This window comes from Nocardioides luteus, assembly GCF_015752315.1.
Taxonomy (GTDB): domain Bacteria; phylum Actinomycetota; class Actinomycetes; order Propionibacteriales; family Nocardioidaceae; genus Nocardioides.
Window position 1 is genome coordinate 285,539 of the sequence record NZ_JADOVJ010000001.1, and the last position, 113,286, is coordinate 398,824.

Genomic DNA, 113,286 nt, shown 5'->3' on the forward strand with positions numbered 1-113,286 from the left:
GCACGGTGCGGGTCGCCGTGGTCGCCCCAGGGGCGCCGCAGCGTCCGGTCGCCGTCGACGACCTGGTCACGCTCGACCCCGCCAAGAAGCTGACCTACGACGTGCTCGCCAACGACCTGCGTACGCCGGGGACGGAGCTGCACCTCGCCTCGACCGACGCGGCGGAGGGCACCGGCGTCAAGCAGCGCTCCGACGGCATCGTCACGGTCCAGGGTGGCGCCGAGGAGCCGTTCCAGCACGTCCCCTACCGCGCCACCACCGGCCTCCACGAGGACACCGGCGAGCTCGCGATCCGCTACCAGGAGGGCTACGACAACCCGCCGATGGCGGGGATCGTGGTCGCCCACCCGGAGGGCGACTCGGCGACCACGACCGTCGACGTGATGACCAAGGTGACCGACATCGACGACGCGCTCGAGGACCTCACCGTCGACGCGGTCAAGGGTCCCTCGGTCGGCGAGGACGAGGCGAAGCCGAAGATCGACGACGGCAAGGTGACCCTGCCGGTCGGTGACACCACCCGGGTGTGGACCTACCGGGTCACCGACCCCGACGGCGCCCAGGCGGTCGGCTCGATCTACGTCCCCGCACGCCCCAAGGACGCCCCCTACCTGAAGCCGGGCTCCGAGCTCCAGCTGAACCCGGGCGAGACGAAGAACGTCGACATCACCGACTACGTCGAGGACCCCGAGGGCGACCCGGTCGTGCTGACCACGACCGACAAGATCGTGGCCGCGCCCGAGGGCATGCTCAACACCGGTGACACCACCGCGACGACCGTGAAGGTCACCGCCGGCGAGACCAAGGGCCCGGCGACGCTGACCTTCGAGGTCGCCGACCGCGAGAAGATCACCTCCGCGGACGCCCATCTCTCGGTGATCTCCCTGCCGGTCCAGATCGGCAAGGAGGAGCCGGAGATCAACTGTCCGAGCACCCCCGTCGAGGTCCCGGAGAGCGGCAACGGTGCGCTGGTCGACATCGCCGCCATCTGCCACGTCTGGACCGCTGACCCGGGTGACGCCGACGACCTCGACTTCACCGCCGAGGTCGGCGACGGGCTCGACGGGGTCGAGGTCAAGCCGGAGGACGGCGGCCTGCGGCTCACCGCCGAGCACGCCGACGCCGGCGCCCAGGGTGCCCTGGAGATCGGGGTCGAGGGCACCGACGCGACCGGCCAGCTCCTGGTCACCGTCATCGCGCTGCCCGCGCCGTCGCTCTCGCCGATCAAGCCGCTGCAGACCGAGGCCGGGAAGACGGTCGCGATCGACATGGCCAGCTATCTGCAGACGCCCGTGCCGTCGGAGTCGCAGGAGATCGTGGTCACCAAGCTCGACCCGGTCGACGGAGACTCGCCCGACATGGGCAAGGCCAGCGGCTCGAAGATCACCTTCAACACCCCCGAGGAGGGGCACGGCCACTATCGCTACGCGATCGAGGTCAGCGACTCCGGCAAGGACTCCAAGCGGGTGAAGGCCACCGGCGTCATCGAGGTGGACGTCATCGACGTCCCCGGTGCGCCGACGGGGCTGCGTACGACCTCCGACTTCCTCTCGAACGTGGTCGCGCTGTCGTGGAACGCCCCCAAGGACAACGGCGACGACCCGATCCAGCGCTACGAGGTGGAGGCCAACGGCGACCACGTCCAGGACTGCCCGTCGACCTCGTGCCGGATCACCGGGCTGAAGAACGGCGTCGTCTACGACTTCCGCGTCCGCGCGGTGAACTCCGTCGGCCCGAGCCGTGAGTGGAGCAACTCGGCCGAGGGTGAGCCCGACGCCTACACCGGTCCGGTGCAGAACCTCCGCGTCACCCGCCAGCGCGACCACAAGGTCGAGCTGAGCTGGGAGAAGCCGGCCCCGTGCGACTGCTCCGACGTGCAGAAATACCGGATCAGCTGGCCGGGCGGCGGCATCAAGGACATCTCCGCAGGTCAGACCACCTATCCCGCGGCGGTCAGCTCCAACGGTGACCCCGTGCAGTTCACGGTCGTGCCGCTCAACGACAAGGGCGTCAAGACCAACAAGGGTCCGACCGCGACGGTCGAGGGGATGGGTGCCGGCAAGCCGGACACCCCGGCGACCCCGACCTTCGACTGGGCCAACACGGCCAACAACTCCGGCAAGGCGGTGACGGTCTCGTGGAGCCCGGTCGCGGCCAACGGCCCCACCCCGGTCACCTACGAGGTACGCCGCACCGGCGGTACCGGCGAGAAGATCGTCTGCTCCTGGGTGACCGAGACCAGCTGCCGCGACGACGTCGCCAACGACGGCACGATCTACACCTACGCCGTCAGGGCACGCAACGCGGAGGCGACCTCGCCGCGCGAGACCACCTCCGGCGGTTCACCGGAGGCGCACGTCTCCAGCTACTCCGCCGGCGGCAAGGTCGAGGCGGCGGCGACCCCCGACGCGGTCTCCTTCGCGAGCGCCACCCCGACCGGGGCCAACGGCACCGCCGAGATCGTCTTCACGCCGCGGGCCTCGCACGGCAAGACCAACCGGGTCGAGTGCGTGCGCAACGGCTCCTCCTGCGGCAGCTGGACCTACCCGTCCGAGGGCGCGGGTCAGCAGACCAAGACGATCACCGGGTTCACCAACGGCAACTCGACGCAGGTGCAGCTGCGGGCCTGCAACGACTCCTCCGGCGGCACCGGCGCTGGCGACTCCTGCGGCCCCGCGACGTCGAAGAACGTGACCACCTACGGTCCGCTGGGCACGCCGTCGATCTCGGCGAGCGTCGACGGCAACAAGGTCAACTGGCGGGTGAGCTACGACCCCAACGGCAAGGCCGCGACCGTCACGGTCAAGCGTGGCGGCACCCAGGTGGAGCAGTTCACCACCGGCACCGGAGCGGGCAGCCGGTCCGGTACGGACACCGCACCCGAGTGGAACACGTCCTACACCTACACCGTGACCATCAGCGACTCGCCGCGAGCGAGCAAGTCCGACTCCGTCACGGTGCGGACCGACCCGCCGCCGGACCCGATCCTCGAGGTGAACAAGGCCGGCGAGTGCTCCGGCGCCGCCTGCCCCGAGCCGGACGTGGCCTGTGGCGGCACGTGCTGGTACGTCGGCTCGACCATCACCGACCTCGCCTTCCCGGGCAAGACCTGGGAGTGCAGCACCAACGCCACCACCTCGCGGTGGAACGTCACCATCGGGAGCAACGGCAAGGGCTCTGGCAGCGGCCGCGGCTGGGTCGGCGCCAACACCCCGTTCCGGGTGACCTGCACGACCAACGGGCGACCCACTCTTTCGAAGAACGTTACGTGGTAGGAGACAAGAAATGACCGTCACGCACGAGCAAGCGCGCTGGTTCCACGAGACCTTCGAGAAGCTTGCCGACAACGTCGAGAAGGCGGTGCTGGGCAAGCGCAACGTGATCCGCCTGGTGCTGACCGCGCTCCTCTCCGAGGGCCATCTCCTCCTCGAGGACTACCCCGGGACCGGGAAGACCCAGCTCGCCCGCGCCCTGGCCAACACGGTCCAGGGCTCGCACGCGCGCATCCAGTTCACGCCCGACCTCCTCCCGTCCGACGTCACCGGTGTGACCGTCTACGACCAGGGCAAGGGCGCCTTCGAGTTCCACCCGGGCCCGATCTTCCACTCGATCGTGCTGGCCGACGAGATCAACCGGGCCTCCCCGAAGACCCAGAGCGCGCTGCTCGAGGTCATGGAGGAGGGCCGGGTCACCGTCGACGGCGCCACCCGCGAGGTGGGCCGCCCGTTCATGGTGATCGCGACCCAGAACCCGATCGAGCAGGCCGGGACGTACCGGCTGCCCGAGGCGCAGCTGGACCGCTTTCTGATGAAGACGTCGGTCGGCTACCCCGACCAGAACGCCACCGTCGAGCTGCTGATGAACTCCTCGGTCCGCGACCGCGCCACCCTGGTCACCCCGATCATCACCGCCCCGACGGTCACCCAGATGGCCGAGATGGCCGACCAGGTCTACATCGACCCGGCGATCGTCGCCTACGTCTCCGCGCTGATCGACGAGTCGCGTCGCCACAAGCACGTACGCCTCGGTGCCTCCATGCGTGGCTGCCTCGCCCTGGTGCGGACCGCGAAGGTCTGGGCACTCGCCGAGGGCCGCTCGCAGGTGCTGCCCGACGACGTCAAGGCGCTCGCCGAGCCGGTGCTCTGCCACCGCCTGATCCTCGACCCCGAGGCCATGTTCAACGGCGTCACGGTCGAGGACGTCATCGGCGACCTGCTCACCTCGGTCCCGGCTCCCACCGAGCGTGTCGCCTGAGATGAGCAGGCTCAGTGTCCGCAACCTCGTTGCTGACCTGCGGAAACGATCAGCCCCGGTAGTCTCCGGGGCCGGTTCGGTCTACTCGTTCGTCGCCGACCGGGTCCGTCCGTGGTTCGGCACGGTGACGTCGATCGGCTGGGGCGTGCTGCTGCTCGGCGCGCTGGCCTGGGTCGCCGCGACCGCACTCGGCTGGATCGAGGCGGCCGTGGTCGCGATGGCGGCGCTGTTCCTGGTGATCGGCGCGGCCTTCTTCATGATCGGCCGCACCCGGCTCGCGGTGGCCACCGTGGTCGAGCCGCCGCGCGTCGCGGTCGGCCAGGCACTGACCGGCGAGCTGCGGGCCCGCAACGAGGCGCGCGGCCCGCTCGTCTCCACGAGCCTGGAGTTCCCGATCGGGGCAGGTGGGGTGACGTACGACCTGCCGATGCTGCTCCCCGGCGCCGAGCACACCGAGCTCTTCGTGGTGCCGACCCAGCGTCGCGGCGTGATCGACGTCGGCCCGGTCCGGACCGTGCGTGGCGACCCGCTCGGACTCTTCCGGCGGGTGCAGGAGTGGACCGACCGCACCGAGGTCTTCGTCCACCCACGCACCACCCACCTCGAGCCCTTCGGGGTCGGCCTGGTCCGTGACCTCGAGGGCTCCACGGCGCAGAACACCTCGATGAGCGACCTCGCCTTCCACGCCCTGCGCGAGTACGTCCCGGGCGACGACCTCCGCCACATCCACTGGCGCTCCTCGGCGCGCCACGGCCAGCTCCTGGTGCGCCAGTTCCTGGACACCCGCCGCTCCCACATCGTCGTCATCGTCGACTCCTCGCCGATGTCCTACGACAGCGAGGAGGAGTACGAGACCGCGATGTCGATCGCGGGCTCGCTGCTGCGTCGCGGGATCCTCGACGAGTTCGACGTCTCGTTCGCGACCGGCGACGTGCTGATGGTGCGGGCCACCGCGGCGAGCGGGGGAGGGCGTACGGCCCTCGACGCCTGCTCGCGGGCGACCCCGCAGCCGAGCAACCTGATCGAGATCACCGCCGAGGCCGCCCGGCAGGCGCCGGACGCGTCGCTGGTGATGCTGGTGACCGGGCGCTACCCGGAGTTCGTGACGCTCCAGCGTGCGGCCGGGCAGTTCTCCGTCGATGCCACCACGGTCGCCGTACGTGTCGACTCCAGCCAGCGCGCGGGGTTCAAGGCCGTCGCCGACCTGCCGGTGATCACCCTGCCCGACCTGGACCAGCTGCCGATCGTGCTGTCGAAGGGGCTGTCCGGATGACCAAGCATCATGCGGTCGATGCCCTGCTCCTGTTCCTCCTCGGCACCATCGCCTTCCTCGGCTTCGACGACACCTACGCCGGCTGGACCTACCTGATCGCCGGTGTCGCGGGGCTCCTGCTCGGCATCCTCATCGCCTTCGTCGGCCGCGGCCAGCCGGTCGTCGTGCTGGCCGTGGGCCTTCTCGCCGCCTTCTTCGTGCTCGGCGGCGCGGTCGCGCTGCACGGGATCGGCGACCTCTCCTTCCTCCCGGTCCCCGACACGATCGGCACCCTCGCCGACAACTCCGTGCACGGCTGGAAGCGGCTGCTGACCACGCTCCCGCCGGTCGACGGTGGGGCGCTGCTGACCATCCCCTACATCCTCGGCCTGGTCGCCGGCTGTGTCGGCTTCGCGCTCGCGGTGCGGGTCAAGGCGGCGCTGCCGCCGGTGCTCGTCGCGTTCGCGCTGATGGCCGGGGTGATCCTGCTCGGCGTGCAGGACCCGTCCAAGACCGCCCTGCTCGGTGCGCTCTTCGGGGCGATCGCGATCACCTGGCTCTGCATCCGCGGCATGCGGGCCCGTGCCCTCGCCGCCGGCGGTGGCCGTCGGCTCTCGCGCACCGCGATCGGGGCCGCCCTGTGCCTCGGCGCCGCCGGCCTGGCCTTCCTCGGCGGACCGCTGCTGCCGGGCCTCGCGCCCGAGCGCACGGTGCTGCGCGGCGAGATCGAGCCGCCCTTCAACGTCGGGCAGTACCCCTCGCCCCTGGCTGGCTTCCGGGTCTACACCAAGGGCTACCAGACCCCGGAGGACGACCGCCGGCTCTACGAGAAGGAGCTGTTCACCGTCTCGGGTCTGCCCGAGGGGACGCGCGTCCGGGTCGCCGCGATGGATTCGTACGACGGCACCGTCTGGCGCGCGGCCAACGACTCCGGCGAGACCGAGGGCCCCGACGACACCTTCCAGAAGATCAGCTCGACGCTGCGCAACCCGCTCGCCGACGGCAAGCAGGTGCGCGGCACGATCACGATCGGCGAGGACTTCGGCGGCGTCTGGGTGCCGCTGCCGACCGCACTCACCCACATCTCCTTCGACGGCCCCGACTCCGACTCGTTCCGCTACAACCTGGCCACCTCGACCGGCGTCCTGCCGACCGCGCTGAAGCCCGGCGACTCCTACTCCTTCACCGCCTCGGTCTCCGACGAGAACGTGACCAAGAAGAGCGAGGTGTGGTCCGGCGGGTCCCCGATCGGCGACGAGGCGGCCCAGTTCCAGGCGCTCGCGGCCGAGTACGCCGGTGGTGGCGACTCCCCGATCACCAACGCGCTGGCGGTGGCCGAGAAGCTCAAGGAGGAGGGCACCTACACCGACGGCGAGCCGCCCAACCAGCAGTACCCGGCCGGCCACTCGCTGCGCCGGCTCGCCGACTTCACCGCCAAGGGCGGCCAGCTCGCCGGCAACGACGAGCAGTACGCCGCGCTGATGGCCGTCCTGGCCAACCAGGTCGGCGTGCCCGCCCGGGTGGTGCTGGGCGCCGTCGTCGGCTCCGACGGCGTCGTGCAGGGCAAGGACATGCACGCCTGGGTCGAGCTGCGGATGTCGGACGGGTCCTGGGCGACCCTGGACTGGTCCGAGTTCATGAACACCGAGAAGCCGCCCGAGCAGAACGCCCCCCAGCCCGAGGAGCTCGTCACCGGCAAGGTCGTCCCGCCGCCGGCGCCGGTGCGCCCGCCCGCGACCTCCGGCGACCCGCTGGACGAGTCGGTGAACCAGAAGGCCAACTCGCGTCCCGACGGGTTCACGCTGCCGGGATGGCTGATCGCCGTCTTCACCTACGTCGGTATCCCGCTGCTGCTCATCGCGGCCGTGTGCGGGGCGATCATCGGCGCCAAGATCTGGCGCCGGCATCGCCGGCGCACACGCGGCACCCCGGTCGCCCGTCTCTCCGGTGGCTGGCGAGAGACCATCGACCATGCCCGCGACTTCGGGGTCGGGGTGCCCGTCGGGGCGACCCGGCGCGAGCAGGCCTCGGTGCTGGCCACCTCGCCGGGCATGGACGGTGCGCCGGGGCTGGCGCTGCTCACCGACAACACCATGTTCGGCGAGGCCGGACCGGACGATGCCGAGGTGGCTGCGTTCTGGGAGCAGGTCGGGACGCTTCGCTCGTCGGTCTCCGGATCGCGCACCAGGTGGCAACGCATCCGGGCCGCGATCAACCCGCTCTCGCTGCTGCCCGCCCGGCTGTGGCGCAAGCGCTGACTCAGTCGCCGAGCCCGTAGTCCCTGATCGAGTCCGCGGTGATCCGGAGGACCTCGCGCGAGGTCCCCGGCATCGGCGGGTCCACATCGGTGAGCGCCTCGGCGGTGCCGCGGATCTCGATCATCCGCGGCTGCCACGGGTTGGTGGAGGCGAGGTCATCGACCACGAACGCCACCTGGGCGTGCTTGCGGGCGTTCCTGAACTTCCGCGACCTGCCCATCTGGTGGCCGCCGATGACGATGCGGTGCTCCTCGTCGATCGTGAACCCCACGGGGTTGTTCTGCAGACCCCCGTCGGGGGCCAGGGTCGCGAGCCTTCCCAGGGGCTGGGTGCGGAGGTAGCGGAGCTGGGTGTCGGTGAACTTCATGGCTCCAGCGTCGGTGCTCAAGTCGGGTTGAGGTCAACCCCGCTCCGGTCCGTCGTCGACGGTCGTCCGAGCGGCCTGACGGCGGGACCGTCGAGGACGGCGCCGTCGGGCGAGAACCGGGAGCCGTGACAGGTGCAGTCCCAGCTGGCCTCGGCGGTGTTCCAGTGCAGCGGGCAGCCCAGATGGCTGCACCGCGGGCTCACGGTGTGCACGGTGCCCTCGAGGTCGCGGTAGCCGCCGACCGTGTGGCCGCCGACCTCGACGAGGCCGCCCTCGCCCGGCCGCAGGTCGGAGACGGAGCGGACCTCGGGGTCGTGGCGACGGCCCGCGACGAGCTCCTGGCCGACCTTCAGGTTGTCCTTGATGAGCCGGCCGACGGCCCGGGCGTCGCCGATGCGGGTGGCGTCGAACGCGGGCAGCCACGGGTTGTCGTCGCCGGCGAGAAGATCGGCCAGCATCATCGCGGCCGCGGTTCCGCTGCTCAGACCCCACTTCTGGAAACCGGTGGCCACCATGACCAGCTCGCTCGTCGGGGAGTAGCCGACGTAGGGCACGCGGTCCGGGGTGGTGTAGTCCTGGGCCGACCATCGATAGTCGATCGCCTCGACGTCGAAGGTGGCCCGGGTCCAGCCCTCGAGGTCCGCGTACATCGTCTCGGTGTCGGGCTCGGCGCCGGTCTCGTGGCCGTTGCCGACGACGATCAGCCCGTTGGGGCCGGGGTCCAGCCACGGCCGTGTCGAGTGGGTGGGTGAGTCGACGCCGATCGCCATGCTGGTCGGCGCCGGGCCACGCAGGCGGACGGCCAGCCCGTAGGAGCGAGAGGGCCTGGTCCGCGCGAAGTATCCACCGAGCAGTCCGGGCGGAAGCAGCGTGGCGACGACGACCTGGTTCGCCACCACGGTCCCGGCGGAGGTGGTGAGCTCGACGGTCCGGTCGCGCTGCTCGTCGATGGCGGTGACCCGGGTGCCCTCGAAGATCCGTCCCCCGGCAGCCGTGAACGCGTCGGCGAGGCCTGCCATGTACCTGCCGGGATGGAAGTGGATCTGGTCGTCGAAGACGACCGCCGCCTCGATGTCGAAGGGCAGGTCGGTACGGTCGGTCACCCGGGCCGGCAGGCCGAGCCCGGCCGCCGCCTCGGCCTCGTCCTCGATCCGGGAGCGTTGCTCCGGCGACCGGGTGTAGGCCACCGCCGGGGCTCGGGTCAGGTCACACCTGATCTCCAGCTCCGCGGCGAGATCGGCGACCTGCTCGACCCCCGCCCGCATCGCGTCGGCGTACCGGCGGGCGTTGTCGTCCCCGTGCCGTTTGACCAGCTCGGCGTAGATCAGCCCGTGCTGTGCGGTGACCTTTCCGGTGGTGTATCCGGTGGTACCGCCACCGACCGTCGCCGCCTCCAGCACGGCGACGCGCATGCCGCGTCGCTGGGCGAGCAGGGCCGTCGTCAGTCCGACGATGCCCCCACCCACCACAGCGACGTCGACCTCGAGATCGGCGTTCCGACTCGTGTCCAGGGTGGCGTGGCCCGGCCTCGCGGCCGTGGCCAGCCACACACTGTTGTGCTCCATCAGGTACGTCCTCCGGGCGGTCAGGGTGCGATGTGGTCACCGGTGTGCGGCGTACGCCCCAGGGCCAGGCCGAGCGCGATCATGCCGGCGCCGAGGATCAGGTGGAGCCAGTTGTCGGCATCGTTGATCGGCACGAAGTTCGCGGCGCTCTCGTGGTCGATGGCCAGGCCGTAGATCCACAGGACCAGGTAGACCACGCCGCCGCCGATCAGGAAGCCGCGGGCTCCGTTCCAGGTCCTGGCCAGCACGAGGCCGGCGATCCCGAACAGCAGATGGACGATGTTGTGCAGGATCGACACCTGGAAGATGCCGAGCAGCTGGGCCTCGGACTCGTGGCCCGCGAAGGTCATCGAGTCATAGTCGGTGGTGATGCCGGGGATGAACCCGAGTACACCGACGAGCAGGAAGGTGGCGCCCACGACCGTCGCGGCCGTTTGCAGCGCCGTCGCGGTCATGGACCGATAGTCAGATATGTCAGTCATGTCTCGGCGGTACCCAGTGGCGGGGTTCACATGCCGACGGGCTTCGGGTAAGCGGAAGGTTTGTGTCCGGAATCAGGCCTAGCGTCACCCGCATGACGACCATCGACACCACGCAGCCGGTCGAGATGACACCGGTCATGGACGAGACCGGGACGCTGCTCAGCACGCTCGACCGCATCCGGCGTACGTTCGCCTGGAAGTGCGGGGGACTGACCGACGAGCAGCTGCGCCAACGGCTGGAGCCCTCGAGGATCACGCTCGGCTGGCTCCTCAAGCACCTCGCGTTCTGCGAGGACCACTACTTCACCGCGGTCCTCGCCGAGAGCGGCTACCCGGAGGTCTGGGCAGCCTACGGACCGGGTGAGGAGGGCTGGGACTGGCGGACCGAGGCCGAGGACACGGCCGACGGGCTGATGGCCCTCTGGGAGGGTGCGGTCGCCAGGTCGCGCCGTTCCGTCACCGACGCCCTCGGCAAGGACGGGATGGACACGCTCGCGACCAACGCCGAGTGGGGCGTCGAGGCCAACGCCCGTCGCTACATCGCCGACATGATCGAGGAGTACGCCCGCCACACCGGTCACGCCGACCTCATCCGCGAGTCCATCGACGGTCTCGTCGGCGAGGACCCGAGGGACGCCGAGTGACATGGCGGGGATCCGCGGTGTCACCGGATGGATCGGCGTCAACCTCGCCTGCACCGACCCGCCCGCACTCGCCCGGTTCTATGCGGACCTGTTCGGCTGGGAGATCAGCAGCTCCGAGCCGGCGTGCGTCACGGTCCTCATCCGTGACCCGTCGGGCAACGGCACGCACAGCAACCTCGCCTTCGAGCTCGACCGCCACTACCGCCGGCCGGTCTGGCCGAGCGAGCCCGATGCTCAGCAGCAGATGGTCCATCTGGACATCGGCGTCACCGACCTCTCCGCAGCGGTCGAGGACGCCGTCGCCCTGGGCGCGAGGGTCGCGGACTTCCAGCCCCAGGACGACGTCCGGGTCATGCTCGACCCCGAGGGTCATCCCTTCTGTCTCTACCTCGACTAACCCAACGCGACCGTGAGGGCCAGGATCGTCGCGGGGTCGTCGAGCCGGTCCCCGTACGCATCGCGCAGCTGTCCGATCCGATAGCGGACGGTCTGGGGGTGGATGAAGAGCTCGGCGGCGACCTCGTCGCGCCGGCCCTGGTGCAGGAGCCAGGAGCGGAGGGTCTCGGTGAGCTTCTCGGCGGTGGCGGGGCGTAGGTCGGCCAAGGGGGCCAGCACCTGGGCGCGGAGGTCCTCACGGGCATCGGCATCGGCCGAGAGGACGAGCTCGACGAGGTGCTGCTCGGTGTCGGAGCCGAGGCCGGCGAAGTGGGCGCGCCGGGCGCGCTCGTAGGAGATCCGGGCCTCGCGCCAGGGCTTGGCCGGGCCGACGACCGACCGGCGGCCCTCCAGGGCCTTCATCAGCGCCCGCCGCCGACGGCCGTGGGCATCGGGGACGAGCAGCAGGGTGTGGTCGTCGAGATCCTGCAGGTCGTCGTGCTCGAGCGTGCCCTGGTTGACCTTGGCGAGGATGGTGCCGACCTGGGAGTTGGGGACGAGCACCGCGGTCAGCGTGCTCGGCGGGGTCCACTCGGCCCGCACCGCCGCGTCGTCGAGCTCCTCCGGCGTCGCCTCGGCGAGCAGCTTCCTGGCCAGCCGCTCCCGCAGCTGTCGTTGTACGCGTCCGGTGGTGGCGCGCTCGTCGGCGTGCCCGGCCGCGGAGGCCTCCGAGATCTCGTCGATCCAGGCGAAGACCAGTGCCGAGAACTCCACCAGCATCGCCGGTGCCATGCCGCCCTCGACGGCCTTCCTGGCGAGCTCGCGCCAGGCGACCCGGGCGCCGATGCGGTAGGCGGCGAGCAGAGCCTCCATCGTGCGTCCGCTCCTGGCCTCGCCGCGCCCCAGGTCGTAGGCGCCCTGGAGCGCCGGCGGGGTCGCGGCCACGACGTCGGCGGGCAGATCGTTTCCGGAAGCGAGGGACAGGAAGCCGCCCAGCGCCACGCCCACCGCCGTCCGGATGGTCTCGCCCATGTGGCCGGAGAGCGCGTCCTGGTACGGCGGCACCTCCGCGATGATCGCGGAGACGACGTCCTCGCCGACCTGGGGGAGCACCGCGCGGATCGCCGCGACGATCTCGGGCGTCAGGTGGACGTCGTAGGAGGAAAGTGAGGGGATCTCTCGGGAACTTTTGTTCGTCACGTATAAATCCGCCTATCAGATTCACGTCGCTGACACAGGAGTTTACCTCGCACAAATAGCATCATGGAATACATGGTTGAGATGTCCACGTCCCCCGCCCTGTTCGCCCCGGGCGAGGCCAGGCGCCCCGCATGGCGGGAGCGGTTCTCGCGCAAGGCGTGGGAGGTCGCCGAGACGATCGCCACGCCGCTGGCTCCGGCCGACTACCTCGACATGTTCAACCCGCTGCGACCAGGCGCTGACCTGCGCGGACGCATCGTGAAGGTCACGCCGGAGACCGCCGACGCGGCGACCATCGAGATCAAGCCCGGCGCCGACTGGGCGGGCCACACACCCGGTCAGTACGTCCGCGTGGGCGTCGACGTCAACGGCGTCCGCCACTGGCGGGCCTACTCGCTGACCCACGGCCCCCGCAAGGACGGCCTCATCTCGATCACCGTCAAGGCCGTCCCCGACGGCAAGGTCTCCAGCCACCTGGTGCGCCGCCTGCGCCCCGGCAAGATCGTCCACCTCGAGCAGGCCGCCGGTGACTTCGTGCTGCCCAGCGACCTGCGCGGCCACAAGTTCCTGATGGTCACCGCCGGCTCCGGCGTGACCCCGGTCATCGGGATGCTGCGCAACCTCTTCCCGGTCACCGACGAGGGCGTGGTCGAGCACCAGCGCCTCGACGTCACCGTCGTCCACGTCGCCCCGAGCCGTCCCGACTCGATCTTCATCCGCAACCTCGAGTCCCTCCACGAGGCCGGCGCGATCCGCCTCGTCACCCGCTACACCGGCTCCGAGGGCCGTCTCGACATCGACACCCTCACCGAGCTCGTGCCCGACCTGAAGGACCGGAAGGCCTACGCCTGCGGTCCGGCCGGGCTTCTCGACAACCTCCAGGCCTGGTACGACGCCGAGGGCCTGCCGCTCCAGACCGAGCAGTTCCGGCTGGCCACGGTCGTCACCGGCGAGGGCGGCACGCTCGCCTTCACCGGCAGGACCGTCGAAGCACCTGGTGACAAGCCGATCCTCGACGCCGCCGAAGAGGCTGGCGTCCTCATGCCGAGCGGCTGCCGTATGGGCATCTGCTTCGGCTGTGTGCTCCCGATGAAGGAGGGCGCCGTCCGCGACCTCCGCAACGGCGAGCTCACCGTTGCCCGCCCGGGTGAGACCGGCCCCGAAGGGGTACCGATCCAGACCTGCATCTCCGCCGCCGCCGGCGAGTGCGTCATCGACCACCCCGCCTCCTGAGCATCCCCCACACGACGAGAAGTGAGACAGCCATGACCATCGCACCTGATGCCCCGGCCTACACCGGCCCGATCGCCCACCTGACCCGCGAGGACATCGAGCAGCTCGGCCGTGAGCTCGACGCCATCCGCCAAGAGGTGATCGACACCCGCGGCGAGCGCGACGCGGCGTACATCCACAAGGTCATCAAGGTCCAGCGCTCGCTGGAGCTCGGCTCCCGCGCGGTCCTGCTCGCGAGCATCTTCCCGCCGGCGTTCGTCGTCGGCACCGTCGGTCTCTCGATCGCCAAGATCCTGGACAACATGGAGATCGGCCACAACATCATGCACGGCCAGTGGGACTGGATGCGTGACCCGAAGATCCACTCCACCGTGTGGGAGTGGGACAACGCCTCGACGAGCGAGGGCTGGAAGCACTCCCACAACGAGCTGCACCACACCTACACGAACATCGTCGGCAAGGACAACGACCTCGGCTGGGGCATCATGCGCGTCGACGAGGAGCAGCGCTGGACGCCGGCGAGCCTGTTCCAGCCGGCGATGAACTTCCTCAACATGTGCATCTTCGAGTACGGGATCGCGATGTACGACCTCGAGCTCGGCCGGGTGATCCGGCAGAAGAAGAAGGGCCGCCGCCCGTCCGCCGAGTGGCAGATGGCGGCGAAGCGTACGGTCGCCAAGGTCCGCCGTCAGGCGTTCAAGGACTACGTCGCCCACCCGCTCGTCTCGATGGTCACCCTGTCGGGCCCGACGACGCTGCTGGCCAACGTCATCGCCAACTTCACCCGCAACGTCTGGACCCACTCGGTGATCATGTGCGGTCACTTCCCCGAGGGCGTCGAGACCTTCGAGCTCAAGGACATCCCGGAGAACGAGACCCGCGGTGAGTGGTACGTCCGGCAGATGCTCGGCTCGGCCAACATCTCGGGCTCCAAGTTCCTGCACGTGATGACCGGCAACCTGTCGCACCAGATCGAGCACCACATCTTCCCGGACCTGCCCTCGAACCGCTACGCCGAGATCGCGCCGAAGGTCCGCGCGCTCTTCGACAAGTACGGCCTCAACTACCACACCGCGCCGATGCCGCAGCAGGTCGCGTCCGCGTGGCACAAGGTGCTGCGGCTGTCGCTGCCCAACGGGTTCCTCGAGTCCACCAACGTGCGCAACGCGCCGTCGCAGGTCGTCAAGCTCGTCAAGGCGGTCCGCGGCGACACCCGCACCCGCCGTCGCCTGCTGAAGGAGTTCGAGGCGGCCGGCGCCGCCTCCGTCGGCAAGGCCATCTGAGTCGATACGACGGGGAGCTCCGCGGCGCGCACCGACCGGTGACGCCTGCGGAGCTCCCCGTCGTGCGCGTCAGGCGTCGTAGGCGCCCGAGGCGATGTCGGCCAGCAGGGTCGGGCCCGTGGGGGTCCAGCCGAGCGTCTTGCGGGTCTTCTCGGAGCTCGCCCAGGCGTCGAACCCGAAGAACGTGCTGATCCAGCCGAAGTGGTCCGCCGCCTCCGCGGGATCGATCGAGGCCGTGGGCAGCCCGAGCCGACGGCCGATGGCCTCGGCGATCTCACGCGTGGGGATGCCCTCCTCGGCCGCCGCGTGGGCGCGGAAACCCGCCGGGGCCTTCTCCAGCGCGAGCCGCACCATCCGCGCCGCGTCGGCGCGGTGCACGGCGGGCCACCGGTTCCGGCCGTCGCCGATGTAGCCGGCGACGCCGTGCTGCCGGGCGATCGAGGACAGGACCGCGACGAAGCCGTGGTCGCCGCCCTCGCCGTGGACCGAGGCGGCGAAGCGCAGCGCCACGGGACGTACGCCTCGGTCGGCGTAGCCGAGCGCGAGGTTCTCGCTGCCGCCGCGCATCGAGTCGGGGCCGTGGTTGGGGTTGGCGTCGTCCTCGGTGAAGGGCCGACCGGTGACGTCGCCGACCAGCCCGGAGGCGAGCAGGAACGGCTTGTCGGTCCCCTCGATCGCGGTGAGCATCGCCTCGACCGTCGCGTGCTCGGTGTGGCCCGCGCCCGCGTAGTCGGAGAAGTCGTGCTTGAAGGCCAGGTGGATCACGCCGTCGGCCGCCTTCGCGGCGGTGGCGAGCGTGTCGGGGTCGTCGAGCGAGCCGCGGTGCACCTGGGCGCCCTTCGCCTCGAGGGCGGCGGCGCTCTCGTCGGAGCGGGCCAGACCGGTGACCGAGTACCCGTTCGCGAGCAGCTCGTCGGTCACCGCGGAGCCGATCCAGCCCGAGGCCCCGGTGATGAAGATGTTCGTCATGCTTCCTCCTATGTCAGTTCCTGACATCAACAGTAGCACCCGATGTCAGAAACTGACATCACGTTAGGATGGGGCCATGGCGAGATGGGAGCCCGACGCACGTGGCCGGATGGTGTCGGCTGCCCTGGACCTGTTCGCCGAGAAGGGCTACGACAAGACGACCGCCGGTGACATCGCGGCCCGGGCCGGGGTCACCGAGCGCACCTTCTTCCGCCACTTCGCCGACAAGCGTGAAGTGCTCTTCGCCAACCCCAGCCCGCTCGACGAGGTGGTCGTGAAGGCGATCGCGGCCGCCGACGAGCACGCGACCCCGCTGCAGATGGTGCTCGACGGCGTACGCGCGGCGGCGGTCGGGCTCGCCGAGGCACGCACCCGGGACCAGGCCGCCCAGCGATCCCGGATCGTCGAGTCGACCCCGGCCCTCCAAGAACGTGAGCTGCTCAAGATGGCCGCCATGACGACCGCGGCGCAGGCCGCGCTCGCCGAGCGTGGCGTCGGCGATCCGGCCGCTGCGGTGGCCGCCCACACCGGCGTCGCCGTCTTCCAGGCGGCCTTCTCCCGATGGGTGTCCGGCGCCACCGGCCTCGGCCTTCCCGAGTGCATCGACGAGGCCGCCGCAGCGCTGCGCGCCCTGGCCTAGGTGAGACGTTCGTGAACACCTGGGTCACACCTGCGCCACGGTGACGAATGTCGTATGGACATCACCCGCCGGGACCGGTAGACAACTAGGCACTATGGAGAACCAGTTGATTCCCGGAGCTGAGTCGCAGACCGCGGTGCGCAGCTATGTGACCGCCAACAAGCCGAACCCGTCGGCGCTCGCCGAGGGCCTGTGGGTGCTGCCTCCCGACGTGCTCTCCAGCGGTGACCGCGCGGTGCTCTTCGACCAGTACAAGCTCTACGTCGCCGAGGCCGAGCGGCTCAGCGTGCGGCGGACGATCACCAGCGCGTTCTTCCTGATCCTCAACCTCGGCGTCCTGGTAGCCGGGACCGCCCTCGTGGCCAGCGCCCCCGAGCGGCCGTGGCTGTTCACGGTCGCGCTGATCGCCGCCCTGGGCCTGTGCCTCGGCTGGTTCTGGATCATCCGCTCCTACCGGCAGATGGCGAGCGGCAAGTACGCCGTCATCTCCCACCTCGAGAAGCAGCTGCCCGCGGCACCCGGCGTCGCGGAGTGGTCGGCCGTCGGCCTCGGTCGCGACAGCTCGCGCTACCTGCCGATGAGCAACATCGAGGTGTGGGCGCCCGCGCTCTTCGGGTTCTGCCACGTGGCGACGTACGGGCTGCTCTACATCCCCTAGTCGAGAACCCTCACCTCGAGCGGGGTCTCGCCGTCCGGCCCGACGGCGTACGCCACTCCGTCGGGCCGCTCGCTGAGCACCTCGACCAGCTCGCCGTCGCGCCACAACAGCGCGACGCCGTCGTCGGCGGCATGGCCGGCCGGCAGGGCCCCGGAGCCGACGAACCGGACGTACGTCTCGCGCCGGTCCGCCTCGCCGAGGTAGTGCGGGCAGAACGAGCCGGGGAGGAAGCCGAGACCGTCGGGGAGCGGCGCGGTGGGGCCGAAGGAGTCGGTCGAGGAGGCCTCGTACCAGCAGTTGGCGCCGGCCGAGATCCCCGCCAGGATCGTCCCGCCGGCAGCGGCCTTCTCCAGCAGGGCGGGCAGCCCGTGCAGCCGCCACACCGCCAGCAGGTTGGCCGTGGACCCGCCGCCGACGTAGACGATGTCCTGCTCGAGCAGCTGCTCGAGGTCGTCGATCGGGAGTTCGTGCCCCTCCGGCGCCTTGTTGAACAGCGACAGCACGGTCGCCTCGGAACGATCGGCGTACGCGGCGAGGAACTTGTCGTGGTAGCTGTCCGCGTCGCCGCTCGCGGTCGCGATGAAGCAGACCTTGGGTCGATCCTTGCCACTCAGCCGGTTGAGCTCGGCATCGAGCGGGGAGAAGTCCTGCCCGTGCACCTCCGGCATCGAGAAGCCGCCACCGCCCAGGGTCAGGATCGTTCCGCGCATGGGGCGAGTGTAGGGATGCAGAAGGCCCCGCCGGATCGGATTCGTCCGGCGGGGCCCGCTGATGGTGTGGCTGCTACTTGACCCTGACGGTCACCGTCTCGGTGATCGCCTCGTTGCGCCGGTCACCCGAGTAGGCCACCTCGTAGGTGTGCGTGCCTCGGAGCGCCCGGAAGGTCGCCTCCTCCTGCTTCAGGGTGAAGCGGCCGACGCGGATGCCGTTCTCACTGACGACGATCTCGCCGGTGGCGCGCTTGCCGTCGACGGTGATCTCGACCTTGCCGCGCTTGGGCGAGGTGGCGGAGATCTCCGGGACCGCCTTCTCGGTGCAGTAGCTCACCGAGACGTTGTCGATGGCCCAGCCCCGGGCTCCACCACAGCCGTCGCGACCGAAGTCGAAGCGGAACTGGACGGTGTCGCCGGCGGCCGCGATGGCGTCGAGCTTCACGATGGTGGTGCCCCACGCACCGGTGAAGCTGTTGCCGTCCGACCCGGTCCAGGCCGGCTGGCCCTCCATGTAGCCGCTGTCGGTGCTCATCGTGCCGCCCGGAGCGTTGAAGGCGTACGCGGCCTGGTCGACGAGCTCGAACTCGCCGCCGTTGACGGAGGCCTTGACGTTGCCGCCATCGTAGCCCCACTCGGTGAGGACCGAGTGGTCGAAGCTCAGCCGTGGCGAGAGCCCCTCGGGCACGGTGAGGGTCGGGCTGATCAGGCCGTTCCGGCTGGTGATGTCACCCGTCGCCGAGCCGCAGGCACCCTCGTTCGGGTCCGGCGCGAACGCAAGACCGCTGGTGTTGCCCTCGACGTCGCTGCCGGCCTCCCAGGGGTAGTCGTTGCCGGGGACGCCGGCCTCGGCGTCCTGGGTCCAGCCGGCCAGACCGTCCTCGAAGTCCTCGGTGTAGGTGGTGACCTCGTTGGTGCCCTCGCCACACAGGGCGGGGGTGTTCGGGTCGAGCATCGGGCCGAAGTTGCACTGGACCGGCTCCTGGGTGAGCTCGGTGGCCGTGTTGGCCGCCGCGACCGCCGCACAGTCATCGGCCGTGATCGGGTCCAGAGCCGGAGCCGTGGCCTCGCCACCCGGAGTCTCGCCGCCGCCGGTCTGCGGCGTCGAGGTGCCCAGGGTGAGCTTCTTGAGCGTCGTCACACCCATCAGGTCGGCGCAGGAGGAGACCATCGCCTGGGCGTACTCGGGGAAGCCCGAGGTCGGCGTCAGGTAGTTGGTCTGGGCGTGCCAGATCAGGTTGGCGGACTTGTCCAGGCCGATGCCCGCCACGTTGACGTCGTTGTAGGCGCCACCGTCCACGAGCAGGGCGTAGTGGTGGTTGATGACACCGGAGTTGACGTGGACGCCGCCGGAGTCGGTGGCACCGTCGCAGTGGTACTCCTCGTCGGAGACCTTGCCCGGGTCGCCGTAGCAGTTCGGGTTCCACATGTCGCGGATCGCGCCGCCGAAGGCGGTGGAGTCCTCACCCATCAGCCAGCGTACGGACTCGTCCTTGGAGTCGGCCGAGACGTCCTTGATGGTGATGTTGACCGTGCCGGTGGCGTTCTTGATCTTCTGCCCGGTGGCGTAGTCGGTGGTGGCACCGTAGATGTCGGAGGTGCCGGAGATGCTGCCGATCGGCTGGCCCTGCAGGAACGCGATCACGACGCCCTTGGCGCCGGCGTTCTTCGCGTTCGCGACCTTCTGGACGAACGGGCAGGTGCCGCGGTCGACGAGCACGAACTTCCCGTTGACGGCCGAGGCGTTCTCCAGCGGCGAGCAGCCGTCGGTGGTCGTCGGGCCGCCGCTGTTGGCGGCGTCGAGGCCGACCACGATGTCGCTGGTCACTCCGGCGGTCGGGTAGACCGGACCGAAGTTGGCGGCGGCGGCCGGGCAGTCCCCGGCGACGTCGGCCGGCGAGTTGATCGTCAGCGTGATGGCACCGCGGGTGGAGGAGGAACAGCGTCCGTCCGTACGGGCCACGTCGTCGGTGGTGTTCTCACGGGCGTTGAGGAAGTCGACCGTGTTGCCCCACATGTCGGAGTACGCCTCGTTGAGCGCACCCGGCTGCCACTGGTAGATCAGGCCGGAGGTGTGCTCGGTGTAGGCGTGGCCCCACTCGTGCGCCACCACGTCGTCGGAGGTGACCCCGGAGCAGTAGTTGGTGGTCTCGCCGTTCCAGTTGGCGTTGGGGCACGAGATGGCCGGGTCGTTGTTGACCGTGATCATCTTCGAGCCGTTGCCGTCGTAGGAGTCGCGGCCGAAGGTGTTCTTGAAGAGCCAGTAGGACTCGCCGGTGGTCGCGACCTCGTTCTGCTGGTCCTGGTCCAGCGTGCCCGGGAAGGCGTCGTTCTCGCGCCAGACGGTCGCGTCGTCGGCCACGTCGGGGGTGTTGTGCTTCTCGACCAGCTCGCGGTCGGTGGCCGAGTGGAGCATCGAGTAGCGATTGACCGGCTTGCCGCTGGCGGCGTCGAGCACGAGGGTCTCGCGCACGGTGGACTGGTTGGACACCTCGATGACCCAGGCGAGCAGGCTCTTGCCGCTCACGCCCTGGGCGGCGCCCATGCGGTAGATGTTGAGGTCGGCCTTGACGACCTCGACGCCGCTGGTGTCGACCTTGCTGTCGGGGTGGGCCTGGGCCGGCTTCGACTTCACCAGCTCGAGCGCCTTGGCGCTGGCCTTCTCCTTCGACCACGTCGGGGTCGTGCTGAGGTCGAGGTCGGGGGCGGCGAAGCCGTTGACCGAGGTCAGGTCGCCGGACTTGTCGACGTGGGCCTTGAGGACACCGCCGAAGACCGGCACGTCCTTGTAGACCTGCTCGAACTCGACCGTCCAGCCGGCCGGGGTGGTGCTGACCTTCGACTGGTCGAGCTGGCCGGCCGTCGCGCCGAAGACCGAGGCGTACTCGTCGAGGTAGGCGCGCGCCTTCGCGGCCGCTTCGGATTTGGTGTCGGCGGCGACGCGGGGCAGCAGATCGCCCTTGGTGGACACGTAGCCGATCAGGCCGGTGGCGCCCTCCTTCTTGAGCGTGACCGTCTGGTCGGCCGCGGCCTTCAGCTGCTCGATGCCGCTGGGATCCGGTTTCGCGGCGAATGCGGCGACCGGTGTGATCACCAGGCTCGCCGCGACGAGGGCAAGGCTGATTCCTTGCTTTCCGAGCTGCACGGGTTGCTCCTCTCGGGGATTCGCCGCGTCAGGTCGCGGCGTTCGCATCGTAGAGAGATTTGCGTCGAAGAGGGGCGCAAACGCGAATCACGAGTCCGAAACGATTCCTCCACGGGCCATTCTCAATGTGAGGGCCTCAGCGGCGATCTAAGGTAGTTTCCCGATGTGCGGGCCTACCTCAGGCGCAGATTCTCGAGGGGTGCCCTTGGAGATCATCCCGCCTTTGTACGCCGCCGGCCTGCCGTGCCACGGAGACGACTCTGCGTTGTGGTTCTCAGAGTCCCCCGCCGCCCTCGAGGTGGCCAAAGACCGCTGCCTCGACTGCCCGGTCATGCGCGAGTGCCTCTCGGGTGCTCTCGCGCGCTCCGAGCCGTGGGGAGTCTGGGGCGGCGAGATCGTCGAGCGCGGCCAGGTGGTCACCCACAAGCGCGGCCGCGGTCGACCCCGCCGCCAGGCCGCCTAGGCGTGCGCTGACTCCAGCCCCAGGCTCGCGGCGAGCGTCGCGACCTGGGCTGGGGCGGCGTACGCCTCGATCTCGGTGATCTGTCCGTCGACCACGGTGAAGGCCATGACGCTGTACAGCTTGCCGTGGAAGGTGATGATGACGCCGGCGGAGCCGTTGACGAGGGCGTTGTGGGTGACGCGGTCCGCGTGGGCGTACATGACGGCGTTGCCGGCGACCTTCGCGGCGCCGCGGTAGGTGGTGATCCCGGTGCCGAGGTCGGCGCGCAGGACGACCTCGGGGTGGAGGGCGCCGATGAGCCGGTTCAGGTCGCCGTCCTGGGCGGCGGCGAAGAAGGCGTCGACGACCTCGCGCTGCGCGGCGACATCCGGCTGCGGCGTACGTCCTCGGACCCGGCGCCGGGCGCGGCTGGCGAGCTGACGGGTCGAGTCCGAGGAGCGGTCGAGCATCGTCGCGATCTCGTCGAACGGCACCGCGAAGAGATCGTGGAGCACGAAGGCCAGCCGCTCGTCCGGGGAGAGCTGGTCGAGCACGACCAGGAGGGCGATGCTGACCGAGTCGGCGAGCATCGCGCGCTCGGCCGGGTCCTGGGTGGTGGCGTCGTCGAGCACGACCGTGGGCTCCGGCAGTCGATCTTCGAGAGGCAACTCGCCGCGGGTCTTGCGCGAGCGGAGCATGTTGAGCGAGACGCGGGCCACCACCGTTGTCAGCCAGCCGCCGATGTTGTCGATCTCGTCGGCGTCGGTCCGGCTCAGTCGGAGCCAGGCGTCCTGGACGGCGTCCTCGGCCTCGGAGGCGGAACCGAGCATCCGGTAGGCCACCCCGTACAACTGCTGCCGCTCCTGCTCGAAACGCTCGGCCAGCCACTCCTGCTGCATCGTCCGTCCTCCGGGTCTGTGGGTCTCGGGGTAGGTCGTCCCCCATGGACCCGACACGTGAAGGAGACCAGATGTGACCGATCCCGGCGAAGAATTTTTTCTTTCGCCGATCTGTCACATCGCCCCACCCGGACGGGTCGAGATGGCATGAGCAACCGAATGAAGAACCCCGCAGAAGTCATCCCGCAGGCCTACAAGGGCATCGGCAACCTTCTCGCCGCTGTCGCCGACGGCGGCCTCCCCGAGACCACGACCGAACTGATCGCGATGCGCGTCAGCTCGCTCAACGGCTGCGCGGCCTGCCTCCAGGGTCACGCCGTACGCGTCGACGAGGTCGGCCTTCCGATCGAGAAGATCGTCGGCCTCGCCGCCTACCGTGAGTCGCCCTTCTTCAGTGAGGCCGAGAAGGCGGCGCTCGCCCTCGCCGACGCCGTGACCCGTCTCGCCGACGCCGAGGACGCCGTGCCCGACGAGCTCTGGCGCGAGGTCACCAAGCACTACGACGAGAGGCAGACCGCCGCGCTGGTCCTCTGCATCGCCACCCACAACCTCTTCAACCGGGTCAACGTGACGGTGCGGGAGGACGCCGAGCACCCCTTCTGGATGCGCTGACCATCCGAGATGGCCCCAGATCAGGCCAGGGCGGACGACACGACCGCCCTGGCCTCCTCCTGCACCTGGGCCAGGTGGTCGGGTCCACGGAAGGACTCGGCATAGATCTTGTAGACGTCTTCCGTCCCGCTCGGGCGGGCGGCGAACCAGGCCGACTCGGTGGTCACCTTGAGCCCGCCGATGGCCGCACCGTTGCCAGGGGCCTCGGTGAGCTTGGCGGTGATCTCCTCGCCGGCCAGTGTCGTCGCGGTGACGGCGTCGGGGGAGAGGGCCGCGAGCTTCGCCTTCTCCTCGCGCGAGGCGGGGGCATCGATCCGGGCGTACGCCGGCTCCCCATGTGCGGCGACCAGCTCGGCGTAGCGCTGGGACGGCGACTTCCCGGTGCGCGCCAGGATCTCGGAGGCGAGCAGCGCCAGGATGATGCCGTCCTTGTCGGTGGTCCACACGGTGCCGTCGAAGCGTAGGAACGAGGCGCCCGCCGACTCCTCGCCGCCGAAGCCGAACGAGCCGTCGATCAGCCCCGGCACGAACCACTTGAACCCGACCGGCACCTCGACGAGCGGCTTGTCGAGCGCTCCGGCGACCCGGTCGATCATCGAGGACGAGACCAGCGTCTTGCCGATCCGCGCGGTGGCCGGCCAGTCCGGGCGAGCGCCGCCGAAGAGGTGGTCGATCGCGACCGCGAGGAAGTGGTTGGGGTTCATCAGCCCGGCGTCGCGGGTGACGATCCCGTGGCGGTCGGAGTCGGCGTCGTTGCCGGTGGCGATGTCGAACTCCGGGGTGCTCTCCAGGAACCGCACCAGCTCCGCCATCGCGCTGGGGGAGGAGCAGTCCATCCGGATCTTGCCGTCCCAGTCCAGCGGCATGAACCGCCAGGTCGGGTCGACCAGCTCGTTGACCACGTTGAGGTCGATCTTGTGCCGCTCGGCGATCTCGGCCCAGTAGGCGACCGAGGCTCCGCCCAGCGGGTCCGCCGCGATCCGTACCCCGGCGTCGCGGATGGCGGCCAGGTCGACCACGTTGGGCAGGTCGTCGACGTAGGAGCCCAGGAAGTCGTACGCCTCGGCCTTCCGCCGCGCCGCGGCGAACGGCACCCGCTTGACGCCGGCCAGGCCGGCCCGGATCAGCTCGTTGGCGCGAGCCGCGATGACCTTGGTGGCGTCGGAGTCGGCCGGGCCGCCGTGGGGCGGGTTGTACTTGAAGCCGCCGTCGCTGGGTGGGTTGTGCGAGGGCGTGACGACGATCCCGTCGGCGAGGCCGGAGCCCGACAGGCGGCCGGCGTTGGCGCGAAGGATCGCGTGCGAGACCGCCGGGGTGGGCGTGTAGCCGTCGCGGTCGTCCACCAGGACACGTACGTCGTTGGCGATCAGCACCTCCAGCGCGCTCGCCCAGGCGGGCTCGGAGAGACCGTGGGTGTCACGCCCGATGAACAGCGGCCCGTCGATCCCCTGCGAGGTCCGGTAGTCGACGATCGCCTGGGTCGTGGCCAGGATGTGCGTCTCGTTGAAGGCCGACCGGAGCGAGGACCCTCGATGCCCCGAGGTGCCGAAGACGACCTGCTGGGCCGGATCCTCGGGGTCGGGCTGCAGGTTGTAGTAGGAGGCGACCAGGTGAGGTACGTCGACCAGGTCGGCGGGCGTAGCGAGCGTTCCAGCGCGTGGGTCAGCCATGTGTCCCATCATGCCTACTGCCCCGTAGTCTTCTCCCCATGCCCCTCGTCACCACCGAAATCAACGACGGCATCGCCCAGGTGCGTCTCAACCGCCCTGACAAGCTCAACGCGCTCACCCTCGACCTGCTCCAGGAGCTGGTCGACACCGCCAAGGAGCTCCGCAAGAACCACGACCTGCGCGCGGTGGTCATCGCCGGTGAGGGAGACGCGTTCACCGCCGGCCTCGACTTCGCCTCGGTGCTGCGCGACCCGAAGAAGATCGTCGGTGCGTTCGTACCCGTGCCCTTCCGCGGCACCAACCTTTTCCAGGAGTCGGTCTGGGCGTGGCGCCGGCTGCCGGTCCCGGTGATCGCGGCCGTCCACGGCCACTGCCTGGGTGGCGGCGTACAGATCGCGCTCGGCGCCGACTTCCGCATCGCCGAGCCCGACTCGCAGTGGTCCGTCCTCGAGGGCAAGTGGGGCATCATCCCCGACATGACCGGCATCCGGTCGCTGTCCGAGGTCGTCGGCATCGACACCGCGAAGAAGCTCACCATGACCGCCGAGCAGTTCTCCGGCGAGCGCGCCTACGAGCTGGGCCTGGTCACCGAGCTCTCCGCCGACCCGGTGGCCACCGCCACCGCCTTCGCCCGCAAGCTCTCCGAGCGCTCTCCGGACCAGCTCGCCGCCGCCAAGCGCCTCTTCAACGACACCTGGTACGCCCCCGTCAAGCGCACCTTCTCCCGCGAGCGCATCGAGCAGCTCCGCCTTCTCTTCGGCGAGAACACCAAGATCGCCCGCGAGGCCGCCTTCAAGCGCGAGAAGCCGACCTACAAGCCCCGCCGCTGACCCTCCTCAGCCGAGGCGTCACCCCCGTCGGCCGAGGCGTCGGCTAGGTCGGGCGAGGCGTCACTCGCGTCGGGCGAGGCGTCATCCGCTGCCCTCTCGGTCGACGTACGTGACGTCTCGGCCGACGTACCTGACGCCTCGGCCTGCGCGGCTGACGCCTCGGCGTGCTTGCGACGGCGCTTGATCTCGCCCTGGGCGAGGACGAAGGCGAGGATGACGGGCCAGACGTACTTCAGGTGGTTCGCGACCCATTTCACCCACTCGGGGACCTGTACGTTCGGCAGGTCCGGCCAGGGGATCGACGGCCACGGGATGCTGGGGAGGTCGGGGAGCGGCAGGTCGGGGAGGTCCGGCAGGTCCGGCAGGTTCGGGAGCGGGATGTCCGGCAGCGAGATCCGGGCGACGATCCACGCCACGACCATCGCCGCGACGATGCCGCCGACGACGCCGGCGGCGCCGCCGAGAGTCTCGATGAGGGCATAGCGCCTGGGATGGTCGAGCACCCGACGTTCGTACGCAGCAGCCCGCGATCCCGGCTCGGGGGTGAGGTCCACGCCGCCGATGCCGGCCATCCCGGCCAGGTCCTCGCCGGGCGCGAAGTAGGTCGCGCGGCGTGGCGTACCGAGCCCGGAGTGGATCACGAGCAGGCTCCCGTGCGTCGTGGTCTCGAGCCGTGCCCGGTCGTCCGCGGTCTTCCGGGCGAGGACCTCCTCGCCGTCGACGGTCCACACGAACCGACGGACGATCTCGCCGGTCACCTCGAGATGGTGGGTGTGCCCGGAGATCGTCCGCGACCAGATCTGGACCTTCTTGCTCACCCTGGTGAATCTAGGATCCGGGGCACCACCAGGGCATCGGCCCGAGGTAGCGACCGGGGTCAGACTTTGGTCAGGGGTAGGCCAATCAGGGGTATGCGATACCGGTGGTCTGCTCGGAGAGCTCCCACAGTGCCCGCGCCGCCTCGGGATCGCGCGCGAGCCGCGATGCGGTGACCGGCTTCGGCATACCGCGGGCCTCGAAGGCGTCGCTCGGCCCGATGTACGTCCCCGGCTCCAGCCCCGGATAGGTCGCCGCCATCAGCGCAGGCCAGGCACCTGCTACGGGGGTCTGCGCCATCGCGTGGACGGCGGCCTCGCTGATGCTCGCGATCGGTGCGATCAGCCGCCTGGACGTGCCGTTCGCCATCAGTCGGGTCGAGGCGAGCCCCGGGTGGGCGGCGTACGCAGAGATCGGCAGCCCCGCCTTCTCCAGCCGCCGCTGGAGCTCGAAGGTGAAGAGCAGGTTGGCGAGCTTGGACTGCGAGTAGACGTTCCAGGGTGAGTACCGCCCGACCTGCACGGTCGGGTAGCCCAACGGTGCCTTGCGGGCCAGCTTGTGCATCATGCTCGACACGGTCACGATCCGCGCCTCGCCGCTCTCGGCCAACGGCTCGAGCAGCAGCCCGGTCAGCAGGAACGGTCCGAAGTGGTTGGTCGCCATCTGGAGGTCGAGGTCGTCGACGGTGCGCGACTGGGGCGTCGCCATCACGCCCGCGTTGTTGACCAGCAGGTGCAGCGGCCCGCCGCCGTCGAAGGTCGCCGCGGCGATCGCCTCGGCCCCGGCCCGCACCGCCTGGAGGGAGGAGAGGTCGAGCGCGACCCGATCGAGCTTGGCCCCAGGAACCTCGTCGGCCAGAGCCGCGGCGGCCGCGTCGAGCTTCTCCCAGGACCGTCCCGCCAGGATCACCCGTGCCCCGGCGGCTGCGAGGCCGCGCGCGGTGAAGTAGCCGATCCCGCCCAGGGTCGGTCCGGTCACCACGGCGTTCTTGCCGGTCAGGTCAGGAATGTCGGAGGTCGTCCACGGCATGCGGCCACACTAGGCGGCGACTCCACACAATGGACGCATTTGACCGTCGGCCCCGGCCTGTCAGCCCAGCCCGCCCAGCGCGAGCCCGCCGGCGATGGCGAGCATCATGCACCCGATGAGGCTGTCGAGCACCTGCCACGCCCGCCGGCTGGCGAGCAGCGGCCCGAGGAGCCGGGCACTGTAGCCGAGGCCGGCGAACCAGATGATGCTGGCCAGGCACCCGCCGACGGCGAACCCCCACCGCGCCGAGCCGTACGTCGCCGCGATCGACCCGTGGAGCACAAGTGTGTCGATGTAAACATGCGGGTTGAGCCAGGTGAAGGCGGCGGCCTTGGCGATCACGCGGGGGAGTGCCTCACGGGGTGCGTCCGCTGCCTCCAGACCCGACGGGCTCAGTGCCCGCCGGAACGATCCGATGCCGTACCAGCCGAGGAACGCCACCCCGAGCCAGCGCAGCACCTCCACCACCCAGCCCGCACGCGAGACGACCGCGCCCATCCCGCCGACTCCTGCGCAGATGAGGACGAGGTCGGAGACCGCGCACACGCTCACCACGACCAGCACGTGCGAGCGCAGGATGCCCTGCCGCAGGACGTACGCGTTCTGCGACCCGATGGCGACGATGAGGCTGAGCCCGGTGAGGAGCCCGGCGAGGCTGGCGTTGATCACGCCAGCGACGCTAGAGCGCGGCCAGCCAACAGACCAGCGAAAGAATCTTACCGAAGATAAGCCACACTTAAGGCATGCCGGCCCTCGACCCGACCCAGCTCGAGACCCTCGTCGTGATCGCCGAGGAAGGCACCTTCGACGCCGCGGCGCGCCGCCTGCACATCACCCCGAGCGCCGTCAGCCAGCGGATCCGCGCGCTCGAGCGCGCGGCCGGTCAGGTGTTGGTGCGGCGTACGACTCCCTGCACGCCCACCGAGGCCGGCGAGCCCCTGATCCGCCAGGGAAGACAGCTCCGCCTGCTCCTCGCCGAGGCGGCCGCGTCCCTGGGCGCGGACGAGACCAGCGCCGACACCGTCGTCGACCTCTCGGTCGTGGTCAACGCGGACACCCTCGCGACCTGGTTCCGGCCGGTGCTCGACGAGGTCGCGACCTGGGACCGGACGGCGCTGCGGATCACCGTCGAGGACCAGGGCTACTCGGCCGACGCGCTCAGACGCGGCGAGGTCCTGGCGGCCGTCACCAGCGAGCCGAAGCCGGTCCAGGGCTGCACGGTCGAGCCGCTGGGTCGGCTCCGCTACACCCCGGGCGCGACACCGGAGCTCGTCGAGCGCCACCGCAAGGGCAGGGGCATCGAGTGGAGCGCGATCCCGATGATCGTCTTCAACGAGAAGGACCACCTCCAGGACGAGGTGCTCGCCGCGCACGGCGCGTCCCGGCCGCCGGTCGTCCACCGGGTCCCGAGCAGCCACGACTTCCACGAGGCCATCCGGCGCGGCCTCGGCTGGGGGATGCTCCTCGACGCGCAGGCCGAGGCCGACCTCGCGTCCGGGAGAACGATCCCGCTCCCCGGCGCGAAGCCGATCGACGTCCAGCTCTTCTGGCAGCGCTGGCGCCTCGACTCGGTCGCTCTCGACGACCTGAGCGAGGCCGTACGCCGCGCCGCCCGCTCCGGGCTACGCCCGACGCGCCGCCGCTGAACGGGTCAGCCCCGGCGGCCGGGGTAGCCGGCACCGAAGTGCTGGGCCTGCGGGGCGTTGCCCGGCATCGGCTGCCCGGCCGGCGGGTAGTGGCCCTGCGGAGGCGGGCCCGGCGGGTAGTGCCCCTGGGGCCCGCCCGCGTAGGGGCCGGGGTCGTACTGGCGGTGCTCGACGGCGGTGGTGTGCTGAGACCGGTTCACCGACAGCAGGACGCCGATCACGATCGCGAGGCCGCCGGTGACGACGAAGATCCAGCCCAGCGGTTCGCTGGCGATCGCGCTGGCGACCTCGTCGGGCAGATCCACGGCGCTGGTGAGCAGGACGAGTCCGAGGACCAGCAGGATGATCCCTAGGCCGATGGTCATGACAGAACTCCAGAGGTTGGGGGCTGGGCGCGCCACGCTACCCAGCGGGTTCAGGCCCCCATACCGTCCCCCGCATCACGGGCGCCCAGCCGTTCAGGCCGTACGCCGCGTCCCGGCCACCCCGCGCGCCGCGACCCCGAGCAGCACCAGCAGGAGCGCGCCGAAGGCGAGCATCGCGGGATCGGTGGCGACGTACTGCACCAGGATCCCCAGCAGCACCACCGGCACCGTGATCCCCAGGTAGGCCATCAGGAAGAGGCCGGCCAGCGCCTCACCGCGGCTCTCCGCGGGTGCCACCGAGATCACGGTCGCGACCGCCGCCTTGAACGACATCCCCGACCCGGCCCCGGTGACGACGGCCCCGACGACCAGCATCCAGAACGTGCCGGACAGGAGGGCTCCGACCACGAGGAGCAGGCCGGCGGTGAGCGCGACCAGGCCGGTGACGTACAGCTGACGGCGCTGCCAGCCCCCGGCGAGCACCTGGAAGAGCGCCGCGGCCCCGAAGATGGAGAACCCGACCACGCCCGCGACGACGTGCGAGTGGAGCCCGAGCTCGTCGGCCAGGAACGACGGCACCAGCGAGGTGAAGAAGCCGAACATCGCGAACGCCACGAAGCTCGCCATCCCGGCGGCGAAGTAGGCGCTCCGGGCGTCGGCCGGGACCCGCACCCGCTGCGGCCGGTAGGTCCATCCCGGCTGGTCGGTGTCGACCGTCTCCGGCGCCGCCACCACCGCCAGCAGCCCGATCACCATGAGGAACGCGAAGACCGCGTAGGGCGTGTAGAGCGGCCGCGGCGCCCACTCGGCCAGGGCGCCGGCGACCAGCGGGCCCAGTCCGAGCCCGCCGATGTTGGCCGCGGTCGCGACCACCTCGGCGCGGGTCGCCGGCGCCTCCGGACGCGCGGTCCGGTGCAGCTCGGCGAGGTGGGCCGTCGCCGTCGCGGTCAGCATCCCGACGCCCAGCCCGGACAGCAGCCGCGCCAGCAGCAGCCAGCCCAGCTCATGGGTCGAGAGGAAGATCAGCGCGGCGAGCACGTTGAGCAGCACCGCGGGCGCCACCACCCGCCGCCGCCCGAACCGGTCCGAGAGGTGGCCGGCGAGGAAGAGCGAGATCGCCACCCCCGCGCCGTACGTCGCGAACACCACCGTGATCGCGAACGAGCCCCACCCCTGCTCGTCGACGTAGAAGACGTAGAGCGGTGCCGGCGCGGCCGCGAAGCCCATGGTGGCGGCGAACAGGAACGCCACCGACCAGAACCCGCGGACGTGGTGCTGCCGCTCGGTGAGAGGCGCTGCCTGGATCGTTGTCATGCCTCCATGCTCGCCGATCAGCATGATCATCTCCAACGAATCCTTTCGAAGGTAACCATCACGATCTGCGATAGTGAGAGCCATGCAGCCGCACCAGCTGGAGTACTTCGTCGCCGTCGCCGAGACCGGCAGCTTCACCGCCGGCGCGGACCGGGTCGGTGTCGTGCAGTCCGCCGTCTCCGCAGCCATCAAGCAGCTCGAGCGGGGCCTCGGGGCGCCGCTGATCGAGCGCGGCTACCACCGCCTCACGCTCACCGCCGAGGGGGAGGCGCTGCTCCCACGGGCTCGCGACGTGCTCGCCGGCATCGAGGCTGCCCGAGAGGCGGTCGCCGGCGCCCGCGGGCAGGTGGTCGGCACCGTCCTGTTCGGCACGCTGTCCTACACCGGCCGCTGGAACATCGCCGAGGTCCTGCAGGGCTTCGCCGCCCGCCACCCCGGCATCACCGTGCGCATGCGCCAGACCATCTCCGGCAGCGCCACCAACGAGGCAGACGTACGCTCCGGGGCCCTCGATCTCGCACTGGTCTCCACGCCCGCGGCCTCGCTGCCCGGGCTGACGCTGACCCGGATCCACGGCGACGAGCTGGTCTTCGTCTGCGCCCCCGGCCACCGCCTGGCGCGGGCCGGTGCGGTGTCCGCCGCCGACCTCGCCGAGGAGACCTGGGTCGACTTCCCGACGGGCTGGGGCAACCGTACGGTCGTGGATGCCGCGTTCGCCTCCGCCGGCGTCTCCCGGACGGTCCGCACCGAGGTCACCAGCTTCGAGCTCGCCCGCAACCTCGTCTGCCGCGGTCTGGGCGTCTCGGTCGTGCCCCGGTCGTCGATCGCGGGCGACCCCGGGGTCGTCGCCGTCCCGATCGGCCTGGAGTGGTCCTTCCAGCTCGCCGTCCCGAGCAACCGACGGATCTCCGTTGCCGCCGCGCGGCTCGCCGAGGCGGTCACCGCCTCGGCGCTCTGAGCGGCAGGAGCGGCGGACGACGAAGCGGCCCGCCCGGAGAACCGGGCGGGCCGCTGTGTACTGCAGGTCAGAACCTGGGAATCAGAAGGCCGACTCCGGCAGGTCCATGATCGAGTTGTCGATCGCCTCGGCGATGGCCCGCTCAGCGGTCAGCTTGGGCAGGTTGTAGGAGGCGAAGAACTTCGCGGCGGCGACCTTGCCGGTGTAGAAGTCCTTGTCCTTGCCGGGGTCGCCAGCCAGGGCGGCGAGGGCGATCTCGGCCTGGCGCAGCAGCAGCCACGCGACCACGACGTCGCCGACGGCGAGCAGCAGGCGCGAGGTGTTCTGGGCGACCTTGTAGATGTTGGTGATCTCCTCCTGGGAGGCCATCAGGTCGTTGAACATGTGGCCGACGATCGCGTTGACGTCCTCGAGCGCGGTCGCGAGCAGGGCACGCGACTCCTTGAGCTCGGCGGAGCCCTCGTTGTCGAGGAAGGCCTGGATCTCGCCGGCGATCTGGCCGAGCGCGGCGCCCTGGTTCTTCACGATCTTGCGGAAGAAGAAGTCCTGGCCCTGGATCGCGGTGGTGCCCTCGTAGATCGAGTCGATCTTGGCGTCGCGGACGTACTGCTCGATCGGGTACTCCTGCAGGAAGCCCGACCCACCGAAGGTCTGCAGCGACTCGGTGCCGAGCAGCGTCCAGGCGCGCTCGGAGCCGTAGCCCTTGACGATCGGCAGCAGCAGGTCGTTGACCGCGGCGGCCAGCTTGTTCTCGTCGGAGCCGTCCTCGGTGAGGACGACCTTCTCCTGCCACGAGGTCGTGTAGTAGACCAGCGCGCGCATGCCCTCGGCGAACGACTTCTGCACCAGCAGCGAGCGACGCACGTCGGGGTGGTGGGTGATCGTGACGCGCGGGTCGGTCTTGGCGGCCTTGGTCAGGTCGGCGCCCTGGACGCGGGTCTTGGCGTACTCCAGCGCGTTCAGGTAGCCGGTCGACAGGGTTGCGATCGCCTTGGTGCCGACCATCATCCGAGCGTTCTCGATGACGTCGAACATCTGGCGGATGCCGTCGTGCACCTCGCCCAGCAGCCAGCCCTTGGCGGGCTCGCCGCCGCCGACCTGCGGGTCGCCGAAGGTGAGCTCGCAGGTGTTGGACACCTTGATGCCCATCTTGTGCTCGACGTTGGTGACGTACGCACCGTTGCGCTCGCCGGTGAGCTCACCGGTCTCGTGGTCGAAGTGGTACTTCGGCACGAGGAAGAGGGAGAGGCCCTTGGTGCCCGGGCCGCCGACGCCCTCGACGCCCTTCGGGCGGGCGAGGACGAGGTGCATGATGTTCTCCTGCAGGTCCGACTCGGCGCTGGTGATGAAGCGCTTGACGCCGGTGATGTTCCAGGAGCCGTCCTCGTTGGGGGTGGCGAAGGTCTTGCCGGCGCCGACGTCGGAGCCCGCGTCGGGCTCGGTCAGCACCATCGTGGAGCCCCACAGGCGCTCGACCATGATCTCGGCGATGCGCTTGTCGCGGTCGTTGCCGTTCTCGTAGACGACCTTCGAGAAGAACGGGCCGGCGCCGTACATCCAGATCGCCGGGTTGGCGCCCAGCAGCATCTCGGCGGTCGCCCAGATCAGCGAGTTCGGGGCCACCTGGCCGCCGATCTCCTCGGGAGTCTGCAGGCTCCAGAAGCCCGACTCCATCCACGCGTCGTAGGACTTCTTGAACGCGGCCGGGACCGGAGCGGTGTTGGTCTTGGGGTCGAAGACCGGCGGGTTGCGGTCGGCCTCGACGAACGACTCGGCGAGGTCCTCGCGAGAAAGACGCTCGACCTCGGCGAGGATCTCCTTCGCGGTGTCGACGTCCAGGTCCGCGAAGGGACCGGTGCCGAGCACCTTGTCGGTGCCGAAGACCTCGAAGAGGTTGAACTCGATGTCGCGGAGATTGCTCTTGTAGTGGCTCACTGATCCACCTTCATAACCTTTGTCGGATTTACCAGTTGCGGGAGCGCCGGTCGGCACGCACTACTGGCGGGTAACATCAAGAATAGGCATGCGGTTAAGGGGTGGCAAGCCCAGGGCTACTCGCAGGTAGGGTTCTTTGTCACAGCGGAACGCCAGGGGAGCAGTCCGGAGGAGAGCAGGAGTACGCCGCCGGCCACCGCGATCGCGGTCCGCGGGCTCGTCGCAGCGGCCAGTGCCCCGGCCGCCAGCACGCCGATCGGCTGGGCGACCTTCATGGTGATCGACCAGGCCGCCTGGACCCGCGCCATGTGGTCGTCGTCGGTCTCGCGCATCCGGTAGGCGGCGAAGGTGGGGTTGAAGACCCCGGCGCAGAGGATCAGCCCGAAGTTGGCCGCGGTGAACCACGCGAACCCGGCCACGCCCGCCGGGGTGAGCGCGATCAGGACGGTCCAGACGGTCCGGGCGACCCCCGACCCCAGCAGCACCGCCCGCTCGCCGAGCCGGTGGGTGAGGCGAGGTGCGCACATCGCGCCGAGGATGCCGCCGAGGCAGGGGAGGCCCATGGCGACGCCGTACATCCACGGCTCCATGCCGAGCTCCCGCAGCGTCAGCACCGTCTGCAGCGGGCTGGTCGCGATCACGCACGAGCCGAAGAGGGCGGCGTTCAGGAAGAGCGCGCGCAGATCGGGCCGGGCGAAGATGTAGCGCCAGCCGGCGGTCACCTCGGCGAGCCAGTGCTGCGGCTTGCGTGCCGGTGGTTGCGGCTCCGGCGTACGGATGGAGCGGATGCCGAGCGCGGAGAGCAGATAGGTCACCGCGTCCACGAGCACCGTCAGTGTCGGCCCGAACGCGGAGACGAGAGCGCCGCCGATCGGTGGACCGGCGGTGAACGTGGTCCAGAACGTCGTCTCCAGCCGGCTCGTCGCGGTCAGCCTGGCCTCCGGACCGACCAACGCCTTCAGGTGCGCGCCGGAGGCGGCGGTGAAGGCGAGCTCGCACGTCGCCGCGAGGACGCCGACGACGCACAGGTGGGCGTAGGTGAGCAGGTCCAGGAACCCAGCCGCGGGAACGCTGAGCATCGCCGCGAACCGGATCAGGTCGGCGCCGATCATCGTCGGTCGCTTGGGTCGGTACTCGATCCACGGTCCGAGCCGGACTCCTGCCGCCGCGGCCGCGAACCCGGACAGCGCCGCCAGGAGCGACACCTGGAACGTGGACGAGTCCAGGACGAGCACCGCGACCAGCGGCAGGGCGCCGTAGGCGATCGTCGACCCGGCCTGACTCGTGGCGGTCGCCAGCCAGAGCCGGTTGAAGTCCCGTCCCGGTGTCGCGGTCCCGCGATCGGTCTCCGAGACGGTCACCCGGAGACCCTATCCGGGCGGGAGTCGGCGATCAGGTAGAACACGTTTCAGTTTCGGCGTACGATCTGCCGCATGATCTCCTCCGACGCCATCACCTGGAACGCCCCCGATGACGAACACCCCGCACGTACGGCCGGCCAGCGCTCCTATGCCGCCGTCGCCAAGGGCGACCTCGACGAGTGGTTGACGATCTACGCCGAGGACTGCGTCCTCGAGGACCCGGTCGGGCCGTCGATGTTCGACCCCGAGGGCAAGGGTCACCATGGTCACGAGGGACTGAAGGCGTTCTGGGCGAAGGCGATCGCGTCGGTCCACAGGTTCGAGTTCGAGATCAACGACTCCTTCGCCAACCCCGAGGGCAACACCTGCGCCAACATCGGCCGCATCAAGACCTCGTTCCCCGACGGCAGCTACACCACCACCGACCTGATCATGGTCTACACCGTCAACGAGGAGGGCCGGATCAAGTCTATGAAGGCCTTCTGGGAGCCCGAGCGCACGATGGCGAGCTTCACCTCCGCCTGAGCGGTGGTCAGGGAGTCCAGTAGGTGCCGCCGTCGACCGGCGGACCCGACGTAAGGCCGCGCTCGACCCGGCAGGAGTACGTCGCGCCAGCGCCCGGCTCGGGGGCGCAATGATCGCTGCCGGCCTCACCCTTGACGACATCGGCGTTGGCGCCGCCGACGAGCCAGTCGGGACCGCCGCCCCCGAGGAGGCGATCCCGGCCGTCGCCGCCGACGACCGAGTCGCCTTCGGTCCCCGCCGCGAGGTAGTCCGCTCCGCTCCACCCCTTGAGCCAGTCCCGCCCGGAGCCGCCGTAGATCCGGTCGTTCCCGGACATGCCGTGAAGGCTGTCCCGCCCGGCGTTGCCGTAGATGAGGTCGGCGCCGCTGTTGCCGACGACGACGTCGGCACCGTCGCTGGCGTAGATCTGGTCGTCCCCGATGCCGCCTCGGAGGGTGTCGTCTCCCGCTGCGCCCCACATCCTGTCGTTCCCGCCGTTGCCCTGCAGCGCGTCTGGGCCGCCCTCGCCGTAGAGGAGGTCGTTGCCTCCTTGGCCGGAGAGGAAGTCCCGACCGCTGCCGCCGTAGAGGCGGTCGCCGCTGTCGGTTCCCGCTGTGGAGTCGAAGGTTCCGGAGATGTAGTGCCCAGCGAGGGTGTCGCTCCCGAGACCGCCGTAGATGGTGTCGGCGCCCGTGCCGCCGGTGAGCTCGTCGTTGCCGGACGTCCCGTGGAGCGTGTCGTTTCCTGACTCCCCGTTGGCCCACGTGCTGCCGCGGATCTCGTCGCTCCCGGGCCCGGCGAGCACGCGACTTCCCCCGCGGATCTCGTCGTCTCCGGAGCCGCCGCAGACGACGTCGTTGGAGTCGGCGGTGATCGAGTCGGCGCCAGGGGTGCCGAGGATGACATCGCGGAAGGCTGCATCGGACCGTGTCTCGCCGCGGTTGAGGTCGACGGTCACAGCCAGCCCGCCACAGGTGGATTCCGCGGAGCTGCTGGGAGTGGTCAGTAGGACGAGTCCGGGCGCGACCAGGAGTGACGCGGCACCGGCAAGCAGGATGGGGGTACGCACGGCCGACACCGTAGTGGGTATCGCGTGGTCGCGCCCGGGTAATTCAGGCGATCGCGTGCTCGGCGATCCACTCGACGAGGGGGCGGGTGGCACGCCAGTCCTTCTTGACCTCGTCGACGAGGGCCGAGGTGTGGATGATGTCGTCGAAGCCGATGGTGCGGCCGAGGTGGATCGACTTGTGCCGCAGCAGCTCGATCTTGGGGTGGTTCTTGTCGAAGCCGCGCGGCGCGGTCTTGAGGCGGTCGCCGGTGACCTCGTAGCCCTTCTTCTCCGCGACCGCGAGGCGCTTCTCCAGGTCGGCGCCGTAGTGGTCGTGGACGATGGCGTCGCGGAAGGCGGCCAGGCGAGGCGGCTCGAACCAGTAGCAGCCACCGCCGGTGCGGATGCCGCGGGGCGAGACCTCGACGTAGTAGCCGGTCTGCGGCGCGACGGCCACGAAGGCTCCCTGGTGGGTCTTGTAGGGGAGCTTGTCCTTCGAGAAACGTACGTCTCGATAGGGCCGGAAGATCTTGGCGCTGCCGAACTCCTCGGCGAGCTCGTCGGTGAGCGCCTTCATCGGCGCGAGCACCGACTCCTTGTAGATGTGCTTGTGGGCTTCCCAGAACGACTTGGTGTTGTCGACCTCGAGATCGTCGTAGAAGTCGAGCGCTGCAACGGGGAAACCTTCGAAAGCCACGCGTGCAACCTTACGGGTTGATCGACAGACGACCCAGCGAGGTAGTCGGGGATCAAACGGTCGCTCTACCCGCGAGTAAGCGACCGTTTGATCCCCGACTATTGCTAGACGCTCGGGATCTGGATCGTGTCCGCGACCCGGCGCGCGTGCTCGGCCATCGAGCGGGCGATGTTGGCGGACTCGCCGAGGTGGCGGCAGGGATCGAGCAGCGCGGTGATCTCGTCGCGGCTGAAGTGGGCCGAGACCTCGGGGGAGGCGGCGAGCAGCGAGGCGAAGTCGAGCTCCTCCACGGCGGAGCGCTGGGCCAGCTCGAAGACGACGTCGTGGGCGACCTGGCGGCCGATGCGCTCACCGAGCTCGAGCATCAGGGACTCCGAGCCGATGAGGCCGCCGGAGAGGGCCAGGTTGGCGCGCATCCGGTCCTCGTCGAAGGTCAGGCCGGTGAAGATGACCACGAGCCGGGCCAGGACGTCACCTGCGAGACGCGACGCCTGGGCGACCGCGTCCTCGAGGATCCCGGTCATGGCGCCATTGGCCTCGTGGTCGTGGAGCATCGACTCCATCGCCGGGGCGACGAGCCCGCGCAGCTGGGTGGCGGCGGTGATCACGTCCAGCGTCAGCTGCGGGTTGCGCTTGTGGGGCATCGTCGAGGAGCCGATGGTGCCCTCCGGGATCGGCTCGAAGGCCTCGCCGAACTCGGGCTGCATCATCGAGTAGACGTCCTTGCCGATCTTGCCGGCGGTGCCACCGAGCATCCCCAGGATCGAGACCCACTCGACCATGCCGTCGTTGATCGCGCGCGAGGGGACGGGCATCGAGCCCATGTCGAGCCGGGACGCGGTCTCGGTCTCGATGGCGCGAGCGTGGGTGCCGAAGGAGGCCATGGTGCCGGCAGCGCCGCCCATCAGCAGACGGAAGACGCGGTCCTCGACCGAGCGGAGCCGGTCGACGTGCGCGGCGATCTCGTCGATCCAGATGGCGACCTTGAAGCCGAAGGTGATCGGAACGGCGTGCTGGGAGTGCGTACGTCCCGGCATCGGCACCTCGGCGCCGGCCTCGGCGACCTTCGACAGCGAGCGGAGCAGGTCGCCGAGCAGGTCGAGGATCTTGTCGTGTGCCTGGCGCAGCAGGATCAGGTCGGCGGTCTGGGTGATGTTCTGCGTGGTCGCGCCCCAGTGGACCCAGCCGCCGTGCTTCGCGCCGACGACCCGGCAGAGCTCCTCGACCAGCGGGGTCAGCGGGTGGCTGTGCTCGGCGGTCGCCTTCTCGATGCGGTCGAGGTCGAGCTTGTCCAGGTCGGCGGCCTCGGCGATCGCCTCGCCGGCCTCCGCCGGGATCACCTTCACGGCCGCTTCTGCCTCGGCGAGTGCCGCCTCGACGTCGAGTCGCGCCTGGAGGCGTGCCTCGTAGGTGAACAGGTCTCCGATGCCGTGGTCGGGGACTCGTCCATCGGTGAATCGGCTGCTCGAGCCCGCGCTCATGGCGAGTGATCCTTTACGTGTCGTTCACACAATGATTGGAAAACAGAAACCCAATCTTAATCCACGCAAAGCGCAAACACCCGTGATCGTGTGCTGCATCACTTGGATCGTGCAAGTGAACTGAAACAGGCCGCGCCACATGACACGACCTGGATCCGTGGAGCGGACGACGAGGCGTCGACCCTGGCAGTCAGTTTACCCCACCCCACATCCACTCTTCCGTGCTTCCGCGGACCGGGATTCGGTGCTGGCTCTTCATGACGGTGATGGGCCTGGACAAGAATATCGGGACTATCCGGGGGCGGGGGCGAGTGTCCGGATCGCGGGGCTGAGCGTCACCCGTTCCGGCATCTGCGCCTGGATATCACGGACTGGACGTCGTCCCGTGCATCTGGAACGCGTTCCTGGTTACCGTGTCTGGTACCAACGGGGCAGTCTGGGTGACTACTCCTACGTGGGGTGCGACACCACGATGGGCGCCGTTGGTGCCGTGGTCTCGGGCACCGACCCGGGGCCGCGGTCTAGTTGGCGGGCCCGACATGGCCTGCTGGCGAAGGGCCGGAGAGTGCACGACGTACGGACCCCCGCCGTCGTCGTGCCGAAGAACTGGCGTTGCTCGCGAATGAGGACCAGCGTCCTCCACGAGAGATTGCGGTTCCAGTTGCTGGCTCTGGAGAGTGAGCGCTCGGTCGACGGACTGGGCGCTCTTCTTCATGTGCGCGGCACGGGGACCGGCCGCCAGGCCCGCACGCCACCGCGATGACGATGGGCGCACCTTGGGGGCATCTGGGGCCCAAACAGAAACCCGCACTGACGACGATGACGACGAAAGTGCGGGCTGATCTGCTGTGTTACGTGGAGCGGACGACGAGGCTCGAACTCGCGACATCAACCTTGGGAAGGTTGCGCTCTACCAACTGAGCTACGTCCGCAGGTGCGACCAGGATGTTACCCCACCCGCGTGGCCAGGTGTGAACCGACTCAGGAAAGTCGTGTCATCCGGGGATAGCGAGCCGACAGCCCGTCGCCGGCGGGGCCGCGCAGCATGCGGCGTACGGCCCAGGGGAGCGCCCGGGCGGCCAGCCGCCGGACCTCGCGGATCGGGGCGGCCAGGCCGTTCGGGCCCGGCTCCTCGATGACGACCAGCGGCTTCGGGGTGGGCAGGTGGTGGCGTACGCCGAGGGTGTCGAGGACCTTGATCGCCATCAGCTGATGGCCGGGAGCCCCCAGGAAGCCGTGGCCGTCCCAGTAGCCCGCGTCGTCGTACTCGGTCATCCGCCAGAAGTCGACCAGCGTCGCTCCCCGCCGCTGCGCGATCTCCCGGACGGCCTCGTTGTAGACCGCGAAGCGTCCGCGCAGCAGCCGCCCGACGGTGGACGCCCGGGCGCCGTACGCGGTGAAGACCAGCACCTTCGCGCCGCTGTCGACCAGCTCGCCGATCGCGGTCTCGTAGGTCGCGAGCAGGGCGTCGATGTCGACGTGCGGCCACATCAGGTCGACCGACCCGCCGTAGATCGTCACCACGTCCGGCTCGAGCGCGAGCGCCGCCGCCACCTGCTCCTTGACGATCCGGTCGATCCCGCGGCCGCGGACGGCGAGGTTGGCGTAGCTGAACTCGGGGGTCCGCTCGGCCATCACCTCGGCCACCCGGTCGGCCCAGCCGCGTACGCCGTTCGGGCGTCGTACGTCGGTGTCGCCGACGCCCTCGGTGAAGGAGTCGCCCAGCGCGACGTACCGGCGATAGCCGCCGGGGATCAGCGCATCCAGTGCCATGCGTCTGATTCAACCGGGTTTACGCCGGGACGTACGACTCTGACGTGGAATCTGTGACGGATGGGGTAGATGGTGCTGTGGATCAGGGCAGGACCGTCGGGACCAGGTCTTTCAGCATGCTTCTGACGGTGGATTTGGCCGCGATCACGTTGAGCATGTCGTCCCAGACCGAGAGAACCAGCACCACCCGATCTATGCGGAGCGAGCCTGCGCCCCAGCCGTCTCCAGCGCCGACGGTCGCTTCGTCGCCGATGATCTCCGGATCGCCGTCGATGATGCCCGGTGCTGCTGCAGCCGCAGAGGCCACGTTCGGGTACTCCAGTACGTGGAGGATCGTCTCGGTCTCAGGATCGTCCTCGGGCTCGTCCTTCGGGAGGATCCAGCAATAGGAGGCCGAGGTCGGTTTCGGTATCTCGGTGAGCAGGGGAAAGGTCTTCTGTTGCTCAGCCCAATCCGGCGATCCGACCTTCGCGACGCCGAACTGTGACTTCACGGCCGACTCGCTCGTGAAGTACGCGTCAGACTTGGCCAGTGATCGGCATGGCTCCCCGTACACGTACACGTCCTGGATCGACTTGATCCGCGAGGTCTGTGGTGTTGGCGACGGAGCGGAGGATGCGGCTGTCGGGCTCGCCGACGAGGTGGTCGGAGCGCTGCTGGCGGTGGATGGCTTCGGATCCGCGTTCGCACGTGGATCGGATCCGCAACCGGCGGCAAACAGTGCGCTCGCGACGGAAAGTGAGAGTGCCCGAGTCACAGAGGAGTTGTGACGCACAAGCGCAGCCTATGGCGGCGGCTAACGGTGCGCACGAGAACCGGTAAGTTGGCCTCGTGCTGCTGAGCGACAAGGACATCCTGACCGAGATCCACGACGGAAGGATCGTCATCGACCCCTGGGACGAGTCGATGCTGCAGCCGTCGTCCGTCGACGTACGTCTGGACCGGTTCTTCCGGGTCTTCGACAACCACAAGTACGCCACGATCGACCCGGCCGTGGACCAGTCCGAGCTCACCCGGCAGATAGAGACCGAGGGCGACGAGCCGTTCATCCTGCACCCGGGGGAGTTCGTGCTCGGGTCGACGTACGAGACCGTGACCCTGCCCGACGACATCGCCGCTCGCGTCGAGGGGAAGTCGTCGCTGGGACGGCTCGGGCTGCTCACCCACGCCACCGCCGGCTTCGTTGACCCGGGTTTCTCGGGTCACGTGACCCTCGAGCTCGCCAACGTCGCGACGCTGCCGATCAAGCTCTACCCGGGCATGAAGATCGGCCAGTACTGCTTCTTCCGGCTCACCTCGCCGGCGCAGAACCCCTACGGCAGCGAGAAGTACGGCAGCCGCTACCAGGGCCAGCGCGGCCCGACCGCCTCGCGCAGCTTCCAGAGCTTCCACCGCACCAAGATCTGAGCGGGTCTGTCGGTGGTCGCCGCTAGGGTCGGGTGGATGAGTGAGACACCGTTCCTGGCCCCCGACGGCCAGACGCGTTGCGCGTGGGCCGGCGGGGCGCCCGAGTTCTTGGACTATCACGACACCGAGTGGGGCTTTCCTGCCGGCGGTGACGTGCGGCTCTTCGAGAAGGTCTGCCTCGAGGGGTTCCAGAGCGGGCTGTCGTGGCGCACGATCCTCAACAAGCGGCCGGCGTTCCGCGAGGTCTTCGCGGGCTTCGACTTCCACAAGGTCGCCGAGTTCGACGAGGGCGACGTCGAGCGGCTCCTGCAGGACGCGCGGATCATCCGCCACCGCGGCAAGATCGAGGCGGCGATCAACAATGCCCGGCGCGCGGTCGAGCTCGTCGAGGAGCGCGGGTCGCTGGCTGCGTACGTCTGGGACTTCGAGCCCGAGCCGTTGAAGGTCCCGGAGGTGGTGGCCACCTCGCCCGCCTCGATGAGCCTCTCCAAGGACCTCAAGAAGCGCGGCTGGAAGTTCGTCGGGCCGACGACGATGTACGCGTTCATGCAGTCGATGGGGATCATCAACGACCACTCGCTCGACTGCGTGATCCGGGATCGAGTCGAGGCCGAGCGGGCGGCGTTCGTCAGGCCCTGACCTGTCCACATCCGGGGCCCGATACCTCGCGTCGAGGCAAGATGTGTTTAGGCTGTCCTAACTAAGCATTGCCTAACCCAAGGTGGTTTCCCCCGTGATTCGTCGATCCGTTCTCATCGCAGCGAGCCTCGTGCTCGCTGCCACCGGCCTGGCTGCGTGCAGCACAGGCGCGACCGACTCCGCGGACAGCTCCGCGGACTCCGCTTCGAAGGCAGACAAGGGCGCCTTCCCTGTCACCGTCGAGCACGCCTACGGCAGCACCGAGATCACCGAGGAGCCGACCAACGTCGCCACCATCGGCTGGTCGGACCACGACGTGGCGCTGTCGCTGGGCGTCGTCCCGGTCGCAGCCCAGGCAATCACCTGGGGCGGTAACGAGCAGCAGTCGACCGACTGGTTCGACGCCGAGCTGAAGGAGGTCGGCGGCAAGCAGCCGGTGCGCTACAACGCCGACACCAGCATCCCCTTCACCGAGATCAGCAAGGCTGCGCCCGACCTGATCCTGGCCACCAACTCGGGCATCACCGAGGCCGACTACAAGAAGCTCAATGAGATCGCCCCGACCGTCGCCTTCCCCGGTGACCCGTGGCTGACCTCCTGGCAGGACTCGCTCGAGATGATCGGCAAGGCCACCGGGCGGGTCACCCTGTCCGAGGAGGTCAAGAAGGAGACCGAGGACAAGATCGCGCAGGCCCAGAAGGACCACCCGCAGATCGTCGGCGCCAGCTACCTTGTCACCGGTGTCCAGGACAACTCCAAGCTCGGCACCATCGGCCTCTACGGCGCCGGCGACGCCCGCCCGCAGATGCTCACCCAGCTCGGCATGGAGCTCGCCCCGGTCGCCGACAAACTCGTCCCGGCCGGCCAGTTCTACACCGACGTCTCCGCGGAGAAGGCTCCCGAGCTGGAGTCCGAGGTGCTGATCAACCTCGGCTACACCGCGGGCAGCTTCGAGGCCCTGCAGAAGGACAAACTGCTCAGCCAGATCCCGGCGATCAAGAACGGCCACTACCTCGACGTGACCGACCAGCCGCTGTCCCTGACCTTCTCCGCCGCGAGCACCCTGTCGATCCCCTACTTCATCGACGAGCTCGTTCCCTCGATCGCCGAGGCGGTCGACGGCGGGAAGGTCAACGTCACCGCGGCTGAGTGAAGCCCGCGTTGACCATCCGTACGCCTCTGGCCCCGGCCGACCCGGCAGCAGCTGCCGCCGCGGTCGTCCGGGGTCGACGGCTGCCCGGGGTCGGACTGATCCTCGGGGTGCTGCTCGTCGCGGCGGTCGCCTCGGTCCTGCTCGGCGCGGAGTGGGTCCCGCCCACCGCACTCTTCGACGACGGCAGCTTCGGGCAGGCGATCCTGGAGAACCGGATCGCCCGCACCGCGATCGCCTTCGCCGTCGGCGGCTCGCTCGCGCTCGGCGGCGCCTGTCTGCAGGGGCTCACCCGCAACCCGTTGGCCGACCCGGGACTGCTCGGCCTCAACGCCGGCGCGGCCTTCGCGGTCGTCGTGGCGCTGGTCTACGTCGGTGCCACCGGCCTCGACTCGCTGCTGTGGGCCGCCTTCATCGGCGCGGCCCTGGCCGCGATCCTCGTGCACGGCATCGCCGCGATCGGCCGCGACGGCGCCACTCCCGCCAAGCTGGTGCTGGCCGGCGCGGCGCTGACCGCGGCCCTGACCAGCTGGACCAGCGGCATCCTGCTGATGGACCACAAGGGCCTGGAGGTCTTCCGGCAGTGGCAGGTCGGCACCATCGGCAGCGACTGGGGCGACCTCGCGGTCTGTGCTCCGTTCCTCGCCGTGGGTGCCCTGCTGGCGCTGCTGGGCGCGCGGGTCCTGGACGCGCTCGCGCTCGGCGACGACCTCGCCAAGGGACTCGGCCGCCGCACCGGTCTGGACCGGGTGGTCGTCGGGATCGCGGTGGTGCTGCTCAGCGGCACCGCCACCGCCCTGGTCGGCCCGGTCGCCTTCGTCGGCCTGGTCGTCCCGCACGCCGTACGCGCCCTGGTCGGTCCCAGCTACACCCTCGTGCTGCCGCTCTCGATCGCCGCCGGGGCCGCGCTCACCGCCATCGCCGACGCGCTCGGCCGGGTGGTGCTGCCGCCCACCGAGGTGCAGGTCGGCATCATGACGGCCGTCGTCGGCGTACCTGCCTTCGTGTGGTTCCTGCGACGTGGACGGATGGCGGGCCTGTGAGCACAACTGCAGCCGAGACCGCGCGGCCCGTCGACGTCGTACGCAAGGCCCGGCGGGCGCCGCAACGACGCCATGCCCTCGTCATCGCGGCCCTGGTGGTCCTCCTCTTCGGAGCCTTCGTCGCCCGGGTGCTGCTCGGCAACTTCATCATCACCGTGCCCGACTTCTTCAGGATCCTCGGCGGTGCCGAGATCCCGGGCGCGACCTTCCTGCTGATGTCGGAGAAGCTTCCCCGGGCGATCCTCGGGGTGCTGGTCGGGATCGCCTTCGGCAGCGCCGGCGCGGTCTTCCAGAGCACCCTGCGCAACCCCCTGGCCAGCCCCGACATCGTCGGCGTCTCGCTCGGCGCGAGCGCGTCGGCGGTCTTCGCGATCGTGGTGTTCGACCTGCAGGGGCTGGCCCTGAGCATCGCCGCGATCGTGGGAGCGATCGCGATCGCGGTGGCGGTCCGGCTCGTGGCCGGCTCCGACGGCAGCTACCGGCTCGTCCTGGTCGGCGTCACCGCCGCGGCCGCGATGACCGCGGTCGTCCACTACCTCTTCACCCGCGCCAACGAGTTCGACGCCCTGCTCGTGCTGCGCTGGCTGACCGGCGCGCTCAACGGCGTCACCTGGCCGACGATCTGGACGCTGCTGGGCTTCCTGGTCGTGCTCGTCCCTGCGCTGATCCTGACCGCGCGGTCCGCCCAGATCCTCCAGCTCGGTCCGGACGTGGCCACCGGGCTGGGCGTCAGCCGGCGGCGTACGGACCTGCTGCTCCTGCTCGCCGTCCTGCTCACCGCTCTCGGCGTCGCCGCCGCCGGCCCGGTCGCCTTCGTCGCGTTCGTCGCCGGACCGATCTCGCGGGCGCTCAACGGCGGGCGTACGACCCTGGTCGGCGCTGCGCTCGTCGGCGCCATCGTGATGGTGGCGGGCGACTACATCGCCGACTATGCGGTCCCCGGCGTCTCCTTCCCGGTAGGCGTCGTCACCGGTGCGTTCGGGGCGCCGTTCCTGTTGTGGTTGCTCGCCGCCGGGCGGGCTGGAAGGCGATGACATGAAAGAGGCCCAGATGAGACTCGCTGCGGAGAGTGTGAGCCTCGGCTACGGCGCGGACCCGGTCGTCGACGGCGTCTCGCTCGAGATCCCCGACGGCCTCACCACGGTGATCGTCGGCGCCAACGGCTGCGGGAAGTCGACCCTGCTGCGCGGCATGGCGCGGCTGCTGAAGCCCATCTCGGGGCAGGTCGTGCTCGACGGCAAGGCGGTCCACAAGCAGCCGACTCGCGCGGTGGCCAAGACGCTCGGCCTGATGCCGCAGTCGCCGGTCGCTCCCGAGGGCATCACCGTCGTCGACCTGGTCGGCCGCGGACGCCAGCCGCACCGCGGTGCGCTGCAACGCTGGTCGTCCGAGGACGACGCCGCGGTCGCGGAGGCGCTCGAGCTGACCGACACCCTCGACCTGGCCGACCGCGTCGTCGACGAGCTCTCCGGCGGTCAGCGGCAGCGGGTCTGGGTGGCGATGGCGCTCGCCCAGCAGACCGACCTGCTCCTCCTCGACGAGCCGACCACGTTCCTCGACGTCGCCCACCAGGTCGACCTGCTCGACCTGCTCCACGGGCTGCGCTCCTCGCGAGGGACCACCGTCGTGATGGTGCTCCACGACCTCAACCTGGCGGCCCGCTACGCCGACCACCTGATCGCGATGAGCGGCGGCAAGGTCGCCGCCACCGGCACGCCCGCCGAGGTGGTGACCGCCGACCGCGTCGAGCAGGTCTTCGGGCTGGAGTGCCAGGTCATCCACGACCCCGTCTCGGGCACACCGCTGGTCGTCCCGATCGGACGCCACCACCGACCCGCAGCTCACCCCCACGCACAAGGAGCCTGACATGCCCATCCTCGCCCGCGTCTCGGTACGCTCCGTCGAGCGCCTCTCGCCCTCCTTCGCCCGGATCGAGCTGGTCGGCGACGACCTGGCCGACTTCGGCAACGACGGGCCGAGCCTCGATCAGCGCATCAAGCTCTTCTTCCCGGCCACCCCGGGCGTGCTGCCGGAGCTCTCCGCCGAAGACTGGTACGCCGAGTGGCTCGCCCTCCCCGACGACGAGCGCCCGCGGATGCGCACCTACACGATCCGCTCGATCGAGGGGGAGGGGATCGAGAAGCGCCTGTACGTCGACTTCGTGCTCCATCCCGGGGCGCACGGTCCCGGCTCCGACTGGGCCGGTGCGGCCGAGCCGGGCGACGAGATCATGGTGGCCGGCCCCAAGCTCGGCGAGCCCTACGGCGGGATCGAGTGGCTCCCCGGCGACGCGACCCGGCTGCTCCTGGTCGGCGACGAGACGGCCGTCCCGGCGATCGTCTCCATCCTCGAGTCCCTGCCGGCGGACGCCACCGGATCGGCCTTCCTGGAGGTGCCGGTCGCCGGTGACGTACAGGAGGTGGCTGCGCCCGAGGGGCTGAAGGTCACCTGGCTGCCGCGCGAGGGTGCGCCGGTCGGTGGTCCGGCCCTGGCCGCCGTCGGCGGCCTGCTCGGCTTCGAGGCGACGCCCGAGGACGTCACCTCGGTCGAGGTCGAGGACCCGGACCTGTGGGAGACCCCGATCTACTCGTCCTCCGGCGAGGAGGTCGCGGTCGCCGAGAGCGGCTCGGCGAGCGGCTCCGAGAACGGCGAGGACGGGCGCTACGCCTGGATCGCCGGAGAGTCCCGGATGGTCACCGCACTGCGCCGTCACCTCGTCAACGAGCTCGAGATGCCCCGCAAGCAGGTGGCCTTCATGGGCTACTGGCGCGAAGGCGTGTCGATGAAGGGGTGACCCAGCGCGGTTTTGACGCGTGCGCGTGGTTAAGTTTGGTGCGCCCAATCAAATAGAAGGGTCTCGGAATGCAAGCAAGCATCCTGGCCGCGGACACCCTGATCCAGGCCAACACGGTCGATTATCTCCTGATCGCCATCTACTTCGCGTTCGTCCTCGGCATCGGCTTCCTGGCCAGCCGTGGCATGTCGAACTCGGTCGACTTCTTCCTCTCGGGCCGGTCGCTGCCCGCCTGGGTCACCGGGCTCGCCTTCATCTCGGCGAACCTCGGTGCGGTCGAGATCATGGGTATGTCGGCAACGGGAGCTCAGCTCGGGCTCCCCACCGTCCATTACTTCTGGATCGGTGCGATTCCCGCGATGTTGTTCCTGGGCGTCGTGATGATGCCCTTCTACTACGGCTCGAAGGTGCGCTCGGTCCCCGAGTTCATGAAGCGCCGTTTCGGCACCGGTGCCCACCTGGTCAACGCGCTCTCGTTCGCGCTGGCGCAGCTGCTCATCGCCGGTATCAACCTCTACCTGCTCGGCTCGATCGTGCACGCGCTGCTCGGCTGGCCGCTGTGGGTGGCGCTGATCGTGGCCGCCCTGATCGTGCTGTCCTACATCACCCTCGGCGGTCTGAAGGCCGCGATCTACAACGAGGTGCTGCAGTTCTTCGTGATCGTCGCCGCGCTGCTGCCGCTGACCCTGCTCGGTCTCCACCGGGTCGGCGGCTGGGACGGCCTCACCTCGAAGATCGAGAAGGCCGCGGCGGCCAACCCCGACACCATCGCGCCTGCCGCTGACCAGCTCAACTCCTGGCCCGGTGCGGCCCTGACCGGCTTCGGCTCCGACTTCCTCTCGGTCGTCGGCATCGTGTTCGGTCTCGGCTTCGTGCTCTCCTTCGGCTACTGGACCACCAACTTCGTCGAGGTCCAGCGCGCGATGGCGGCCGACTCGATCTCGGCCGCCCGGAAGACGCCGATCATCGGTGCCTTCCCGAAGATGTTCATCCCGTTCATCACCATCTTCCCCGGCATGATCGCGGCGGTCCTGGTCACCGAGATCGCGCGTACGAAGGCAGGGGAGGCGGTGCCGGGTGGTGCCTCCGGTGAGGGCGTGACCTACAACGACTCGCTGCTCTACCTGATGGCGGAGGTGCTGCCCAACGGTCTGCTCGGGCTGGCGATCACCGGTCTGCTGGCCGCGTTCATGGCCGGTATGGCGGCCAACGTCTCCGCGTTCAACACGGTGGTGTCCTTCGACATCATCCAGGAGTACATCATCAAGGACCGCCCCGACGACTTCTACGTCAAGCTGGGACGCTGGGCGACCGTCGCGGCGACCGCCATCGCGATCTTCACCGCGGTGCTGGCCTCCAACTTCTCCAACATCATGGACTACCTGCAGACCCTGTTCGGGTTCTTCAACGCGCCGCTGTTCGCGACGTTCATCCTGGGTATGTTCTGGAAGCGGATGACCGCGACCGCCGGTTGGACCGGTCTGGTCTCCGGCACGCTGGCGGCCGTGCTCGTCGGCATCCTCGCCGACGGCACGCTCGGCGGGCTCTCCGTCGGTGTCCTGCCGCTCTCCGGCCAGGGCGCCTCGTTCGTGGCGGCCGGTGCGGCCTTCGTGGTCGACATCGTGGTCAGCGTGATCGTCTCGCTGGTGACCGCGCCGAAGCCGGAAGGCTCCCTGAAGGGTCTGGTCTACTCCGAGACCCCGAAGGAGGACCTGGTCGACGCCGAGGACGCCGGTCGCCCGTGGTGGGAGCGCCCGGTGCCCCTGGCGGGTGTCGCGCTGGTCCTGGTCATCATCCTGAACGTGATCTTCTAGAGGAGGCTGAGATGTCCACCGAAACCAACAAGGGGTTCCTTGCGGTGCTGTTGTCGCTCTTCGACATCCGCAACGTGATCGGGTCCCTGCTCGCGGTCTACGGCATCATCCTGCTGCTGATGGGCCTGTTCGGCGACCCCGAGGTCGACAAGACCGGCGGTCCCAACGCCAACCTGTGGGCGGGCATCGTCCTGCTCGTGATCGGTGCCGTCTTCATCGCCTGGGGCGTGCTGCGGCCGGTCGTGCCGGACGCTCCTGGCTCCAGCAAGGTGAACGAAGACAAGTAGCCCGTTCGGCTCAGAGTCCTACGAGCGTGATGTCGCCACTGACGGTGGTGGTACGCAGCTCGACATAGGGCTCACCCGCGGCCGGTGCGCCAGCGCTCTCGACAGTGCTGGTGCACCGGCCGCTCACTGTGTTGACGTCGGTCCACACCGGGGTGCCGTTCGGGATCCCGATGCGTACGTCGGAGGAGGCTCCCTTCACCGAGATCCGGCCCGCGCTGACCGAGTGGATGGCGAAGTCGCCGGCGCCGGTCGAGTGGCTCACGTCGCCCTCGACCTCGTCGATCTCCACGCTGCCGGAGCCGGTCTTGGTGTGCAGGTCGTGGGCCGTACCGATCCGGATGTCACCGGATCCCGACTTGATCGAGGCGCGCCCGTCGAGGGTGTCGGCCTCGATGTCTCCCGAGCCGGTCTCGACCTGGAACTCCTCGGTGACCCGGTCGACCCGTACGTCGCCCGAGCCGGTCTGGAGCCATGCCGCCCGGAGGACGCCCTGGGTGGCGATGTCGGCGCTCCCGGTGCGGACGCGCAGCTGGCTGCGGGCCGGGACGGTCACCGCGATGTCGTAACGCCGCGAGCGGCTGAACGGGCCCTTGTGCGGGTCGACGATGTTGATGGTGTCGCCGTTCTGCTCGACCACGAGATGCTCGGCGTCGTCGCCGTCGATCTCGATGGTCGTCTCCTCGGCGTCGGTCGCCGAGACCTCGAGGTTGCCCTTCCCGAATTCGACGAACAGCTTTGCGGGCGCGGTGGACATGAAGGTGTACGTGCTCATGATGATGCTCCTGAGGGTGTGCTGATCTACCGGACCGGCCGGGCGGCCGTCCGTTGTTGCGTCTGGGCTCAGGTCAGAGCCAGCCGGTCATCCGGCGGTCGGACCTGCCGCGGTTGCTTCCGCGGAACGGATCGAGGCTGTTCATCGCCTCGGTGACGATGTGAGGGATCGCGGAGAGGTCGACGTCGACGTTGACCGCGTTCTCCCGTGTGGCCGCGCGTACGGCGCCGACGAGCCAGGTGTTGAGCGACTGGCCGGCCTCGGCCGCCGCCTCCTCGGCCTTCGCCTTGAGCGACTCCGGGATGCGCAGGGTCACCCGGGCGAGGGAGTCGTCGGCCTCGGGCTCCGGCGGCGCCGGGGGAGTCGGGGGAGCGGGCGGCGCCGGGGGCGTGGGAGGTGTCGGCGGGATCGGCTCCGCGAGCTCCGGCAGCGTGACCCCGAACTCCAGGTCACGTCCCCGCAGACGTACGTCCACGTTGCCCGTCGGCAGCTCCGCCGTGATCTCCGCGGCTGCCTGGCTCACCGCTTCCATCACCGCCAGCCGAGCCGCCGGGTCGAGTGCGTAGGTGAGCCGCTCCGCGGTCTCCCGTGCCTCCGGCCCCGATGCCTCGGCCGCGGCCAGGAGGTCCCGTCGCAGGCTGTCGATGTACGGCGTGATGTCCATACGCACCACTATGACATCACTATGACGTCATCGCAACCCGAATCTGACATCACGTGATGTCAGGCCTGTGCGGAGGCGTCGGCGAAATGACGATGACACCTTGTGAAGTGCTCACAAGGTGTCATCGTCTGGTGCAGCGGGCTGCGGTGGTCAGAGGTCGAAGAGCGACCCTGCCTCGTGGATGTCGACGTCGGTACGCGGCGTGTGAGCGTCTCCGCTCACGGCCGGCGCCGGCTTCGGCTCCGGTGCGGGGGCGGCCTTGGCCTCGGGCTCCGGCTCGGCCGGGGCCTCCACCTCGACGGCCGTGTCCTCGGCAGGCGTCTCCTCGACCGGGGTCTCCGGCGCAGCCTCGGCTGCAGGAGCGGCCTCGGCGACGGGAGCAGGAGCCGCAGGGGCAGGGGCCGCTGCGGCGGTGACCGTGCCCTCCGGCGCCTCGATGTCGAAGAGCGAGCCGAGGCTGTCGAAGTCGACGTCGGTCTTCGGCTCCGAGGTCACTCCCGAACCCGCCGCAGGCGCAGCGGGCGCGGCAGGCGCGACCGGAGCAGCAGCCTCGGGCGCCTCGGCCGGAGCGGCGGCCTCGACCGGAGCAGCGGCCTCGGGAGCCTTCGCGGGAGCGGGCTCAGGCTCGCTCGCTGGGATGTCGAAGAGCGAACCACCCGCGCTGAGGTCGATACTCGGCTCCTCGGCGGCCGGAGCCGCAGCCGGGGTGGGTGCCTCGGGCTCGGCGGCAGCGGGCGCGGCCTTCGCCTCGGGAGCCGGTGCGGCCTCCTCGGCAGGTGCGGCCGGGATGTCGAAGAGCGAGCCGCCCCCACCCAGGTCGACAGCAGGCTCCTCGGGCGCCGGTGCCGGAGCAGCCGGCGCCGCCTTCGCCTCGGGTGCGGCAGCAGGCTCCGCCTCCTGCGCGGGAACGTCGAAGAGCGACCCACCGGTCCCGAGATCGGCAGCAGGCTCCTCGGCCGGCTTCTCCTCGGCCGGCTTCTCTTCGGCGGGCGCCGCAGGCGTGTCGAAGAGCGACCCACCGTCGTCGAACAGGGAACCACCCGAGGCCGGCTTCTCCGGCTCGGCGGCCGGAGCCGGGGTGTCGAAGAGCGAGCCGCCGCCCGACGTACCGCCCGAGGCCGGCTCGGCCGGAGCAGGGGTGTCGAAGAGCGAGGACGCGTCGGCCGGAGCCTTCGGGGCCTCGGCGGTCTCAGCCGTCTCGGCCGGGGAGTCGAAGAGCGACGAACCCGCGGCAGCACCGGCGGCCGGGGCAGCCTCCTCGACAGCCGGAGCGGCCTTGGCTGCGGCACCGACCTTCGCACCCTCACCCGGGGCCAGCTTGGTGGCCTGCTCGCCCTTCACGGACGCGAGCAGCATCTGCGCGACGTCGAGGACCTCGACCTCCTCGCGCGCCGAGCCGTTGGCCTGGGCCTTGGTCAGGCCGTCGGAGAGCATGACGCGGCAGAACGGGCAGCCGACGGCGATCTGGTCGGCGCCGGTGGCGACGGCCTCGTCGGTGCGGTTCTCGTTGATCCGCGACCCGATCTTCTCCTCCATCCACATCCGGGCACCACCGGCACCACAGCAGAAGGAGCGCTCGGAGTTGCGCGGCATCTCCTTGTACTCGGCGCCCGGCATGATCTGCAGCAGCTCGCGCGGCGGCTCGTAGACGCCGTTGTGGCGACCGATGTAGCACGGGTCGTGGTAGGTGATCGAGCGCTTGTGGGCGCCGGCGCCGTCCGCGATCGGAGTCAGCTTGCCCTCGCGTACGAGACGGTTGAGCAGCTGGGTGTGGTGGACGACCTCGAGCTCGATGCCGAACTCCTTGTACTCGTTCTTCAGCGTGTTGAAGCAGTGAGCACAGGTGGTGACGGCCTTCTTGACCTTGAACTCCTTGAACGTCTCGACGTTCTGCTGAGCCAGTCCCTGGAAGACGAACTCGTTGCCGGCGCGGCGAGCGGAGTCACCGGTGCAGGTCTCCCCGTTGCCGAGTACACCGAAGGTGACCCCGGCCATGTCGAGCAGCTCGGCCACGGCGCGGGTGGTCTTCTTGGCCCGGTCCTCGTAGGCGCCGGCGCAGCCGACCCAGAACAGCCAGTCGACCTCCTCCAGCGACTCGATGTCCTTGCCGACCTCCTTGACCTCGAAGGGCAGGTCCTTGGCCCAGTCCATGCGCGCGTTGGCGTTCATGTTCCACGGGTTGCCCTTGCCCTCGAGGCCCTTGAACAGGCCGTTGAGCTCGGAGGGGAAGTTCGACTCGACGAGCACCTGGTAGCGGCGCATGTCCATGATGTGGTCGACGTGCTCGATGTCGACGGGGCACTGCTGGACGCAAGCACCGCACGAGGTGCACGACCAGAGCACGTCCTCGTCGATGACGAAGCCGCCGTCCTCGGGGTTGTAGAACCAGTCGAGGACCTCGGTGTTGCTCTCGGCGCCGGCCGGAGCGGCGTCGGCCTTGCCGATCAGCGGCTTCTCCTTGAGGTCGGAGTCACCGGCGGCGGCGTACGCGTGCTCGCGCAGACCCATCACCAGCAGCTTCGGCGAGAGCGGCTTCTCGGTGTTCCAGGCGGGGCACTGCGACTGGCAGCGACCACACTCGGTGCAGGTGGTGAAGTCGAGGATGCCCTTCCAGGAGAAGTCCTGGATCGAGCCGACACCGAGGATGGCGTCCTCGGGGATGCGGTCCTCCTCGACGTCCTCGAGGGTGACGGGCTTGCCGTCGATGAGCATCGGCTTGATCGCGCCGAGCGCGGTGCCGAGCGGGCGGGCGCCGTCGACGGAGGACGTACGCGAACCCGGCTCGCGCTTGAACCAGATGTTGAACCAGGCGGTGAAGCGGTGCCAGGCGACACCCATCGTCAGGTGGGTGGAGACGATGGTCAGCCAGATCAGCGCCGTGATGATCTTGAAGGCCGCGATCGCGTAGATGACGTTCTCGAGCGTGTGGATCGCGTCGGGGCCGGTGGGGTAGAGCGCCCCGAAGAACTGCGAGATCGGGAAGTGGAACGCGGTGGCGTGCTCGGCGACCTCGCCGCCGTGGGCCTTGGCCAGGTTGTACTCCGCGCCGCGGATGAACAGGATCGCCGCGCTCTCGACCAGCACCATCGCCTCGACGAAGAACGCCTGCCACTGGGTGGAGCCGAAGAACCGGGTGCCGCGGCCCATCTGCGCGGGCTGGTGCGTCAGCCGGTAGATGATCAGCGGGATGATGCCCAGCGAGCCGAGCAGGCCGAGGATCTCGGCGATCCACTCGTAGGCGAACAGCTTGCCGACCACCGGCAGCGTCCACTCCGGGTCGAAGAGCTGGAAGTACGCCGCGCCGACCGCCGTGGAGAGCACGATGAACGCCGCGAAGGCGAACCAGTGCAGGATCCCGACCCAGGTCCACTGCAGCATGCGGGTGTGGAGGACGGTCTCTTTCAACATCGTCAGGGTGCGGGCCAGCGGCTGGTCGACGCGGCTGATCGGCGTACCGATCTTGATGACCGCGAGCATCGACCGGACCGCCTTGATCACCAGGTAGGCGGTGGCCACCGTTGCCGCGAGACACACGACGATGGCGATGATCTGCAACATGCCTAGGCGCTCCTCATCAGGGGGCAGGACTGCCGGAATACAGCCGAGCCTAGTGCTTGTGCTCGGTTCGGCCGTGTAAGGGTGGGTTGATACTACCCGTCGGTAACTTCAGAACGAAGAAACGGCCCGCGACCTGGTCAGGACGCGGGCCGTTTCTTAGGACAGCCTTAGTGGATCAAGGCCTCACGCGTTCGAGTTCACCTTGAACTTGGCGTGACCGATGTTCACGACCGTCTTGGTGCCCTTGGTCGCGTCGAGGAGCGTCAGCCGCAGGGCGACGACCTCGACCAGGTTCTTGCTGCGCTCGACGACGACCTTGGTCTCGATCTTGGCCAGGCCGGGGATGTCGACGCGGGAGAGCGCCGACTCGAGCTGGGCGAGGGAGACCTTCTGGTCACCGACGTAGATGTCACCGAACTTGGTGCCCGAGATGGACGTCGAGGCGCCCTTGCCCTTGACGAACTTGGCGTTCGCCTGGGCGCGGATGGCCTCGATGCGGATCGCACCGTCGCCGATGTTGACGCTGGCGACCTCACCGAAGGTGTAACCCTCGGCGGTGGTCTTGGTCTGGTTCGAGCGCTGACCGCTGGTCAGGCCCTTGACGTCCAGGATGTCACCCGCGTTGCCCAGCGGCACGCCGGCGATGGACTTGGTCTTCAGCTTGCCCTTGGTGCCGGCGCAGCCGGCGTTGGTCAGCGGGTTCTTGCCGACCTGGACGGCGCCGCCGAGAGCGGTGGCGTCGATGGAGTCAGCGAAACCGCGGAAGGTCGCGGTGAAGGCCTGGCCGTTGATCTCGGCGCGGGAGCGACCGACGATGACCTCGGAGTCGCTGCCGTGGAGCTTGATCCAGATGCCGTTGGCGTAAGCCTCGGCGCCGTCGGCGTTGGTCTTCTCGACGGTGTTGCCGATGCCGATGGTGGCGATGCCGGGGATGACCAGCGGCTTGTCACGGCCGGGGATCGGGAGGTCGATCTTCTGGCCGGGGCCGGCCGGGTCGAGGACCACGTGAGCGATCTTGGCCTTGGAGTCGGCCTTGTAGCCCTTGCCGTCCCACCAGGCCTGGGAGACCGAGCTCAGACCCTCGACGGTGACCTTGCCCAGCGGGCTCTTGTCGAGGACGACGTCGGCGATCTTGTGCTCCGAGATGGACTTGACCATGTCGCCGGACTTGATCGTCCGCTGCTTGGTCGTGGTGGCGCCGATCGTGCCGATGCCGGGCACCTTGGCGCCGGCGGTGTTGTTGTTGACGTTGTGACCAGCCTTACGGGTGCAGCCGATGGTCTGGTATCCAAGGTCGCCCGAGTTGGCCGGGATGCTTCCACCGGTCACGCGGGTACCGAAGCCGCTCGCGAACATCCCGAAAGAGGTGTTCGTCAGTGCGGCCTGTGAGGGCGCCGGCACAACCAGAACTGCGCCGACGACGGCGGCAGCGGCTGCGGACAGCGCAAGCGTACGGATGCTTCGCATTGTTGGTTGGACTCCGATTCTGCGGTGGGGATCCCCCAAGATCCCCGCAACGGGGCCGTGCCACCTGCCAGATCCGGGGGAACCTGGCGCACTCCCGAGTTAAGGGGTGGCACATCGGGCAAACGAGAGAAAACCACGGAAGTTATCGGGACGGAGGTCCTATTTCTAGATGACCCTTCCTGGCCATGGATAACCCACCCGGGCATAGGCAAACGGGCCGTGACCTCGGAGGAGGTCACGGCCCGTTCGAAGACCCTCGCTTACGGGGTCAAGTCGAGCTGAATTCCGGTGAGACCGTCGATCACGCCGGTCACGGTGTCGAGCACCGGGGCCACGACGTTCTCGCCGATCGACGGGGGAGCCGGTGCCGGGGTCGGCGCGGGCTCGGGGTTCGGCTCGGGCTCCGGCTCGGGGTTCGGCGCGGGCGCGGGCTCGGGGGCCGGCTGGGGAGCGGGCTTCGGGTCCTTGTCCTCCAGGGGGGTCGCGGTCTGCGGGGTGGAGACGGATCCGCTGGCGGCGTGGGCGCCACCGTAGGCCTCGGCCGTGGAGGGGGCGTCGTAGTCGCCGCTGGAGTGCTTGCCGGGAGCCGCGCGTCCGGCCGTGCGGGAGAAGAGGGTGGTCTCCTCCGGTGCGATCACGCCGGGGGCGTCGATGACCTTCTGCTCGGTGTCGACGACCGCGATGGCGTCGTACTGGTCGGCGTGGGCCTTGACCTGCTGGGTCTCGATGTCCGGGTCGACGTTCGACTGGGCGAAGGCGCCGAGGCCGGCCGAGGCGATCGCCATCGCCGCGAGCGGCAGCAGCACCGCCTTCTTGCTGCGGGCACGGTTCTTCGGGATCCGGTACTCCGCGACCGCCGCGTTCCGGTCCGGCACCTGCGCGGCGGCGTACGGCGGCATCGCCGGGTTGGCGAACGTCACCGGTCCGGCGGGGTGGTACTGCTGCGCCGTGTAGGGGCTCGGCTGGTAGGCGTACTGCGGCAGCCGGTTGTGCGGAGGCAGCGGGCGCTGGTAGTTGGGCCGCGGCGGCTGGTAGCGCACGGGAACGGGAGCGGGCTGCACGGGGACGAGCGCCGTGCCGGGCTGTGGCGGCGGGGCGTACGGAATGTGACGCGGCCGCCCCCGGTCGGGGGCGGCGTTGGTCTTGGGAGAGTCGAACCACGACTCGGTCGCCGGCGACAGCCCCTCGAGAGCGCGGTTGGCGATCTCGAGGGGGTCGGCCGTGGCGTCGTTCTTGCTGCGCATCTGTGGGGCGTGGTGTCGAGCCGGCGTGGGCGGGACGTTCGAGAGGTCCCCCGTCGCGGGCCGACTGTTCGCTTCAGTCATCTGACGCTGTCTCCTGAGCGCTTAGCGAGTGTCGGTTGTGTCGCGCAGCACGTAACGGAACCAGAATCCCGCCGGTTTGTCACCTTCTTCTCGGAAAAAAGTTACTGATCAGCCAAAATGGGAGAGGAGTAACTTTTTCTATACATTGAGAGATATTCCTGGCCGGTGGCCTACAGCGCGGCGATGGCCTCGGCGATGCTGAGGACTCGCTTGGCGGACTCGACGTGGAGGGCCTCGACCATCTTGCCGTTGTAGGTCGCGACGCCGCTGCCGGCGGCCTCGAACGCCTCGATGAGACCCTTGGCGTCGGCCACGGCCTGCTCGCTGGGTGCGAAGCCTGCGTTGGCGCCCTCGACCTGGCTGGGGTGGACCAGCGTCTTGCCGTCGAACCCGAAGATCCGGCCCTGCTCGACCTCGGCCGCGTAGCCCTCGGCGTCCTTCACGTTGTTGTAGACGCCGTCGAGGATGACCTTGCCGCTCGCGCGCGCGGCGAGCACCGCGAGCTGGAGCGACGTGACCAGGTTGGCGCGGGCGGGGACGTGGTCGACGTAGAGCTCCTTGACCAGGTCGTTCGTGCCCAGGACGAGCACCGTCAGCCGCTCGGAGGCGGAGGCGATCTCCTCGGCGTGGAGGATGGCGTACGGGCTCTCGATCATCGCCCAGAGCTTGGTGTGCTCCGGGACGCCGGCCTTCTCGAAGGCGGCGACGAGGTCGAGCACCTGCTGCGGGCTGTTCACCTTGGGGACGACGATCGCGTCGGGGCCGGCCTTGGCGGCAGCGGCCAGGTCGTCCGCGTGCCACTCGGTGTCGGCGCCGTTGATGCGGATGGTGAGGTACTTGTTGCCGTACTCGCCCGAGGTCACGGCCGCTGCTGCGTTCTCGCGCGCCTCCGACTTCGCGTCGGGGGCGACGGCGTCCTCGAGGTCGAGGATCAGCGCGTCGGCCGCGATCGTCTTGGCCTTCTCGAGGGCACGCGTGTTGGAGCTCGGCATGTAGAGGACCGAGCGGAGGGGACGGAAGGTCTCGGTCATGATCAGTCCTCGATCTCGATGGTGTCGTAGAGCTCCTTGAGCTTCGGGTCGATGGCGGCCAGCTCCTCGGCGAGGTCGACGAGGACCAGGCACTGCTTCAGGGAGGCGTCGTCCTCCATCTTGCCGTCGAGCATGACCGCACCGGTGCCGTCGCCCATCGCCTTGACGACGCGGCGGGCGTGCTTGATGTCCTCGACGCTGGGCGAGAAGACGCGGTTGGCGATCTCGATCTGCTTGGGGTGCAGGCTCCAGGTGCCGACGCAGCCGAGCAGGAAGGCGTTGCGGAACTGGTCCTCGGCCGCGACCACGTCGGTGATGTCACCGAACGGGCCGTAGTAGGGGTAGATCCCGGCCTCGGCACAGGCGTCGACCATCTTGGCGATCGTGTAGTGCCACAGGTCCTGCTGGAAGATCGTGCGGTTGCCGTGGATGTCGCCGTCGACCGGGTCCTGGCGGACCAGGTAGCCCGGGTGGCCGCCGCCGACGCGGGTGGTCTTCATCTTGCGGTCGGCAGCGAGGTCGGCAGGGCCGAGGCTGATGCCCTGCATGCGCGGCGAGGCGAGGGCGATCTCCTCGACGTTGGCCACGCCGCGCGCGGTCTCGAGGATCGCGTGGATCAGGATCGGCTTCTGGATGCCGCCCTTGGCCTCAAGCTGCGCCAGCAGCCGGTCGACGTAGTGGATGTCCTCGGGGCCCTGCACCTTCGGCACCATCACGACGTCGAGCTTGTCGCCGATCTCGGTGACCAGGGTGACGAGGTCGTCGAGCACCCACGGGGAGTCGAGGCTGTTGATCCGGGTCCAGAGCTGGGTCTTGCCGAAGTCGGTCGCCTTGGCGATCTCGACCAGGCCCTCGCGCGCGGCGACCTTGTTGTCGGCCTTGACGGCGTCCTCCAGGTTGCCGAGGAGCACGTCGACGGTGCCGACCATGGCGGGCACCTTGGCCGCCATCTTCGGGTTCGACGGGTCGAAGAAATGGATCGCGCGACTCGGCCGTGCCGGGATCTCCCGCAGCGGTGCGGGAGCGCCCACCGCCAACGGCGCGAAGAAGTCCTTAGGGCTCTTGTGACTCATGCCGGTCACCCTAACGGCCGGGGGTTACCGGTCGGTAGGCGTCTCGGCTTGTAACGATCACGGTCGGCGGCGGGAGGGGTGATCCTTTGGTACGCGGGCACCGTGCCGGATCCGGGCGCCGGCGTCGAAGCCGGCGAGGACGGAGCGCACCGTGGTGCGCAGCTTGCTCGGGTTCTTCCTGGTGTTGGTCATGACTCCATCGTGCTCGTGCGACGCCCCTCGGAGGAGTGGCAGGATTGACTATAAATGTTAGGTTCTTGCCATGCCTGCGAAGCCGTCCATCGCCATCCCGATCGTCGAGGGGATGACCCTCTTCGAGATCGGGATGCCGCTCGAGGCGCTCGGCTACGACTGGGACCACGACGCCAGCCCGCTCTACGACGTGGTGCTCTGCGGTGACCTGCGGGGCGTACGTGTCCACGGCGGGCCGCGGCTGACACCGCAGCGTCCGATGGCCGCGCTGAGCGAGGCGGACACGGTGCTGGTGCCGGCCATCCGGCCGGGCGAGACGATCAGCCCGACCCTGCTCCGCGAGCTCCGGCGGGCCGCCGAGGGCGGAGCCCGGATGGTGTCGCTGTGCACCGGTGCCTTCGCCCTCGCCGAGGCCGGGCTGCTCGACGGTCGCCGAGCCACGACCCACTGGCGCTGGACGGAGCTGTTCCGGCGTACGTATCCGGGGGTCGAGCTCGACCCGAGGGCGATCTACGTCGACGACGGCGTGCTGACGAGCGCGGGCTCGGCCGCGGGGCTGGACCTGTGCCTCCACCTGATCCGCACCGACCACGGCCAGCACGCCGCCAACACCATCGCCCGCAACCTGGTGATCGCCTCGCACCGCGACGGCGACCAGGCCCAGTACGTCGCGGCCGACCCGCTCACCGAGCAGGCCCACTGGCTCGACGAGCTGCGCACCTGGCTCCGCGCCAACCTGCACGAGGACGTCACCCTCGAGCGCCTGGCGGCGGCCGCCGCGGTCTCGCCGCGCACCCTCGCCCGGCGCTTCGAGCGCGACCTCGCCACCACCCCGATGCGCTGGGTGGCGGCCGAGCGGATCGCGGTCGCGAAGACCCTCCTCGAGACCACGGACCTCCCGATCGACCGGATCAGCCACGAGGCCGGCTACTACTCCCCGGTGACCTTCCGGGCCGGGTTCACCTCGGAGGTCGGGGTGACGCCCGGTCGCTACCGGGCACGGTTCACCGCTCGGGCGGTGTGAGCGGCTCTCGCCGGCCGGACGGCGGGGTCGGCGATATTCGCTGTGCGCGGTCCATCGGTGGTGGGAGGCTGCCGGAAGGGCAGTGACAACGACAGGAGACGCCGATGTCCCTCACTCGCGTGCACAACTTCTCGATCTCTCTGGACGGCTTCGGGACCGGCGAGCCGCAGACCCTCGAGACGCCGTTCGGCCATGCCGGCGAGCGTCTCCATGAGTGGATGTTCGTCGACTCCACGGGGGTCGACGACCTCTTCGCCCGGCAGTACTCGACCGGGATCGGTGCCGAGATCATGGGCGCCAACAAGTTCGGCCCGCCGGGATGGCACGAGGACCCGGAGTGGAAGGGATGGTGGGGCGACAACCCGCCCTACCACCACCCGGCCTTCGTGCTGACCCACCACACGCGCGAGCCGATCGAGATGGAGGGCGGCACGACCTTCCTCTTCCGTGACGCGACGCCGGCCGAGGTCCTGGAGGAGGCGCGTGCGGCGGCGGACGGCCAGGACGTGCTCATCGGCGGCGGGGCCACGGTGGTGCGCGACTTCGTCCGGGCCGGTCTCATCGACCTCATGCATGTCGCCGTCGTCCCGATCGTGCTCGGCCGCGGCGTACGCCTGTGGGACGGTCTGGAGGAGCTCGAGTCGACCTTCGACGTCGAGTCCGTCGCCTCGCCCAGCGGCGTCACCCACCTCACCTTCTCGCGCAAGCGATGAGGCTCAGCGCCGCTGCCACCAGCGGCGCTTCTTCTCCGGTGTGGTGGCCTGGCGGCGTCTGGCGGCCTCCACCCTGGCCGCGCGGCGCTCGCGCCAGGCGGCCACGGTGGCGTCGACGTCGCGGGGCATGGTGATCAGCGGCGGTCCCTCGGGCGCACCGTAGCGGGCCGCGATCACGCGCTCGTTGAACTCTTCGACGATCCTGCGGGCGCCGTCCTCGGTGGTCTGGGTGTCGAGGAGGTCGTCGAGCTCGGCGTCGTCCTTGCGGAGCTGGACCGACCGGGGGAGCACGACGATCTGCTCGCGCTCGACGAGCTGCTTGACCCACCAGTCGGGGTCGTGGTCGCGGTCGAGGTTCTTGATCGGCTTGCCGGCGCCGGGCAGGTTGTCGAACTCGCCGCGCTGGATCGACTGCTGCACCTGGAGGTCGACCCACTTGGCCTGGTTCTCGATCCGGGCGGCGGCCGCGGCCTTGCTGGCAGCGTCGGAGAGAGGGGCAGCCTGCGTCTCCGGGCGCTCCTCGGGCCGGTCCTCGCTCGTGGGCATGTGATCACCTCCAGCGCGGGAAAGTTTACCGAGCGCTGGTTGTGCGGCGGGTTGTTCGGCGGGGCAGCAGGAGCAGCAGCCCGGCGACGAGCGCGGTGATCCCGCACACCGCCCACACCGTCAGATAGCCCGACAGCGGCGCGTGCGCCTCGCCGCTGATCGACCCGTCCGCGGCGAGCGCGATGGCGAAGACCGCCGAGGCGATGGCGCCGCCGACCGTCTTGGTGGCGTTGGTCATGCCGGTGGCGAACGCGGTGCGGGAGGCGGGCGCGGCCGCGGCGGCGGCCGCCGGCAGCGATGCCACCAGCGCTCCCGAGCCGAGCCCGACGACCGCCATGTTGAGCAGGCCCTGGCCGGTGGAGCCGTGGAACGGGAGCCACATCAGATAGCCGGCAGCGACCAGGAAGCACGCCACCGCCTGGGCACGCGTCGGCCCGAGGAACCGGGCCCACAGCGGGAAGGTGAAGGCCGAGACGGCCATCGCGATGACGTACTCCGCGATCAGCAACGACACGAACGACGCGTCCGCTCCCAGGCCGAAGCCGGCCTCGGCGGGGTCGGTGCGCGCGAAGGTCGACAACGGGATCTGCGCCCCCAGCACCGACATCCCGAACAGGAACGCGGTCAGCTGGATCGGCCACTGCTGCCGCGAGACCAGCAGGCGTACGTCGATCAGCGGCTCTCTCCGGCCGGCGTCGTCCACCGCGGTCTCGATGCGCCAGAACGGGACCAGGGTGAGCAGCCCCAGGACCACGAGTGCCCAGGCCAGCAGGGACCCGGCGCCGAGGACGCGTACGCCGACCAGGCCGGCCATGACCAGGCCGAGCACGAGGGTCAGCACCGTCAGCCCGAGCCAGTCGAAGCTGCCGCCGCTGGTGCCGGAGTCGCTCTCGATGCCGACGGCGATGACGACGAAGACCGCGGTCACGGCCACGGCCGGGAAGGCGAGGATCGCGGTCATCGGCAGCACTCCGACGAGAGCACCCGCGGCGACCGCGCCGATGATCACCGAGAGCTGTAGCGCTCCGACCAGGACGCCGGCGGCCCGCCGGGTCAGCGCGGTGTCGCCCCCGGTGCGCTTGTGGACGATGGCGACCTCGAGCGGGAGCCAGATGACGTAGGCGCCCTGGATCGACCAGGCCACCAGGAACGAGCCGAAGTCGGGGGCGACCACGGTCCACCAGGTGGCGAGCGCGGTGATCCCGGTCGCCAGCAGGAGCACCTTCTTGTGGCCGATCAGGTCGCCGAGCCGGGCGAGCGGCGGGACGCACAGTGCCGAGACGATCAGCTGCCCGGCCTCGAGCCAGTTGAGGTCGGCGTCGGAGACGCCGAGGTGGTCGGCGAGGTCGGAGAAGATCGGGGTGTAGTAGCCCTGCAGGATGCCGCTGGCGAACTCGACGGCCACCAGGAAGCCGACGATCACCCAGATCCCGCGGGCGGCCTTCTCCAGGCCGGTGCTGTTCTGGCGTTCAGTGGTCACAGCGACTCGATCAACCTTCGGTAGAAGCGGATCCCGTCGAGGTAGTCATCGACCCTGATGTTCTCGTCGGCGGCGTGGATGGTGGCCCGCTGGGCTGCGGTCATCCGGAACGGGGCGAACCGGTAGACCCGGTCGCTGATCTCGTAGAAGAAGCGTGAGTCGGTCGCGGCCATGACGGTGTAGGGAGCCGGCACCGCCTCCGGGAAGATCTCCGCGATGGTGTCGGTGATCTTCGCGAAGGCCTCGTCACGAGGCGAGATCGGGGACGGCTCACCCGCGCGGACGACCTCGATCGCGACCTGCTTGTCGCCGATCGCGGCCCGCAGCCGCTCGACGACCTCGGCGACCGTCTCGCCGACCATGATCCTCAGGTTGACCCCGGCCGAGGCCGCCGAGGCGATCACGTTGGCCGCCGGGCTGCCCTCGAGCGTCGTGATCGCGACGGTGGTGCGGGTCAGCGCGGCGGGCTCCGGTCCGAGCCGGGTCAGCAGCCGGGCCAGCGCCGGCGCCAGCCTGCCGGCGTTGGCAAGCACGGGCTGCAGGGGCTTGGCGGCGTACGGGGCGATCCGCTCGAACATCTCGACCGTCGGCGCCGGCAGCTGCACCGGCATCGACATCCGGTCGAGCCGGGTGATCGCGCGGGCCAGCCGCGCGGTCGGGCCGTTCCGTCGTGGGGTGGAGGAGTGGCCGCCGTCGCCGGTGACCCGGAGGCGTACGTCGGTGGTGCCCTTCTCGGCGACGCCGACGACACCGACCGGAGCCGTGATGGTGGGGAACGCGTCGAAGGCGACCGCGCCGCCCTCGTCGAGCACGAACCACGGCGCGACCCCTTGCCTCCGCAGCTCCTCGACGGCCGCCCGCGCGGCCTCACCGGTCGTCTCCTCGTCGGAGCCGAACGACAACCACACGTCGTACGCCGGCGCGAACCCCTCCACGAGGAGCCCCTCGACCGCGGCGCAGATGGCGACGAGCTGGCCCTTGTCGTCGAGGGTGCCGCGCCCGTGGATCACGCCGTCGACGATCTCGCCGCCGAACGGGTCATGGGTCCACTCGCCCGCGATCGGGACAACGTCCTGGTGGGCCATCAGCACGACCGGCTTGTCCGCCGAGGCGCCGGGCCAGCGGAAGAGGAGCCCGTGCCTGCCGACCGGGGTGAGGTCGAGGGTGGAGTGGAGCTGCGGGAAGTGCTCGCGCAGCGCGTCGTGGAGCTGCTCGAACGCCTGCTGCTCCGCCCCCGAGCCGTCGTTGACGGTCGGGGCCCGAAGTGCGGCCTGAAGAGCGGCAACGGGGTCGAGTGTCATGACCGAAACCTAATCGGTCCCGGGTGGTGCGGATGACCCCGTTGACGACTCCGTCACCAGTTTGTGGCGCTCCCGGGCAGCTGCACGTCACGCGGGTGGATGACGTAGGTGATCCCGTCGGTCGATGTCTGCCAGACCCGCTCGAAGTTCTCGCGGGTGTAGACGTTGCGCACCTCGTCGTTGGAGGCGTGGTTCGGGTCGTAGACGACCGGGTCGCCCTCGGCGGTGAAGCCGCCGATGACCAGCAGGTGGCCGTCGGTGCCGTAGCCCGCCTCCGGCATCTCCTCACGCTCCCAGCTGGCCGAGACGACCAGCGGGAAGCCGGCCGCGACCAGGGTCTCGGCCTCGGCCAGCGAACGGAGCCTGGTCACGGCCCCGTCCAGGCCCCAGCGGCCGGCGTAGGCGGTGTTGAACGGCCAGTTGCCGGCGCCCTCGTAGGCGTAGTCCCAGGTGTTGATCGCGGCGTAGGCGACCTGCGGGTCGCCGTTGGGCGCCTCGATGCCCTCCAGCTCGCTCGCCGGGACCTCGTGACCCCAGTGGTACTGCACCATCGTCGTCGACGTCGGCGAGCACCAGACCTGGCCGCCGCCGCCGAACTCCGGGTATTCGCCGCGGTGGATGTTCTGGCTGAACGGTGGGACGCCGAGGTCGATCGCGTCGTCGAGGGTCGGCGTGCTCGTTCCCGGGTAGGCGGAGTCGGGCAGGTATTCGTTGGTCAGCGTCGCGACCGATCGCAGGCTGGGGGAGACGGTCGCACCCTCGGGGCGCAGCAGGGTGACCCGGGTCTGGAACGCCTCGGGTTCCTTGCCGGTCCGGGCGACGTACGTGTCGGTGTAGAGCGCCGCGTCGGTGTCGCTCTGTCCCTCGACCGAGGTGCGGTGGATGTCGCCCGCGGCGAAGTCGTCGCCGGCCGTCCAGCGACCCATCACGAACCACTTCGTCCAGGTGCCGTCCGCCTTCCGGCCGCGGAACCGGATCTCGGCCCAGGTGCCGGTCGGGGTGTCGACGTCCCACGAGGTGATCGACTCGTCGATCGCGTACCCGGTCGTGACCACGGGCGAGGTCCAGGTGCCGAGCTCGTACGTCCTCGCCGAGCCGTCGCCGAACGGGTCGGTGTAGGTCGTCGTCTGGCTGCCATGGCCGATCCGGAGGGTGCCGTGCCGGTCCGGCCGCAGGTTGCTCGACCTGCCCTTCGCGAAGTCCTCGAGGCTGTTCCACCGGGTGAGGGTGATCTCGGTGGGCTGGGTCTCAGGCTCGGCCGCGTGGACCGGAGTCGTTGGTGCGACCAGGACGGCTGCGGCGGCGAGGGCGGCGACGTACGCGAGGCGGGACCGAGATCTCATGTCGGAACGCTATTCCTCCGCGGAACGCGCGGCCACGACAATTCGTCGGTGCCGGCTGGCATCCTGGTCGACGTGAACAACTTCGCATCCGACGGCTGGTTCAAGGACGAGTTCCACAAGAGGTATGCCGAGTCGGCCAAGGAGATCGGCAGGTTCAACCTCGCCGTCTTCGGTAAGACCGGCGTCGGCAAGTCGACGCTGGTCAACGCCGTCTTCGGGGCGGAGGTGGCGAAGACCGGGATCGGTGAGCCGGTGACGAAGGAGTCGACGCTCTACCTGCACACCAGCGGCTTCTTCGGGCTGCTCGACACCCAGGGCCTGGAGATCGGCATCGAGGGCGACCGGGTGATCCGCGATCTGGCGAAGCTCATCCAGGAGCGGCGGCGCAAGCCGCAGTCGGAGCAGATCCACGTCGCCTGGTACGCCGTACGTTTCGCCGATCGCCGCTTCGAGGACACCGAGGCCGCGTTCGTCCAGAAGCTCGCCGACCTGGGGCTGCCGGTCGTGCTGGTGATGACCCAGGTGCCGACCTCGCCGACCGGCGCCTACCACCCGGACGCGGTCGAGTTCGCCCAGCAGATCGACGCGCGCGGCCTGCCCGTGCACGGCGCGCGGGTCTACCTGACCAACGCGAAGGCCGACGACTTCTCGGGCCAGCAGGTCCACGGCCTGCAGGAACTTGTTGATGCCACCTTTCGATGCGCGCCTGCAGGCGTCGAGGAGGCCCTCACCGCGGCGCAGAGGGTGGATCTCAAGCGGAAGCAGGAGCAGGCGAACACCGTGATCGCGGGCGCCGCGACCGCGGCCGGCGCCGCCGGTGCCACCCCGATCCCGTTCTCCGACGCGGTCGTCCTGGTGCCGATCCAGCTCGGGATGATGGCGCGCATCTCGGCGATCTACGGCATCGAGGTGGACAAGGCGGCGATGGCGTCGATCGCCGCCACCGCGGCCGCCACCCAGGCCGGGCGCACCGTGGCCGGCAACCTGCTCAAGCTGGTCCCCGGCTTCGGCACCGTCGGCGGCGGCGCGATCAACGCCACCGTCGCCGCGGGCTTCACCGGCGCCATCGGCGCCGCCTGGTCGGCCGTCTGCGTCAAGCTCGGCGAGGGCAAGCTCCGAGGCGTCAACGGGGCCCTGGACACCGAGAGCATCCGGTCGTTGTTCCTCGACGAGCTGAAGAACCAGGTCTCGAAGCTGAAGCTCCACGCCAAGGAGAAGTGAGACCTCTCAGTCGGCCATCGCCGCCTCGTACGCCGCAGCGAGCTGCTCGCTCGCGCGCGGAGCGTCCGGGTCGGGCCGAGGCGTGCCGAGGTGGAGCTCGCGGAGCTCGTCCATGAACGACTCGACCATCTCGGGACCCGCGTCGCGCAGCAGCTCCGCACGCACCCGTAGCTGCCGGGTGCCGCACATCGCGCCGGTCCTCTTGGGCGACGGCATCCGTCTCTACGACAACCCCGGCGGCGAGCCGATCCGGCTGCACAACCTCATCGGCGACGATCCGCACCTGGAGGTCGACCTCCGCTACGCCGCCGCGCGTTCCTGAGGCCCTAGGGTGCAGGCGTGGTCAGCCTTCTCTCGCTCCCGCTCCTGCAGACTCCCCGCGCCCGCGTCGCTCGCGCGCTTCGGTCGGTGACCGGCGGCCGCAGCCCTCTCGATGAACGGACCGTGCTGATCACCGGCGCCAGCTCCGGGATCGGTGAGGCCACCGCGTACGCCGCGGCGCGACGTGGCGCGCACGTGCTCCTCGCCGCACGCCGGAGCGAGGAGCTCGAGCGGGTGCGGAAGGGCATCGAGGTGAGCGGCGGGAAGGCGTCGACGTACGTCGTGGACATGGCAGACGGCGACTCGATCGACGCGCTGGTGGAGCGGCTGCTGGCCGAGCACGGCGCGGTCGACTACCTGGTCAACAACGCGGGTCGGTCGATCCGGCGCTCGCTGGAGCTGACCCACGACCGCTTCCACGACTTCGAGCGGATGATGGCGGTCAACTACTTCGGTGCGGTGCGGCTCACGATGGGCCTGCTGCCGGCGATGCGCGCCCAGCGGTTCGGCCACGTGGTCAACATCGTCACCTGGGGCAACCAGATCAAGGCGCCGAAGTTCGCCGCCTACATCGCCGCGAAGTCTGCCCTCGACGTCTTCGGGCGGATCTTGAGCCGCGAGGCCTACTTCGACAACGTCACCTGCACCAACATGCGGGTCGCGATCGTCCGGACGCCGATGATCGCGCCGACCGCGGAGTACGAGGGCCGCGGCGAGAGCCCCGAGGAGTGCGCCGAGCGGGTCGTCCGGGCGCTCGAGGACCGGCCGGTCACGGTGGACGGCGCGTTCGGCTCGGTCTTCGAGATCCTCAACATCGCGGCTCCCCGGCTGGCCGATCTCGCGATGGCGGTCTCCCACGTGCGTACGCCGGACTCGGCTGCGGCTCGTGGAGTGGATGTTCATCCAGGTATGCAGCGGAGCATCCACTTCCCTGGCGGAGCTCCACGAGGGGAGTGATGGTTCGTCTGCGTACCTAGACGAACATCCACCCGGATCACCCCGCCCGGCGCATCGCCCGAAAGAGCCGTTCGATCGACTCGGCGGGGCGGTCGTAGTCGGACCAGATGAATCGGATCATCGCCGACCTGGTCAGCTCGCGCAGCTCGTCCTCTCGGCGCTACTCCTCGAACACCACGTCACCCGGGTTCTGGCCAGGCTCGAGCAGCCTGCCGTACTTGACCTTTCCGTCGAACTCGCCGAGCAGCCCGTACTGCGGCCATGCCCAGTCCGTGATGCCGGCGAGCGTGCCGTCGGGGCGACGCACCTCGTACTGCAGGACGGGCCGGGGGACGCCGTAGCGTTTGAACATCGCCGTGCCTCGCGACTCGCCGACCGAGCCTGAGCGCCCGTCGGCGTAGGGCAGCACCGTTCCCACGCGACGCATGAAGGGCCAGTGCTCCATGATCGAGTACGCCGCGTCGAGCTGTTCCCGGTTGAACCTCTTGCTCCGCAGACCTGAGTCGAGCAGGCACCACGCCGCCTCGCTGTCGATGCGTGATGCTGTCTCGAGTACGCACCGTTCCGGGCGCACCACCCGCTGACCTTCCACCTCGATGATGTCGTCGTGACCGGTGAACCCTTCATGGTGCACCACGTCACCCTCGATCCGGCCCGGGCCTCCGTCGAGCCGGGTGACGTGCACGCGGTCGAGCGGGACCCGCCAGAGATCGATGTCGTGGCGTACGACTCCTGACGCGTGGCTCAACGCTACATTCGGCCCGAGCGCGTGGAGCACGGCGCTGGAGCGCACGCGGTGACGGCCGACGTCGTCGAGGTCCGCCCATGCGGCCGCCGAGGCGTAGGCGCCCCTTCTGATCCGGTGCCACTCCTTGCGCCGAACCATCTTGGTGATCTCGCGGTCGGCGTAGCCCGCCGCCTTGGCGTGTTGTGTCGTGAAGAAGCCGGCTCGTTCGACGGCAAGGTCCAGTTCATCCATGGCCCGACGGTCGCCCGGTCGCGACTGCGTTTCCAGCCCGATCCGGATGCGTGTGGATAACCCGTGCGTGAGATGCCCATGTGGATGGTCAGCGGCCCGGCGGATGGTGGTCTAGGTACGCAGCCGAACCGTCACTCCCCTCGTGGAACTCCGCTGGGGAAGTGGATGTTCGTCTGCATACCTAGACGAACATCCACCCCCCCTCACCACCGGCCGCGATGGACGACCTCCTCGAGCGGGGCCCGCTTGCGGCGAGTGGGCGAGCCCTTGGCGCCGCCGGATGCGGGGTGTCCGATGGTGACGGCGCCGATGGGGTCGAAGTCGTCGGGGATGTCGAACGCCTTGCGGACCGCGGCGTCGGACTCCGGCGGGATGCCGAAGTAGAGCGCGCCGAGGCCCTCGTCGACCACCGTCTGCAGGATCAGCATGGTCGCCATCGCGGTGTCCATGTGCCAGAACGGCATCGGCCAGTGGGCCTCGTCGCGGTCGGTCCAGCCCTTGTCGGGCTCGGCGTAGCGGTCCAGGTAGGCGGCCTTAGAGGAGCACGGGATGACGATCACCGGAGCCGTCATCATCCCGGTCAGCCACCTGTCGGGGTTGTCCACGTCGGCCGTGGCCTCCCAGTAGCGGCGTACGTCCTCGGGGGTGTCGAGCACGAGGAAGGCCCAGCCCTGGGAGAAGCCGGCCGACGGCGCCCGGGTGGCGTTGTGCAGGATCTTGTCGATCACCTCAGGGTCGACCGGATCGCTGGTGTAGCTGCGGACCATCTTGCGGCGGCGTACGACCTCGGAGAACTCCATAGGCCCAGTCTGTCGTCTAAGGCGGTCGGGCCGGGGCTGAGGTCGGAAAGTAAGGCGCGCGACCGATCCCGGCACCTACCTCAGCGGAGGAGTCTTCTCGATGTCAGCAGGACAGCCCAGCAGGGCAACGAAACCAGGAGATCGAGATGTACAGCACCGTAGGTTACGAAGCAGAGGTCAAGTACCGCCGCCAGCAGATCCAGAAGGACCTGGCCAAGCGCCAGCGGGCCAGCGAGGCTCGTCAGACCCGACGCAACCGCACCCGCTGAGATGCGGGCGCGGGACCCACAACGCCGAGCAGGAGAGATCCGGCTCGGCGTTGTTCCATGTCCGGGCCACGGAAAAGAGGACGAAGGGGTGTCCGATGGCGCGATGATTGCGCCCATGGCTCAGAGTGCCGAGAGGCTGATCGGACGCGACGCCGATCTGGAGACGCTGACGGGCCTGCTGGGGCTGGCCGGTCCGGACGGCACGGCGCAGCCGGGTGCGGGCAGGCATGTCCTCCTCGCCGGCGACGCCGGTGTCGGGAAGACCAGGATCCTGCGCGAGCTCCGCGCCCGTGCCACCGGGGACGGCAGGCAGGCGCTGGTGGGGCACTGTCTCGACTTCGGCGACAGCGCCGAGGCCTATCTGCCCTTCACCGAGATCCTCGACACCATCACCACCGCGCTGCCCGACGTGGTCGCGCAGGTCGCCGACGTACATCCGGCGCTCCTGCGGATGGCGCCGGTCGCCCGTGCGCTCGGCGGGGCTGACACCGCCGTCCAGGAGGCGCTCGACCGGGGCAACCTCTTCGCCGCGATCCATGCGCTCCTGGAGCACGCGGCCGAGAAGGCGCCGGTGCTGGTCGTCGTCGAGGACACCCACTGGGCCGACCAGTCGACCCGCGACCTGCTGACCTTCCTGTTCACCCGGCCCTTCGTCGGCCCGGTGACGATCGTCGCGTCCTACCGTGCCGACGACCTCCACCGCCGCCACCCGCTGCGCCGCCAGCTCGCCGAGTGGACCCGGCTGCCGTCGGTCGAGCGGTTCCATCTCGGCCGGCTCTCGGACGACGACGTACGCATCCTGGTCGGCGAGCTCACCGGCCAGCTCGCCGACGAGACCGACGTCGAGAGCGTCGTACGCCGCGCCGACGGCAACGCCTTCTTCGTCGAGGAGCTGGTGCAGGCCGCGGGCGCCGACGAGCTGCCCTGGGACCTCGCCGACCTGCTGCTGATCAGGCTGGAGCAGCTCGACGCGACCGCGCGCGAGGTGGTTGACACCGCCAGCGCCGCCGGCCGCGACGTCAGCGACGAGCTCCTCGAGGCCGTCGCCGGTCTCGACCGGGCCACCCTCGACGCCGGGCTGAGGCAGGCGATCGAGCGCGCCATCCTGGTGCCGCGCGAGGACGGCTACTACGTCTTCCGGCACGCCCTGCTCGGCGAGGCGGTCTACGACGACCTGCTCCCGGGGGAGCGGGTCCGGCTCCACCAGCGGTACGTCGAGGCGCTGCGCAGCGACCTCTCGACCGGCAGCGCGGCCGGGCTGGCCCGCCACGCCCGCCTTGCCGGCGACCACGAGACCGCGCTCGTCGCCGGGATCGCGGCCGGTGACGAGGCCGCGGCCACCGGTGGTCCCGACGAGGCCTCCCAGCACTATCAGCAGGCGATCGCCCTGCTCGCCGGCCGGGCTGGCTCCGACCACGACACCCAGCGCCTCGTCGACCTGGTGGTGAAGGCCAGCGACGCGATGGTGGCCGCCGGCCACGCCGACCGCGCCGGGAAGCTGGCTCGTGAGCAGCGGGAGTCGCTCCCGGCCGACGCGCCCGGCCTGTGGCGCGCGCAGCTGATGACGGTCGAGATCGAGACCAGCTTCGCCTACGTCAACGACGTCCAGGTGGGGGAGCTCGCGGAGGCGGCGATGGCCGAGCTTCCCGAGGACGCCCCGCCGATCGTGCGTGCGCGGCTGCTCGCGGCGTACGCCCGGACGCTGATGATCTACCGGCGTCACGACGACGCCGAGAGAGCCGGCCGGGAGGCGCTGGCGCTGGCCGAGGAGCTCGGCCGGACCGGTCTCGCCGCGGAGGTGGCGGTGACGCTGGCCGGGTCGTGGGGGCGCCCGCCGCAGCCCTGGATCGAGCCGCTGCGCGAGGCCGTGGCCAGGGCCGCCAAGGTCGGCGCCCTCCACCCGGAGCTGCGTGGGCGGATCCAGCTCGGCTTCGCCCTCGACGCCGCCGACCGGCTCGACGAGGCCGGCGAGAACTACCGCAGTGCCTTCGAGCTCGGCGTGGAGCGGGGCGTCCCGTGGGCGCCGTACTCGTTCGACGCCCGGATCGCCTGGCTCGACCATCTCCACACCGCCGGCCGCTGGGACGAGGCGCTCGCGCTCACCGACGCGTACGGCATCCCGCCGGCGCTGTGGCCGTGGCTGGAGTCGAAGCGGCTGATGATCGAGCAGGCTCGCGGCGCCGATGTCGGCGCGGAGGCACGGCGGCTGCGGCCGTCGTGGAAGCAGGAGGTCGCCACCGCCAGCGAGTCGGTGCCGGTGGAGATCAGGGCCGCCGGCGCCCGTGGGGACGTGGACGCGGTGGTCGAGGCGTACGAGGCCGGCGTCGCGGCCCTCACGACCGGCTGGGGGAAGTGGTTCGGCGCCCACGCCCGGCTCGCGGCGATCGCCGTCGGTGCGATCAGCGCGGCGATCCCGGCTCTTCCCGCTGGTGAGCGGCCCGAAGTGATGGCGCGGGTCGACCGCATCATCGCGAAGGGCACCAGGCCCGCCGGGTCGAAGCAGCCCTGGGGACTGGAGGGCCAGGCGTGGTCGGCGCGGCTGCGCGCGGAGGGGCTCCGCGCCCACTGGCTGGCCGGCATCGCCGTTCCGGACCAGGCCGAGCTCGTCGACGCGTGGCGGGCGAGCGTCGACGCCTTCCAGGCCTTCCCGCACATCCACGAGCTCGCCTGGTCCCGCGCCCGGCTCGCCGAGATCCTCCGGGCCGGCGGTGACACCGCCGCCGCGCGTGAGCTGGCCGACCAGGCCCGGGAGACCGCGAAGCGGCTCGGTGCTCAGCCGCTGCTCGACCACCTGCTCGCCCTCGGCACCACGCCGCAACGCTCCGCGGCCGGTCCCTCCGGCCAGCTCACCGCCCGGGAGAGCGAGATCCTCGCCCTGGTCGCAGCCGGGAGGAGCAACGGCGAGATCGGCAAGCAGCTGTTCATCTCCACCAAGACGGTCTCGGTCCACGTCTCCAACATCCTGGCCAAGCTCGGCGCCTCCGGTCGCACCGAGGCGGCAGCCATCGGACGGCGTCGCGGCCTCGTGGACTAGGTGGGGTCCGAGGACTCGTCCATCTGCAGTAGACGGAGTCGGTGCGTCCGGCCGATGTCTGGAACCGGCGACTTGGCGAGCATCGAAGGGTCCCATCCGAGTCTGCATTTCGCGGGGAGTCTTCCGTTGTTCCAACTCACCAGAGCCAGCCTGGCGAACAGAGCGGTCGTCGCTCTGCTGACACTCCTGACAGCCGCCGCCGGCGTGCTGTCCCTGACCTCTTTGAAGCAGGAGCTCTTCCCGGACTTCGAGCAGCCGCAGACGACGGTGATGACCGTCGTGCCCGGCACCGGCACCGAGGTGGTCGACGAGCAGGTCACCCTGCCTCTGGTCAAGGCCCTCGAGCAGGTCGACGAGGTCGATGAGGTCACCTCGACCTCATCGAGCGGCGTCTCGGTGATCTCGCTGTCGACCGACTTCGGCGTCGACCAGGACCAGGTGGTCGCCGACGCCCAGGAGGCGATCGGCACCGTTCAGCTCCCTGATGGAGCCGAGCCCGAGGTCTCCAGCGGTGGCTTCGGTGATCTCCCGGCGATGACGCTGACCGTCTCCTCGGACGCCTCGGAGCAGAAGCTGGGTGAGCGACTGAACGACGTCGCGGTCCCCGAGCTGCGCACCGTCGAAGGCGTACGCGACGTGTCGGTCAGCGGCGTCACCGGCCAGCGGGTCACGATCACCCCCGACGCCGAGAAGCTGAGCGCCCACGGCTTGACCGCAGACTCCATCTCCCAGGCGCTGACCGCGAACGGGTCGACCACCCCGGCCGGCAGCGTCGTCGAGGACGGCAACACCGTCTCCGTCCAGGTCGGCGACGAGCTGACCTCGGTCGACGACGTCGAGAGCCTCCCGCTCACCGCGTCCGCAGGTACGTCCGGAGCGGCCGCCGCTGGCGGCCCGCCCAACGCCCCGCCGGTGAAGCTCGGTGACGTCGCGAAGGTCGAGATCACCGGCGACCCCGTCACGTCCCTCACCCGCGTCAACGGGGAGCCCGCCGTCTCGCTGTCGATCACGGCCACCGACGACGCCGACGTCGTGTCCCTGTCGGCCGATGTCGAGGACAAGCTGGACGACCTGGAGAAGAGCCTGGGCGACGACGCCGAGATCACCGTCGTCAGCGACCAGGCCCCGTTCATCTCCGACTCGATCGAACACCTCGCGATCGAGGGCCTGCTCGGCCTCGCGATGGCGGTGATCGTCATCCTGATCTTCCTGCGCTCGGGCCGCCCGACGGTGGTCAGCGCGCTCTCCATCCCGCTCTCGATCCTGGTCACCTTCATCGGCCTCTACCTGTGGGACTACTCGCTCAACATGTTCACCCTCGGCGCGCTGACGATCGCGATCGGCCGTGTCGTCGACGACTCGATCGTCGTCATCGAGAACATCAAACGGCACCTCGGCTACGGCGAGGAGAAGCTCAACGCGATCCTCAACGGCACCAAGGAGGTCGCCTCGGCGGTCACCGCCTCGACCATCGCCACCGTCCTGGTCTTCGTCCCGATCGCGGTCGTGGGCGGTTTCGTCGGCGAGCTGTTCCGGCCGTTCGCGCTGACGGTCACGATCGCGATGGTCTCCTCGCTGCTGGTCGCACTGACGATCGTGCCGGTGCTGTCGTACTGGTTCCTGAAGAAGCCGGACCACCCGGCCGGCGCCGAGCTCCCGGCTTCCGATCTGGAGGAGGGAGAGGAGGCCGAGCCCAACGTCCTGCAGCGCTACTACCTGCCGATGCTGCGTTGGACGACCAAGAGGCCGATCGCGGTGATCACCGCGGCGGTGCTCCTGCTCGGCGGGGCGCTCGCGCTGATTCCGCAGCTCAAGGTGGAGTTCATCGGCGACACCGGTGGCGACAGCGTCAGAGTCACGCAGACCTTCGACTCGGCGCTGGCGGTCGACGAGGTCACCAGCCGGGTGAGCGAGACCGAGAAGGTGCTGCACGACGTCGAGGACGTCGAGGACGTCGTCGTGACCGCGAGCCTGGCCGGCTCCGGCGACATGATGATGCGGGGTCCGGACGAGGGCGCCTCGGGCGACACCACCGCGACGTACACGGTCACGGTCGCCGAGGGTGCCGACGTCCCGACGGTCACCGACCGTGTCGAGGACGCCGTCCTCGAGCTTCCGGACCCGAACGCGATCACCGTGGGTGAGGGCGGTGGTGGCGGCGTCGGCGGGTCGACCGTCGACGTAGCCGTCACCGGTACCGACCGTGCGAGCGTGGAGGAGGCGACCGACCAGGTCCACGCAGCGCTCGAGGACGTCCCCGAGACGACCGAGGTCAGCAGCAGCCTGGCCGACGAGCAGCCCACGCTGCGCGTCCAGGTCGACCGGGCCAGGGCCGCAGAGCACGGGCTCACCGAGCAGGCGGTCGCCGGGATCGTCGCCTCGGCGATGACACCGCGGGCCGTCACCGAGATGACGATCGACGACCAGCAGCTCTCGGTCTACGTCGCCGGCACCCCGGTGAGGACCACCGAGGAGGTCGGCGACCTCGCGCTCGGCGCCGGCGATCTCCGGCTGGAGGACGTCGCGAAGATCAGCGAGGTCGCCGGTCCCTCCAGCATGGCCCGGACGGGCACGGACCTGGTCGCCACCGTCTCCCTGACCCCGGCCGACGGTGAGCTCGGTGCGGTTCAGACCGAGGTCGACGAGCGTCTCGACGAGCTCGACCTGCCCGAGGGCACCGACACCTCCGTCGGGGGCGTCTCGGAGCAGCAGAGCGAGGCGTTCAGCCAGCTGGGTCTGGCGATGCTGGTGGCCGTCGGCCTGATCTTCGTCCTGCTCGTCGCGATCCTGCGCTCGCTGGTGCAGCCGCTCATCCTGATGATGTCGATCCCGTTCGCTGCGATCGGGTCGCTGGGACTGCTCTTCGTCACCGGTACGCCGCTGGGTGTCTCCGCTCTGATCGGCATGCTGATGCTCATCGGCATCGTGGTCACGAACGCGATCGTCCTGATGGACCTCATCAACCAGTATCGGCGCCGTGGCCAGCCCGTGGCCGAGGCCATCCACCACGGCGCGGGACGGCGCGTACGTCCCGTCGTGATGACCGCGCTGGCGACGATCTTCGCGCTCGTCCCGATGGCCACCGGGATCACCGGCGGGAGCGGCTTCATCTCGCAGTCGCTGGCCATCGTCGTCATCGGTGGCCTGGTGTCCTCCACGTTCCTCACCCTGCTGCTCGTGCCGGCGGTCTACCAGCTCGTCGAGGGTCGTCACGAACGCCGCGAACGCCGCCGCCTGGGTCGTCGCACGGGTCGCCCCCTGCGTCGTCGCCGGCCGAAGCGGTCCGAGCGGCGGACGATGACGGTCGCGGAGCTGCGTACGGCGATCGCCGACATGCCCGGCGAGAGCGAGATCGAGATCGAGATCGACATGGTCCAGGTGCCGCAGGGCCTGACGGCGAACGGCGTGGCGCTGTCAGGCGCCCGGGGTGACCAGCCCTGACTCGTAGGCCCAGATCACGAGCTGGGCGCGCCCGGGAGCGTCGAGCTTGGTCATCATGTTGTTCACGTGCGTCTTCGCGGTGAACGGCGAGATGACCAGCTCGTCGGCGATCTCCTGGTTCGACAGGCCACCGGCCACCAGGACCAGGATCTCCCGCTCCCGGGGCGTCAGCTCCTCCAGGCGCCGCGCGTCGAAGCGCCCGCCCGTGGCCACCCTGCGGTCTACCTTCAGATAGCGGCTGATCAGGCTGCGGGTGGCGGCGGGGGAGAGGAGCGACTCCCCGTCCCGCACCGCGAGTACGCCACGGACGATCTCGTCCGGTTCGGCACCCTTTCCGATGAACCCGTCGGCGCCGGCCCGGAGGGCGGCCAGCAGGTATTCGTCCTCCTCGAACGTGGTCAGGATCAGGACGCGCGTGGACTCGAGGTCGCCATCGGCACGGATTGTGGAGGTCGCCTCGATCCCGTCCATCACCGGCATCCTGATGTCCATCAGGACCACGTCCGGGCGGAGGTCACGGGCCAGACGTACGGCCTCGCGGCCGTTGACCGCCTCCCCGACGACGTCGATCTGCCCGCTGCTGCGGAGGAGCTGGACCACGGCCGTCCTGATCAGGACCTGGTCGTCGGCTACCAGCAGAGTGACTGTCATTCCTCGGTTCCTGTCTCGGCGATGGGGAGGGTGGCCGAGACCACGAAGCACCCCTCGGTCACGCCGTACTCGACGGCGCCACGCACCGATGCGACGTGCTCGGCCATGCCCACCAATCCATGGCCCGTGCCCGCGTAGGACCGGTCCACGAGCGGGTTGGACACCCGGATCGACACGCTCCGTGGCCCGATCTCGACATCGAGGTCCGCGGTGCCCGGTCCGTGCCGCAGGGCGTTCGTCAGGCCCTCCTGGATCACCCGGTAGGCGACGATGTCGACAGCCGTGGACACCCGCGCGGGATCACCGGACATCGCGTACGTCACCACCAGCCCGGACTTCTCGAACTGCTCGACCAGGTCGGTCACGGTGGCCAGACCGCGTGCCGAGATGGCCTCGGGCGCCTCGTCGGGGGAGCGAAGCGTCGCGAGCATGTCGCCGATCTCCCGCAGCACCATCCGCGACGACTCCCGGATGGTGTGCAGCGCCTCACGGGCGGCGTCCGGCCGGTCGGCGATCGCCGCGGAGGCGACCCCTGCGTTCAGGCTGATCACGGTGATCTGGTGGGCCACCGCGTCGTGCAGGTCCCGGGCGATCCGCAGCCGGTCCTCGGCGACCCGGCGGCGTGCCTCCGCCTCCCGCGTGGCCTCGGCCCGGAGCGCACGGTCGGTGATCTCGGCGATGTAGGCGCCGCGGATCCGGGCGGTCTGACCGAGTGCGACGGCCAAGGCGACCTGGACGGTCACCGGGATGCCGTACTGGGCGGTGAGGCTGCCGATGATGGCGCCGATCGCGGTCACCAGGGCCGCCGCGACCAGGACGCCCATGCTGATCGCGATCCGCCAGGGGTTCCTAGCCGAGACCGTGTAGACCGCGATCAGGAGACCGAGTGTCGACACCGGTGTCGTGGTGAAGGTGAGCACGAGCGCGCACTGGAGTGCGACCGCCCCGGCGAGGACGACCCAGGGGAACCGGGTACGCACCAGCAGCAGTGCCGTGAACACCCCGATCAGGACGTAGCCGAGCGGCGTACGTTCTTCTCCCAGACCCTTGGTGATGGGAACGAAGAACGCCAGGCCCGCGAAGAGTGCGACAAGGGTCTCGCGAACTGGTGTGGGGACACGGGCCAGCAGGCTCGCGTCGGTCGCCTGGTTCACGACCCCAGTGTGCCGGTTGCGGTCCTGATCCGTATCGACCGCTCGGGCGAGGCGGCCTACTGCGCTCGCAGTAGGCCGGAATGAGGCACCCCCGACCTACGCCTAAGGCAGGCGCCTCATGCGTGGCGCTACCTCAGGAGCCGAATCTGGATGCATGACTTACACCAACCAGATCAGCTACGACGCCGAGCTGGCCTACCGCCAGCAGAGCATTCGCCGCGCGACCGCGGCCGACCGTCTCGCCCGCCAGGTGAAGCGCCGCCGTCCGCGCCGGATGGACTCGATACACAACTGAGTCCTCGGAGGTCGGTAATGCGGGAGAATCCCGGGCCCGGAGGCGCGATGATAGGGGACATGGCGCAAAGTGCTCGGTCCTTCGTAGGTCGCGACCCCGAGTTGCAGACCCTCACCGGGCTGCTCGGAGTCGCCTCGACCACGGATGCCCGGCGCCAGCACGTCCTGCTCGCCGGTGACGCCGGCGTCGGCAAGACGCGCCTGCTCACCGCGCTGCGCGACCGGGCGGTGACCGACGGCTGGCAGGTGCACGCCGGACACTGCGTCGACTTCGGCGAGAGCGCCGTGGCGTACATGCCGTTCTCGGAGATCCTCGACCGGATCGTCGCCGATCTGCCCGACGTCGTCGAGCGGGTGGCGGCCGACTATCCGGCGCTGGCCAGACTGCGGCCCGTACGCCGCGTGATGGGCGCCAACCAGGGCGCCGCCGCGTCGGGCACCGACCGGGGCCAGCTCTTCGACGCCGTCCACACCCTCTTCGAGGCCGCCGCCGAGAAGGCACCGCTGCTGGTCGTGGTCGAGGACACCCACTGGGCCGACCAGTCCACCCGCGACCTGCTGACCTACCTCTTCACCCGGCCCTACAACGGCCCGGTCGCGATGGTCGCGTCCTACCGTGCCGACGACATCCACCGCCGCCACCCGCTGCGCCGCCAGGTGGGCGAGTGGGGCCGGCTGCCCGACGTCGAGCGGATCGTGCTCGAGCCGCTCTCCGACGACTCGGTGCGACTGCTGGTCCACGAGCTGGCCCCCGGCAAGGTCGACGCCGAGCGGGTCGTACGCCGCGCCGAGGGCAACGCCTTCTTCGTCGAGGAGCTGGTCCAGGCCGGCTGCGACGAGGACCTCCCGGTCGACCTCGCCGACCTGCTGCTGGTGCGCCTGGACCGGCTCGACGGCGCCGCCCGGAGCGTGGTCCGGACCGCGAGCATCGCCGGACGACGGGTCACCCACGAGCTGCTCGCCGCGGTGACCGAGATGAAGACCGACGAGCTCGACGACGCGCTGCGCACCGCGGTCGAGCAGAAGGTGCTCGAGCCGACCGGCTCGCGCTACACCTTCCGCCACGCGCTGCTCGCCGAGGCGGTCTACGACGACCTGCTGCCCGGCGAGCGGGTGCGCCTGCACGCCCGGTTCGCCGAGGTGCTGAAGGAGACGCCGGGCCTGGGTGCCGCCGCCGAGCTCGCGCTCCACGCCAAGCACGCCGGCGACCTCGCCACCGCGCTGCGCGCCCGCATCGCCGCGGCCGAGGAGGCCCGCAACGTCAGCGGTGTGGGCGAGGCCGCCCACCACTACGAGAAGGCGCTCGGCCTCGCCGCGGACCCGAAGGTCGCCAAGGCGGCGGCGGTCGACCTCGACCGGGTCTATGAGCGTGCGGCCGACACCCTCATCCTCGCCGGGCTGCCTGCGCGCGCCGACGCGATCCTGGCGGAGCGGCTCGACGCCATCCCGGTCGGGCCGTCGGTGGGCCGGGCGCTGCTGCTGGCGACGCGGGCCGAGGCAGCGCTCCTCACGGAGAACGGAGACCCGCTCACCCACTCCCGCGACGCGATGGATGCGCTGCCCGACGACGCGGAGCCCAAGGTTCGGTGTGCGGTTCTCGCCGCTCGCACCCGCACGCTGGTCATGTTCCGCCGCAGCGAGGAGGCCGAGGCCGTCGGGCTGGAGGGCATCGAGATCGCTGAGCGGCACAGCCTCTCGAAGCTGGCTTCCGACATCGCCACGAGCCTGTCCATGCTCAAGGTCCGCACCGGCCGCGCCGCCAGCGACAAGGTCGAGGGCTTCCGGCAGGTGCTGCGCGAGACGATCGAGCAGGCACGGCGGGTCGGGTCGACGCACGCGGTCAGCCGGGGGATGTTCGCGCTCGGCCGCTCCTACGACGAGGCGGGCGACTACGCCGAGGCGCTGACATGGTTCCGGGCGGTGGTCGACGACGCCGGCGGGGAGTCGCTGCAGTGGTCGCCCTACGTCGCCGCGGCCCGTGCGGACATGGTCCGGATCCAGATGGTCCTGGGGGAGTGGGACGAGGCGCTGGCGCTGGCCGGTGGCAACCTCCCCGATGCGCCGCCGATCCCGGTCGCGCTCCTCGACGTCCTCCGGATGATCATGGAGCAGGCGCGGGGAGCGTCGGTCGGTGAGGCCGCGGCCGCGCTGCGTCCCTTCTGGACCGAGGAGGGCTTGATCGCCCTCTACGGCGCCACCGTGGAGATGGTCGCCGCGGGCCGCGCCGGGGACCACGCTGCCGTCCTCTCCGTCTACGCCGACACCGTCGAGACCCTCTCCCAGTTCTGGACCGAGTGGTTCGGTGGCCGGGTCCGGCTGGCGGTCGTGGCCGCCTCGGCGATCGCGCAGATGCTGCCCTCGCTACCGGCGGCGCAGTGGCCGGCGCTGGTGGAGGCCGTCGACGGGCTGCACAGCGACGGCGAGCAGGTGGTCGCGCAGTACCAGCCGGGGGAGTGGGGCCCGGAGGGCCGTGCCTGGACCGCGCGGTTGGAGGCGGAGGTGCTCCGCGTCCACTGGCTGGCCGGCATCGACGCGCCGCCGCAGGAGTCGCTGCTCGCGGCCTGGGCGCGTGCCGAGCAGCAGGTCGAGGCCTACGGCGATGTGCCGGGGCTGGCCGCCGTCCGGACCACGTACGCAGCGATCCAACGCGCCACGGGCGACGTGGCCGCGTCGCGGGTGACCGCCGACAAGGCCAGGGAGACGGCCAGGCGGCTGGGGCTGCAGCCGTTGCTCGACGAGCTGCGGTCGCTCGGTGCGACGGCGGTCAAGCAGCAGCCGGCGACATCGACGGCGCTCACGCCGCGTGAGAGCGAGATCCTGACGCTGGTGGCCGCAGGGCGCAGCAACGGCGAGATCGGCAAGCAGCTGTTCATCTCCACCAAGACGGTCTCCGTGCACGTCTCCAACATCCTCGGGAAGCTCGGCGCCGGGAGCCGCACGGAGGCGGCGGCCATCGCGCGCCGCCAGCAGCTGATCACCTGAATTCTGTGGTGCTCGATGGGAACGTGTGGCTGAATTGTCACCATCACCACACGTCGGTCAAGGACAGTTGTGGCCGGACGTCGAGGAGCAGATGTGAAGCAGGGCCAGCAGCACCCGATCGCGGCCGGGGTCACCGCCCTCGTGGCGGTGGCCGTCGGGGTCGGGCTGATCATCGGGATCGGGATGTTCATCGGTGCCAACGTCATGGGGCTCGGCGGTGGTGGCGCCGCCGGGGACCAGGCCACCGACCCGGGTGCGGGCGCCTCGCTCTACGCCCCGTCGCCGAAGCCGACCAAGACCGCGTCCGGTCCGGCGATCACGCTGCGCGCCTCGCCCACGAGCACTCCGAAGAAGCAGTCGGCCACCGCCTCCTCCAGCCCGTCTGCGTCCACGACGGTCGCGGCGAGGCCGGCGAAGAAGGAGATCACCCTCCAGGTCGGCACCGTCGCGGCGAAGCCGATGGAGCGGATCGACATCAGCGGGATCTACCCCGGCGGCGAGGGTGCGATCCTCCGTCTGGAGCGTAACGACGGCAAGGGCTGGGAGGAGTTCGGCATCCCCGACGTACCGGTCACCGGCGAGCAGTTCTCGACCGTGATCCAGTCCGGCCGGACCGGGAAGCACGAGTTCCGGATGAAGGACGTCGACACCGGCACCTTCTCCAACGTGGTGAGCGTGACGATCGGCTGAGGCTGGAATAGGGCTGGGCCCGGTTGGTTGTATGGGGACATGACGGTTCCCACGATCAAGCTCAATGACGGCACTTCGATCCCGCAGTTCGGTCTCGGCGTCTGGCAGGTCCCTCAGGACGAGGCCGAGCAGGTGGTGAGTCAGGCTCTCGAGGTCGGCTACCGCCACATCGACACCGCGCAGATGTACCAGAACGAGGCCGGTGTCGGCGCCGCGCTGAAGAGCGCCGGACTCGCCCGCGAGGACGTCTACGTCACCACCAAGCTCAACAACTCCCAGCACGACCCTGCCAAGGCCAAGGCATCGCTCGAGAAGTCCCTGGAACTGCTCGGTCTCGACCGCGTCGACCTGTTCCTGATCCACTGGCCGCTCCCGACGCAGTACGACGGGACGTACGCGAAGACCTGGGAGGCGCTCGTCGGCCTCCGCGAGGAGGGCCTCACCACCTCCGTCGGCGTCTCCAACTTCCAGCCCGACCACCTCGAGAAGATCGTCGCCGAGACCGGCGTCGCGCCCGCGGTGAACCAGATCGAGGTCCACCCCTACTTCGCCAACGAGGCCGCGCGGGCCGCCACCCTGGCCCAGGGTGCGAAGGTCGAGGCGTGGTCGCCGCTCGGCCAGGGCGGGGGCGAGCTCACCGACCCGGTGGTCGCCGAGATCGCCTCCGCGCACGGCAAGTCGCCGGCCCAGGTCCTGCTCCGCTGGCAGATCGACCGCGGCGACATCGTCTTCCCCAAGTCCGTACGCCGCGAGCGGCTCGAGGAGAACCTCGCGATCTTCGACTTCGAGCTGAGCGCCGACCAGGTCGCCGCCCTCGCCGCCCTCGACAAGGGCGAGTCCGGCCGCTCCGGCCCCAACCCGGACACCTTCGACTGGATCCCGTCCTTCTGATTGGTCCCCGTCGGGCCGGCTCGTCATCACGAGCCGGCCCGACGGAGTTTTCGGTCAGGACGAGCCGACTCGGCCTGATTCTGGGTGGACTGGAATAGGGGGCGTAGGGTCTTCGTTGTGGACAGTGAACGAAGTTGAGTTGAACCGACTCAACTTGTTTGCAACACTCGGCGGCAGCAGCCGCGGGGTCGGCGCAGACCAACCAGTCTTCCGGGCTCCCCGGATCCACATACACACAGCTTCAACAAGCGGAGGTAGCAAAGATGGCACGTGCCGTCGGTATCGACCTCGGGACCACCAACTCGGTCGTCTCGGTTCTGGAGGGTGGCGAGGCCACCGTCATCGCGAATGCCGAAGGCGCCCGTACGACGCCTTCCGTGGTCGCGTTCAGCAAGTCCGGTGAGGTGCTGGTCGGCGAGGTCGCCAAGCGCCAGGCCGTCACCAACGTCGACCGTACGATCAAGTCGGTCAAGCGTCACATGGGCACCGACTGGAAGGTGACCATCGACGACAAGGACTTCACGCCGCAGCAGATCAGCGCGTTCGTCCTGCAGAAGCTCAAGCGCGACGCCGAGGCCTACCTCGGTGAGACGGTGACCGACGCGGTCATCACCGTCCCCGCCTACTTCTCCGACGCGCAGCGCCAGGCCACCAAGGAGGCCGGTGAGATCGCGGGCCTCAACGTCTCCCGCATCGTCAACGAGCCGACCGCCGCCGCGCTGGCCTACGGCCTCGACAAGGGCGACGACCAGACCATCCTGGTCTTCGACCTCGGTGGCGGCACGTTCGACGTCTCCCTGCTCGAGATCGGTGAGGGCGTCGTCGAGGTGAAGGCGACCTCCGGTGACAACCACCTCGGTGGTGACGACTGGGACAACGCGATCGTCACGTGGATGGTCGACAAGTTCAAGGCCGCCAACGGCGTCGACCTGTCCAAGGACAAGATCGCCGCCCAGCGCCTCCAGGAGGCCGCCGAGAAGGCGAAGATCGAGCTCTCCTCGAGCCAGAACACCTCGATCCACCTGCCCTACATCACCCACGGTGAGTCCGGCCCCCTCCACTTCGAGGAGACCCTGACCCGGGCTGAGTTCCAGAAGATCACCGCGGACCTGCTCGACCGCACCAAGAAGCCGTTCGAGTCGGTCCTCAAGGACGCCGGTGTCGCCCTCAAGGACATCGACCACGTCGTCCTGGTCGGTGGTTCGACCCGGATGCCCGCCGTGACCGACCTGGTGAAGAGCCTGCTCGGTGGCAAGGAGCCCAACAAGGGCGTCAACCCCGACGAGGTCGTCGCCGTGGGCGCCGCGCTGCAGGCCGGCGTGCTGAAGGGTGAGGTCAAGGACGTCCTGCTCCTCGACGTCACCCCGCTGAGCCTCGGCATCGAGACCAAGGGCGGTGTCTTCACCACCCTGATCGAGCGCAACACCACCATCCCGACCAAGCGCTCCGAGATCTTCACCACGGCTGACGACAACCAGCCGAGCGTCGAGATCAAGGTCGCCCAGGGCGAGCGCCCGATGTGGTCGGAGAACCAGCCGCTGGGCAACTTCGAGCTCACCGGTCTCCCGCCGGCGCCGCGTGGCGTGCCGAAGATCGAGGTCACCTTCGACATCGACGCCAACGGCATCGTGCACGTCTCCGCCAAGGACCAGGCCTCGGGCCGCGAGCAGTCCATGACGATCTCCGGCGGCTCCGCGCTGTCGAAGGACGACATCGACCGCATGGTCAAGGAGGCGGAGCAGTACGCGGAGGAGGACGCCAAGCGTCGCGAGTCCATCGAGATCCGCAACCAGGGCGACAGCCTCGTCTACACCACCGAGAAGTTCATCACCGACTCCGGCGACAAGGTCCCGGACGACGTGAAGACCGAGGTACAGGCCGACCTGGACGCGCTGAAGAAGGTCCTCGAGGACACCGAGGCCGACAAGGACGCCATCCAGACCGCGATCACCAAGCTCGGTGAGTCCTCGCAGAAGATGGGTGCGGCCATGTACGCCGCGGCCGAGGCCGAGCAGTCCGCTGCCGGCGGTGCCACCGGTGCCACCGGCGAGGCCGACGACGACGTCGTCGACGCCGAGATCGTCGACGAGCCCGTCGAGGGCGAAGAGGGCGACAAGAAGTGACCAAGCGCCGCCCCGGCGGGGCGGAGGAGGCCGTCGAGGAGACGGCCTCCGAGTCCCCGCCGCCCGAGACCGACACTGCGACAGAGGCCGGCGAGGAGTCGACCGAGGACGCCGAGGTGGACGCTGCTGACGGCGACGCCTCGGACTCGGACGGCTCCGCCGACGCCGGCTCCGACAAGAAGGCCTCCGACGAGGAGGCCGTCGAGGAGTCGACCGACGACGAGGACAAGGACGAGGACGACGAGACCGAGGACGAGGCAGACGTGATCATCGACGAGAGCGAGGTGGACCTCATGGGCGATGCCGCCGATGAGATCGACAAGCGCGTCGCCGAGCTGACCACCGACCTTCAGCGTCTCCAGGCCGAGTACGTCAACTACAAGAAGCGGGTCGACCGTGACCGCGAGCTGGTCTCGCAGAACGCGACCTACAAGGTGCTCACTCCGATCGTGGAGGTGCTCGACACCATCGACCGTGCCCGCGAGCACGGCGAGGTCGAGGGCGGCTTCAAGGCCGTCGCCGACCAGCTCGAGAAGATCGTGACCAACCTGGGTCTGAAGAAGTTCGGTGAGCCGGGCGACGTCTTCGACCCCAACCGTCACGAGGCGCTCAGCCACATGGGCACCGACCCGGAGGTCGAGGAGACCTCGGTCAAGCTGGTCGCCAAGGCCGGCTACATGATCGGCGACCGGGTGGTCAGGGCCGCGCAGGTCCTGGTCGTCGACCCGGAGTGACCCGGAGTGACAACGATGGGTGGTCGAGCCTGCCGGGAGATCGGCAGGCTCGGCCACCGAGAAGAAGGGAGGAGGGGCTAGGTGGCTGAGAACGACGGGATCCGGTCGGACTGGATCAACAAGGACTACTACGCCGAGCTGGGTGTCAAGAAGGACGCCTCGAGCGACGACATCAAGAAGGCCTATCGCAAGCTCGCGCGGGCCAACCACCCCGACTCCAACCCGGGCGACGAGGCCAAGCACGAGAAGTTCAAGAAGGTCGCCGAGGCCTACGACGTCGTCGGGGACGCCGAGAAGCGCAAGAAGTACGACGAGGTGCGCACCCTGGGTGCCACCGGCGGCTTCCCGGGCGGTTTCGGCGGCGGGGGCGGCCGGGGCTACAACTTCGAGGACCTCTTCGGTGGCGGCGGTGCTCAGACCGGCGGGCTCGGCGACATGTTCGGCGACCTGTTCGGCGGTGGTGCCGGCGGAGGCTTCGGTGGGCGGCGTACGGCCCCGAGGGCTCGGCCGATCAAGGGCGCCGACGTCGAGACGAGCGCGACGATCGGATTCACCGACGCGCTCGACGGCGTGACCATCTCGCTGCGGCTGACCTCGGACGCCGCCTGTCCCGACTGCAACGGCACCGGTGGCAAGCCGGGCACCAAGCCGCGGGTCTGTCCCGAGTGCGAGGGTGCGGGCTACGTGGTCAACTCCGTGGGCGGCGCGTTCTCGATGAACGAGACCTGCCCACGCTGCGGTGGCCGTCAGCTGATCTACGACGAGGCCTGCCCGACCTGCCACGGCTCCGGCCGCGGCACCTCCGCGCGCACCATCCAGGCGCGCATCCCGGCCGGCGTCAAGGACCGCCAGCGGATCCGGCTCAAGGGCAAGGGCGCTGCCGGTGAGAACGGCGGCCCGGCCGGTGACCTCTACGTCACGGTGCACGTCACGCCCCACCGTGTCTTCGGCCGCAAGGACGACAACCTCACCATCGACGTGCCGGTCGGTTTCGACGAGCTGGCGCTCGGTGCCGAGGCCAAGCTGCCGACCCTGTCCGGCTCGCCGGTGACGCTGCGGATCCCCCCGGGCACCCCCAACGGACGTACGTTCCGGGTCCGTGGCAAGGGGTTCCGCCGCGCCGACGGCACCGTGGGTGACCTGCTTGCGACCGTCGAGGTGCAGATCCCGGCCGTGCTGGATGCCGATGCCAAGGCGGCCGTCGAGGCCTATCGGGCCGCGATGGCCGGCAAGCCCCTGCGTACGTCTCTTCTCGAGGAGTCATGATGAGCGACGGATTCAGCAGCCCGGCCCCGGATGCCGCGGTCTACGTCATCAGCGTCGCCGCGGAGCTGACCGGGCTGCACCCGCAGACGCTGCGCACCTATGAGCGGATGGGCCTGATCACCCCCGGTCGCACCGGGGGTGGCGGGCGCCGCTACTCCTTCCACGACATCGAGAAGCTGCGTTCGATCGCCGACCTGACCGCGGCCGGCATCGGCATCGAGGGCGTGCGCCGCATCCTGGCTCTCGAGCAGCACGTCGACGCCCTGCGGCGGCGCAACGAGGAGCTGCTGCACGAGCTGGCCGCGACCCGCGAGGCGCTCGCCCAGGCGACGGCGGCGGCTCCGGCTCCGAAGAGCCCGGCCAGCAGGCTTCCTGCGGTTCGTCAGGCGCCGCCCGGACAGGCGATCGTGGTCTGGCGGCGCCAGCAGAGATAGCACCTTTCCTACTGATCGCTTGACAGATTTGTTGGCGAGTTGTGGGTTTTGGTTAAAACCGATGTTGGTTCGATACCCCCATACTGATGAGTAAGCCGCGAGTGTCGGACCAACCCCCATATGGTCGGGGCACGCGCGGCGGACCCGGTGGAGCCGACCCGAGACGGACCCGCCGGGTCCTTCCAATTTCAGGCGAGCGCGCTCAGTTCGGGAACTTCCCCGCCTGCGCCGCGGTCTTGCAGGACTGGTTGCCCGGGAGCAGCTCGATCTCCAGGTTCGGCAGGGTCACCTGGCCCTCGATCTGGGCCTGCCGGACGTCGCCGTAGACGGCGTTGAGGTCGGCGACGGTCGCGTCGATGCCGGTGAATCCCTGGCCGTTGTTGTGGCCGCCGTTGCCGCTGGACTGATACCACGTCGCGTCGAACCCCTGGGGCACGCCCATCGGGTTCGCGGCGTAGGGCGCCGTGCCGGGATTGGTCGTCAGGTCGGTGGTGGCCAGCCCGATCTGGGCGGTGCCCTGCAGGTTGACCCCGGGTGAGGACGCGGCTCGGAGCCGGGTGATGTCGAAGGCGGCCATCTGCGCGCTGATCTCGTTGGTCGCCGGGTTGCCGTCCCCGGCGGTGAGCTTGATCGTGTAGCTGCCGAGCGGCCCGACCTCCTCCACCCGGGAGAGACAGAAGCCGTTCATCGTCGCGGACGCGAAGCCGGCACGCAGCACCGGCGTCCAGTCGCCCCCGCTGCTGGCGGCCGCCTGGGTCTGCACCAGCGCCGTGCCGAACGCCGCGTCGGCGGCATGGATGTTGGTCGAGGAGAACGTCGAGCTGCCGTTGTTGATCGTCAGCGTGGGGCTGAAGACCGCGGACGCGGAGGAGCCCATCGCCACGACCATCGCGCCGAGCAGGCCGAGCCCCACCGTCGTCGCGGCGACCATGCGGTGCCAGCGCGTCCCGTACGTGCTCATTCCGCGGTCACCGTGATCGTCGTGTTGGGGAGCTGGATCGAGTTGAGCGGGTTGGTGGGGCCACCCGGCGGGTAGACGTAGGGGTCGTTCGCGGCGTTGTTGTCGTGGGTGAACAGGTAGTAGAACTCCAGGTTCGCCGCCAGGATGTTGTAGTCGCCACCGGCGGCCAGGCCGCTGAGGATCGCGGTGACCAGGTCGTTCCAGCCGCCGGTGCCGTCGCCGGCGAGCGTGCGGATCTTCAGCCGGCACGAGTCGCCGTTCCAGCCGGCCGTACAGATGGTGTTCTTCTGCGAGGTCGTGGTCAGGCCGGCGGCGATGATCAGGATGCCGGCCAGGTTGGTGACCGTACGCCACGGGATCGCCACCCACGAGTCGCCCGTGGTGAGCAGGTTCGTCTTCACGCCCGGCCCGCCGACGGTGAACGGACCGTCCGGAGCGATGCGAAGCGCGTGCGGCACCTTCGCGGTCGGAGCGGGCGCGGTCGACGACCTCGCGGTGAGCACCGGAGCGCCGAAGGAGGCGACGTTGCTGCGGAAGACGAGGTCGCTGAAGGCGATCTGGAACAGGCACATGCTGCCTGTGGCGGCGTAGTAGTAGGTGAACCCCTTGTTGCTGTCGCAGTTGCCGTCGCTGGTGTTGGCGTAGATGCCGCGTACGTCGGCGGCGACGTTGGTGGTGCTGCTCCCGTTCGGCTCGCCGGCGGTCAGGGTCCAGCGCGTCCCCGACAGGCACGGGAACATCCGGGTGCCGAAGAGACGACTCTGGAAGGTGCCGTTGTCGCCGCTGTTCTTGAGGGGCACGACCTGCCGTCGCTGCTGCGGGTTGCTGCTTCCGGGCTGGTCGCACTGGAACGGCTGGTAGCTGTTGTTCTGGCTGTTCGCGTCGGCCCGCTCGGCCGAGGGCCACAGCGCGGAGGACATGATGACGAGCGCGATCGCGGTGATGACGACGAGGCGCTGCCTGCCGACGGTGAGGTCGTGGGCCACCGCCGATCAGCCGCCGGAGGTGCCACGCCGGGCCGGGCGCGGCTTCTTCTCGCCCCAGGACCAGACCATCGAGCCGCCGATGATGCCGAGGACCGAGCCGACGACGAAGCCGCCCAGGTTGGCGGTGGGGAAGGCGCCGAGCGCGATCAGGAACCCGACGACCCCCGAGAGCGACTTGTAGTGCGGCGCCAGCCAGGTGACCAGGCCGAACATGATCAGCGAGCCGCCCATGACGTATCCGGCGGAGTAGGACCAGCCCCCGGTCAGCGCGATGCCGATGTCGAAGGACATCCAGTAGATGATCCAGGCGCCGGCCACGATGAGCCACAACGCACCCCAGAAGGGCCGCGTACGTCGCCACGCCCGGAACCACGCACGGGCTGCTGCGAGGAGCGCGCCGAGCCGGTTGGACCGGTGCGCGCTTCCCGGGCCGGGGCCGGTGGAGAAGCCGAGGTCGTCCGTCAGTGAGTCGGTCATGAGCAGTCCGCCTGCGTCCGGGTCCCGGGGACGACCCTGATGTTCAGGTCCGGCAGGGTGATGTTGCCCTTCAGGTTGAGCCCGTAGCTGTTGCCGTTGAGGCCGGCCACGTTGAGCTGGCGGGCGTAGAGGCCGAAGGCGCCTGCCTTGGGCAGCTGGTTGGCGTTGCCCTCGAAGGCGAGGCCGGCCGAGTCGCCGACGGTCTCGGCCGACTGGCCGAGGTTCATGCCGGAGATCTTGTTCCCGTAGCCGCTGAGCGCGTCGGAGTTGAGATACAGGTTGGTCGCCGAGATCGCGTTGTCCAGGCTGCCGTTGGTGAGCTTGCCCGTGCTCGGGTCCGTGGTGGTGCCGGTCGGGATCGACGAGCCGTTGTAGCTGTCCGGGACGTCGTCGCCGGCGGTGATCATCAGCGAGTAGTTCCCGACGAGCGGGATGTTCTCGGTGGCGATCCCGCACAGCCCGGCGAGCTTGGCCTGGTGGATGCCGAGCTCGGTGACCCCGCACTGAGCCTGGACGTCGGCGGTGTCCGCGTCGCAGTCGGTGGCCCCCTGGCGGCTGGTCGGGGCGAGATAGCCCGCCGCGTGCTCCGCATCGAGGTAGTTGGAGTAGAGCTTGAACTTGGAGTTGCCGGTGGTGAAGTTGACCGCGAGAGCGTTCTGCGAGACCGCGCCGAACATCGCGACGAGCGCGGCGCTCCCGAAGATCATCAGAGGCAGCGAGCGCTTCCGGCTGCCGCGGCGTACGGACTCCGCCTCCTCCTGCATCTGCGCCGACTGCTCCGCGGCGCGGTCGATGGCGGCGTACGCGGCTCGGTAGAGACGTCCCGTGAGCCGGCCCCACGCGCTGCGCACGCCGGGCTCGTCGCCCCAGGGGTCGGACCGCTCGAAGCGGCGGGCGCGGGGGCTCATGCGGTCGCTCCGCTCCGGGCCGGCTTGCCAGCCTCCTTGCGGGCGCGCTTGCGGGCGTCCTTCTCGGCCATCTTGGTCAGCTGCTCCTCGGTGTAAGGAGTCCAGGCGACGATCAGGGCGCCACCGGTGATGCCGGCGACGGTGCCGATGATCAGTCCGCCGAGGTTGGCGAGCGGGAGGGCCGCGATCGCGAGCGCGACCGAGACGATTCCCGGGAACGTACGCTGCGACGGCATGAACATCGCGATCAGCGCCGCGGCGGCTAGGGTGAAGGAGATCAGCACCGGCGGCAGGGTCTGGTTACCGAAGGCGGCGAAGATCGTGAAGTCGAGATGTTTCGAGAGGGCCGAGGACCCGATCAGCCACGACGACCATAGCAGGATCAGGCTGCCCCAGAAGGGGCGGGTGCGCCGGAAGCGCTTGAAGCCGCGCGGCGTGGGGCCGTCGGCCGTGGGGTTCATGGTGGGGTCGGGCATCGCGTCGGGACCGGTGTCGGTGGGCGTCTTGTCAGGCATGGCTTCTCCGGCGGGCTGGGGCTGAGTCGTTGGCGGGCGCTCCGGAACGCCCGCCAACGCCTGCTGGTTGGTGGGTTGGAGGCGTTACGGGTTGAGCCTGATCGACAGGCTGTTGAGGCTCAGCGAGCTGAGCTGGACCGCGTACGCCTGTGCCGACAGGTCGTTCAGCACCTGCTCGCCGCTCTCACCGGCGGACTGCGCGGCCTGGAGCGCGAAGCCGTCGGCCACGTAGCCGGGGCCGCCCGCATCGAAGCCGGCGTCGGCCTGCGACTGACCCAGGGTGACGTTGGCCATGGTGGCGCCGCTCGGGGTGTTGAGCGAAGCGGCGTTCAGAGCCACGTTGCCGAGGTTGATCTCCGGGTCGCTCGAGGTGATCCCCAGGTTGAGGCTCAGGCCCGGGAGGACCTCGACCCTGGGCGTCACCACGTTGAGCCCGTTGGCGACCGAGCCCTGGGTCTGAGCGTAGATCGTGCCTTGGTTGTTGCCGGCTGAGCCGACCTCAGTGGCGCCGGTGCGCATCTTCAGCGCATCGGCGGTGAGGTCGGTGCTGAGACTGAAACCGCCGGTGGACGAGATGACCGCCCCGACCATGCCGGACAGCATCGCGTAACCCATGCCGGCGGAGACGACCGCCGCCGGCAGCGTGACGGCCGCGAAGCGACCGAGACTGGTATGCCCCAACTTGTTCATATGTGCTCCCTCTGTGAGCCCGTCCCTCACGGGCTGATGAACCCCGAGAAAAGTGCGCCGCCCGCGGTCCCTATACCCCGGGCGGCATCCACACTGTGACGGCCGCCACGTGCTACGGTCAAGCACATCTGGACAATTTGTCCCTAAATGTCTATGAAGTGTGGCTATTCCTGCGTCGGTTTGGCTGCACTGTCCTTGCTCTGCCTGAAAGGGGACCTGGTTGTGTCCGGACGGCCTCTGAATGCTCCTGTCGCTGACGAACGCGGCTCCGCCGCGGTGGCTGTCGGGTGGGTCGCCCTGGTGGCGTTCCTGCTCGCCATGACGGCCGTCGTGGCGGCGCTGTTCGGGTCCTTCACGGTCAAGGGCCGGAGCATGGAGCCGACGCTGGTCTCCGGCGAGCGGATCCTGCTCGACCCGCTGCACAACGACGAGATCGAGCGCTTCGACCTGGTCCAGGGCGTCGAGCCGGGCCCGGAGCGCTTCGGTGGCGGCTCCCAGGTGGTCAAGCGGGTGATCGGGATGCCCGGCGACCGGGTCGCGATCGCCGGCGGTGACCTGCCGGTCGTCTACGTGAGCCCGGCCGGGTCCGAGGACGTCTTCCGGGTCGACAACCCGGCCTGGCCGACCCGGATCGGGGACGAGGTCGGGATGTGCTGCGAGCGGGACGGGACGTACGACGGGAGTGCCGCGTCGGGCGCCTGGGTGACGGTCCCGAAGGATTCGCTCTGGGTCCTCGGGGACAACTGGGGCGGGTCGACCGACTCCCGTGCGTTCGGCTTCCTGCCGGTGGCCGACGTCTCCGGTGCGGCGTGGCTGCGGCTGCTGCCGGCCGGGTCGTTCGGTGGGTTCGGCGACGGTGGCGTCGAGCTCGTCGAGGTGACCGAGCCGGTCGCCGGGTTGGGCGCGCGGCCGTGAGGAAGGTCCTCGCGGTGGGCGGGATCGGCGCCGGGGTGGCGGCCTTCGCCGCGCTCGTGCTGGTGGTCGCGGCTCTCGCCTTCTCCGTCACCGTCGACGGCGCCAGCATGGAGCCGACGCTGCGCGACGGGGACCGGATGTTCCTGGAGTTCTGGACCCACGACGAGATCGAACGCTTCGACGTCGTCGAGGCGGACGCGCCGAGCTCCGTGGCCGGTGGTGCTCGGATCCTCAAGCGCGTGATCGGGATGCCCGGTGACCAGGTGTCGGTGTCCGCTGATGGGCGGGTGCTGGTCCGGCCCGAGGGGGACCGGCAGACCTACATGGTCGACAACCCGGCCTGGTCCGCCGAGGCCGGTGCCGAGCAGGACTGGCTCGCCGTCCCCGAGGACGCGTACTGGCTGCTCGGCGACAACTGGGGCGCCTCCACAGACTCGCGCAGCTTCGGTTTCGTCGATGCCGACGCCGTTCATGGCAGGGTGGTCTTCCGAATGCTCCCCCTCGGTCGGAACGGGACGATTGCCCGTGACGTCCGGCTCGCTCCCGTCGAAACGAGCTCGGCGCGGTAGCTGCGCGCGTCGCGTCTGCCTGCAGGGTCGTCGGATCGGTATGTGAGCGATCGGTGGACATTTTGCCCCAAGTTGTCAAGCAGTGCACTAGCCTTCGCGCCAGGGAGACCACGACACTGCGTGCACCTGAGGCGGTCTCGTGGATGAGGGAATGAAGGTCAGGTCTTGTGTCAAACACCATTTCGGCAGGGCTGTCCCTGCTAGACGACTTCAGCTGGTTCGAGTTCTGGTCGGTGCCGATCTTCACCGCCGTGATCGGCTGGCTGATCAACTGGTCGGGTCTGTGGATGCTCTTCTCACCGATCCACTTCCACGGGATCACCGTGCCCGGGCTCAAGCAGATCGCCGGCTCGCTGCCGCGCAAGATCCAGGAGATCCCGGGCGTCCTGCGCGGCGGGATCGGCTGGCAGGGGATCGTGCCCGCGCGGGCCGCGAAGATGGGCTCCATCGCGGTCGACCGGGCGCTGTCCCAGATGGCGACCGCACGCGACTTCTACGAGCAGCTCGAGCCCGACAAGATCGCCGCCCACATCGTCGACGTCTTCCGTCCCGAGATCCCGTTGCTCGTCGACGAGATCATGTGGCGCGAGCATCCCCGGTTCTGGCGTGATCTGCCGCGGCCGCTGCGTACGGTCGTCATCCAGCGGGTCCAGGACCGCCTGCCCGCGGTCGTCCGTGACGTGACCGTCGAGATCGGCAACCACATCGACCAGATCTTCGACCCGAAGATCATGGTGATCGAGAACTTCGAGAAGGACCCCTCGATCATCGTGCGGATCTTCAAGGACTTCGGTGCCCGTGAGCTGCGGATGATGGTCGTCTTCGGCGCGGTCTTCGGGTTCCTGCTCGGCATCCCGGTCGCCGTCGTCGACCAGGCCTTCCACATCTGGTGGCTGCTGCCGATCCTCGGTGTGCTGGTCGGCTGGACGACCAACCTGCTCGGCATGCTGCTCATCTTCGAGCCGGCCGAGCCCAGGCGGATCGGTCCGTTCAAGATCCAGGCGCTCTTCGCCCGGCGGCAGTGGCAGGCCTCCGACGTCTACGGCAAGCACATCGCCCAGGACGTGATCACGCTCGAGCACATCGGCGAGCACCTCCTCAACGGCCCCTCCGGCGACCGCACCCGGCAGATGCTCGCCGCGGCCCTCGAGCCCGCCGTCGACGCCGCGGTCGGTCCGGCCTACGGTGCGGTCCGGGTGGCCGTCGGGACCAGGAGGTTCGACGCGATCCGGTCATCGGTCGCCGAGCAGGCCGTCGAATACACCCTCACCCCGCTGCGCGACGCCGCCTTCAGCCAGCAGCAGTCCTGCAACATCCGCCGGCTGATCGCCGACCGATGCCGTGCCCTACCTCCGAGGACCTTCGTTGAGATGATGAGAGCTGCGATCAAGGAGGACGAGTGGCTGCTCTACGCCCACGGGGCGATCATGGGCCTGGCGGGCGGGTTCCTGCACGTGGCGGTCTTCGAATGGTGGAACGTGCTGTGAGCGCCCTCCACATCAACACCGAGCCCGGGGCCCGCCGGCCCGAGACGTACGCCGCGCCGACCGAGGAGCTCGTCGAGGGCCGTGAGGGGATGCACCGGATGCCCACACCGGCGCCCGGCGGCGGTCTCGTCGACGGCGCGATCGACGTGCTCCCGGGCCTGCTCAGGATCTCCGCGGTCACCGTGGCCCACACCGCGGGCTGGGGGCTGAGGACGTACGCACGTGGGGTCGGGCGGGTCGCCAAGGCGGTCGTCGACCCCAACGAGGCGGTGCGGCTCACCGAGGACGTGGCGACCAACGCCCGTCAGGTGACCGGCTTCGCGAAGCGGGTCGCGACGGGCAACCCGATCACCGGCCTGCTGGAGCGCTATGCGCTGCCGGCCGCCGAGACGGCGAGGGCGGCGATGGAAGGTCGCGCCGCTCGGGTCAACGGGGTCGAGCCGGGCACGAGTCCCGACCACCTGCGGCGTACGGGGGAGGAGCTGCTGCGCCGCTCGCGCGACGTGTGGGACGAGAACGAGCGCCATCCGGCCTTCGTCAGCATCCTCGACGAGCTGGCTCCCGACGAGGCCCGGATCCTGGTGCTCATGCTCAAGGACGGTCCGCAGCCGGCGGTCGACGTGGTCGAGGGCGGCCTGGTCGGCCACCTGCGCGGGTCGCGGATGATCGCCCGTGGCCTGACCATGATCGGCGCGCAGGCCAGCGTGCGCTACCCGTCGCTGGTGCCGCAGTACCTGAACAACCTGACCCGGCTGGGTCTGGTGTGGCAGTCCGAGGAGCCGGTCAGCGAGCTCATCCGCTATCAGGTGGTCGAGGCGCAGCCCGACGTGCTCGAGGCCATCCATGCCAAGGGCGGCGCCCGGATCAAGCGACGCTCGATCCACCTGACCCCGTTCGGGCAGGACTTCGCCCGGGCCTGCTTCGCCGATGCCGAGGATCTCGACCGGCTGCCGAGCCACGAGATCCCGCCGGGTGCGGCCACGGAGGCCTCAACCGACTAGCCCAACCCGAATGGCAGACGCTTCGGGGTGTTTGCGTTCGCGTGTGGGTAGGGTACGCATACTGACGGTCTGGAACTCTGGCGGAAGGAGCTCGGATGTCGCCGGAGTGGCAGGACTCGCTGGTCAGCTGGTTCGACGACTGGGCTGCCCACGTCCACTGGCTCTCGCTGATCACCATCCCGATCTTCACCGGAGTGATCGGCTGGCTGATCAACTGGTCGGGCCTCTACATGCTCTTCGCCCCGCTCGCCTTCAAGGGGTTCCAGGTGCCCGGGCTGCGCGAGCTGACCAGGGTGCTGCCGCACAAGCTCCAGGAGGTCCCCGGCTTCGCCCAGGGTGGGCTCGGCTGGCAGGGCATCATCCCCGCGCGAGCCGCGAAGATGGGCTCGATCGCGGTCGACAAGGCGATCGCCAAGCTCGGCACCCCCAGTGACTTCTACCAGCAGCTCGGCCCCTCCGAGATCGCCACGCACATCGTGGAGACCTTCCGGCCGGAGGTGCCCGAGCTGGTCGAGCAGATCATGATGCGCGAGCACCCCCGGCTCTGGCGGGACCTGCCGCGGGCGGTCAAGGACGCGATCGTGGTCCGGGTCCAGGCGCAGCTCCCCTCGATCGTGCACAAGGTCACCGACGACATCGGCGTGCACATCGACCAGCTGCTCGACCCGAAGCTGATGGTCATCGACCACTTCCGCAAGAACCCCGCCCTCGTGGTCAGGATCTTCCGCGACTTCGGGCAGCGCGAGCTCAACCTGATGGTCGCCTTCGGGTTCATCTTCGGGTTCCTGCTCGGCATCCCGGTGGCGCTGATCGACCAGACCTTCCACCTGTGGTGGCTGCTCCCGGTGCTCGGCGTGGTCGTCGGCTGGGTGACCAACCTGCTCGGCATGTGGCTGATCTTCGAGCCCGCCGAGCCGCGGCGCATCCTCGGCATCAAGGTGCAGGGCCTCTTCCCGCGCCGCCAGGCGCAGGCCGCGGAGGTCTACGCCGACATCATCGCCACCGACGTGATCACGCTCGAGCGCATCGGCGACTTCCTGCTCGACGGCCCCCGTGGCGACGCCACCCGCAAGCTGCTGATCAACGCGCTGATGCCCGCGGTGGACAGGGCGGCCGGGCCCTACCGGGGTGCGGTGCGGATCGCACTGGGGTCGGAGCGGTTCGACCGGATCAGCACCTCGGTCGCCAACGAGGCGGCCGATCGTACGCTGGTGCCGTTCCGTGATCCCGGCTTCAGCCGTCACCAGGCGGAGAAGATCCGCGACCTGGTCGCGCGGCGCACGAAGGAGCTTCCGCCGGGCGACTTCGTGGACATGATGAGGTCAGCGATCAAGGAGGACGAATGGATGCTCTACGCCCATGGCGCGATCATGGGGCTCGCGGGCGGCTTCCTTCACCTTCTAATCTTTCCGACATGAGCCTCCTGGGCAAGGTCCTTCCGACCGCCTCCGCCGTGGCCGGCACCGCTCCCGGTCTGGCCAGGGTGGCGGCGGGTGCTGCCTGGCACACCGCCGGATGGGGGCTGCGCACCTCCGGCCGCGCCGGCGTCCGGGTGGCCCGGGCGGTGATCGACCAGGACGTACGCGACGGGTTGGTGCGCGAGACGGCCGAGGCCGTGGGCATCGTCGCCGGCACCGCTGCGCGGATCATCCTGCCCGGCACCAAGCCGGTGATCGAGCTCTCCGAGTCCGACTACGAGGCCGCCGGCAAGGACGTCGTGCTCGCGCGGACGCGCGAGGCCGAGGCGTCCCAGGACTCCCTACCGGTGCTGCGCCGCCGCGGTGCCGAGCTGCTCGACCGCTCCCGCGACGTCTGGGCCGACGAACAGGGGCATCCTGCGTACGCCCGGATCCTCGACGAGCTCGCGCCCGACGAGGCGCGGATGCTGCTCTACCTGCTGCAGGCGGGCCCACAGCCCTCGGTCGACGTACGCACCGGCGGACCGGCCGGTCTCGTCGGCAGCACCATGATCGCGCCGGGGCTCAACATGATCGCCGGCCGCAGCGGGGTGCGCTATCCCGAGCGGGTCCCGGCCTACCTCAACAACCTGTTCCGGCTCGGGCTGGTGTGGTTCTCCAAGGAGCCGTTGTCGGACCCGCTCGAATACCAGGTCCTCGAGGCCCAGCCCGACGTGCTGGAGGCGCTGCACTCGGTGAAGTTCGCCAAGATCGTGCGCCGCTCGGTGCACCTCACGCCGTTCGGTGAGGCCTTCGGGCGCACCACCCTCGTCGACGAGGGCTCGGCTGAGTCGGCCTTCCCGGAGCATCAGGCTCCGGTCACCGGCGGGGCGGACCTGCCCAAGGCCTGAGGGCCGCGAACCGCCTCGGTCAGCCTGATGAACTCCGGGTCGACCGTCTGCGGTGACACGTCGGTGTCGCGTTCGAGCATGATGCCGGGAAGCGGACGCCCGGCGTAGGCCTCCACCACGGTCGCGAGCAGGGACAGCACCGGTGGTGGCATCGGATGACCGTGGGTGTCGAGGTAGAGACCGTCGCGCTCGGTGCCGCCGGCGACGTGCATGTAGGCGACCGCGTCGAGCGGGAAGCGGGCGAGGTCGGCGACCGGGTCGGAGCCGCGGGCGACCGCGGAGGCGTAGAGGTTGGCGACGTCGAGGACGAGGCGTACGCCGGTGCGCTCGACGAGCTCGGTGAGGAAGTCGGGCTCGTCGAGGGTGTCCTCGGGCCAGGTGAAGGTGGCCGCGATGTTCTCGACCGCGAGCGGCACGGGCAGCTGCTCCTGGGCGATCCGGACGTTGTCGACGAGCACGTCGAGCGAGTCCTTCGTACGCGGCGGCGGCAGCAGGTGGCCGGCCTCCAGGACGTCGCCGTGGAGCGGGTCGGGGGAGTCGCTCGCCCGCACGAACGCGACGTGCTCGGAGACGAAGGGGCTGTCCAGGACCTCCGCGAGCTCGGCCAGCCGGGTGAGCCGGTCCGCCGCGGGGCGGTCGGCCCCGGCCAGCCCGAGGGTGACGCCGTGGGCGACGACCGGGACGCCCAGGTCGGTGAGGGCCTGCGGGACCTGCGTCGGGGACATGTTCTCCGCAACCACCTCGGTGAACCCGAGACGTCCGGAGGCGGCGTACGTCTGGAGGAGGCCGGCGATCGCAGGACGCCAAGCCACGGCGACGCCGGAGACCGAGGGGTTCACAGGGTGAAGTGTGGCGGATCGGGCGCGGTCGGCGTGGGCCCTTCCGGTATTCTGGAACACCTGTTCCCCCATCGTTCAGCAACCCTCGCCGGTCCTGGCTCGAGGCCCGGGTAGGAGCCCCCATCTTGGCCCGCAAAGTCGTTCGTTCCCTTCCGTTCCATCGCATCGTGATGCGGTTCGCGGCTCTCATCGGCGTTGCCGCGGTGACGGGGCTGGTGGCCTCCGGGATGGCGATCCCGTTCATCCATCTGACCGGTGTCGCGGCCAAGTCGGGCGCCGAGGTGATGGACGACCTGCCCCTCGACATCGACATGGGCGAGCTGTCGCAGACGACGCGGATCCTGGACGTGCACGGCAAGGTGATCACGACCCTCTACGACCAGAACCGGTCCTACAAGGCGCTCGACCAGATCTCGCCCAACATGCCGAAGGCGCTGCTCGCGATCGAGGACAGCCGCTTCTACGAGCACGGCGCGATGGACCTCAAGGGCACCCTGCGGGCGCTGCTGCGCAACTCGGCCTCGGAGTCGGGTGCGGTGCAGGGTGGCTCGTCGATCACCCAGCAGCTGGTCAAGACGACCCTCGTCTACGGGGCCGACTCCGACGAGGAGCGCGCGGCCGCGACCGAGAAGTCCACGGCCCGCAAGATCCGCGAGCTCCGCTACGCGATCTGGCTCGAGGAGAACCACGACAAGGACTGGATCCTCGAGCGCTATCTCAACGCGGCCTACTTCGGTGACTCCGCCTACGGGGTCCAGGCGGCCGCGAAGCACTACTTCGGCGTCGACGCCGCCGACCTGACCTGGGGGCAGGCCTCGATGCTGGCCGGGATGGTGAAGAACCCGACCGGCTACGACCCGACCGATTACCCCGACGCCACCCTGGCCCGGCGCAACCTGGTGCTCGAGCGGCTGGCCCAGGTCGGCGACCTGCCGCGGGCCGACGCCGAGAAGCTCAAGGAGAGCGACCTCGGGCTCAACGTGCAGGACAGCCGCAACGGCTGCTTCGGCTCGTCGGCGGAGTTCTTCTGCGACTACGCGCTGCGGTGGCTGCTCGCCGACGAGTCACTGGGCGAGACCGAGGCCGAGCGCTGGCGGCTGCTGCAGACCGGCGGCCTGACCATCCGGACGACCCTCGACTCGAGCTTCCAGAAGGCGGCGCAGAAGTCGGTGAGCCGTCATGTCTCGCCGACCGACGACGCGGTCGGTGCCCTGGCGATGGTCGAGCCCGGCACCGGCATGGTCAAGGCGCTCGCGCAGTCGAGGCCGATGGGCGAGAGCCGTCGCAAGGGCGAGTCCTATCTCAACTACCTGGTGCCGAAGGAGTACGGCGACGCCAACGGCTTCCAGGCCGGCTCGACCTTCAAGGTCTTCGTCGGCGCCGCGGCGATCGAGAAGGGCTTCCCGCTCCGTCAGGAGATCAAGTCGCCGGAGAAGAAGACGTTCAACCAGGCGTCCTTCGCCAACTGTCCCGGCGAGGGCAACTTCAACCCCAACCCCTACCCGGTCGGCAACTCGACCACCTCGGGCAACAAGAACCTCTACACCGGCACCCGGGAGTCGGTGAACACCTTCTACGTACAGCTCGAGCAGTTCACCGGCGTCTGCGCTCCCTATGCGCTCGCGAAGAAGATGGGCGTCCATCTGACCGATCCCGCCCACGAGCGGGTGCCGTCGTTCACCCTCGGCCCGGTCGACGTCAGCCCGCTGGAGATGGCCGAGGCGTACGCGACGTTCGGTGCCCGCGGCAAGCACTGCGACTCGCGGCCGGTGACCGCGATCCTCGGGCCCGACGGGAAGACGATGAAGGAGTACCCGGCCTCGTGCGAGCAGGTGATGCGCGCCGGGACGGCGGATGCCATGAACGACATCCTCCGCGGCGTACTGCAGCCGGGTGGGTTCGGGCAGAAGCTCGCGCTGAGCGTGCCGGCCGCCGGCAAGACCGGGACCACCAACAGCAACCGCGCGGTGTGGTTCAACGGCTACACGCCCAAGCTCGCGACCTCCTCGATGATCGCGGGCGCGAACTACGAGGGCAACTGGGTCACCCTCAACGGCCAGCGCCTGCGCGGCGGCTACATCGCCTCGGCTTCAGGCTCCACCGTCGCCGGCCCGATGTGGGCCGACGCGATGCGAGCGATCGACGGCAAGCTCGGCTCCGCCAACTTCGTACGCCCCGGCGCCAGCGTCATCAACGGCAAGGGCATCAAGATCCCGAAGGTCGAGGGGCTCTCGATCGCCAAGGCCACCGCCCGGCTGAAGGCGGCCGGTTTCAAGCCGGTCGTCGGCAAGCGGGTGAAGTCGCGCTGGAAGGCCGGCACCGTCGTCGGGACGGTTCCCGGAAGCCGGGCGATCAAGGGTGCGACGGTCGAGATGCTCGTGTCGAAGTGGCGCGGGTAGGAGTCGCGGGGCGGGCGGTTCGTCTGGGTATGCAGACCAGCCGTCACATCCCGTGTGGAACTCCGCGACGAAAGTGGGGGTTCGGCTACATACCTTGATGAACCGCCCGCCGCGCCTGAGCTGCCTCGACGGCCTCGCGGAAGGCGCGGGCGACGTAGTCGGGGACGGGGAGGCCGCGGTCGCGGGCCCAGAGGAGCTCCTGCTCGACCCGGGCCACGTCGGCGGCCAGGTCGCGGCCCTCGTGGTCGACGCCCAGGGTCTCCATGACGTCGCCGAAGTCGGCCAGCTGGCTCACGTTGTTGACCCCGACCGGGGCGAAGGAGATTCGGCGCATGCGTCTGACCAGCCACTTCTGCCAGGCTGCGAGCGTGGCCCAGTGGGCGCGGGCGGAGAGCTGGTAGAAGGCGTAGTGGCCAGGCTCCTGGCGTTTGATCGGCCCGATGACGGTCTCGGCGACGGCCTGCTCGCCGGTCTCGACGACCCCGTCGTGGAGCAGGTTGTAGGCGATCACCGCGGAGCGCTCGGTGGCCATCCCGGTCAGGTAGTAGAGCATCCGACAGACGTCCTGGAACGGCTCCAGGTGAGCCAGCAGGCCGAGCACCTTCAGCTTCAGGCCGACATGGTCCAGATCGGTGGTCGCCGGAGGCCGCCCGACGACCTGCTGGAGCCGGTCGAGGATCAGCCCGTGCTGGATCTCCTGCGGCTGCCACACCTCGGCGTAGAACCGCTTGTCGACCTCGGGCGGGTTGGGCAGCATCGTGGAGATCTCGAGTACGTTGCGGTCGACCTCGAGCTCGACCCGAGCCATGTAGTCGAGCACGTGGCCGAAGCGAGCGCCGAAGCCGGCCGGGTCGTTCACGGTGAAGTCGACGGAGTCCATCGGGATCGGCGGGTGCTCCTCGCCGAGGCGCGCCACATGGGCAACGAGGCGGTCGTTGTCGGTGAGCATCCGGGGCGGCTCCTGGTGGGGGAGTCAAGCGGCGCCTTTAGTGTGCCCGTCCGCAGCGGGGTTGTAACGCGATTTAACCCAACCGAAGGGTGTTCGCCTCGACACGTTCGCCGCGGCGGCTGCGGCGGTTCGACCGGCGGGGGAGGGGGTGTCGAAGCGAGCACGTTCTGGGCCGGGCCTCAGGGCGTGGGCGCCGTGGTCTCTGCTTCGGCTGGCTCGGTGGTGGACGACTCCGTGGCGGATGGTGTCTCGGACGGTGTCTCCGACGGCGTCTCGGATGGTGTCTCGGACGGGGTCGGGGATGGTGTCTCGGTCGGGGTTGCGATCGGAGTTTCGGTGGAAGTCGGGTCCACGGTGGGTGTCTCGGTCGGGGGTGCCGTGGGCGTCTCGGTGGGCGTCGGATCCTCGGTGGGTGTGTCGGTGCGTGTGTCCGTGGGCGTCTCGGTGGGGGAGCCGGTCGGTGACACCTCGGAGGTGGGCGAGGGCGACGGGGACGAAGGCGTGGTCGAGTCGGCACCGGGCGTACCAGTGTCCGCTCCTTCCGAGGACTCGCCGGAGGAGGGCCGGGGCGGCTGAGCGCTCGGCGAGGCGCCGGAGAGTGGCTCGAGGTCGGCGGAGGAGGTGACCGGGATCTGCGCGGCGGGCAGGACGACACCGGTCGGCGCCTCGAAGGTGCCGAGGCGATAGCCCTCGGCGATCTGCAGGACGGCCGAGACGTACGCCTCGCTGTGGTTGTAGCGCAGCACCGCCGAGCGCTGACCGGCCTCGGTGGACAGGTCGGCGGAGCCCGAGCACAGGTAGACCGCGGCGGCGAGCGCGGCGTCGTCGACGTCCTGCGGGTCGCGGCGGCCGTCGCCGTCGGCGTCGACCCCGACGGTGGACCAGGTCGACGGGATGAACTGCATCGGCCCGACGGCGCGGTCGTGGACGAGGTCGCGGTCGTAGGTGCCGCCGTCGGTGTCGAAGATGCGTGCGGTGCCGGCGGCCCCGGTGAGGGGTACGCCGAAGATCCCGGGCGTCGCGACCCCGGAGACGGACAGCGCGTTACCGCCGGCTCGGCCGTGGTCGGACTCGACCCGCCCGATAGCGGCGATCAGCGACCAGTCGAGACGGCACCCGGGGTCGGCGTCGGCGAGCACGGTCGCGGCGCGCTGGTAGGCCGAGAGCGCGGTCTGGGGGATGACACCGGCGGCGTACGTGGTCGGCTCGACCGCCAGGGCGGGAACGGCCCTGGAGATCGGCTCGACCGCGGAGACGCTCACCGGCGGCCTCAGCTCCTGGGTCGGCACCTCGACCGGCACCTCGATCGGCACCTCGATCGGCACCTGCCGCACGCTGGCCGTGGCGTCGACCGGCCGACCCTCCTGGATCGCCTGGATGGTCCAGGCGGCGGCTGCCGCGGTGGCGGCGGCAACGGGAAGCGCCGCTGCCTTGAGCAGCAGACCTGGTCGGGAGGTCATCCGCGGTCACATCCTCGTGTCGGGCGGGTGCTGGATCGATGTCACCGATCCAGCCATCATGTGATCCCCGCCATGACGTGCTGCGCGCGATCCGGGCCGAGAATCCCCGAAACTACGCATGTACGGCTCTGTGGGGATGTGGTCGGGACGAGCCGCTCGGCGGGGGCGGGGTCAGTCGCCGCCGCCTCCACCGCCACAGCTCGAGCCGCAGGAGGAGCTGCTGCAGGAGCTGTCGTGGTTGTTGCCGCCGTCGTAGGTGGAGCCGCACGAGCTCGAGCTGCAGCTGCCGCCGCGGTTGCGCCTGCGGGGGCCTCGGCGGCGGTTGCCTCGGCTGCTCGCGAAGGCGGCTTGGAGGCACCCGAGGATGATCAGGCCGAGGACGACGATGACGATCAGGTTTTCCACGGGGAGCTCCGTTTCCAGGTGCGGCGTTCGAGGTGCCAGATCTGTGAGCCGAGACCGATGGTGAGTACGCGGCGCCCGGCGATCCGGGTGAGCGCCCACCGCCGCCGGCCGTCATAGACATCGTGGAGGCGGAGCCAGCCCTCGTCGATGGTGGCCAGGAAGGCGCGTACGTCGTCGTGGGCGCAGCCCTGCTGCGGATGCTGCGCCGCCCAGGCATGGAATCGGGCGCGCCAGCCCGGCAGCAGATCGAGCTCGGGGGCGGCGTGGTGCGCGGCCGAGGAGCGCTTGTGGTGCAGCACCTGCGTCGTCGCGGTCGTTCCGGCCGCGTCGAACCCCGGCGGCGTACGTCCCGCCAGCAGGTCGTCGAGCACCTCACGCTGGCGCGCGGCGAGCTGGTCGCGTACGGCGCCTCGGGAGTCCACGGGAGCAGTGTGCCCGATTCGCTTGGGCCGCCGCCGCAATATAAAAATGTCAAAGTTGAGTGGAACAGACTCAACTTTGGTTGTGTTGAGATAGATGCGGGTGACAGGCACTCGCGGCAGACTCAGGTGCGTCCCCAGGAGGAGAGCAGAGACAGATGAGCCAGTTTTCGGCAGACAAGTTCACCACCAAGGCTCGCGAGGCCATCGAGGCCGCGCAGCTCTCCGCCACGACGGCGGGCAACACCACGACCGAGCCGATCCACCTGCTGGTCGCGCTGCTGCAGCAGGACGAGGGCACGGCGACGTCGATGGTCACCAAGTCCGGTGTGGACGCCGAGGAGCTGACGCGAGCGGCGGCTGCCGACCTCGCCGGTCTCCCGCGCGCCAGCGGGTCGACGGTGCAGCAGCCCGCTGCCTCGGGTGCGCTGACCCGCGTTCTTGCCGGGGCGATCACGCTGGCCACCTCCCTGAAGGACGACTACGCCGCCACCGAGCACCTGCTGATCTCGCTGGCCACGGTCGAGTCGTCGGCGCAGAAGGTGCTCAAGGGCGCCGGGCTCACCGAGAAGGGGCTGCGCGAGTCGCTGAAGGCGGTCCGCGGCAACCGCCGGGTCACGAGCCAGGACGCCGAGGACTCCTACGAGGCGCTGGAGAAGTACTCCCAGGACCTCACCGAGGCCGCCGAGCGCGGGAAGTTGGATCCGGTCATCGGCCGTGACGCCGAGATCCGCCGGGTCATCCAGGTCCTGAGCCGGCGCACCAAGAACAACCCGGTCCTCATCGGCGAGCCCGGCGTCGGCAAGACGGCCGTCGTCGAGGGGCTCGCCCAGCGGATCATCGCCGGTGACGTACCCGACTCGCTCAAGGGCCGCCGCGTGCTGAGCCTCGACCTGGCGGCGATGGTCGCCGGTGCGCAGTACCGCGGTCAGTTCGAGGAGCGGCTCAAGGCCGTCCTGGAGGAGATCAAGGCCGCCGAGGGGCAGGTCATCACCTTCATCGACGAGCTCCACACCGTCGTCGGCGCGGGCGCCGGCGGCGACTCCGCGATGGACGCGGGCAACATGCTCAAGCCGATGCTCGCGCGCGGTGAGCTGCACATGATCGGTGCGACCACGCTCGACGAATACCGCGAGCGCATCGAGAAGGACCCCGCCCTGGAGCGTCGTTTCCAGCAGGTCTTCGTCGGTGAGCCGTCGGTGGAGGACACCGTGCAGATCCTGCGCGGGATCCAGGAGAAGTACGAGGCCCACCACGGTGTTCGCATCACCGATGCCGCGCTGGTGGCCGCCGCGACCCTGTCCGACCGCTACATCACCGGCCGTCAGCTGCCCGACAAGGCGATCGACCTCATCGACGAGGCCGCGTCCCGGCTGCGGATGGAGATCGAGTCGTCCCCCGAGGAGATCGACCAGCTCCGTCGTGCTGTCGACCGGCTGAAGATGGAGGAGTTCGCGCTCTCCAAGGAGTCCGACGACGCATCTCTGGAGCGCCACGCGGCGCTGCGCAAGGAGCTCGCCGACAAGGAGGAGGAGCTCCGCGGGCTGGAGGCTCGCTGGGAGCGGGAGAAGGCCTCTCTCGAGGGTGAGGGTGCCCTGCGCAAGCAGCTCGACGCGCTGCGCATCGAGGCCGAGCGGCTGCAGCGTGAGGGGTCCCTGGGCGAGGCGTCCGAGATCCTCTACGGCAAGATCCCGGTGCTCGAGGAGCAGATCGCCGCGGCGGCTGCTGCCGAGGACGAGGTCACCGACCGGCTGGTCGGTGAGGAGGTCGCCGCCCAGCAGATCGCCGAGGTGGTCGAGGCGTGGACCGGCATCCCGACCGGCAAGATGCTCCAGGGCGAGCAGGCCAAGCTGCTCGAGATGGAGTCCGTCATCGGGCGGCGCCTGATCGGGCAGAAGTCCGCGGTCACGGCCGTCGCCGACGCGGTCCGGCGCTCTCGGGCCGGCATCGCCGACCCCAACCGCCCCACCGGCTCGTTCCTGTTCCTGGGTCCGACCGGCACCGGTAAGACCGAGCTCGCCAAGTCGCTGGCCGACTTCCTCTTCGACGACGAGCGCGCGATCGTACGCATCGACATGTCCGAGTACTCCGAGAAGCACTCGGTCGCTCGGCTGGTCGGAGCGCCTCCGGGCTACGTCGGCTACGACGAGGGTGGTCAGCTGACCGAGGCGGTGCGCCGTCGCCCCTACTCGGTGGTCCTGCTCGACGAGGTCGAGAAGGCTCACCCCGAGGTCTTCGACATCCTGCTGCAGGTGCTCGACGACGGTCGCCTGACCGACGGTCAGGGCCGCACGGTCGACTTCCGCAACACGCTGCTCATCCTCACCTCCAACCTGGGCTCGAACTTCCTGGTCGACCCGGTGCTGGACGAGCACGCGAAGCACGAGTCGGTCATGGCCGTGGTCCGGGGATCCTTCAAGCCCGAGTTCCTCAACCGCCTCGACGAGGTCGTCATGTTCGACGCCCTCACGCTGGCCGACCTCACCAAGATCGTCGACATCCAGCTGGGTCTCCTGGAGAAGCGCCTGGCCGCCCGCCGCATCTCGATCTCCGTCACCCCCGAGGCTCGGGAGTGGCTCGCCGAGACCGGCTACGACCCGGCGTACGGCGCCCGCCCACTGCGCCGCCTCATCCAGTCCGCCATCGGCGACCCGCTCGCCCGGAAGCTCATCGGCGGCGAGGTCTCCGACGGTGGCCAGGTCACCGTCGATCGCGACGGCGACAGCCTCACCCTGAAGGTCTGACCCGCCCCGGCCGAGACCGTAGTTCTGGCGGCCGAATCAGTAGTTGTGGGCGACGAAACTGCGGTTTCGTCGCCCACAGCTGCATCTCGGCGGGATGATCGGGGCCGAGTACGAGTCGGAGGAGCGCGATGCTGGACGAGCTGCTGGATGGATTCGCCGGGGCGTACGACGACGTCGGCTACTTCCTCGTCGCTGTCTGGATCGGCCCGCCGTTGGTGATCTGGGCGATCGCGTCCCGCGCGGATCGGTTGATGCGGAGGTTCGTGGCACAGTTCGAAGAGATGTTTCCAGGCAGGCCGATCATTGCCGGTCAGGCTGCGGAAGTGACCAGCGACGATCGTGACGGGAAGGTCGTGAAGCTGAGGTCCGGGTGGCTGCGGACTTCGGCCGTGATCGTGCTGCCGGACAGGCTGGAGGTGTGGGGCGAGGACGCCGAGGCCGCCGACATCGTCCTGGACCGGAGTTGGTTGGAGGTCACTCGAGAGGGGATCTGGATCCGATATCTGGGTGGCGACGATTTCCCTGCCGGTCTCTGGCTGACGGACGGTGACATATCGGTCGTCGTCATCCCGTACGGCCGCTCTGCGCGAAGGGCCCGCCGTGCCCTGGCGCGGGCGCTGCGTGACCTGGGTGAGACGCCGGAGGATCACCTCGGCGCGGCATGAGCCACCGGCTAGTACGTTGGCTGCGTGCGTAACGGTCGGATCATCCTGCTCAACGGAGCGTCGAGCTCGGGCAAGAGCAGCGTCGGGCGGGAGCTGCTGCCGCTGCTGGAGGACCCGTGGTTCCTGGTGCCGGTCGACGGGATCAGCGGGATGCGGTCGACGGTGCACACGCGGGAGCTCGACGAGGCGGGGATCGCGGAGATGTTGCGGCGTACCCGGCTCGGCTACCACCGCGCCGTCGCGGCCCTGGCGTCGGTCGGCAACGACGTGATCATGGACTACCCGCTCAGCGAGACCTGGCGGCTCGACGACCTGCTCGAGGTGCTCGACGGCTACGACGTCACCCTCGTCGAGGTCTGGTGCTCGCCCGAAGAGCTCGAGCGGCGGGAGGCCGCCCGCGGCGACCGCCCTGCGGGCCTGGCTCGATCCCAGACCCTGGTCTACTCCCATCCCTACGACATCCGTGTCGACACCACCGCCGCGACCTCGGCGGCATGTGCGAAGGAGATTGCCGAGGCTCTCCCCGCTCTCATCGCGCCCAAGGCCTTCGACCGGCTCCGTCTCGGCCACGCCGAGTAGGCACGTACGTCGGCCGAGGCGTCACCCCGGTCGGCCGAGCCGTCAGCTGCGTCGACCGAGCCGTCATCGCCGTGCCCGCTCGGCCGACGCGGGCGACGACTCGGCCGACGCGCGTGACCTCTCGGCAGGCGAAGTTGGCCGGGATGAGAAAATGATTCCCGACATGTCTGAAATGAAGCTTCCCCGCCCAGGTCAGGCCACCCTCGCCGGGTGGCTCATCGTGCTCGGCTCACTGCTCACGGTGGTGACGGCCTGGGACCAGATCGCCGGGCTGCGCAGCCTGGACACCCGGGAGCGGGTGGAGGAGGTGCTGGCCGAGCCGCCGCTGGCCGGCTCGGGGATCGGCCTCGACAGCATCCTGACCCTCATGCACGTGATGGCGCTGGTCACCGGCGCGATCGCGGCCGCAGCGGTGATCCTCGGCTGGCACGTGCTGCAGCGCAACAAGCAGGCCCGGCTCGCGCTCACGGTCATCGCGGCGCCGCTCTTCTTCGCCGGGATGTTCGGTGGGGGGTTCTGGTCGACGCTGTCGGCCGTCGCCGTCGTACTCCTGTGGATGTCACCCACCCGCGACTGGTTCGACGGGGTCTCGCCGACGAAGCGGGAGGCTCTCGACAGCGGCGACCCGGACCAGAAGTCGTACGTCGCGCCCACCCCGCCCGAGGCCCCGACCGCCCCGACCGCGCCGACCACCTTGACCACCGGCCCGGCCCGCCTCTCGGCGCAGCAGCCGCCGCCGTGGACCGGTGCGGTCGCCCAGCCGACCAAGGCAGCGCCGACGCGCCGCCCCGGCGCCGTGATGGCGGCGGCCGTGCTCACCTGGGTCGGCTCCGGGTTCACCGCGCTGATGATGCTCGCCTCGGCGGTGACCGCGACCGCCAACCCTGACCTGATCCTCGATCAGGTGCGCAAGCAGGCGGAGAGTGATCCGGCGATGCGGGACGTGGCGGGGCTCTACACCGCCGACGTCATCATCGCCTCGGCATGGATCATGGCCGTGCTGGTGGCGCTCGTCTGCGTCGCCGCCGGAGTCTTCGCCGTCTTCGCGATCCGCCGCCACTCCTGGGCTCGGATTGCGCTGATGATCTCGGCCGGCGTCTCGGCGCTCTCCCTGCTCCTCTTCGCGCTCGCCTTCCCGCCGGCCGTGGTCCTCTTCGGCGCCGCGGTGGCGACCTTCTCGTTCCTGCTGCGACCCGAGGTCGCGGCCTGGTTCCGTGGCTGAACCCGAGGCGCGAAGCCTTAAAGCAGGGCAGCTGACCCGGCGGGCCGGATAGGCTCCGCGGCATGTCAGATCAGTACGGCTCCTTCGACAACCCCTACGGCGGCAAGCCGCCGTTCCAGGGGCAGGAGCCGCCGCCCCCGACGCCGTACGCCTCACCCCAGCCGTACGCCGTCCCGCAGCCGACCCAGCCGACCCAGCCGCAGCAACCCCAGGGATGGGGCCAGGCACCGCCGGCCTACGGCCAGTACGCGATGGGGCAGCAGCCCCCGGCGTACCTCCGCCCCTACTACCCGCAACCCGATCCCGACACCCGGCCGGGGACGGTCGTCGCGGCGTCGATCATGACGATCGTCGGGTCGGTGATCGCGCTGCTGATCTCGTTGTTCATGGTGCCGGCGGGGATCGCCGACTACAACGACCCGGCGTCCTCGGACAAGGGCGTGACGCTGGCGATGGTGATCTGGTTCGCCGTCTGCGGCGTGCTGAGCCTGATCGCGTTCCCGCTCGGGATCATGGTGCTGTTCCGCTCCAAGCTGGCCCGGATCCTGCTCACCGTCGTCGGCTCGATCGCCGCGCTGCTCTCGCTCTTCACGGTGCTCTACCCGGCGCTGATCATCGCCGCGATCGTGACGCTGTACGCAGGCCGAGCAGGCACCTGGTTCGCCCGGCGCACACCCGGCGACCCCTGGCAGCAGCCAGCGGCGGCGGTGCCGGGACCGACACCGCCGACGCACCAGCAGTTCTAGCCAGAGCTAGGAGACGAGCGAGTCGTCCTTGGCGCCGTTGTCGGAGCCGCGGACCATCTTGTAGACGCGCACCGCGATCCACGCGACGACGGCCACCCCGACGACCAGGATGACGATGTTCTGGAACCGGCCGACGATCGGCTCGACCTTCTCCCAGTTGTCACCGAGCTGGTAGCCGGCGACGACGAAGATGGTGTTCCAGATCGCGGAGCCGACGGTGGTGAGGATCAGGAACTTCCAGATCGGCATCCGGGTGACGCCGGCGGGCACCGAGATCAGCGACCGGAAGATCGGGATGAAGCGGCCGAAGAAGACCGTCCACGCGCCGTACTTCTCGAAGAACGCCTCGGTCTTCTCCAGGTCGGAGGTCTTGACCAGCGGCAGCTTCTCGCCGACCCAGTAGACCCGCTCGCGGCCGATCAGCGCACCGATCAGGTAGAGCGCGAGCGCGCCGACGACCGAGCCGAGCGTGGTCCAGATCAGCGCCTCGGCGATCGTGAAACGGCCCTGGGCGGCGGTGAAGCCGGCCAGCGGCAGGATGATCTCGGAGGGCAGCGGCGGGAAGAGGTTCTCCAGCGCGATGCCGAGCCCAGCACCCACCGGGCCGAGCTTGTCCATCAGGTCGACCGCCCAGCCGGCGACGCCGGTGAGCTCCTCGGGCTGGGTGGCGGTGAGGATCATGAGGCTCTCTTCGAAGTGTGTGGGTGGGTCGGGCGGCCGAAGCCTAGCGACCGAACCTGAAATCCACGCTGTGGATCCCCTAGGAGGCCGCGTTGACCGCGTCCAGGTCGGCCCGGGTCAGTACCGAGCGGATCTCCAGCTCGACGTCTCGCAGGGACTCACCGGGCTCGGGCGACCGGTCGATCGCACACACGACAGTGTCCACGATCGCACCAAGCGGACGGAGAGCGTTGACCGCGTCGCGCACCGCGCCGCCGGACGTGATGACGTCCTCGATCAGGGTGACCTTCTTGCCCGAGAAGGAGGGCCCCTCGGCGAGCTTGGCGGTCCCGTACTCCTTGGCCTTCTTCCGGATGAAGATCGCCGGGATGCCGGTCTTGGCCGACACCATGGTCACGATCGGGATGCCACCGAGCTCCAGCCCGCCGAGCACCTCGGTGCCCTCCGGCAGCAGCTCCACCATGCGTGCCGCGACCCGCTCCAGGAGCGCCGGGTCGGCCTCGAAGAGGTACTTGTCGAAGTAGGTGTCGCTGACCTGTCCCGAGCGGAGCGTGAACTCCCCGTGCAGGCGGCAGGTGGCGTCGATGTCGGCAGCGAGGGTCTGATCCGTGGTCACGACCCCTAGCCTAAGTGGCATGAGTGAGCGCCAGCGAACGACCATAGGGGCGGCGGCATGACGGCACGACGACTCCACGGCATCCCGCCGACGATCTTCTCCGAGATGTCGGCCCTGGCCGCCTCCACCGGCGCGGTCAACCTCGGCCAGGGCTTCCCCGACGTGGACGGGCCCGAGGAGATCATCAAGGAAGCCGTCGCCGCGTTGGAGAGCGGACGGAACCAGTACGCCCCGGGCCCCGGCATCCCCGCGCTGCGCGAGGCCGTCGCGGCCCATCAGCAGCGCCACTACGGCCTCACCTTCGACCCGGCGCGCGAGGTCACGGTGACCACCGGCGCGACCGAGGGGATCGCGGCGGCGATCCTCGCCCTGGTCGACCCGGGCGACGAGGTGATCCTCGTCGAGCCCTACTACGACAGCTACCCGGCCATGGTGCAGTTCGCAGGCGGCGTACGTCGCCCGGTGA

104 protein-coding genes and 1 tRNA gene (2 of these 105 only partly in view) are annotated in these 113,286 nt (G+C 69.8%); 54 read left to right on the top strand and 51 right to left on the bottom strand.

Annotated features, from left to right (window positions below):
- The 4 genes in view from HD557_RS01330 to HD557_RS01345 are tightly spaced (at most 10 nt apart) and all read left to right on the top strand, a layout consistent with a single transcriptional unit that may run on beyond the window.
- On the top strand, positions 1-3,275 hold the 3' portion of the coding sequence (locus tag HD557_RS01330; RefSeq protein ID WP_196872557.1) for an Ig-like domain-containing protein. It extends 3,031 nt beyond the left edge of the window; 3,275 of the gene's 6,306 nt are visible here — the last part of the coding sequence; the start codon falls outside the window, past its left edge; the stop codon is at positions 3,273-3,275.
- A gap of 10 nt (positions 3,276-3,285) precedes the next feature.
- Positions 3,286-4,254 (top strand): AAA family ATPase, encoded by a 969-nt coding sequence (locus HD557_RS01335; RefSeq protein ID WP_008354581.1) that lies wholly within the window; start codon positions 3,286-3,288, stop codon positions 4,252-4,254.
- A gap of 1 nt (position 4,255) precedes the next feature.
- The gene (locus HD557_RS01340) at positions 4,256-5,527 is read left to right on the top strand and encodes a DUF58 domain-containing protein (protein ID WP_196872558.1); all 1,272 of its coding nucleotides are present in this window, start codon (positions 4,256-4,258) and stop codon (positions 5,525-5,527) included.
- Positions 5,524-7,764, top strand: coding sequence for a DUF3488 and transglutaminase-like domain-containing protein (locus HD557_RS01345; RefSeq protein ID WP_196872559.1), 2,241 nt, complete (start codon positions 5,524-5,526; stop codon positions 7,762-7,764). Before HD557_RS01340 ends, HD557_RS01345 begins: the two co-directional genes overlap by 4 nt.
- 1 nt (position 7,765) lies before the next feature.
- Here the strand turns inward: HD557_RS01345 and HD557_RS01350 are convergent, their stop codons facing one another.
- Genes HD557_RS01350 through HD557_RS01360 form a run of 3 tightly spaced genes read right to left on the bottom strand, consistent with a single transcriptional unit; the run spans position 7,766 to position 10,151 of the window.
- On the bottom strand, positions 7,766-8,131 hold the full coding sequence (locus tag HD557_RS01350) for a PPOX class F420-dependent oxidoreductase (protein ID WP_008354576.1): 366 nt from the start codon (positions 8,129-8,131) through the stop codon (positions 7,766-7,768).
- Between the two features lie 17 nt (positions 8,132-8,148).
- Positions 8,149-9,696: an FAD-dependent oxidoreductase gene (locus HD557_RS01355; RefSeq protein ID WP_196872560.1), complete on the bottom strand. Its 1,548-nt coding sequence runs from the start codon at positions 9,694-9,696 to the stop codon at positions 8,149-8,151.
- A 20-nt stretch (positions 9,697-9,716) separates the two neighbouring features.
- Positions 9,717-10,151 (bottom strand): DUF4383 domain-containing protein, encoded by a 435-nt coding sequence (locus HD557_RS01360; RefSeq protein ID WP_008354573.1) that lies wholly within the window; start codon positions 10,149-10,151, stop codon positions 9,717-9,719.
- Between the two features lie 119 nt (positions 10,152-10,270).
- Here HD557_RS01360 and HD557_RS01365 point away from each other — a divergent pair, with 119 nt between their 5' ends.
- Together HD557_RS01365 and HD557_RS01370 are read left to right on the top strand one after the other, a co-directional pair.
- On the top strand, positions 10,271-10,822 hold the full coding sequence (locus HD557_RS01365) for a DinB family protein (RefSeq protein ID WP_231380135.1): 552 nt from the start codon (positions 10,271-10,273) through the stop codon (positions 10,820-10,822).
- A 1-nt stretch (position 10,823) separates the two neighbouring features.
- Positions 10,824-11,219, top strand: a complete 396-nt coding sequence (locus tag HD557_RS01370) for a VOC family protein (RefSeq protein WP_196872561.1) — start codon at positions 10,824-10,826, stop codon at positions 11,217-11,219.
- On the opposite strand, the gene HD557_RS01375 is transcribed toward HD557_RS01370, so the two are convergent.
- The gene (locus HD557_RS01375; protein ID WP_008354569.1) at positions 11,216-12,397 is read right to left on the bottom strand and encodes a PucR family transcriptional regulator; all 1,182 of its coding nucleotides are present in this window, start codon (positions 12,395-12,397) and stop codon (positions 11,216-11,218) included. The genes HD557_RS01370 and HD557_RS01375 overlap by 4 nt on opposite strands.
- A gap of 72 nt (positions 12,398-12,469) precedes the next feature.
- Here HD557_RS01375 and HD557_RS01380 point away from each other — a divergent pair, with 72 nt between their 5' ends.
- Complete coding sequence (locus HD557_RS01380; RefSeq protein ID WP_196872562.1) at positions 12,470-13,630, top strand: ferredoxin reductase; 1,161 nt, start codon at positions 12,470-12,472, stop codon at positions 13,628-13,630.
- A 32-nt stretch (positions 13,631-13,662) separates the two neighbouring features.
- Positions 13,663-14,913, top strand: coding sequence for a fatty acid desaturase family protein (locus HD557_RS01385; RefSeq protein ID WP_196872563.1), 1,251 nt, complete (start codon positions 13,663-13,665; stop codon positions 14,911-14,913).
- A 69-nt stretch (positions 14,914-14,982) separates the two neighbouring features.
- On the opposite strand, the gene HD557_RS01390 is transcribed toward HD557_RS01385, so the two are convergent.
- Positions 14,983-15,882, bottom strand: coding sequence for an SDR family oxidoreductase (locus HD557_RS01390; protein ID WP_196872564.1), 900 nt, complete (start codon positions 15,880-15,882; stop codon positions 14,983-14,985).
- Positions 15,883-15,958: 76 nt separating this feature from the next.
- Between HD557_RS01390 and HD557_RS01395 the strand changes: the two genes are divergently transcribed.
- Complete coding sequence (locus tag HD557_RS01395) at positions 15,959-16,522, top strand: TetR/AcrR family transcriptional regulator (RefSeq protein WP_196872565.1); 564 nt, start codon at positions 15,959-15,961, stop codon at positions 16,520-16,522.
- Between the two features lie 106 nt (positions 16,523-16,628).
- Complete coding sequence (locus HD557_RS01400) at positions 16,629-17,180, top strand: RipA family octameric membrane protein (RefSeq protein WP_196872566.1); 552 nt, start codon at positions 16,629-16,631, stop codon at positions 17,178-17,180.
- On the opposite strand, the gene HD557_RS01405 is transcribed toward HD557_RS01400, so the two are convergent.
- Both HD557_RS01405 and HD557_RS01410 read right to left on the bottom strand, forming a co-directional pair.
- The gene (locus tag HD557_RS01405; RefSeq protein ID WP_008354558.1) at positions 17,177-17,890 is read right to left on the bottom strand and encodes a Type 1 glutamine amidotransferase-like domain-containing protein; all 714 of its coding nucleotides are present in this window, start codon (positions 17,888-17,890) and stop codon (positions 17,177-17,179) included. The genes HD557_RS01400 and HD557_RS01405 overlap by 4 nt on opposite strands.
- A gap of 73 nt (positions 17,891-17,963) precedes the next feature.
- Positions 17,964-21,035 (bottom strand): M4 family metallopeptidase, encoded by a 3,072-nt coding sequence (locus HD557_RS01410; protein ID WP_196872567.1) that lies wholly within the window; start codon positions 21,033-21,035, stop codon positions 17,964-17,966.
- A gap of 199 nt (positions 21,036-21,234) precedes the next feature.
- On the opposite strand from HD557_RS01410, the gene HD557_RS01415 reads away from it, so the two are divergent.
- Entirely contained in the window at positions 21,235-21,498 is a 264-nt protein-coding gene (locus HD557_RS01415; RefSeq protein ID WP_292649912.1) for a WhiB family transcriptional regulator, read from the top strand.
- On the opposite strand, the gene HD557_RS01420 is transcribed toward HD557_RS01415, so the two are convergent.
- Positions 21,495-22,376, bottom strand: a complete 882-nt coding sequence (locus tag HD557_RS01420) for a sigma-70 family RNA polymerase sigma factor (RefSeq protein ID WP_196872568.1) — start codon at positions 22,374-22,376, stop codon at positions 21,495-21,497. The genes HD557_RS01415 and HD557_RS01420 overlap by 4 nt on opposite strands.
- Before the next feature lie 147 nt (positions 22,377-22,523).
- On the opposite strand from HD557_RS01420, the gene HD557_RS01425 reads away from it, so the two are divergent.
- Positions 22,524-22,988: a carboxymuconolactone decarboxylase family protein gene (locus HD557_RS01425; RefSeq protein ID WP_231380137.1), complete on the top strand. Its 465-nt coding sequence runs from the start codon at positions 22,524-22,526 to the stop codon at positions 22,986-22,988.
- A 20-nt stretch (positions 22,989-23,008) separates the two neighbouring features.
- On the opposite strand, the gene pgm is transcribed toward HD557_RS01425, so the two are convergent.
- Positions 23,009-24,658, bottom strand: coding sequence for a phosphoglucomutase (alpha-D-glucose-1,6-bisphosphate-dependent) (gene pgm, locus HD557_RS01430; protein WP_196872569.1), 1,650 nt, complete (start codon positions 24,656-24,658; stop codon positions 23,009-23,011).
- Positions 24,659-24,696: 38 nt separating this feature from the next.
- Here pgm and HD557_RS01435 point away from each other — a divergent pair, with 38 nt between their 5' ends.
- Positions 24,697-25,488, top strand: a complete 792-nt coding sequence (locus HD557_RS01435) for a crotonase/enoyl-CoA hydratase family protein (RefSeq protein ID WP_008354545.1) — start codon at positions 24,697-24,699, stop codon at positions 25,486-25,488.
- Here HD557_RS01435 and HD557_RS01440 read toward each other — a convergent pair.
- The 3 genes from HD557_RS01440 to HD557_RS01450 form a co-directional block, all read right to left on the bottom strand.
- Positions 25,470-26,306, bottom strand: coding sequence for a hypothetical protein (locus tag HD557_RS01440; protein ID WP_196872570.1), 837 nt, complete (start codon positions 26,304-26,306; stop codon positions 25,470-25,472). The genes HD557_RS01435 and HD557_RS01440 overlap by 19 nt on opposite strands.
- A gap of 85 nt (positions 26,307-26,391) precedes the next feature.
- Entirely contained in the window at positions 26,392-27,333 is a 942-nt protein-coding gene (locus HD557_RS01445) for an oxidoreductase (protein WP_196872571.1), read from the bottom strand.
- 60 nt (positions 27,334-27,393) lie between these two features.
- Positions 27,394-28,002: a LysE/ArgO family amino acid transporter gene (locus HD557_RS01450; protein ID WP_196872572.1), complete on the bottom strand. Its 609-nt coding sequence runs from the start codon at positions 28,000-28,002 to the stop codon at positions 27,394-27,396.
- 74 nt (positions 28,003-28,076) lie between these two features.
- Between HD557_RS01450 and HD557_RS01455 the strand changes: the two genes are divergently transcribed.
- Positions 28,077-28,979 carry a LysR family transcriptional regulator ArgP gene (locus HD557_RS01455; protein WP_196872573.1) on the top strand — a complete coding sequence of 301 codons (903 nt, stop codon included), beginning with the start codon at positions 28,077-28,079 and terminating at the stop codon, positions 28,977-28,979.
- A gap of 5 nt (positions 28,980-28,984) precedes the next feature.
- Here the strand turns inward: HD557_RS01455 and HD557_RS01460 are convergent, their stop codons facing one another.
- On the bottom strand, positions 28,985-29,344 hold the full coding sequence (locus tag HD557_RS01460; protein WP_196872574.1) for a hypothetical protein: 360 nt from the start codon (positions 29,342-29,344) through the stop codon (positions 28,985-28,987).
- A gap of 93 nt (positions 29,345-29,437) precedes the next feature.
- Positions 29,438-30,658, bottom strand: coding sequence for an MFS transporter (locus tag HD557_RS01465; protein ID WP_231380138.1), 1,221 nt, complete (start codon positions 30,656-30,658; stop codon positions 29,438-29,440).
- Between the two features lie 82 nt (positions 30,659-30,740).
- On the opposite strand from HD557_RS01465, the gene HD557_RS01470 reads away from it, so the two are divergent.
- Positions 30,741-31,616 carry a LysR family transcriptional regulator gene (locus HD557_RS01470; protein ID WP_196872576.1) on the top strand — a complete coding sequence of 292 codons (876 nt, stop codon included), beginning with the start codon at positions 30,741-30,743 and terminating at the stop codon, positions 31,614-31,616.
- Positions 31,617-31,697: 81 nt separating this feature from the next.
- Here the strand turns inward: HD557_RS01470 and HD557_RS01475 are convergent, their stop codons facing one another.
- Together HD557_RS01475 and HD557_RS01480 are read right to left on the bottom strand one after the other, a co-directional pair.
- On the bottom strand, positions 31,698-33,551 hold the full coding sequence (locus HD557_RS01475) for an acyl-CoA dehydrogenase (RefSeq protein WP_008354532.1): 1,854 nt from the start codon (positions 33,549-33,551) through the stop codon (positions 31,698-31,700).
- 116 nt (positions 33,552-33,667) lie between these two features.
- Positions 33,668-34,912, bottom strand: a complete 1,245-nt coding sequence (locus tag HD557_RS01480; protein ID WP_196872577.1) for an MFS transporter — start codon at positions 34,910-34,912, stop codon at positions 33,668-33,670.
- A gap of 72 nt (positions 34,913-34,984) precedes the next feature.
- Between HD557_RS01480 and HD557_RS01485 the strand changes: the two genes are divergently transcribed.
- A complete protein-coding gene (locus tag HD557_RS01485) occupies positions 34,985-35,437 on the top strand; it encodes a nuclear transport factor 2 family protein (protein WP_196872578.1) in 453 nt (150 codons plus the stop codon).
- Positions 35,438-35,444: 7 nt separating this feature from the next.
- Here the strand turns inward: HD557_RS01485 and HD557_RS01490 are convergent, their stop codons facing one another.
- From HD557_RS01490 to HD557_RS01515, 6 genes are all read right to left on the bottom strand, one after another.
- Complete coding sequence (locus HD557_RS01490) at positions 35,445-36,485, bottom strand: calcium-binding protein (RefSeq protein WP_196872579.1); 1,041 nt, start codon at positions 36,483-36,485, stop codon at positions 35,445-35,447.
- A 43-nt stretch (positions 36,486-36,528) separates the two neighbouring features.
- Positions 36,529-37,161, bottom strand: a complete 633-nt coding sequence (locus HD557_RS01495; protein ID WP_196872580.1) for a DUF2461 domain-containing protein — start codon at positions 37,159-37,161, stop codon at positions 36,529-36,531.
- 104 nt (positions 37,162-37,265) lie between these two features.
- Positions 37,266-38,642, bottom strand: coding sequence for a class-II fumarase/aspartase family protein (locus HD557_RS01500; RefSeq protein WP_196872581.1), 1,377 nt, complete (start codon positions 38,640-38,642; stop codon positions 37,266-37,268).
- Positions 38,643-39,498: 856 nt separating this feature from the next.
- Positions 39,499-39,574 (bottom strand) — tRNA-Gly (locus HD557_RS01505).
- A 49-nt stretch (positions 39,575-39,623) separates the two neighbouring features.
- Positions 39,624-40,415: an SGNH/GDSL hydrolase family protein gene (locus HD557_RS01510; RefSeq protein ID WP_008354518.1), complete on the bottom strand. Its 792-nt coding sequence runs from the start codon at positions 40,413-40,415 to the stop codon at positions 39,624-39,626.
- An 82-nt stretch (positions 40,416-40,497) separates the two neighbouring features.
- Positions 40,498-41,190, bottom strand: a complete 693-nt coding sequence (locus tag HD557_RS01515; protein ID WP_196872582.1) for a hypothetical protein — start codon at positions 41,188-41,190, stop codon at positions 40,498-40,500.
- Between the two features lie 56 nt (positions 41,191-41,246).
- On the opposite strand from HD557_RS01515, the gene dcd reads away from it, so the two are divergent.
- From dcd to HD557_RS01560, 9 genes are all read left to right on the top strand, one after another.
- Positions 41,247-41,822, top strand: coding sequence for a dCTP deaminase (dcd, locus tag HD557_RS01520; protein ID WP_008354516.1), 576 nt, complete (start codon positions 41,247-41,249; stop codon positions 41,820-41,822).
- 36 nt (positions 41,823-41,858) lie between these two features.
- On the top strand, positions 41,859-42,461 hold the full coding sequence (locus tag HD557_RS01525; RefSeq protein WP_196872583.1) for a DNA-3-methyladenine glycosylase I: 603 nt from the start codon (positions 41,859-41,861) through the stop codon (positions 42,459-42,461).
- 94 nt (positions 42,462-42,555) lie between these two features.
- Positions 42,556-43,614: an iron-siderophore ABC transporter substrate-binding protein gene (locus tag HD557_RS01530; RefSeq protein ID WP_196872584.1), complete on the top strand. Its 1,059-nt coding sequence runs from the start codon at positions 42,556-42,558 to the stop codon at positions 43,612-43,614.
- 8 nt (positions 43,615-43,622) lie between these two features.
- Positions 43,623-44,654: a FecCD family ABC transporter permease gene (locus HD557_RS01535; protein WP_231380139.1), complete on the top strand. Its 1,032-nt coding sequence runs from the start codon at positions 43,623-43,625 to the stop codon at positions 44,652-44,654.
- Complete coding sequence (locus HD557_RS01540) at positions 44,651-45,688, top strand: FecCD family ABC transporter permease (RefSeq protein ID WP_196872585.1); 1,038 nt, start codon at positions 44,651-44,653, stop codon at positions 45,686-45,688. The genes HD557_RS01535 and HD557_RS01540 overlap by 4 nt, the downstream gene beginning before the upstream one ends.
- 16 nt (positions 45,689-45,704) lie before the next feature.
- Positions 45,705-46,520 (top strand): ABC transporter ATP-binding protein, encoded by an 816-nt coding sequence (locus tag HD557_RS01545; RefSeq protein WP_231380140.1) that lies wholly within the window; start codon positions 45,705-45,707, stop codon positions 46,518-46,520.
- A gap of 1 nt (position 46,521) precedes the next feature.
- The gene (locus HD557_RS01550) at positions 46,522-47,448 is read left to right on the top strand and encodes a siderophore-interacting protein (RefSeq protein WP_196872587.1); all 927 of its coding nucleotides are present in this window, start codon (positions 46,522-46,524) and stop codon (positions 47,446-47,448) included.
- An 83-nt stretch (positions 47,449-47,531) separates the two neighbouring features.
- Positions 47,532-49,262, top strand: coding sequence for a sodium:solute symporter family protein (locus HD557_RS01555; RefSeq protein WP_196876268.1), 1,731 nt, complete (start codon positions 47,532-47,534; stop codon positions 49,260-49,262).
- An 11-nt stretch (positions 49,263-49,273) separates the two neighbouring features.
- On the top strand, positions 49,274-49,549 hold the full coding sequence (locus HD557_RS01560) for a hypothetical protein (protein WP_008360358.1): 276 nt from the start codon (positions 49,274-49,276) through the stop codon (positions 49,547-49,549).
- Between the two features lie 10 nt (positions 49,550-49,559).
- Here HD557_RS01560 and HD557_RS01565 read toward each other — a convergent pair whose 3' ends face one another.
- From HD557_RS01565 to HD557_RS28540, 8 genes are all read right to left on the bottom strand, one after another.
- The gene (locus tag HD557_RS01565) at positions 49,560-50,321 is read right to left on the bottom strand and encodes a DUF4097 family beta strand repeat-containing protein (RefSeq protein WP_196872588.1); all 762 of its coding nucleotides are present in this window, start codon (positions 50,319-50,321) and stop codon (positions 49,560-49,562) included.
- 73 nt (positions 50,322-50,394) lie between these two features.
- Positions 50,395-50,985 (bottom strand): toxin-antitoxin system HicB family antitoxin, encoded by a 591-nt coding sequence (locus tag HD557_RS01570; protein ID WP_008360360.1) that lies wholly within the window; start codon positions 50,983-50,985, stop codon positions 50,395-50,397.
- Positions 50,986-51,135: 150 nt separating this feature from the next.
- Positions 51,136-54,543 (bottom strand): (Fe-S)-binding protein, encoded by a 3,408-nt coding sequence (locus HD557_RS01575; protein ID WP_196872589.1) that lies wholly within the window; start codon positions 54,541-54,543, stop codon positions 51,136-51,138.
- Positions 54,544-54,726: 183 nt separating this feature from the next.
- A complete protein-coding gene (locus HD557_RS01580; protein WP_008360362.1) occupies positions 54,727-56,010 on the bottom strand; it encodes a choice-of-anchor P family protein in 1,284 nt (427 codons plus the stop codon).
- Between the two features lie 260 nt (positions 56,011-56,270).
- Positions 56,271-57,254, bottom strand: coding sequence for a hypothetical protein (locus tag HD557_RS01585; RefSeq protein ID WP_196872591.1), 984 nt, complete (start codon positions 57,252-57,254; stop codon positions 56,271-56,273).
- A 251-nt stretch (positions 57,255-57,505) separates the two neighbouring features.
- A complete protein-coding gene (locus HD557_RS01590) occupies positions 57,506-58,366 on the bottom strand; it encodes an HpcH/HpaI aldolase/citrate lyase family protein (RefSeq protein ID WP_196872592.1) in 861 nt (286 codons plus the stop codon).
- Positions 58,367-58,368: 2 nt separating this feature from the next.
- Positions 58,369-59,439: an HpcH/HpaI aldolase/citrate lyase family protein gene (locus tag HD557_RS01595; protein ID WP_196872593.1), complete on the bottom strand. Its 1,071-nt coding sequence runs from the start codon at positions 59,437-59,439 to the stop codon at positions 58,369-58,371.
- Between the two features lie 57 nt (positions 59,440-59,496).
- Positions 59,497-59,631 (bottom strand): hypothetical protein, encoded by a 135-nt coding sequence (locus tag HD557_RS28540; RefSeq protein ID WP_269210627.1) that lies wholly within the window; start codon positions 59,629-59,631, stop codon positions 59,497-59,499.
- Between the two features lie 70 nt (positions 59,632-59,701).
- Here HD557_RS28540 and HD557_RS01600 point away from each other — a divergent pair, with 70 nt between their 5' ends.
- Together HD557_RS01600 and HD557_RS01605 are read left to right on the top strand one after the other, a co-directional pair.
- Positions 59,702-60,655, top strand: coding sequence for a GlxA family transcriptional regulator (locus HD557_RS01600; RefSeq protein WP_196872594.1), 954 nt, complete (start codon positions 59,702-59,704; stop codon positions 60,653-60,655).
- Positions 60,656-60,759: 104 nt separating this feature from the next.
- The gene (locus tag HD557_RS01605; protein WP_196872595.1) at positions 60,760-61,368 is read left to right on the top strand and encodes a dihydrofolate reductase family protein; all 609 of its coding nucleotides are present in this window, start codon (positions 60,760-60,762) and stop codon (positions 61,366-61,368) included.
- Positions 61,369-61,371: 3 nt separating this feature from the next.
- On the opposite strand, the gene HD557_RS01610 is transcribed toward HD557_RS01605, so the two are convergent.
- The 4 genes from HD557_RS01610 to HD557_RS01625 are packed head-to-tail and all read right to left on the bottom strand — an operon-like array spanning position 61,372 to position 66,038.
- The gene (locus tag HD557_RS01610; protein WP_196872596.1) at positions 61,372-61,914 is read right to left on the bottom strand and encodes a DnaJ family domain-containing protein; all 543 of its coding nucleotides are present in this window, start codon (positions 61,912-61,914) and stop codon (positions 61,372-61,374) included.
- Positions 61,915-61,939: 25 nt separating this feature from the next.
- The gene (locus tag HD557_RS01615) at positions 61,940-63,394 is read right to left on the bottom strand and encodes an MFS transporter (protein ID WP_196872597.1); all 1,455 of its coding nucleotides are present in this window, start codon (positions 63,392-63,394) and stop codon (positions 61,940-61,942) included.
- On the bottom strand, positions 63,391-64,695 hold the full coding sequence (locus HD557_RS01620) for a M20/M25/M40 family metallo-hydrolase (protein WP_196872598.1): 1,305 nt from the start codon (positions 64,693-64,695) through the stop codon (positions 63,391-63,393). The genes HD557_RS01615 and HD557_RS01620 overlap by 4 nt, the downstream gene beginning before the upstream one ends.
- Before the next feature lie 53 nt (positions 64,696-64,748).
- The gene (locus tag HD557_RS01625; protein WP_196872599.1) at positions 64,749-66,038 is read right to left on the bottom strand and encodes a C39 family peptidase; all 1,290 of its coding nucleotides are present in this window, start codon (positions 66,036-66,038) and stop codon (positions 64,749-64,751) included.
- A gap of 48 nt (positions 66,039-66,086) precedes the next feature.
- On the opposite strand from HD557_RS01625, the gene HD557_RS01630 reads away from it, so the two are divergent.
- The 3 genes from HD557_RS01630 (at position 66,087) to HD557_RS01640 (ending at position 68,537) form a co-directional block, all read left to right on the top strand.
- On the top strand, positions 66,087-67,259 hold the full coding sequence (locus HD557_RS01630; protein ID WP_307785520.1) for a GTPase family protein: 1,173 nt from the start codon (positions 66,087-66,089) through the stop codon (positions 67,257-67,259).
- 112 nt (positions 67,260-67,371) lie between these two features.
- Positions 67,372-67,581 (top strand): hypothetical protein, encoded by a 210-nt coding sequence (locus HD557_RS01635; RefSeq protein ID WP_196872601.1) that lies wholly within the window; start codon positions 67,372-67,374, stop codon positions 67,579-67,581.
- 17 nt (positions 67,582-67,598) lie between these two features.
- The gene (locus HD557_RS01640) at positions 67,599-68,537 is read left to right on the top strand and encodes an SDR family NAD(P)-dependent oxidoreductase (protein ID WP_008360389.1); all 939 of its coding nucleotides are present in this window, start codon (positions 67,599-67,601) and stop codon (positions 68,535-68,537) included.
- A gap of 160 nt (positions 68,538-68,697) precedes the next feature.
- Here the strand turns inward: HD557_RS01640 and HD557_RS01645 are convergent, their stop codons facing one another.
- Together HD557_RS01645 and HD557_RS01650 are read right to left on the bottom strand one after the other, a co-directional pair.
- On the bottom strand, positions 68,698-69,516 hold the full coding sequence (locus HD557_RS01645; RefSeq protein WP_196872602.1) for a type IV toxin-antitoxin system AbiEi family antitoxin domain-containing protein: 819 nt from the start codon (positions 69,514-69,516) through the stop codon (positions 68,698-68,700).
- 203 nt (positions 69,517-69,719) lie between these two features.
- Complete coding sequence (locus tag HD557_RS01650) at positions 69,720-70,316, bottom strand: nitroreductase family protein (protein WP_008360393.1); 597 nt, start codon at positions 70,314-70,316, stop codon at positions 69,720-69,722.
- 146 nt (positions 70,317-70,462) lie between these two features.
- Between HD557_RS01650 and HD557_RS28545 the strand changes: the two genes are divergently transcribed.
- The 3 genes from HD557_RS28545 to HD557_RS01660 all read left to right on the top strand — a co-directional run bounded on the left by HD557_RS28545 (position 70,463) and on the right by HD557_RS01660 (position 77,060).
- Positions 70,463-70,585 (top strand): hypothetical protein, encoded by a 123-nt coding sequence (locus HD557_RS28545; protein WP_008360395.1) that lies wholly within the window; start codon positions 70,463-70,465, stop codon positions 70,583-70,585.
- A 115-nt stretch (positions 70,586-70,700) separates the two neighbouring features.
- Positions 70,701-73,619, top strand: a complete 2,919-nt coding sequence (locus tag HD557_RS28550) for a helix-turn-helix transcriptional regulator (RefSeq protein ID WP_196872603.1) — start codon at positions 70,701-70,703, stop codon at positions 73,617-73,619.
- Between the two features lie 126 nt (positions 73,620-73,745).
- Positions 73,746-77,060, top strand: coding sequence for an efflux RND transporter permease subunit (locus tag HD557_RS01660; protein WP_196872604.1), 3,315 nt, complete (start codon positions 73,746-73,748; stop codon positions 77,058-77,060).
- Here the strand turns inward: HD557_RS01660 and HD557_RS01665 are convergent.
- Positions 77,034-77,711: a response regulator gene (locus HD557_RS01665; RefSeq protein WP_196872605.1), complete on the bottom strand. Its 678-nt coding sequence runs from the start codon at positions 77,709-77,711 to the stop codon at positions 77,034-77,036. The genes HD557_RS01660 and HD557_RS01665 overlap by 27 nt on opposite strands.
- On the bottom strand, positions 77,708-78,865 hold the full coding sequence (locus tag HD557_RS01670; protein WP_196872606.1) for a sensor histidine kinase: 1,158 nt from the start codon (positions 78,863-78,865) through the stop codon (positions 77,708-77,710). The genes HD557_RS01665 and HD557_RS01670 overlap by 4 nt, the downstream gene beginning before the upstream one ends.
- A 154-nt stretch (positions 78,866-79,019) precedes the next feature.
- Between HD557_RS01670 and HD557_RS01675 the strand changes: the two genes are divergently transcribed.
- The 8 genes from HD557_RS01675 to HD557_RS01710 all read left to right on the top strand — a co-directional run bounded on the left by HD557_RS01675 (position 79,020) and on the right by HD557_RS01710 (position 88,279).
- Positions 79,020-79,160 (top strand): hypothetical protein, encoded by a 141-nt coding sequence (locus HD557_RS01675; protein WP_196872607.1) that lies wholly within the window; start codon positions 79,020-79,022, stop codon positions 79,158-79,160.
- Between the two features lie 59 nt (positions 79,161-79,219).
- Positions 79,220-82,141, top strand: coding sequence for a helix-turn-helix transcriptional regulator (locus HD557_RS28555; RefSeq protein ID WP_196872608.1), 2,922 nt, complete (start codon positions 79,220-79,222; stop codon positions 82,139-82,141).
- Positions 82,142-82,234: 93 nt separating this feature from the next.
- A complete protein-coding gene (locus tag HD557_RS01685; RefSeq protein ID WP_196872609.1) occupies positions 82,235-82,831 on the top strand; it encodes a hypothetical protein in 597 nt (198 codons plus the stop codon).
- A 39-nt stretch (positions 82,832-82,870) separates the two neighbouring features.
- Complete coding sequence (locus HD557_RS01690; protein WP_008360406.1) at positions 82,871-83,722, top strand: aldo/keto reductase; 852 nt, start codon at positions 82,871-82,873, stop codon at positions 83,720-83,722.
- Between the two features lie 263 nt (positions 83,723-83,985).
- Positions 83,986-85,845 carry a molecular chaperone DnaK gene (dnaK, locus tag HD557_RS01695; protein WP_008360408.1) on the top strand — a complete coding sequence of 620 codons (1,860 nt, stop codon included), beginning with the start codon at positions 83,986-83,988 and terminating at the stop codon, positions 85,843-85,845.
- Positions 85,842-86,579 (top strand): nucleotide exchange factor GrpE, encoded by a 738-nt coding sequence (gene grpE / locus HD557_RS27970; RefSeq protein ID WP_196872610.1) that lies wholly within the window; start codon positions 85,842-85,844, stop codon positions 86,577-86,579. Before dnaK ends, grpE begins: the two co-directional genes overlap by 4 nt.
- 81 nt (positions 86,580-86,660) lie before the next feature.
- Positions 86,661-87,845: a DnaJ C-terminal domain-containing protein gene (locus tag HD557_RS01705; protein ID WP_196872611.1), complete on the top strand. Its 1,185-nt coding sequence runs from the start codon at positions 86,661-86,663 to the stop codon at positions 87,843-87,845.
- Positions 87,845-88,279, top strand: coding sequence for a heat shock protein transcriptional repressor HspR (locus HD557_RS01710; protein ID WP_196872612.1), 435 nt, complete (start codon positions 87,845-87,847; stop codon positions 88,277-88,279). The genes HD557_RS01705 and HD557_RS01710 overlap by 1 nt, the downstream gene beginning before the upstream one ends.
- A gap of 202 nt (positions 88,280-88,481) precedes the next feature.
- Here HD557_RS01710 and HD557_RS01715 read toward each other — a convergent pair whose 3' ends face one another.
- The 6 genes from HD557_RS01715 to HD557_RS01740 all read right to left on the bottom strand — a co-directional run bounded on the left by HD557_RS01715 (position 88,482) and on the right by HD557_RS01740 (position 92,816).
- A complete protein-coding gene (locus HD557_RS01715; protein ID WP_196872613.1) occupies positions 88,482-89,240 on the bottom strand; it encodes a DUF6230 family protein in 759 nt (252 codons plus the stop codon).
- The gene (locus HD557_RS01720; RefSeq protein ID WP_008360417.1) at positions 89,237-90,226 is read right to left on the bottom strand and encodes a hypothetical protein; all 990 of its coding nucleotides are present in this window, start codon (positions 90,224-90,226) and stop codon (positions 89,237-89,239) included. Before HD557_RS01720 ends, HD557_RS01715 begins: the two co-directional genes overlap by 4 nt.
- Positions 90,227-90,232: 6 nt before the next feature.
- The gene (locus tag HD557_RS01725) at positions 90,233-90,703 is read right to left on the bottom strand and encodes a DUF6114 domain-containing protein (RefSeq protein WP_196872614.1); all 471 of its coding nucleotides are present in this window, start codon (positions 90,701-90,703) and stop codon (positions 90,233-90,235) included.
- Positions 90,700-91,611: a DUF6230 family protein gene (locus tag HD557_RS01730; protein ID WP_196872615.1), complete on the bottom strand. Its 912-nt coding sequence runs from the start codon at positions 91,609-91,611 to the stop codon at positions 90,700-90,702. The genes HD557_RS01725 and HD557_RS01730 overlap by 4 nt, the downstream gene beginning before the upstream one ends.
- A complete protein-coding gene (locus HD557_RS01735) occupies positions 91,608-92,126 on the bottom strand; it encodes a DUF6114 domain-containing protein (RefSeq protein ID WP_196872616.1) in 519 nt (172 codons plus the stop codon). Before HD557_RS01735 ends, HD557_RS01730 begins: the two co-directional genes overlap by 4 nt.
- Positions 92,127-92,210: 84 nt before the next feature.
- Positions 92,211-92,816, bottom strand: a complete 606-nt coding sequence (locus HD557_RS01740) for a DUF6230 family protein (protein ID WP_196872617.1) — start codon at positions 92,814-92,816, stop codon at positions 92,211-92,213.
- Positions 92,817-93,092: 276 nt separating this feature from the next.
- Here HD557_RS01740 and lepB (HD557_RS01745) point away from each other — a divergent pair, with 276 nt between their 5' ends.
- The 6 genes from lepB (HD557_RS01745) to HD557_RS01770 all read left to right on the top strand — a co-directional run bounded on the left by lepB (HD557_RS01745) (position 93,093) and on the right by HD557_RS01770 (position 99,096).
- Complete coding sequence (gene lepB / locus HD557_RS01745) at positions 93,093-93,731, top strand: signal peptidase I (protein WP_196872618.1); 639 nt, start codon at positions 93,093-93,095, stop codon at positions 93,729-93,731.
- Positions 93,728-94,300, top strand: a complete 573-nt coding sequence (gene lepB, locus HD557_RS01750) for a signal peptidase I (protein WP_196872619.1) — start codon at positions 93,728-93,730, stop codon at positions 94,298-94,300. Before lepB (HD557_RS01745) ends, lepB (HD557_RS01750) begins: the two co-directional genes overlap by 4 nt.
- 167 nt (positions 94,301-94,467) lie before the next feature.
- Positions 94,468-95,787, top strand: a complete 1,320-nt coding sequence (locus HD557_RS01755; protein ID WP_196872620.1) for a hypothetical protein — start codon at positions 94,468-94,470, stop codon at positions 95,785-95,787.
- Positions 95,784-96,788 carry an Abi-alpha family protein gene (locus tag HD557_RS28870; RefSeq protein WP_196872621.1) on the top strand — a complete coding sequence of 335 codons (1,005 nt, stop codon included), beginning with the start codon at positions 95,784-95,786 and terminating at the stop codon, positions 96,786-96,788. Before HD557_RS01755 ends, HD557_RS28870 begins: the two co-directional genes overlap by 4 nt.
- Positions 96,789-96,883: 95 nt before the next feature.
- Positions 96,884-98,206 carry a hypothetical protein gene (locus HD557_RS01765; protein ID WP_008360428.1) on the top strand — a complete coding sequence of 441 codons (1,323 nt, stop codon included), beginning with the start codon at positions 96,884-96,886 and terminating at the stop codon, positions 98,204-98,206.
- A complete protein-coding gene (locus HD557_RS01770) occupies positions 98,203-99,096 on the top strand; it encodes an Abi-alpha family protein (protein WP_196872622.1) in 894 nt (297 codons plus the stop codon). Before HD557_RS01765 ends, HD557_RS01770 begins: the two co-directional genes overlap by 4 nt.
- Here the strand turns inward: HD557_RS01770 and HD557_RS01775 are convergent.
- Positions 99,054-99,935 (bottom strand): DUF692 domain-containing protein, encoded by an 882-nt coding sequence (locus tag HD557_RS01775; protein ID WP_307785521.1) that lies wholly within the window; start codon positions 99,933-99,935, stop codon positions 99,054-99,056. The two genes, HD557_RS01770 and HD557_RS01775, sit on opposite strands and share 43 nt — an antisense overlap.
- 125 nt (positions 99,936-100,060) lie before the next feature.
- Here HD557_RS01775 and HD557_RS01780 point away from each other — a divergent pair, with 125 nt between their 5' ends.
- Positions 100,061-102,334 (top strand): transglycosylase domain-containing protein, encoded by a 2,274-nt coding sequence (locus HD557_RS01780; protein ID WP_196872624.1) that lies wholly within the window; start codon positions 100,061-100,063, stop codon positions 102,332-102,334.
- A gap of 85 nt (positions 102,335-102,419) precedes the next feature.
- Here the strand turns inward: HD557_RS01780 and HD557_RS01785 are convergent, their stop codons facing one another.
- The 4 genes from HD557_RS01785 to HD557_RS01800 all read right to left on the bottom strand — a co-directional run bounded on the left by HD557_RS01785 (position 102,420) and on the right by HD557_RS01800 (position 105,570).
- On the bottom strand, positions 102,420-103,283 hold the full coding sequence (locus HD557_RS01785; protein ID WP_196872625.1) for a GTP-binding protein LepA: 864 nt from the start codon (positions 103,281-103,283) through the stop codon (positions 102,420-102,422).
- Positions 103,284-103,462: 179 nt separating this feature from the next.
- Positions 103,463-104,743: a lytic transglycosylase domain-containing protein gene (locus HD557_RS01790; protein ID WP_196872626.1), complete on the bottom strand. Its 1,281-nt coding sequence runs from the start codon at positions 104,741-104,743 to the stop codon at positions 103,463-103,465.
- 171 nt (positions 104,744-104,914) lie between these two features.
- A complete protein-coding gene (locus HD557_RS01795; protein WP_196872627.1) occupies positions 104,915-105,148 on the bottom strand; it encodes a hypothetical protein in 234 nt (77 codons plus the stop codon).
- A complete protein-coding gene (locus HD557_RS01800) occupies positions 105,136-105,570 on the bottom strand; it encodes a hypothetical protein (RefSeq protein WP_196872628.1) in 435 nt (144 codons plus the stop codon). The genes HD557_RS01795 and HD557_RS01800 overlap by 13 nt, the downstream gene beginning before the upstream one ends.
- A gap of 155 nt (positions 105,571-105,725) precedes the next feature.
- On the opposite strand from HD557_RS01800, the gene clpB reads away from it, so the two are divergent.
- The 5 genes from clpB to HD557_RS01825 all read left to right on the top strand — a co-directional run bounded on the left by clpB (position 105,726) and on the right by HD557_RS01825 (position 111,523).
- Positions 105,726-108,311 carry an ATP-dependent chaperone ClpB gene (gene clpB, locus HD557_RS01805; RefSeq protein ID WP_196872629.1) on the top strand — a complete coding sequence of 862 codons (2,586 nt, stop codon included), beginning with the start codon at positions 105,726-105,728 and terminating at the stop codon, positions 108,309-108,311.
- Between the two features lie 128 nt (positions 108,312-108,439).
- The gene (locus HD557_RS01810; RefSeq protein ID WP_196872630.1) at positions 108,440-108,976 is read left to right on the top strand and encodes a hypothetical protein; all 537 of its coding nucleotides are present in this window, start codon (positions 108,440-108,442) and stop codon (positions 108,974-108,976) included.
- Positions 108,977-109,000: 24 nt separating this feature from the next.
- Entirely contained in the window at positions 109,001-109,555 is a 555-nt protein-coding gene (locus HD557_RS01815; RefSeq protein ID WP_196872631.1) for a chloramphenicol phosphotransferase CPT family protein, read from the top strand.
- Between the two features lie 163 nt (positions 109,556-109,718).
- Positions 109,719-110,777 carry a hypothetical protein gene (locus tag HD557_RS01820; RefSeq protein ID WP_196872632.1) on the top strand — a complete coding sequence of 353 codons (1,059 nt, stop codon included), beginning with the start codon at positions 109,719-109,721 and terminating at the stop codon, positions 110,775-110,777.
- A gap of 62 nt (positions 110,778-110,839) precedes the next feature.
- Complete coding sequence (locus HD557_RS01825) at positions 110,840-111,523, top strand: hypothetical protein (RefSeq protein WP_196872633.1); 684 nt, start codon at positions 110,840-110,842, stop codon at positions 111,521-111,523.
- A gap of 6 nt (positions 111,524-111,529) precedes the next feature.
- Here HD557_RS01825 and HD557_RS01830 read toward each other — a convergent pair whose 3' ends face one another.
- Positions 111,530-112,204, bottom strand: a complete 675-nt coding sequence (locus tag HD557_RS01830; RefSeq protein ID WP_196872634.1) for a DedA family protein — start codon at positions 112,202-112,204, stop codon at positions 111,530-111,532.
- Positions 112,205-112,283: 79 nt separating this feature from the next.
- Positions 112,284-112,820 (bottom strand): orotate phosphoribosyltransferase, encoded by a 537-nt coding sequence (pyrE, locus tag HD557_RS01835; protein WP_196872635.1) that lies wholly within the window; start codon positions 112,818-112,820, stop codon positions 112,284-112,286.
- A gap of 57 nt (positions 112,821-112,877) precedes the next feature.
- On the opposite strand from pyrE, the gene HD557_RS01840 reads away from it, so the two are divergent.
- A protein-coding gene (locus HD557_RS01840) for an aminotransferase class I/II-fold pyridoxal phosphate-dependent enzyme (protein WP_196872636.1) crosses the window boundary here: on the top strand, positions 112,878-113,286 show its 5' end (the start). The gene runs 758 nt beyond the window's last position; the window shows 409 of its 1,167 coding nt (coding positions 1-409); it begins with the start codon at positions 112,878-112,880; the stop codon falls past the right edge of the window.

Excerpts from the sequence above, each read along its gene's own strand:
- HD557_RS01340 (WP_196872558.1), top strand. The coding sequence starts at position 4,256 with ATGAGCAGGCTCAGTGTCCGCAACCTCGTTGCTGACCTGCGGAAACGA.
- HD557_RS01690 (WP_008360406.1), top strand. The coding sequence starts at position 82,871 with ATGACGGTTCCCACGATCAAGCTCAATGACGGCACTTCGATCCCGCAG.
- HD557_RS01710 (WP_196872612.1), top strand. The coding sequence starts at position 87,845 with ATGAGCGACGGATTCAGCAGCCCGGCCCCGGATGCCGCGGTCTACGTC.
- HD557_RS01725 (WP_196872614.1), bottom strand. The coding sequence starts at position 90,703 with ATGACCGACTCACTGACGGACGACCTCGGCTTCTCCACCGGCCCCGGC.
- HD557_RS01785 (WP_196872625.1), bottom strand. The coding sequence starts at position 103,283 with ATGCTCACCGACAACGACCGCCTCGTTGCCCATGTGGCGCGCCTCGGC.
- HD557_RS01715 (WP_196872613.1), bottom strand. The coding sequence starts at position 89,240 with ATGAGCACGTACGGGACGCGCTGGCACCGCATGGTCGCCGCGACGACG.
- HD557_RS01420 (WP_196872568.1), bottom strand. The coding sequence starts at position 22,376 with ATGCAGCAGGAGTGGCTGGCCGAGCGTTTCGAGCAGGAGCGGCAGCAG.
- HD557_RS01405 (WP_008354558.1), bottom strand. The coding sequence starts at position 17,890 with ATGCGCGGAACGATCCTGACCCTGGGCGGTGGCGGCTTCTCGATGCCG.
- HD557_RS01675 (WP_196872607.1), top strand. The coding sequence starts at position 79,020 with ATGACTTACACCAACCAGATCAGCTACGACGCCGAGCTGGCCTACCGC.
- HD557_RS28550 (WP_196872603.1), top strand. The coding sequence starts at position 70,701 with ATGGCTCAGAGTGCCGAGAGGCTGATCGGACGCGACGCCGATCTGGAG.
- clpB (WP_196872629.1), top strand. The coding sequence starts at position 105,726 with ATGAGCCAGTTTTCGGCAGACAAGTTCACCACCAAGGCTCGCGAGGCC.
- HD557_RS01390 (WP_196872564.1), bottom strand. The coding sequence starts at position 15,882 with ATGACGAACATCTTCATCACCGGGGCCTCGGGCTGGATCGGCTCCGCG.
- HD557_RS01380 (WP_196872562.1), top strand. The coding sequence starts at position 12,470 with ATGGTTGAGATGTCCACGTCCCCCGCCCTGTTCGCCCCGGGCGAGGCC.
- HD557_RS01335 (WP_008354581.1), top strand. The coding sequence starts at position 3,286 with ATGACCGTCACGCACGAGCAAGCGCGCTGGTTCCACGAGACCTTCGAG.
- HD557_RS01830 (WP_196872634.1), bottom strand. The coding sequence starts at position 112,204 with ATGATCCTCACCGCCACCCAGCCCGAGGAGCTCACCGGCGTCGCCGGC.
- HD557_RS01730 (WP_196872615.1), bottom strand. The coding sequence starts at position 91,611 with ATGAGCCCCCGCGCCCGCCGCTTCGAGCGGTCCGACCCCTGGGGCGAC.
- HD557_RS01460 (WP_196872574.1), bottom strand. The coding sequence starts at position 29,344 with ATGACCATCGGCCTAGGGATCATCCTGCTGGTCCTCGGACTCGTCCTG.
- HD557_RS01625 (WP_196872599.1), bottom strand. The coding sequence starts at position 66,038 with ATGAGATCTCGGTCCCGCCTCGCGTACGTCGCCGCCCTCGCCGCCGCA.
- HD557_RS01565 (WP_196872588.1), bottom strand. The coding sequence starts at position 50,321 with ATGAGCACGTACACCTTCATGTCCACCGCGCCCGCAAAGCTGTTCGTC.
- HD557_RS01385 (WP_196872563.1), top strand. The coding sequence starts at position 13,663 with ATGACCATCGCACCTGATGCCCCGGCCTACACCGGCCCGATCGCCCAC.
- HD557_RS01570 (WP_008360360.1), bottom strand. The coding sequence starts at position 50,985 with ATGGACATCACGCCGTACATCGACAGCCTGCGACGGGACCTCCTGGCC.
- HD557_RS28555 (WP_196872608.1), top strand. The coding sequence starts at position 79,220 with ATGGCGCAAAGTGCTCGGTCCTTCGTAGGTCGCGACCCCGAGTTGCAG.
- HD557_RS01765 (WP_008360428.1), top strand. The coding sequence starts at position 96,884 with ATGTCGCCGGAGTGGCAGGACTCGCTGGTCAGCTGGTTCGACGACTGG.
- HD557_RS01590 (WP_196872592.1), bottom strand. The coding sequence starts at position 58,366 with ATGACCGAGACCTTCCGTCCCCTCCGCTCGGTCCTCTACATGCCGAGC.
- HD557_RS01575 (WP_196872589.1), bottom strand. The coding sequence starts at position 54,543 with ATGTTGCAGATCATCGCCATCGTCGTGTGTCTCGCGGCAACGGTGGCC.
- HD557_RS01635 (WP_196872601.1), top strand. The coding sequence starts at position 67,372 with ATGAACGACTCGACCATCTCGGGACCCGCGTCGCGCAGCAGCTCCGCA.
- HD557_RS01355 (WP_196872560.1), bottom strand. The coding sequence starts at position 9,696 with ATGGAGCACAACAGTGTGTGGCTGGCCACGGCCGCGAGGCCGGGCCAC.
- HD557_RS01525 (WP_196872583.1), top strand. The coding sequence starts at position 41,859 with ATGAGTGAGACACCGTTCCTGGCCCCCGACGGCCAGACGCGTTGCGCG.
- HD557_RS01620 (WP_196872598.1), bottom strand. The coding sequence starts at position 64,695 with ATGACACTCGACCCCGTTGCCGCTCTTCAGGCCGCACTTCGGGCCCCG.
- HD557_RS01465 (WP_231380138.1), bottom strand. The coding sequence starts at position 30,658 with ATGACAACGATCCAGGCAGCGCCTCTCACCGAGCGGCAGCACCACGTC.
- HD557_RS01825 (WP_196872633.1), top strand. The coding sequence starts at position 110,840 with ATGTCAGATCAGTACGGCTCCTTCGACAACCCCTACGGCGGCAAGCCG.
- HD557_RS01445 (WP_196872571.1), bottom strand. The coding sequence starts at position 27,333 with ATGCCGTGGACGACCTCCGACATTCCTGACCTGACCGGCAAGAACGCC.
- HD557_RS01470 (WP_196872576.1), top strand. The coding sequence starts at position 30,741 with ATGCAGCCGCACCAGCTGGAGTACTTCGTCGCCGTCGCCGAGACCGGC.
- HD557_RS01435 (WP_008354545.1), top strand. The coding sequence starts at position 24,697 with ATGCCCCTCGTCACCACCGAAATCAACGACGGCATCGCCCAGGTGCGT.
- HD557_RS01610 (WP_196872596.1), bottom strand. The coding sequence starts at position 61,914 with ATGCCCACGAGCGAGGACCGGCCCGAGGAGCGCCCGGAGACGCAGGCT.
- HD557_RS01605 (WP_196872595.1), top strand. The coding sequence starts at position 60,760 with ATGTCCCTCACTCGCGTGCACAACTTCTCGATCTCTCTGGACGGCTTC.
- HD557_RS01580 (WP_008360362.1), bottom strand. The coding sequence starts at position 56,010 with ATGCGAAGCATCCGTACGCTTGCGCTGTCCGCAGCCGCTGCCGCCGTC.
- HD557_RS01395 (WP_196872565.1), top strand. The coding sequence starts at position 15,959 with ATGGCGAGATGGGAGCCCGACGCACGTGGCCGGATGGTGTCGGCTGCC.
- HD557_RS01485 (WP_196872578.1), top strand. The coding sequence starts at position 34,985 with ATGATCTCCTCCGACGCCATCACCTGGAACGCCCCCGATGACGAACAC.
- HD557_RS01735 (WP_196872616.1), bottom strand. The coding sequence starts at position 92,126 with ATGCCTGACAAGACGCCCACCGACACCGGTCCCGACGCGATGCCCGAC.
- HD557_RS28540 (WP_269210627.1), bottom strand. The coding sequence starts at position 59,631 with ATGACCAACACCAGGAAGAACCCGAGCAAGCTGCGCACCACGGTGCGC.
- HD557_RS28545 (WP_008360395.1), top strand. The coding sequence starts at position 70,463 with ATGTACAGCACCGTAGGTTACGAAGCAGAGGTCAAGTACCGCCGCCAG.
- dnaK (WP_008360408.1), top strand. The coding sequence starts at position 83,986 with ATGGCACGTGCCGTCGGTATCGACCTCGGGACCACCAACTCGGTCGTC.
- HD557_RS01365 (WP_231380135.1), top strand. The coding sequence starts at position 10,271 with ATGACGACCATCGACACCACGCAGCCGGTCGAGATGACACCGGTCATG.
- HD557_RS01790 (WP_196872626.1), bottom strand. The coding sequence starts at position 104,743 with ATGACCTCCCGACCAGGTCTGCTGCTCAAGGCAGCGGCGCTTCCCGTT.
- HD557_RS01345 (WP_196872559.1), top strand. The coding sequence starts at position 5,524 with ATGACCAAGCATCATGCGGTCGATGCCCTGCTCCTGTTCCTCCTCGGC.
- HD557_RS01650 (WP_008360393.1), bottom strand. The coding sequence starts at position 70,316 with ATGGAGTTCTCCGAGGTCGTACGCCGCCGCAAGATGGTCCGCAGCTAC.
- HD557_RS01500 (WP_196872581.1), bottom strand. The coding sequence starts at position 38,642 with ATGAGCGCGGGCTCGAGCAGCCGATTCACCGATGGACGAGTCCCCGAC.
- HD557_RS01425 (WP_231380137.1), top strand. The coding sequence starts at position 22,524 with ATGAGCAACCGAATGAAGAACCCCGCAGAAGTCATCCCGCAGGCCTAC.
- HD557_RS01600 (WP_196872594.1), top strand. The coding sequence starts at position 59,702 with ATGCCTGCGAAGCCGTCCATCGCCATCCCGATCGTCGAGGGGATGACC.
- HD557_RS01550 (WP_196872587.1), top strand. The coding sequence starts at position 46,522 with ATGCCCATCCTCGCCCGCGTCTCGGTACGCTCCGTCGAGCGCCTCTCG.
- HD557_RS01810 (WP_196872630.1), top strand. The coding sequence starts at position 108,440 with ATGCTGGACGAGCTGCTGGATGGATTCGCCGGGGCGTACGACGACGTC.
- HD557_RS01545 (WP_231380140.1), top strand. The coding sequence starts at position 45,705 with ATGAGACTCGCTGCGGAGAGTGTGAGCCTCGGCTACGGCGCGGACCCG.
- pgm (WP_196872569.1), bottom strand. The coding sequence starts at position 24,658 with ATGGCTGACCCACGCGCTGGAACGCTCGCTACGCCCGCCGACCTGGTC.
- HD557_RS01350 (WP_008354576.1), bottom strand. The coding sequence starts at position 8,131 with ATGAAGTTCACCGACACCCAGCTCCGCTACCTCCGCACCCAGCCCCTG.
- HD557_RS01770 (WP_196872622.1), top strand. The coding sequence starts at position 98,203 with ATGAGCCTCCTGGGCAAGGTCCTTCCGACCGCCTCCGCCGTGGCCGGC.
- HD557_RS01560 (WP_008360358.1), top strand. The coding sequence starts at position 49,274 with ATGTCCACCGAAACCAACAAGGGGTTCCTTGCGGTGCTGTTGTCGCTC.
- HD557_RS01665 (WP_196872605.1), bottom strand. The coding sequence starts at position 77,711 with ATGACAGTCACTCTGCTGGTAGCCGACGACCAGGTCCTGATCAGGACG.
- HD557_RS01585 (WP_196872591.1), bottom strand. The coding sequence starts at position 57,254 with ATGCGCAGCAAGAACGACGCCACGGCCGACCCCCTCGAGATCGCCAAC.
- HD557_RS01820 (WP_196872632.1), top strand. The coding sequence starts at position 109,719 with ATGTCTGAAATGAAGCTTCCCCGCCCAGGTCAGGCCACCCTCGCCGGG.
- HD557_RS01740 (WP_196872617.1), bottom strand. The coding sequence starts at position 92,816 with ATGAACAAGTTGGGGCATACCAGTCTCGGTCGCTTCGCGGCCGTCACG.
- HD557_RS01510 (WP_008354518.1), bottom strand. The coding sequence starts at position 40,415 with ATGGCACTGGATGCGCTGATCCCCGGCGGCTATCGCCGGTACGTCGCG.
- HD557_RS01455 (WP_196872573.1), top strand. The coding sequence starts at position 28,077 with ATGCCGGCCCTCGACCCGACCCAGCTCGAGACCCTCGTCGTGATCGCC.
- HD557_RS01370 (WP_196872561.1), top strand. The coding sequence starts at position 10,824 with ATGGCGGGGATCCGCGGTGTCACCGGATGGATCGGCGTCAACCTCGCC.
- HD557_RS01645 (WP_196872602.1), bottom strand. The coding sequence starts at position 69,516 with ATGGATGAACTGGACCTTGCCGTCGAACGAGCCGGCTTCTTCACGACA.
- HD557_RS01360 (WP_008354573.1), bottom strand. The coding sequence starts at position 10,151 with ATGACCGCGACGGCGCTGCAAACGGCCGCGACGGTCGTGGGCGCCACC.
- HD557_RS01595 (WP_196872593.1), bottom strand. The coding sequence starts at position 59,439 with ATGAGTCACAAGAGCCCTAAGGACTTCTTCGCGCCGTTGGCGGTGGGC.